This is a genomic window from Saccharomonospora sp. CUA-673, assembly GCF_001942305.1.
Taxonomy (GTDB): domain Bacteria; phylum Actinomycetota; class Actinomycetes; order Mycobacteriales; family Pseudonocardiaceae; genus Prauserella.
The window spans coordinates 1-113,573 of the sequence record NZ_MKKE01000066.1; the positions used below are offsets into that span (position 1 = coordinate 1).

The following is a 113,573-nucleotide window of genomic DNA, read 5'->3' on the forward strand; positions in this document are numbered from 1 at the left end:
GATCGACCATTGCGCAGCCCCGGTCATGTGGCCCGACCGGGTGCGGGTGTCCCGCAAGGAACGGAGGGACGCATGATCGACCATTGCGCAGCCCCGGTCATGTGGCCCGACCGGGTGCGGGTGTCCCGCAAGGAACGGAGGGACGCATGACGGAGCTGAGTCGGGAGCGGTACGCGGAGCTGTTCGGGCCGACGGTCGGCGACCGGGTGCGCCTGGCGGACACGGATCTGCTGATCGAGGTCACCGAGGACCGCAGCATGGGCGCGTCCGGTGCGGGCGACGAGGTGATGTTCGGCGGCGGCAAGGTGATCCGCGAGTCGATGGGCCAGGCGGCCGTCACCCGCGCCGAGGGCGCGCCCGATCTGGTCATCACCGGCGCGGTGATCCTCGACCACTGGGGCGTCGTGAAGGCCGACGTCGGCGTGCGGGACGGGCGGATCGTCGGCATCGGCAAGGCCGGCAACCCGGACACGATGGACGGTGTCGACCCGGCGCTGGTCATCGGACCGTCCACGGAGGTCGTCGCCGGCAACGGGCGGATCCTCACCGCGGGCGGTATCGACTGCCACGTCCACTTCATCTGTCCACAGTTGACGGACACGGCGCTGGCGTCGGGTGTCACGACGCTCATCGGCGGTGGCACCGGACCGGCGGAGGGCAGCAAGGCCACCACGGTCACGCCGGGCGCGTGGAACCTGGGCCGCATGTTGCAGGCGATGGACGACCAGCCGGTCAACGTGGTGTTGCTGGGCAAGGGAAACACGGTGCGCGGCGACGCGCTGCGCGAACAGGTCGCCGCGGGCGCCGCCGGGTTCAAGCTGCACGAGGACTGGGGAACGACGCCCGCGGCGATCGACGCGTGCCTGTCGATCGCCGACGAGACGGGCGTGCAGGTCGCGATCCACACCGACACGCTCAACGAGGCCGGATTCGTCGAGTCGACGATCGACGCGATCGGCGGACGGTCGATCAACGCCTACCACACGGAGGGTGCCGGCGGCGGGCACGCGCCGGACATCATCACCGTGGCGGGGCTGTCGAACGTGCTGCCGTCGTCGACGAATCCGACGCGTCCACACACGGTCAACACCGTCGACGAACACCTCGACATGCTCATCGTGTGCCACCACCTCAACCCGTCGGTGCCCGAGGACCTGGCGTTCGCGGAGAGCCGGATCCGGCCGAGCACGATCGCCGCGGAGGACGTGCTGCACGACGTCGGTGCGATCTCGATGATCGGATCGGACTCGCAGGCCATGGGCCGCGTGGGCGAGGTCGTGATCCGCACGTGGCAGACGGCGCACGTGATGAAACGCCGCCGTGGCACGCTGCCCGGCGACGACGCGGGGTCCGATTCGGACAATCTGCGGGCGCGGCGCTACGTCGCCAAGTACACGATCAACCCGGCGATCGCGCACGGACTCGACCGGGAGGTCGGTTCCGTGGAGGTCGGCAAGCTGGCCGACCTGGTGTTGTGGGAGCCGAAGTTCTTCGGGGTGCGCCCGCACGCGGTCCTCAAGGGCGGGTTCATCGCGTGGGGGCAGATGGGCGATGCGAACGCGTCGATCCCCACGCCCCAGCCGTACTACGGGCGTCCGATGTACGGCGCCTCCGGCGCGGTCGCCGCGGAGTCGAGCCTGCACTTCGTCGCCGAGTCGGCCGACACGAATCTGGCCGACCGGTGGAAGCTGCGCCGCAGGCTCGCGCCGATCTCGTCGACACGCGGGGTGACGAAGGCCGACATGTTGCTCAACGACGCCACCCCGGATATTCACGTCGACCCGGACAGCTTCGCCGTGCGCGTCGACGGCGAGCTCGTCGAACCCGCGCCCGTCGGTGAACTCCCGATGGCACAGCGGTACTTCCTGTTCTGACGATGCCCCGGTCGGTGACAACTATGTCTGTTGTGGACGGTAGCTCGTGAACTCCGGTGCGGTGTCGCTGATCCTCGCCGACTCGCGGTTCCCCGGCGGCGGGCACGTGCATTCGGGCGGCCTGGAGGAGGCTGTCGAACGCGGCATCATCCGCGGGATCGGCGACCTGCCGCCGTTCCTGTCGGGGCGGCTGCGCAGCGCGGGCGAGCTCGCGGCGGTGTTCGCGGCGGCGGCCGCGCACGCCGCGGCACGTGGCGTCCCGAGTGGACACTGGACGACGTTGGACGTCGAACTGGACGCCAGGACCCCGTCGGCGGCGCAGCGGGAGGCATCCCGTGCGCAGGGGCGGGGCACGGCCCGTGCGGCGAAGGCCGGTTGGCCGTCGTCGGCGCTGCGCGACCTGCTGACGGCGACCCCGCGTCCGCACCACCCGGTGATCCTCGGCGCGATCACGGGCGTGGGCGGCGGACGTCCCGTCGACGCGGCCGCCACGGCGGCCTACCTCGCGGTCAGCGGACCGGCCAGCGCGGCCGTGCGCCTGCTCGGCCTCGACCCGCTCGCGGTCAACGGTGCCGTCGCCGACCTGTCCCGCGCGCTCGACGACGTCGCCGAGCGCGCCGCAACCCATGCGGGCCTCGACCCGCGCCATCTGCCCGCACCCGGTGCGCCTGCGCTCGACCTGTTCGCCGAGGCGCACCTGCGGCATCACAAGGAAGAGGTGCGTCTCTTTGCCAGCTGACGACCACACCCACGACCACGACCACACCCACGAGCACGGGAACGGTCACGGGCACGGCCACGTGCACCCGGTGAACTTCGACCCGACGGCGGCCGAACCGGACATGTTCGACCCGCAGCCGAAGTTCGGCCGGGCGTACCGGATCGGCATCGGCGGCCCGGTGGGCAGCGGGAAGACGGCGCTGACGGCTGCGCTGTGCCGGGCGCTCGGCGACGAGCTCAACCTGGCCGTCGTCACCAACGACATCTACACCACCGAGGACGCCGACTTCCTGCGCAAGGCCGGTGTGCTCGACCCCGAGCGCATCGAGGCGGTGCAGACCGGGGCGTGCCCGCACACGGCCATCCGCGACGACATCACCGCCAACCTCGACGCGGTCGACGAGCTGGAGGAACGCTTCCCCGGGCTGGACCTGGTGATCATCGAGAGCGGTGGCGACAACCTGACCGCCGTGTTCAGCCGGGGCCTGGTCGACAGCCAGGTGTTCGTCGTCGACGTCGCCGGCGGCGACAAGGTGCCGCGCAAGGGCGGGCCGGGTGTGACGACGGCCGACATGCTCGTCATCAACAAGATCGACATCGCGGATCTCGTGGGCGCCGACATGGACGTCATGACCTCGGACGCGCACCGCATGCGCGGCGAACTGCCCGTGATCGCCCAGTCGCTCGTGGACACGCCCGACGCGCCCGCGGTCGCCGACTGGGTGCGCTCGCTGTTGCCGGTCAGGGCGGCGTGAGGGCCACCGCCCGACTCACGGCCGAGTTCGACGACGCCACCGGCACCACGGTGCTGCGCGAACTGCGGTCGATGGCGCCGGTGACGCTGTTCCCCCGGTCCGGGGCAGCCGGGACGTCCGGGGGCGCACAGGTGCACCTGGTGAACTCGGCGACCGCCCCGCTCGGCGGCGACGACCTCGCACTGCACGTGCGGGTCGGCCCGGGCGCGCGGCTGCGGCTGTCCGGCGTCGCGGCGACGCTCGCGCTGCCCGGCCAGGGCGGCGACGGGAGCGCGATGGCCGTGCACGTCGAGGTCGGCGCGCGCGGACGGTTCGAGTACCTGCCCGAGCCGACCGTCGTCACGGGCCGGGCGCGGCACCACGCGCACCTGGCCGTCGACCTCGACGGACCCACCGCGCGCCTGCGCACGCGCGAGGTGCTGGTGCTCGGCCGGGACGGCGAACGGCCGGGCCGGTTGACGACCGCGACGCACATCGTGTGCGGCGACGTGCCGGTGTTACGCCAGGAACTGCAGGTCGGTGACCCGGCGCTGGACGCGAGTACGGCGTATCTTGCGGGCAGACGGGTACTCGGTACCGAGATCGTCACCGGCGGAGTCGGCGAAGGCGGCGGGTCGGTCGAGCCGGCGTCGGGGCAGTGGTGGTCGGTGACGCCGCTGCCGGCCGGTGGGGCGCTGGCGACGGCGCTCGCCGAGGACGCCGTCACGGCCGAACGGGAGCTGGTTCGGGCGGCCGGGTGCTGCCGGCATGGTCTGACCTCCCCGCGTGGCGGCGGTCACGGAGGTGGAGGTTTCGCGCGGTGTCGGTGAACCTCTAACGTCGCTGGAACGGTGTCTATGGAGCCACGGTTGCGTTTCGCGGGAGGTTGGCATGGCTGAGCCGGACAACGGCCACAGTGCGGGTGCGGCGGTGCAGTTGCCCGACATGCGGGTGTCCTACGAGGCGGAGACGCTGCACGAGGACTCGCTCGCGGCGACGTGGCACGAACAACTGCAGGCCTGGCTCGACGTCGCGATCGAGGCCGGGCTGCCCGAACCGAACGCCATGGTCCTGGCCACGGCCGACGCCGACGGGATGCCGTCGTCGCGGACCGTGCTGTGCAAGGGCCTCGACGCGCGCGGCGTCGTGTTCTACACCAACTACACGTCGGCCAAGAGCCACGACCTGACGTCCACGCGGTTCGCGTCGGTGACGTTCCCGTGGTACCCGCTGCAGCGTCAGGTGACGGTGCGCGGCGAGGTCGAGAAGGTCAGCGTGGAGGAGACGGCGGCGTACTGGCGCGGCCGGCCGCGCGGTTCGCAGCTGGGCGCGTGGGCGTCGCCGCAGTCGACGCGGGTCTTCAGCCGCGAGGCGCTGGACCAGCACCTGGCCGCGATCGAACGCCGATTCGCCGACGTCGAGGAGATCCCCGTGCCCCCGCACTGGGGCGGCTGGCGGATCCGACCCGTGACGGCCGAGTTCTGGCAGGGCCGCAAGGACCGCCTGCACGACCGCCTCCGCTACGTCCGTACCGACGACAACTGGCGAGTCGACCGTATCGCCCCCTGATCCGCCCCTTGGGAGTTTCCGGCACGGGCGGTGGGGGTTGATGGCAGGGTGAACGGCCATGGACACCGAAGCGCTCGTCGGGATGCTCGTGGGGATCGTCGGCCTCGTGATCTGCGGGGTGGCGGTGCACTGGACGGCGCGGGCGTCGGCGAAACCCGGCGCCCTGCCCCGCAACCACACGATCGGCATCCGCACCCGCGCGACGCAGGCCTCGGACGAGGCGTGGGAGGCCGGGCACGAGGCGTCCATCCCGATGATGCTGCGGTCGGCGCAGGCCGCCTACGTCGCCGCGGGTTTCACCGCCTTCACCGTGGTCGCCCTGGCGCTGGGCGACATGTCGGTCCAATGGGCGTTCGTCCCGCTGATCGGGGGTTTCGTGGTCCAGATCGCGTACGCGCTGCTCGCCACCCGCGACGCCAACCGGGCCGCGCGCGCCGTCACCGACGACGGGTGAATCCGAGATAGTTAGCTGTCGTACGCTAACTAGTTGTGGGTGATCGGACCGAGCCGGAACCGCGGGGCAGACGCAAGCTCCTCGGCTCGATCGTCATCGACAGCCGCCCGCTGCGGATCCCCGCCTATCGGCGGCTGTGGTTGTCGTCGCTGGTCACGGCCATCGGGAGTCAGCTGACCGCGGTCGCCGTGCCGAAACAGATCTTCGACATCACGGGCTCGTCCGGTTACGTCGGCCTGACCGGCGCGTTCGGCCTCGTCCCGCTGCTGATCTTCGGGATCTGGGGCGGCGCGATCGCCGACACCGTCGACCGGCGCAAACTCCTCATCGTCAGCAACACCGGCATCGCCGTCACCGCATGCCTGCTGTGGGCGCAGGCCTACTTCGAGATCGAATCCGTGTGGGCCGTGCTGACGCTGCTGGCCGTCAACCAGGCGTTCTTCGCCGTCAACATGCCCACCCGCAACGCCGTCATCGCCCGGCTCGTACCGACCGACCTGCTCCCGGCGGCGTCCGCGCTCAGCAGCATGATGATGACGTTCGGCGCCGTGTTCGGACCACTCATGGCCGGCGCGCTGCTGCCGATCATCGGTTTGTCGACCCTGTACCTCGTCGACTCGGTGGCGCTGCTCGCCGTCATCTGGGCCGTGTGGACGCTGCCCGCGCTGCCACCGCTCGACGGCCAGGTCCGCCGGGCCGGCATCCGCGACATCCTCGACGGCTTCCGCTACCTCGCGATGCAGAAGGTCCTGCTCGCCTCGTTCGTCGTCGACATCATCGCCATGGCCGCCGGCATGCCCCGCGCCCTGTTCCCCGAAATGGCCGAACGCACCTTCGGCGACCCGCCCGGCGGCGGCTTCGCCCTCGGCTGGCTCTACGCCGCGATCCCCCTCGGCGCGATGCTCCTGACCCTCACGTCCGGCTGGGTCAGCCGCGTCAACCGGCACGGCGCCGCCGTCGTCATCGCCATCATCGTGTGGGGCCTCGCGATCGTCGCTTTCGGCGTGACGTCCACCCTGTGGCTCGCCATCCTGTTCCTCGCCGTAGCCGGAGCCGCCGACATGGTCAGCTCCATCTTCCGCATGGCCATCCTGCAAACCGCCGCCACCGACGAGATGCGCGGACGCACCCAAGGCGTCTTCACCGTCGTCGTCGCCGGCGGCCCCCGCGTCGCCGACCTCACCCACGGCTGGGCCGCCGCCGGCGTCGGCACCGCCGCAGCCGCCAGCGGCGGCGGGGTCCTCGTGATCATCGGGGTGGTGATCGCCGTCGCGTTGATCCCCGCCTTCTGGGCCTATCGCAAGCCCTAGGTTCTCGGGCGGGGTTGGGTGCCGTGTCAGCGTTCTGCGTCGCCGTGTCAGCGTTTCGTGACGTCGTGTCAGCAATTGGCGGCGCCGTGTTGGCGTTTCATGCACGTCGTGTTGGCAATTGGCGTCGCCGTGTCAGCAACTCGCGTCGCCGTGTTGGCACTTCATGGCGCTGTGTTGGCGGTTGGGGTGGGGATCTGTGTTTGGGGTGAGCGGTGCCTCGCCGGCGGGCAGGTCTCTGGGATGGGTGGGCGGCTGTGCCGCTGCTCCGTGTCATCCCTCGACCTCTCGTTTCGTTTATCACTCAGCAGGCGGCAGGTCGGTTGTCTGTGTGGCGGTTTTGCTGGTGGTTGCGCTGCCTGGAGCGTGATGGGTTCGGTTTAGGTCGACGGGATGACACTCCGGGGCGGGGGATTGTTTTAGTTGGGTGGGTGGTTGCGTTGTGGGCTTTGATGGGAGGCCCTTGCTTCGCTCGGCCTCGGATTCGGTTCTGGTTGGCGGTTGGTTGTTCGTCGAACTTGTGTTTGGTATTATGGAGCTGTGACCAGCGGTGATGTTCTTGCTCGTTCTGTGCAGTCGCTTCGTTTGCGGCGGGCGCGGATTGATGCTGAGGAGATGAGGGTTTTGGCCTCGCTGCGCCGTCGGATGAGGGTGAGATGGCGTGGTTTGCCGAGTCGTTGGTTCCGGAGTATCGGGCCTCGCGGGAGTTCGTTCTCGGGCGCGTGCATACCGCGGTGTCGTTGGTGTCTCGGATGCCTCGACTGCTGTCCCTGATGCACGAGGGGAAGGTTGAGTATTACGCCGCATCTCGGGTTGTTGAGGTGACCGGTGTGCTGTCCGACTCGCAGGCTCGCGAGGTCGACGCTCTGTTGGTCGACAAGCTGTCCTCGGCGGCCGAGACGATGTGGTTGCCGCACAACCTTGTGCGTGCGGTACGTCGACTCGTTGACAAGGTCGATCCCGCAGGGCGGGTTGAGCGGGCTCGCAAGGCCAACGAAGGTCGGAAGGTCACGTTGGAGCATGGGGAGAACTGCCAGTCCCGGCTCGTGACCACCATGCGATCCGAAGTCGCCGCCGGTTGCTACGCCCGGGTTGATTCGTTGGCCCGGCAACGTAAGCGGGACGGGCACAAGCGCAGCTACGACCAGCTACGTGCCGACGTGGTTGCCGACCTGCTCCTCGGCAACGACCCCGGCGCGAAGACTCCCGAGGTGGCCGCGGTGGTCTACGTGCACATGCCCGTCGACACTGCCCTGTCGATCTCCGAAACCGGGGCCGAGCTCGACGGCTACGGGCCCATCCCCGGCGCCATCGGACGGGAAATCGCGACTAACCCGAAGTCGATGTGGCGGAAGGTGTTCTGCGATCCGGCCACCGGCGACCCCGTCGACCTGGGCCGGTCCCGCTACCGACCTACGGCCACGCTCCGCGAAGCCATCCGGGTCCGCGATCGCGAATGCGTCATCCCCTGGTGCCACCGGCCGGCCAGGCACTGCGACACCGACCACGAACGCGAATGGGCCCGCGACAACGGCCCCACATCACTCGCCAACCTCACCGCACGCTGCCGCAGACACCACCGCATGAAAAACACCCCCGGCTGGACCACCACACACAACCCAGCCCGGGGCACCACCACGGTCACCACACCACTCGGCGCCACCCACACCGGACGCCGAACCCCCATCCTCGCCCCACGGTCGAAACCGCCCTCACCTCCAGAACCCGAGCCGGACCCGCCGCCATTCTGATTCCGGCAATTCCACCACAATCCCGCGAAACTGCCCTACGGCGAAAAACGGATATGTCGGGCACCTTGGGGATTCGTCTTCAGTCACATTCACCCGTGAGGCACACTCCCCGGAATGAGCACGACAGCCCAGTCGCAGCAACTGCCCGGACAGCCGCCCCTCAAACGCGTCCTCGGTTCGAAACTGCTGCTGTTCTTCGTCGTCGGCGACATCGTCGGAACCGGCGTGTACGCCCTCACCGGACAGGTCGCCGGACGCGTCGGCGGCGCGTTGTGGCTGCCGTTCCTGCTGGCATTCGTCGTCGCCTTCATGACCGCGTTCAGCTACCTGGAACTCGTCGGTAAGTATCCACGCGCCGCGGGCGCGGCGTTGTACACGCACAAAGCGTTCAACATCCGCATCCTCACGTTCCTCGTCGCCTTCGCCGTCATGTGCTCCGGCATCACGTCCGCCTCGTCGGCCGCGGTGGCCTTCGGCGACACCTACCTCGCCGAGTTCATCACGTCCCCGATGCCACTCATGGCGATCCTGTTCATCGCCGCCCTCGCCCTCATCAACTACCGCGCGTCCGCGAATCGGTCACCACCAACGTCGTGCTCACCTGCATCGAGATCGCCGGCCTGCTGATCATCATCGGCGTCGGCATCTGGGCCGTCCTCAACGGCGCCGGCGAACCCAGCCGGCTCGTCGAGTTCAACACGCAGGACCAGACCATGCTCGTGGCCATCACCTCGGCCACCTCGCTCGCATTCTTCGCCATGGTCGGCTTCGAGGACTCCGTCAACATGGCCGAGGAAACCAAGGACCCCGCCCGCATCTTCCCCAAAGCCATGCTCTGGGGCATGGTCATCGCCGCCACGATCTACATCCTCGTGTCGGTCACCTCGTCGCTGCTCGTCCCCGCAGGCGACCTCGAGGCCGCCGAAAGCGGCGCCCTGCTCAAGGTCATCGACGTCGGCGCCCCCGGCCTGCCCCGCGAAATCTTCTCCGCCATCGGCCTGTTCGCCGTCATCAACTCGGCCCTGATCAACATGCTCATGGCCAGCCGACTCGTCTACGGCATGGCCAACGAACGCATCATCCCCCGCATCTTCGGCACCGTGCACCCCGCACGCCGCAGCCCCTGGATCGCCATCGTCTTCACCAGCGCCATCGCCATGGTCCTCGTGTCCACCGTGGACATCGACGTGCTCGGCGGCACCACCGCGCTCCTCCTGCTCGTCGTGTTCGCCGTCGTCAACGTCGCCGTCCTCGTCCTGCGCCGCGACCCGGTGCCGCACCAGCACTTCCGCGCACCGACGGTCATCCCGGCGGTCGCGGCCGTGTTCTGCCTCTACCTCGTCAGCCCACTGTCCGGCCGCCCCGCCCGCGACTACATCGTCGCCGCGATCCTCCTGGTCGTCGGCCTAGTCCTCTGGGGCGTCAACCACCTCGCCATGCGCCGCCAACGCGAACTCGACACCGCACCAACCGACACCGCACCGACCGACACCGGAACCGACACGTGAGCGACCGACACCCCACGTCGTAGCGCCGCCGACTACGGTGACGACCATGGCCAATCCGACCGGGGAACAGTTCGAACTCCTCCGCGGCACCGCCCGCGCCGTCGTCACCGAGATCGGCGCCGGCCTGCGGTCGCTGACCATCGGCGGCAAACCGTTGGTCGAGACCTTCGCCGAGGACGAAACACCGCCCAAGGGCGCCGGCCAGATCCTGGTGCCGTGGCCCAACCGCACCGCCGGCGCGCGGTGGACGTTCGACGGCGAACCGCAGGAACTCGAGGTCACCGAGGAAGCCCGCGGCAACGCCATCCACGGCCTCGCCCGCCGCAAGGAATGGGAACTCGTCGAACACGCCGAATCGTCCATCACCTTCGGCTGCGACATCGGCGCCGACAAGGGCTGGCCCGTGCCGCTGCGCACCGGCGTCGTCTACGACCTCGCCCCGCGCGGCCTCACCGTCACCCACACCATCAGCAACGAGGGCGACAAGGCCATCGGCGTCGGCGTCGGCGCACACCCCTACTTCCGCCTCGGCGACATCCCCACCGACGACCTCACCATCACCCTGCCCGCAAGTCGCGTGTGGCCGTTCGACGGCGAACAACAACTGCCGTTCGCCGACGAACAGGACGTCGACGGCACCGAGTACGACCTGCGCGGCGGCCGCATCATCGGCGGTCTGGACCTCGACACCGCCTTCACCGGTCTGGGGGCGTCCGACGACGGCCGGCACCACGTGTGGCTGAGCCACCACGACACGCACCTCGACATCTGGTCCGACCCCGACTTCCGCTGGGCCCAGGTGTTCACCCCCGACGACTACCCCGGCCGCGGCCGCGCCATCGCCGTCGAACCGATGACCTGCCCCGCCGACGCGCTCAACTCGGGTACCGACCTCATCACCCTCGAACCCGGCGAGTCGTGGACCGGTTCGTGGGGCATTCGCCTCGAAGGTTCGTTAGCGTAGCGAACTATGACTACAACCGCGATCACGAACGGATACGTCGTTCCCGTCGACGGAGACCCCATCGACGGCGGCGTCGTGCTCATGGACGACGGGAAGATCGTCGCCGTCGGCGCCGACGTCTCCATCCCGGCCGGCGCCGACGTGGTGGACGCCGCGGGCCAATGGGTCCTGCCCGGCTTCATCGACGCGCACGCCCACCTCGGCGTGCACGAGGACGGCGAGGGCTGGTCCGGCGACGACACCAACGAGATGACCGACCCCAACGGCGCCCGTTTCCGCGCGCTCGACGGCATCGACCCGTACGAGCTCGGCTTCGACGACGCGCTGTCCGGCGGCGTGACCAGCGTCGTCATCAAACCCGGCTCCGGCAACCCGATCGGCGGGCGCACCGTGGGCGTCAAGACGTGGGGCCGCACCGTCGTCGACATGACGTTCGCCGAGGACGTCAGCGTCAAGAGCGCACTCGGCGAGAACCCCAAGCGTGTCTACGGCGAGAAGGACAAGACCCCGTCGACCAGGCTCGGCGTGGCCGCGACCCTGCGCGAGGCGTTCACCAAGGCCCGCAACTACGCCGCACAGCGCGAGCACGCACGCAGCGAGGGCACGCCGTTCGACGTCGACCTGACGATGGAAACGCTCGTCGACGTGCTCGACGGCAAGCTGTACTGGGACCAGCACACCCACCGCGCCGACGACATCGTCACCGCCGTGCGACTGGCCGACGAGTTCGGCTACAAGCTCGTCGTCAACCACGGCACCGAAGGGCACCTCATCGCGGATTTCCTTGCCGAACGCGATGTTCCGGTGATCCTCGGTCCGCTGTTCACCTCACGGTCCAAAGTGGAGCTGCGCAACCGAACGCTCCGCGGCGCCGGGATCCTCGCCCGCGCCGGCGTGAAACTGGCGATCACCACGGATCACCCTGTGATCCCGATCCACTTCCTCGTCTACCAGGCTGCGTTGGCGGTCAAGGACGGTCTGGACCGCGACACCGCGTTGCGCTCCCTGACCGTCAACCCCGCGGAGATCCTCGGCCTCGACGACCGTATCGGCGCGCTCAAACCGGGCATGGACGCCGACGTCGTCGTGTGGTCCGGCGACCCGCTCGACGTCATGAGCCGCGCGCGGCGCGTGTTCGTCCGCGGGCGCGACGTCTACCGCTTCGACGACACCACCGGCGACGGCGTCGTCGCCGAACGCCGATACCGCGAGTAACCGGCCGCGGGTGACGTGGGGCCCGCCGTGTCAGCACCCCACGTCACCGTGTCAGCACCTCACGTCGCCGTGTTGTCGGTTCAGGCGTTCTTCAGGGCACGTGCGATGACCATGCGCTGGATCTGGTTCGTGCCCTCGAAGATCTGCGGCACCTTGGCCTCGCGCATGTAGCGCTCGACGGGGAAGTCGCGCGTGTAGCCGGCGCCGCCGAGCACCTGCACGGCGTCGGTGGTCACCTTCATGGCCGCGTCGGTGGCGACGAGCTTCGCCACGACGCTGGCGCTGGAACGCCATGCCGCGGTCCTGGCGGCGCGCCGCGTCCAGATAGGTCGCCCGCGACGACTCGACGGCCGCCGCCATGTCGGCCAGCAGGAATTCCAGCCCCTGGTGCTCGATGATCGGCTTGCCGAACTGAGTGCGCGTCTTCGCGTAGGCCACCGCCTCGTCGAGCGCCGCCTGCGCCAGGCCGACCGAGCACGCCGCGATTCCCAGCCTGCCCGACGCCAAGGAGTCCAGCGCGATCTTCAACCCCGCACCCTCGCCGCCGATCAGCCGGTCGGCCGGCACCTGCGCGTCCTGGAAGATCATCTGCGCCGTCGTCGACCCGGTCAGCCCCATCTTCCGTTCGGCGCCCCCGCGCTCAGTCCCGGCGTCGACGCGTCCACCAACAGGCAGCTGACGCCCTTGCCCCCGGACGCCGGATCGTCGGACGTGCGCACCATCGTCGTGTAGAAGTCCGCCTGACCACCCGCGGTGATCCACGCCTTCGTGCCGTTGACGACGTACCGATCGCCGTCCAACCGTGCCCGCGTCGACAGTGCCGCGGCGTCGGAGCCGGCGTGCGACTCGGACAACGCGTACGCACCGAGCAGCTCGCCGCCCAGCATCGCCGGCAACCACCGGTCGCGCTGCTCGTCGGTGCCGTAGTGGGCGAGGGCGAAACACGACATCGTGTGCACCGACAGGCCCACGCCGACCGACATCCACGCCGCCGCGATCTCCTCGAGCGCCTGCAGGTACGTCTCGTACGGCACCTCGCCGCCGCCCCAGCGCTCGGAGTACGGCAGGCCCAGCAGGCCGGACTTGCCGAGCAGGCGGAACTGGTCCCGCGGGAACCGTTCGGCCTCCTCGTACTCGGCGGCGACGGGCGCCAGCTCCTCGCGGGCGATCTCCCTGGCCAGGGCGACCAGGTCCTCGGACTCGGTATCCGGCAGCAGGCGTTCGGCGGGCATCTGCGACTCCATCGGCGAGCTCCCGTGGCCATAGGCGCGTTCACCGCAACTATGGGGCCCACGGGTGCCCTCAAGATTGGTACTGAAAACAGTACTGTGGTAGTTCGTTCAGTACCATCATAAGCTCGGAGGATGCCCGCGAACCAGACCCGACGGCGACATCGCCGGATCACCGCCCGGCAGCAGGCGCTGCTCGCCGACCTCGAGGCGCTGTTCCTGTCCGACGGGTTCCTCGACTACACCCTCGACGACCTGGCCGCACGCCTGCGCTGCTCGAAGTCGACGCTGTACGCGCTGGCCTCCAGCAAGGAGCAGCTCGCGGTGAAGGTCGTCACCCATTTCTTCCGGGGTGCGGCCGAACGCATCGAGGAGCGCATCGCCGAGGCCGTCGACGCGCCCGCGACGATCAGGGAGTACCTCGCGGGCGTGGCCGACGAACTGGGCCGCGCGTCCGACCGGTTCATCGCCGACGTCGACGCGTTCGAACCCACCCGCGCCACCTACCGGTTCAACTCGCACGCCGCCGCCGCGCGGATCCGCGAGTTCATCGCCGCCGGCGCCGCCGACGGCGTGTTCCGCGACGTCCACGGCCCGCTGGTCGCCGAGTTCGCCGAGCTGCTCATCGAGCAGATCCAGAACGGCACCGTGCGCGAACGCACCGGATCCTCCGACGCGGACGCCTTCGCGGCGCTGTCCGACCTGCTGCTGGGAGGATTGCGCGCGGACGGCGAGCAGGCGAAAGGAACTCGACGATGATCGTGTCCGGTGGTGAGGCGCTGGTCGACCTCGTACCCGCGGAATCCGATGCGACTCTCCTCGCGCCCCGCCTCGGCGGCGGCCCGTACAACGTCGCGCTCGCCGCGGGCCGGCTCGACGTCCCCACGGCGTTCCTGTCCCGGCTGTCGACGGACCGCTTCGGCGACGCGCTCCTCGCGCGCCTCGAGTCGTCCGGTGTGGACACCTCGCTCGTCCAGCGTGGATCCGAGCCGACGACGCTCGCCGTCGTCGCCCTCGACGGCACCGGCGCCGCACGCTACAGCTTCTACACCGAGGGCACCGCCGACCGGCTCGTCGCCGACCCCGGACCGTTGCCCGAGGCCACGACCGTCCTGTCGCTCGGCACGCTCGGCATGGTGCTCGAGCCGGGCGCCGGCGCCTACGAGACCGTGCTGCACCGCGAGGCGGCCCGCGGCGTGCTCACCGCGCTGGACCCGAACATCCGCGCCGACATGATCGACGACCCGGACGCCTACCGCCGCCGGTTCGCGTCGTGGCTGCCGAGCGTGCGCCTGCTGAAGGTGTCCGACGACGACGCAGCCTGGCTCGCAGGCGGGGCGCCCGCCGAGGAGGCGGCCGCGGAGTGGATCGCCGCCGGGGTCGACGCCGTCGTGCTGACCCGCGGTGGTGCCGGACTGTCGGTGTTGACCGCCGCGGGTGAGGTCGCGAGCGCCCCGGCCGCCGACGTCCGCGTGGTCGACACGATCGGCGCCGGCGACACCGTCCACGGCGCGCTACTGGCGTGGCTGGTTCGGCAGGAAGTGTCGCGTGTGTCCGAATTGACACCCGATGGCTGGTCGAAGGCGCTTGCGTTCGCCGCGCGGGCGGCCGGGGTGACGGTGTCGCGCAGCGGCGCCGAGCCGCCTACCTCGGAAGAGTTAACGCACGACCAAAACGCCAGCGTGTGAACCTTGTCGCACCGGGTGGCTGTGGGTAACGCCACGGCTGCGTAAATGCCCTTGTCTGGACTAGCGTAAGGGAGCATTCGTACCCCAGCGGGGCGGTGCGACGAGGCGCTACTGCCTGTCGCGTACTCGCGGTGACCAGCAGAACCTGCGGTCGCCAACCGACCGACCCGTGTGACCGTGAGAGGCATGTGCATGTCCGACGCGACTGCGGCGCAGTCCGAGGGCGAGAAGGCCGTGCTCCGCCTTCCTGATGGCGAGCACGACTTCAAGGTTGTCCGCCCTGCCGAAGGCGCCCCCGGCATTCAGCTCGGGAAACTGCTGGCCCAGACCGGCTACATCACCTACGACCCGGGGTTCGTGAATACCGGGGCCGCGTCTTCCGCCATCACCTATATCGACGGTGACGCGGGAATCCTGCGCTATCGGGGCTATCCGATCGAGCAGCTCGCCGAGCAGTCGTCGTTCGTCGAGGTGTCGTACCTGCTGATGAACGGCGAACTGCCGAACCAGCAGCAGTTGGACTCCTTCACCGCGAAGATCAACCGGCACACGCTGCTGCACGAGGATCTGAAGCGCTTCTTCGACGGCTTCCCGCGGGACGCCCACCCGATGCCGGTGCTGTCCAGCGCCGTGTCGGCCCTGTCGACGTTCTACCAGGACGCGCTCGACCCGTTCGACAAGAACAACGTCGAGCTGTCGACCATCCGCCTGCTGGCGAAGGTCCCCACGATCGCGGCCTACGCCTACAAGAAGTCCATCGGCCAGCCGTTCCTGTACCCGGACAACTCGCTGGGTCTGGTCGAGAACTTCCTGCGGATGACGTTCGGCCTGCCTGCCGAGCCGTACGAGATCGACCCGGTCATGGCCAAGGCCCTCGACCAGCTGTTCATCCTGCACGCCGACCACGAGCTGAACTGCTCCACGTCGACGGTGCGGCTCGTCGGCTCGTCCGAGGCGAACATGTTCGCGAGCATCTCGGCGGGCATCATGGCCCTGTTCGGCCCGCTGCACGGCGGTGCGAACAGCGCGGTGCTCGACATGCTCGAGAACATCAAGGCCGACGGCGGCGACGTCGACAAGTTCGTCGAGCGCGTCAAGAACAAGGAGGCCGGCGTCCGCCTGATGGGCTTCGGTCACCGGGTCTACAAGAACTACGACCCGCGCGCCAAGATCATCAAGAAGACGGCCGACGAGATCCTGCAGAAGATCGGCGGCAACGACGAGCTGCTCGACATCGCCAAGCGGCTCGAGGAGCGCGCGCTGTCCGACGACTACTTCGTCGAGCGCAAGCTCTACCCGAACGTCGACTTCTACACCGGCCTGATCTACCGGGCCATGGGCTTCCCGACCCAGTTCTTCACGGTGCTCTTCGCACTGGGCCGGCTCCCCGGTTGGATCGCGCACTGGCGCGAGATGATCGAGGACCCGGAGACGAAGATCGGCCGCCCGCGCCAGATCTACACCGGCGAGAAGGCACGCGACTACAAGCCGCTCTCGGCCCGCTGAACCGCGCCGTCCAGGGTGCCCCCGCAGGCCCGCAGTGCGCCTCGGGGGCACTTTTCATGTCAGGCCGGCGGTCGTTCTGCTGACCAGGTCGGCGACCGTGTCGTGGGCGGCCTTCGCGTCGTGGGTGACCAGGCCCAGGCGGGTGCGGCGGTGCAGCACGTCGTCGACGTCGAGGGCGCCCTCGTGCCGGACGGCCCATACGACCTCGGCGGCCGTGACGTCGCCGGCCTCGCACACGGGCCGGGCCAGCTCGGGGTCGACGTCGCCGAGCGCGGCCACGCGCGGCGCCTCCGTGCCGTACTTCGCCACCAACCGCGGCGGGGCGTCCACAACGGACAGCTGAGCCCGGCTCGCGGCGCCGAGCAACGGCAGCCGTGCCGTCCGGCAACGCCGAGTGGGCAGTCCCGCCGCGCGGATCGCCGCGGTGACGGCGTCCTCGGCCATCCTCCGGTACGTCGTGAGTTTCCCGCCGACGACCGTCACCACGCCGGTTCCCGGATCGGTGAGCACCGCGTGCTTGCGCGACAGGTCCGCGGTGTCGCCGCCCGCCTCCAGCAGGGGACGCAGGCCGGCGAACGCACCCAGCACGTCCTCCGGACGCACCGGTCGTTCGAGCACCGACGACGCGACCGACAGCAGGAAGTCCACATCGGAGCCCGGAACTCCGGGAACGTCCTCGGGGTCGCCGTCCAACGGTTCGTCGGTCAGTCCCAGGTACACGCGCCCGCCGGGTTGCGGGAGCATCAGCACGAACCGGTTGAGCTCGCCGGGCACCGGCACCATCACCGACGTGTCACCCAGTCCCGTCCGTGCGCCGTCGAGCACGACGTGCGTGCCGCGGGACGGGCGCAACCGCACGGACGGCAACAACGTTCCCGCCCACACTCCCGTGGCGTTGACGACCTGCCTGGCCCGCAGTTCCACTGTGGACCCGGTGAGCCCGTCCCGGGCGACGACGCGGTCGCCGTGCAGCTCGGTGGCCTCGACGCGCGTGAGGATCCGTGCGCCGTGCGCGGCCGCCGTCCGTGCGAGCGCGACGACCAGCCGCGCGTCGTCGGTCAGCGCACCGTCGAAGGCGAGCAGTCCACCACGCAGGCCCTGCGTACGCAGACCCGGCGCGAGGGCCAACGCCTCGGCGGCGGGCACGGCCCGCGGTCGCGGCAGCAGCGCCGACGGCGTCCCGGCGATCCGGCGCAGCGCGTCGCCCGCGTGCAGACCGCCGCGCGTGAGCAGGGCCGACGACCGCTGTCCGTAGGTGGGGAAGACCTGCGCGGTGGGCCTGGTCAGGTGCGGTGCGGTGCGCGTCATGAGGATGTCGCGTTCGACCGCGCTCTCGTGGGCCAGGCCGAACTCGCCGTGGGCCAGGTAGCGCAGGCCGCCGTGGACGAGCTTGCTCGACCAGCGGGATGTGCCGAACGCCAGGTCGTGGGCCTCGACGAGGGCGACCGACAGGCCGCGCGACGCGGCGTCGAGGGCGCAGCCGACGCCGGTCACGCCCCCGCCGACGACGAGGACGTCGACCGTCCGGCCGGAGGCGAGGTCGTCGAGCTCGCGGGTGCGACGGCGAGCGGTGAGTGATGCGGCGATCACGGTTTCAGGGCCCCTTCCAGCAGGTGGGCTAGTTCGTCGAGCAGTGCGTCGTCATCCACAGTGGACTCGTCGTCCGTCGTGGCCGGCCGCCGGGACAGTACGAACGACTGCAGCAGCAACAGCAGCGACCGGGCCTGGGTGGACGGGTCGCCCACGCGGATCGACCCGTCGGTGTGCCCCTGGTCGACGAACGCGCGCAGGCCGTCCTCGGCGACCCGCTGCGTCGCGCCGAGCCGTTCGGTGATGTACGGCAGCAGCAGTTCGGCGTCCCGGTCGAGCACGGTGCGCAGCAGCGGGTCGGTGCCGAGGTGTCGCACCCCGGCCACCGCGTGGGCGACGAGCCGCGCACGCGCCGTGTCGCCGGTGTCGAGGTCGCCGCTGATGCCCTGGAGCAGCGCGCTGAACTCGCGGGTCATCAGCGCGGCCAGGACGCTGCGGACGTCGGGAAACCGCCGGTAGAGGGTCATCCGCGACACGCCGGCGGCCTTGGCGATGCCGGTCAGCGTGGTGCGGCGGACGCCGTCGGCCAGGACGCACTCCTTGGCGGCGTCGAGCAGTGCGTCGTCGGCCACCCGACCCCCGTCCCGGGTGTGACGTTCTGGATTCATGTGTCACACTCTAACCATGACCGACAGTCTGGACCACCGACTCCGCGGATCCTGGACGACCGAGGGCGCCGACGCCGCGCATCTCGGCGAGCGCGAGCTGCGCTGGCTCAGCAGGCGGATCGGCGACCTGACGCCGAGCGACCCCGTCGCGCCGGACTCGGCCATCGCCGCCGCGCCGTCGCGCCTGCCGGAGCCGCGCGCGGCGCGCTCGTCGACGTCGTCGGGCCGCGGCACGTCCTCGGCGAGTCGCGCGACCGACTCGAGCGCAGCGGCGGCATGTCCTATGTGGATCTGCTGCGCAGGCGGAATCCGGCGGCGGGCATCGCCGTGCCGGACGCCGTCGTGCTCCCGGCCGATCCCGACCAGGTGCAGCGGGTGCTCGACGTCTGCGTGGCGCACGACATCGGCGTCGTCCCGTTCGGCGGTGGCACGTCGGTCGTCGGCGGTGTCACCGCGTCGGCGGGCGACAAGGACGCCGTTGTCGTACTGGACCTGGAACGGCTGAACCGTCTCGTGTCGGTCGACCCGGTGTCGCACATCGCCGTCCTGCAAGCGGGGGTGCGGGCACCGGACGCCGAACGGATGTTGTCGGCCCACGGATTCACGCTCGGCCACGTGCCGCAGTCCTACGAACGCGCGACGATCGGCGGATTCGCGGCGACCCGCTCGGCCGGGCAGGCGTCGTCGGGATACGGACGGTTCGAGGACATGGTGTCGGGCGTCCGCCTCGCCACGCCACGCGGCGAATGGCGGCTCGGCGTCGCCCCGGCGTCGGCCGCCGGGCCCGATCTGCGCCAGCTCGCGGTCGGCAGCGAGGGCGCGCTCGGCGTCATCACCGAGGTCGCCGTCCGCGTACGGCCGGTTCCCACGACCGAGCACTACGAGGCCGTCGCCGTCGACGGCTGGGAGCGCGGCTGCGCGCTCGTGCGGCAGTTGGCCCAGCAGGGTCTGCTCGCCGACATCAGCCGGCTGTCCGATGTGGATGAGACCCGGGTCTCCCTGCAGCTGGCGGGAAGTTGGAAGACCGGCGTGCTGCGACGTTACCTCGGAGCCCGCGGTGTGGCGGAACCGTGCCTGCTCGTGCTCGGCTGGCACGGCGAATCGGCGCATCGGCGCAAGGCCGCGATGCGGGTGTTGCGAGGTGGGGGAGCCGTGTGGCTGTCACCCGCGCCCGCGCAGGCCTGGCTGCGCGGACGGTTCGGCGGACCGCGGCAGCGCGACGCGCTCCTCGACGCCGGCGTGTGCGTCGAGACCCTCGAGACCGCGACGCACTGGTCGAAGATCGGCACGCTCTACGACCGCGTGCGCACCGCACTGCGCAGGGAACTCGGCGACCCGCTGATCATGTGCCACGTCTCGCACGCCTACGAGACCGGCGCCTCGCTGTACTTCACGGTGTTGACCCCGCAGTCGGCCGAGGACCCCGTCGGCCAGTGGCAGCGGGCGAAAACCGCCGCGTGCGAGTCCATCTCGGACGATCGGGTCGGCACGATCTCCCACCACCACGCCGTGGGAACCGACCACGCGCCCTACCTCGAGGCGGAGATCGGGTACGTGGGCCGGGAGGTTCTGAAGGCGGCGAAGCAGGCCGTCGACCCGACCGGCATCCTCAACCCGGGCAAGCTCCTCGGCTGACCGGCAGCACGGTCACGTCCAGGCCGTGCGTCGTGGCCGCGGTGCCGGTGAGCATCGCGGCCTTGCGCTGGGGCAGCTCGTCCATGCGCACCGGCTCGCCGCCGACGAGCAGGGGCATGCGACCCTCGTCGCGTCCGACGTAGGCGTACACCTCCTCGAGCACCGAGCCGTTCTCGAGTCGGACCCGTCCACTGTGGAGGCGGGCCAGGTCGTAGGCGGCGCCGCGGGCCTCGCAGACGTCGAGGGCCTGCACCTGCTCGGGCGTCGCGAACCACACGGCGTGCCACTCGGTGACCCCGGGCGCCGCCGTGAGCGTCGCGGGACGTTGGCCGTCCCGCGGACGAAGTCCGGTCGACCACACGGCGGCCAGATCGCGGCACTCGGCACGGGCCACGACCGCGGGCCCGGGCAGGCCGAGTTCCTCCCGCAGCCACGTGATCTTCGAAGGGCAGACGTTCGACCCGTAGGCCAGCACGGGAATCCGCTCGTGGCGCACGGACTCGAGCAGCTCCGGGGTGAGCTCGTACCCCGCTCCGTCGACGTGCACGTACGAGACGCCCGGCCGGCACCCGGGTACGGATCCTCGGGATACTCGACGTCGTCGAACAGGTGCCTGCCGGGAATCAGCGCCGCTCCCCGGTGCTCGGAGCCGCGTTGTTCGAAGCCCCGGGGTTGGTGCCCTCGATGATGTAGGCGATGCCGCCGGAGCCGCTCGCGACCGAGCCGTCCTCGGTGTAGCGCTGGGTGCGCTGCCAGATCGTCTCGAACTGGGCGCGGTCGTACACGCGGCGGACCTGGTCGTTCGACGGCGAGGCCGGGTCGTTGACGATCACGTCGCCGTCCTCGGTGAAGCCCACGACCACGAACAGGTGTCCCGCCGTGCCGTAGCCCGCACCGTCCAGTTCGGACTCCAGGAACGACTGGGACGTGATGACCGGGACGCCGCGGGCGATGTAGCTTTCCAGTTCTGTCAACGAATGCAGCCGGGTGATGTGTCCCTTGAGGCCGTACTCCGAGGCGTACGCGGTGTTGAACGGCCAGTTGCCGGTGCCCTCGTAGGCGTAGTCGTAGGTGTGCCGCGCGGCGTGTGCGACCGGCTTGTCCGGGTAGTCCGCGGGCAGCCACGACATCTGCTCGTCGGTCGGGCCGACGCCCCAGTACTCGGCGACCATCGTGGTCGACGTGGGACTGCACCAGGCCTGGCCGCCACCGCCGTACTCGGGGTAGTTGCCGGCGTGCACGTTCTGGGCGTAGGTGGGCACGTCGAGCTCGGTGCCCGCGGCCTCGCCGGGTTCGGTGAGGGTCGGTTCGAACCGGTCGGGCACGTCGGAGGTCATCGCGCCGACGCGCTCGACGACGGGCGTGGCGTCGCTGCCCTCGGCGCGCAGCAGCGTCACGCGCAGCTGGTAGGCGCGGAACGCGACCCCGTCCTTGGCGACGAGCGTGTCGGTGGAGACCGACGCGTGGTCGTCGGACTGGCCGTCGACGCTGGTGCGCTCGATGTCCTGGTCGCCGTAGGCCCAGCGGCCGAGCGTGAACCACTGCGTGTCGGCACCGGCGGCCGTCGTGGCCTTGGCCTCGACCTCGACCCACGTGCCGGGCGGGGTGCGGGCGTTCCACGAGGCGATGAGCTCGGAGGCGTCGAACCCGGGCTCGTACGTCGGGGAGGTCCAACTGCCGGCCTCGTGGCCGTCGCGGACGCTGCGGGTCGGTGAGGCGGAGCCCGTTCGCGTCGGCCCGTACGCCGGTGCGGGTGCCGGCATCGAACTCGTCGGCGGTCTCCCACTCGTGGTAGTCGATGGCCTCGTCCTCCGCGGATTTCCCGGCGTCGGCGGACGGGGCGGGGGCGCCGGCGGTGGCCACCGGTTGCAGGATGGTCGATGCCGTGACGGCCGCCAGGAGCACCGTGAAGAGTCGTCCGCGCATGTCGGGGGATTGTTATGCCTCCACGGCGAGCTGTAAACCGCGTTGCGCCATTCAGATCACACCGGACGATCCCGCCCCTCACCCGCAGTGACGTTCCCCGCCCACGTCAAAGCTCCCGAGGGCCCCATGGTCGTGCCCGCCCGTCGCCCGACCACCACCCCCCAACGACGCGCTGGCGCGCGGCTGCGCCTGATGGCGACCATGCCTCGGGAGCCTGAAACCGTTGGGCTGGTCGGGGCGCCTAGAAGTGGAGATGTCGAGTTTGCCCTCGGCGTGGGCGGCCCGGATGCGCTTCTTGTCGAACTTGCCGACGCTCGTCTTCGGCACCTCGGGCACGAACGTCCAGTGCTCGGGCAGCTGCCACTTGGCGACCTTGTCGCTCAGGAAGTCCCGCAGCTGCTCGGCCGTCACCGACTGGCCCTCCTTGACGACGACCGCCACCAGCGGCCGTTCGTCCCACTTCTCGTCCGGCACGCCGATGACCGCCGCCTCCGCGACCGCCTCGTGTGCCATGACTGGTTCTCCAGGTCGACCGACGAGATCCACTCACCACCGGACTTGATCACGTCCTTCGACCGGTCGGTGAGCGTCAGGTAGCCGTTCGGCGTGATCTTGCCGACGTCGCCCGTGCGCAGCCAGCCGTCGCGGAACTTCTCCGGGTCGGAGTCCTTGTGGTACGCGCCCGCGATCCACGGACCCGACACCTCGAGCTCGCCGACGCTGGTGCCGTCCCAGGGGACCTCGTTGCCGTCGTCGTCGATGAGCCGCGCCCGCACGCCCGCCGGGAACCGGCCCTGCGTGTAGCGGTAGCTCCACGCCTCGTCGCCCGTCGCGCCGCGCGGCGCACGCGCCACGCTGCCCAGCGGCGAGGTCTCCGTCATGCCCCACGCGTGCAGCACCGGCACGCCGTAGTTCTCCTCGAACGCGTGCATCAGCGACGGCGGCGCCGCCGAACCGCCGACCACGACCTCGTTCAGGTGCGAGATGTCCTGCGGGTTGGCCTCCAGGTGCTGGAGCAGGCCCTGCCAGATCGTCGGCACCGCGGCCGCGTGCGTCGGCTTCTCGGCCGCGAGGATCTCGGCGATCGGCCCCGGCTGCAGGAACCGGTCCGGCATGATCAGCGAGGCGCCCACCATGAACGCCGCGTAGGGCACGCCCCACGACATGGCGTGGAACTGCGGCACGATGACGAGCGTGCGGTCGACGTCCGACAGTCGCATGCTGTCCGACATGCAGATCTGCATCGAGTGCAGCCAGATCGACCGGTGCGAGTACGACACGCCCTTGGGGTCGCCGGTCGTGCCGGACGTGTAGCACATCGCGGCGGCCGAGCGCTCGTCGACGGCGGGCCAGTCGAACTCCGTGGGCTTGCCGGCGAGCAGGTCCTCGTACGAGTGCACCTGCACCCCGTCGGGCGCCTCGACGGTCGACGGGTCGCCGTTGGCCACCACCACGTGCCGGACGGTCTTCATCTCGGCGAGGGGCTTGTTCAGCAACGGGACCAGCGTTCCGTCGACGATGATGACGTAGTCCTCGGCGTGGTCCGCCACGTACACCAGCTGCTCGGGGAACAGCCGGATGTTCAGGGTGTGCAGCACCGCGCCCATCGACGGGATCGCGAGGTAGGCCTCGAGGTGCTCGGCGTTGTTCCACATGAAGGTGCCGACGCGCTGATCGCCGGTAACGCCCAGGTCGCGAAGGGCGTGTGCCAGCTGCGCCGAACGCTCACCCACCTCGCCGAAGCTTCGTCGGCGCGGTTCCGAACCCGTCCACGTGACCACCTCGCTGCCGGCGTGGAGCTTGGATCCGTGCTTGAGGAGGTCGGAGATCGAAAGGGGGGCGTCCTGCATCGTGCTCAACATTGAGGCTCCCGGGGGTCCATGAACTGGGCTCGAGCGCGAGCCTAGCCGCCATGTCCGTTCTCCGGGAGAACCGTGAATAACGGTTACCCCCAGTGGTCATCCTGAGGTGTGGGCTCTGACCTGCATGCCTCGGACGGGGGGTCATCGCGTGTCGATTTCGCGCATGCGGGGTTCTTGGCGTTTACTGGGCCCGTGGTAAGAGACGGCCTGGCCAGCGCTTGCTCGGGCAAGCACCTGGGGACCCGGGTTGTCGCCGCTGCACAAGCGGCACCCGAGAAGAAAGGAAAGGTACGTTGCTCTGCCCACGTTGACTCCGGAACAGCGCCAGGAAGCCCTGGCCAAGGCGGCCGAGGCTCGCAAGGCGCGCTCGGAGCTGCTTGCGTCGATCAAGGACGGTTCGGAGAGCATCGAGAAGGTGCTGAACCGCGCGAAGGACGACAAGACGGTTGGGAAGACGAAGGTCACCCAGCTGCTCAAGGCCGTTCCCGGGCTCGGCGCCGTGAAGGTTGCCGCGCTGTTGGAGCAGGCGGGCATCGACCCTGACCGTCGGGCCGCCGGCCTCGGCGACCGTCAGCGCGAAGCCTGATCAACGCTCTCAAGTGACGCGTACGTCCGTGGGCGGCGTGTTCTGCACGACCGCGCCGCCCACGGACGGTCCTTGACCCTCCGCCGCCGGATCGCCGTGTCCACGCGGCCGCCGGTGGTGCGCTCTCATCTGCCCGTGTCGAGTCCCATGGCACGGGCCAGCGTCGCGAACTTCGCCGACGTCTCGTCCAGTTCCGCGTGGGGATCCGAGTCCGGCACGATGCCGCCGCCCGCGTACATCCGCAGGTCCCGGCCGCCCGTGTCGGCGCAGCGGATCGACACGGCCCATTCGCCGTCGCCGTCGGCATCCACCCAGCCCACCGCGCCCGCGTAGTAGCCGCGGTCGAACGGTTCCAGTTCGCGCACCAGCTCCCGGGCCGACGGGGTCGGTGTTCCGCAGATCGCCGGGGTCGGGTGCAGCGCGACGGCCAGGTGCAGCGCCGTGACCTCCGGATCGGCGAGTTCGCCCACGATGCGTGTGCCCAGGTGCCACATGGTGGGCGTGCGTTCGAGCGTCGGTTCGCCGGGCACGTCGAGGTGGCGGCAGAACGGCCGCAACGTCTCGGTCACCGCGTCGACGAGGACGGCGTGCTCCTCGCGGTCCTTCTTCGAGTCCAGCAGCGTGCGTGCGTTCGCGGCGTCGGCGTCGGAATCGGCGGCGCGCGGCATCGATCCTGCGTACGGGTGTGACACGACGCGGCTGCCGTGGCGCGCGATCAGCAGCTCCGGACTCGCCCCCACCAGCGCGCGATCGCCCGGCAGGCCGGCGGCGAACACGTAGCCGTGCCGGTTGTCCCTGGCGAGGTTGCCGACGACGGCCTCCGTCGGGACCGGCTCGGTGAACTCGACGTCGAGCGCCCTGGCCAGCACGACCTTGCGCAGATCTCGCACGCCGAGCTCGGTGACGGCCTTCGCCACGGCGGCCATGTGCGCCTCCTCGGCGGGAACGGCGCCGATCGCGACGGGTTCGGGCACCTCACGGCGGCGCAGTCGGCGGGGCTGCGGTGGGCCCGCGGTGCGAAGCGTCGCCGGCACGACCATCCGCGCGGGGGTGCCCGACGCGGCGTCGAACGGCAGCACACCCACCGCAGTGGGCAGCTCGCCGGCGTCGGATTCGGAGCGGGCGGCCGTGAGCAGGCGGGTGACGTGGTCGGCGAGTGCGTCCTCGTCGGTGTCGACGACCTCGTGGGCGATGCCGGCGCCGAGGATCGTCCGCTCGTCGGTGGCGAGCAGGAAATCCCCGTGCCGGAACTCCTCCACCAGCCGCGCGGCGTCCATGCCGTCAGTTTCCCAGCGTGGCGGGGCTCCACCAGCGTTCTGTGACGTCCAGCTCCTCGGTGGTCAGCACCGCGACCGCGGCGTCGTAGCCGTCGCCGGGGGTGAGTGGGGCGAGTCGGGTGGCGGCGGCGTCGAGTGCCGGGTCGGCGGAGGAGACGAGACCGGGCGGCTGGTCCGGCGGCGCCAGGGTGAGGCTGGTCAGCGGGATGCGCAGGCCCTTGCCGGTGGCCTTCATCAGCGCTTCCTTGCCGGTCCAGTAGCGGAAGAACGCGCGGGTGCGCGCGTCGTCGCCGAGCGCGGCGACCGCGGAACGCTCCGCGGGACTGAGGGTGTACTCGAGGAGGCCGTCGTCGGCGCGGCGGGTCGTCGTCTCGACGTCGAGGCCCACCTTGGCGCCCGCCGTGACGGCCAGGCCGACGCGTTCGCCGGAATGCGAGATCGACAGTTCGAGGTCGCTGCCGGGCACGCGCGGCGGTCCGTGCTGCTTGTCGCAGTCCTCGCAGCTCGCGTCGAACACGACGGTGCCGGCGGGAACGCCGAGCTGCCGTCCCACGACGGTCTTCGCCAGCACCCGGCCGGTGAGGAACCGCCGGCGATCCTCGCCGCGGCGGTACGCCTCGAACCGTGCGCGTTCGACGTCGGTGAGCAGCTCGCGATGCGCGGCGGTGTCCTCCACCGGCGTCGCCCACCACACGGAGCACGTGATCATGCCAGCAGACTACTGCGCCGACGCTCCCCACAAGCCGCCTTCCACAACACCGCCGAAGAAGCCCCCGTGGCCCCATGGGGCCACCGGAGCGCTTCAGGGGCGGGTGGATTTGGGGGCGGCGCGGAGGTGGGCCCGTTCGCCCTGCTTGCCGAACAGGCTGAGGAACTCGACCGGCGCGCAGTCGGCGGAGCGAACCAGTGCGGGACGCGGGTGTCGAACTCGGCCGCCTCGCCGGGCGTGAGCACGAGGTCGTGGTCGCCGAGGACGACGCGCAGGCGGCCGTTCAGCACGTACATCCATTCGTAGCCCTCGTGCGTGCGCGGGTCCGGCTCGGGCGGCGTCTCGCAGCCGGGCAGCACGATCTTGTACGCCTGGATCCCGCCGGGACGGCGGGTCAGCGGCAGCATCGTCATGTCGCCCCTGGTTACCGGGCGCAGGTGCACCCGCGGGTCCCCGGTCGGCGGCGCGTCGACGAGTTCGTCCAGCGCCACGCCGTGCGCCTTCGCCAGCGGCAGCAGCAGTTCCAGCGTCGGCCGGCGCGCACCCGATTCCAGGCGCGACAGCGTGCTCACCGAGATGTTCGTCCGCTCGGACAGCTCCGCGAGTGTCTGCCCGTGTTGGGTCCGCAGCGCCCGCAGTCGTGGTCCCACCGCGTCGAGTGCGGGCCCCAGGTCGTCGTCCATACCTCGATATTGCTAGAACGGCAAACATGTTTGCCACCTCCTCGCGCGGTGGGGCAGAGTCGACGGCGGAGGTATTCGCAGGTGACGAACGAGGAGAAGCCCATGACGATCCCGGCCCCAGACGGCTACGACGTCGTCGTGATCGGCGGCGGTGCGGCCGGTCTGAACGCCGCGTTGATGCTGGCCCGCGCGCGCCGCACAGTGCTCGTGCTGGATGCCGGCGAGCCGCGCAACGCGCCCGCGACCGCGGTGCACGGCCTGTTCGCGCGCGAGGGCGTGGCGCCGGCCGAACTGCTCGAACGTGGCCGCGACGAGGTCCGGTCCTACGGCGGGGAGGTCGTGACCGCCGAGGTCGACGCCGTGCACCCGGCCACCAGCACCGACCCCGACAACGACGATCCCGCCTTCACGGTGTCGACGTCGGAGGGGCGCATGCTGCATGCCCGCCGCGTGCTCGTGACGACCGGTCTGGTCGACGAGCTACCGGACATCGCCGGGCTGCGGCACCGGTGGGGCCGCGACGTCGTGCATTGCCCGTACTGCCACGGCTGGGAGGTGCGCGACCGGGCGATCGGCGTGCTGGCCAACGGTCCGATGGCGCTGCACCAGGTGTCGTTGTTCCGCCAGTGGAGCGCCGACGTGACGTTCTTCGCCCGCGGCACGACGCTGTCCGCCGACGAGGCCGAGCAGTTGCGCGCACGGGACATCCGCATCGTCGACGGCGACGTCGAGGAGCTCGTGGTCGCCGAGGACCGCATCACCGGGGTGCGGATGTCCGACGGGTCGGTCGTCGCGCGGGATGTGGTCGCCGTGGGCACGCGCATGACCGCGCGTGCCGGGTTCCTCGACGGCATCGGGCTGCGCGCGCAGGAGCATCCGTCCGGCGCCGGCGACCACCTGCCGGTCGACGCGCGGGGGCAGACGGCGGTGCCCGGTGTGTGGGCCGCGGGAAACGTGACGGATCCGTCCGCGCAGGTCGGCGGGGCCGCGGCGGCCGGTGCATTCACGGCGGCGCAGATCAACGGCGACCTGGTGCAGGAGGACGTCCGTCTGGCCGTGACGGCCTATCGCCGGCGTCCGTTCTCGGTGCGCGGCGAGGCGCAGGTGACGGAACTCGTGGCGGGCGACGCCCGTCACGGCGTCTGACCCATGGCGGCGAACGTCCCCGGGACGCCCTGGTCGCAGGGCATTCCCGGGGACGTGAAACCGGACCGCGGATGCGGTGAGGGTGGTGCTCAGGACCGGGCGCTGTCCCTGATGGCGAGTGGCACCCCTGCCAGATCCTCCTCGTTGCAGAGGATCTTCAGGTTGTAGTACGGATAACCGTCCCGGTCGTCGTAGTCGAGGTGGACCGCGATGACGTCCGCGGACTCACCCAACCACTGCTGTGCCTGTCGAAGCCATGCCGCGCCGCGCTCCAGAGCGGCGGGGAGATCGTCGTCTCGGAACTCGACGGGCCGATACGGCACATCGTGGATGTGATCCCGCGGATCGGCGGGGGTGGGAAGCCCGGGCGCGACGCCCGCGTCGTTGAGTTCCAGGTGGATTGTCTGTTCACTCACCCCACGAGCGTCCCTTAGCATCGCCTCCGGGGCAAGCGCCACCCCCTCGGCGCTGCGGTTTTGCAGGTGTGGCCGGTGCGCTCACGCCGGCCTGGGCGCTGCGCCGAGCATGCCCAGGGCCAGGTCCGCGTAGTGCTCGGCCAACGCCTGCGCCGGCAGCGGTCCACGTGGCGAGAACCACCTGGCCACGCCGTTGCACATGTCCAGCAGCGCCAGTCGGGTCGCGGCCGGCTGGGCGGTCGTGAACACGCCGGCGCGTAGCCCATCGTCGATGGCGTCGGCCCACAGTTTCTCGTAGGCGTCGCGGAGGGCGACGACGCTGCGCCGTGAGGCGTTCGACAGCGCATCGACCTCGTTGTCGACCACGCGGGTGCGCCACGGTTCGCGGGCGTGCCTGGTGACGTGCACGACAACCAGCCGTTCGAGTCGTTCGGCCGGGCCGTCGACGCCTTCCACGGCGGCGACCGCCGCGTCGAGCAGGCTCTGCAGCGAGTCGGTCATGATCTCGGCGAGCAGCTGCTCCTTGGTGGGCATGTAGTGGTACAGACTCGCCGACGACAGCTGCGCGGCCTGGGCCAGATCGCGGATGCCCGTGCCGTGGAATCCCTTGGTGGCGAACAGTTTCACGGCCGCCCGGTGCACCCGGTCCCGGCCGGAGGTCTTCGCTTGCCGGTTCGTCACAGCCACCCGCCCGCCTTCCGGTCGTAGGCGCCGGCCCGTTGATCGCCCTCGCGCAGCCGGCCCTTCGCGATCCGTTCCGACGGCGTGCGCGGCAGGTCGTCCACAATGGACCAGAAGCGGGGAACCTTGAACCCGGCGAGTTTCCGTTCGCAGAACGCGGCGAGTTCCTCGGGGGCGCACGCGGCGGTCAGGACGACGTAGGCCTTGACCTCCTCGCCCCGCAGCTCGTCCGGCACGGCGACGACGGCCGCGGACGCGACGTCCGGATGCAGCAACAATGCCCGCTCCACCTCGTCGGCGGCGATGTTCTCACCACTGCGCCGGATCATGTCCTTGGTGCGCCCGACGAAGAACACCCGTCCGTCCTCGTCCATGCGGGCGAGGTCGCCGGTGTGGAACCACCCGCCGCGGAACGCCGCGGCCGTGGCGTCGGGATCGTCGTGGTACCGATGCATGAGGCCGGTGCCGCGGATCAGCAGCTCGCCCTCCGTGCCGCGGGGGACCGGCGCACCGTCCTCGTCGGCGATCACGACCTCCCGGTGGGCCGCGGGACGTCCGATACAGCCGCTGCCGACCAGTTCGTCGTGGTCGGCCGGATACATCCGAATGTCGCCGCCGGTCTCGGTCATCCCGAACGCCTCGTACCACCGAACGCCCCACCTGGCCTCGAGGTCGGCATGCAGCTCGGGCGGGACGGCCGACGCGGTGATCGCGCGTACGCGGTGGGCGCGATCGTCCGGCGAGGGCGGCATGCGCAGCAGCAGCGTCGGCATCAGCCCGAGGCAGTAGAACCAGGTGACGTCGTGCTCGCGCACCTTGGCCCAGAACGTCGACGGGTGGAATCGGTCGAGCACCACCAACGTCGCGCCCGAGCGCAGTCCCAACGCGACATTCCACTGTGGATCGATGTAGTGGAACGGTTGGGCGGTGAGCATGACGTCGTCGGCGGTGATCGCCGGGAACGCGGTCGCCAGGTCGTCGGCCAGCGTCGTCCAGTAGCGGTTCGGCAGCACGCAGCCCTTCGGCGCGCCCGTGGTGCCCGACGTGTACTGGATGTTCGTCGGCGTCTCCGGGGTCGGCGTGAACGGCGGCGGTTCGGCCGCAGCGCCCGTGCCGCCGGCCTCGGCTGCCAGCTCGTCGGTGGTCAGGACCGCGCGCAACGCCGTGCCGGGGGCGACCGACCGCAGCAGCTCGGCGAACTCCGGTGCGGCTACGGCGAGGCTGGCGCCGGAGTGGGCGACGACGTGCCCGCCGTCGAGCTCGCGGTACCCGGTGTTGACCGGCACGAGAGCCGCGCCGAGGCGGGCCAGCGCCAGCCACAGCAGCGGGAACTCGGGGCGGTTGTCGATCATGACGGCCACCCGGTCGCCGGGTCGGACCCCGCGCGCGGTGAGGGCGGCGGCGAACGCGCGGCTGCGCCGGGCGACGTCGGCGAACGTCACGCGTTCGCCGGTCCGGTCGAAGATCCACGCGTCCTTGTCCGGCCGGCTGCGGGCGGCCGTGTCGACGAGTTCCACGAGGTGCCGGCTCATCGCGATCGGAACTCCTCCTCGCTGCGGGTGACCTCGGGCGTGTGCTCGGTGAGCAGCGCGTGCGTCACCTCGAGTTCGAGCGTGGCCTCCAGCGCGGCGTCGATGCCGTGGTCGACCGCGCGCTTGGCCAGCGTCACCGAACGCGGCGGTTTCGCGGCGATCGCCGCGGCCAGCTCGCCTACGCGGCGCCGTAGGTCCGCGCGCGGCACGACCTCGTTGACCAGGCCCAGTTCGGCGGCCTTCGCCGCGTCGATGCGCTCGCCCAGCAACAGCAGTTCCTTCGCCTTCAGCGGTCCGACGAGCAGGGGGAGAAGTCGTGATGCCGCGCCCGTCACGCTCAGTCCCAGGCCGGCCTCGGGGAAGGCGAGGACCGCGTCGTCGGCGGCGACGACCAGGTCGCAGCCGAGGGCGAACTCGGCGCCGGCGCGATGGCGTAGCCGTGGACCGCGGCGAGGACGGGCTGCCGCAGGCCGCGGAGGCGGCGCGTGACGTCCTGCAGTCGCTCCAGGCGCGCACGGGAGTCTCCGGAAGGAGTGGGCGCCTTGAGGTCGTGACCTGCACAGAACGCCCGGCCTGCCCCGGTGAGCACGACCGCCCGCACGGCCTCGTCGGCGGCCACGGCGTCGAGCGCGGTGATCAGGTCCTCGACCAGCTCCGGTGCGACCGCGTTCAGCCGCTCGGGACGGTTCAGGCGAATGGTGGCGACGCCCTCGGCGCGCTCGAGCTCGACGGTCGGCATGTCCACGACCGTAGCTGACCGATCAATCGATCGATAGACCAATGGGCTGGCGAAGGCGCCCTGACCTGTGCTGAACTGCCCGTCATGCCGGTACGCGATGCGACAGTGGACGACGTCGAGGACATCTGCCTGCTCATCGAGGAGCACGCGCGATTCGAGGGCAAGGACGACCTCGTCCTGGACCGGGACGAGATGAGCGGGTACCTGTTCGGACCGCAGCCGAAGGCGTGGGTGGTGATCGCCGAGGTCGACGGTGCGGTCGCGGGCATGGCCCTGTGCACCTGGACGTTCCCGAGCTGGGACGCCAGGCCGGGCGTGTTCCTGGACGACCTGTTCGTCAAACCCGAGTTCCGCAGGTACGGGCTGGGCCGCGAGCTCATGCTCGAACTGGGCAGGCGCACGAGCGGCCGCGTCGAATGGGACGTGCAGGAGGGCAACGACCGGGCGGAGGCGTTCTACGCCTCGCTCGGCGGAAAGCCGGTCGAGGGCTGGATCAAGTACCGGTGGCTGCCCGAGGAGCGCCCGGGCCACTGAGTGGACCGCGGGAGGCGGATCTCGCCGGCCGAGCCCGTATCTTGGTATGCATGAGTGACGATTCGGGCCGGCATTCGTCCTCGATCGAGGACTACATGCGCGCGATCTACGGTCTCGTCGAGCGCGGCGAGTCGGTGACGAACGCGTCCCTGGCCGGCCGGCTCGAGGTGAGTCCGTCGTCGGCGTCGGGCATGGTGACGAAGCTCGCGCAGCAGGGTCTGGTCGAGCACGTGCCGTACCGCGGTATCGACCTGACCTCCGACGGGATGCAGCTGGCCAGGTCGGTGCTGCGCAGGCACCGGCTGATCGAGACGTATCTGGTCTCCGAGCTCGGCTACACGTGGGACGAGGTGCACGTCGAGGCCGACCGGCTGGAACACGTGCTGTCCGACCGGCTGGTCGAGCGGATCGCCGCCAAACTCGGCAACCCGGTGCGCGACCCGCACGGCGACCCGATTCCCGCCCCCGACGGCAGCATCGACGAGGAACCGACCCGGCTGCTCGACGAACTGCCCGCGGGCGCGGTCGGCGAGATCGCACGCGTGTGGGACACCGACCCCGAGCTGTTGCGGTTCCTCGCGGACCGTTCGATCACGATCGGCGACCGCGTCGAGGTGCTGGAACGCCAGCCGTTCGGCGGGCCCGTGGTCGTGAAGATCGGCCCGCCGGCCGAGGCGGCCACCCACGCGCTGGGCACGACGATCGCGCAGGCGTTGTCGGTCGCCGTTCGCTGAGGCGTTCGCGGCTCACGCGAAGTGCGCCACCGACGCCGCCGCGAGCAGCAGGAACACCACGGGGAACGCGATGTTGTGCAGCACCCGGGTGCGAATGTGCACGGCGACGGCGATCACGAAGAAGCCGACCAGCCCGATGGCCGCGGCCAGTCCGATCAGCGGTACCCCGGCGAGGCCGAGCACCAGGCCGACGACGCCCGCGCCCTCGACGGCCGCCAGGTGCGGCAGCCACCGCCGGTCGATCCCGACCGCCGCGCAGTTCTGCACCACGAACGGTGCGCGCAGCAGTTTCGCGACCACCTCGAAACCGTTCACGGCGACGCAGCCGATCGTCGCCACGAGCAGGCTGACGTCGAATGCTGTGGGTACGCTCATCGTGGTTTCCTCCCGGTGCGTGGTCCGTCGACGACTCTCACCCGTCTGACGTCGCGCACGCACGAAAGGTGACTCGGCCATGCACGCCGCGGAACTCGCCGACCGTTTCCAGCGGGCACGCCCGCGGTTGCTGTCGATGGCGCACCGGATGCTCGGGTCGTACCAGGACGCCGAGGACGCGGTGCAGACGACGTGGCTGCGGGTCCAGGCCACCCGCGGTGACCGAGCCGGGGAGAGCGGGGCGACCGGGGAGATTGCCAACGTCGACGGCTGGTTCACCACGATCACCTCGCGCATCTGCCTCGACCAGCTGCGCGCCCGGCAGCGGCGCGGCGAGACGTCGCTGCAGGCCGTGTGGCCGTCCGGCGAGGTGGGCCCCGACCGGCTCGGTGCCGACCGGATGAGCGCCGAGCAGATGGCCACCGACGAGGAGTTCCTCCGCCGGGAGGACGTGTCGCGGGCGCTGGTCGTGCTCCTCGGCGAGTTGTCGGCGAACCAGCGGGTGGCTTATGTGCTGCACGACCTGTTCGCCGTCCCGTTCGACGACGTCGCGGCCGTGCTGGACACCAGTCGAGACGCGGCGAAGAAGCTGGCCAGCCGGGCCCGCCTCGCCGTCCGGGACGCCCGGGTGGGCGGCGCCGCCGACCCGGACTCCGGTTCCGACGACATGCGGGATGCGGCGGGTGTCGTCGAGGCGTTTCTCGCCGCGGCGCGGGACGGGGACCTGGACCGGCTCGTCGCGATGCTGGCCCCCGACGCGGTGCGTACCGCCGACCGCAGCCTGCTGCCGCCGGCCGGCGCCACCGAGGTGCGTGGGGCCAGGGCGATCGCCGATGAGACGCGGTTCTTCGCCGAGCGCATCGCCGTCACCGCACCGGTGTGGATCGATGGCCGTCCGGCCGCGGTCATCGCCCCGGGCGGACGGCCGTACGCCGTCATCACGTTCACGGTGCGCGCCGGACTGGTCGCCGCGTTCGCGATCGAGCCGTACCGGCCGGGTGTGTTGTCAGCGGGCGGTGAATAGACCGAGGTCGCCGAACTGTTTGCGCACGTCGCCGGGGGTGAGTCCGAAGTCGGCGAGGGCGTACCGGTGCGCCGGTTTCGCCGCGCCCTGCGTGCTCTCGGCGTGCAGGGCGCGCATGGACGCGCGGGCCTCGTCGGACAACGGCAGGCCGAAGTGCCGGTAGGCGTCGGCCACGACCGCGACCGGGTCGGCGACGAAGTCGTCGTAGTGCACGTCGTAGAAGCGCGCGGGGTCGTGTTTGGTGCGTTCGATGGTGAACTGCTCCAGCCCACGGGCCCACAGTTCGAGCTGGTCCCGGCCGAGCGTGGCGCCGCTGAACCGGGTCGACCAGTCGGCGCTGGCGCGGGCGTGAGGCTGCACACCGACGCGATCGCCGTCTCCGGATCGCGGTGCGTCTGGATGATCAGCGCGTCGGGATACACCCGCAGCAGCGCGTCCAACGCCACGAGGTGACTGGGATTCTTCAGCACCCAGCGTTTGTCCGCCTCGGGCATCCCGATGAGCTGCAGATTCCTGCGGTGTCGCCGGTAGGCGTCCGTCCAGTCCTGTTCGGACAGCCACGCCGAGTACGAAGGGACGTGGGCGAGGCATTCGTACGAGACCGACCGCGCCGACTGGCGCAGCAACTGCCAGCATTCCTCGACGTGCCGCGCCGACATCGCGTGCACGCCCATGAACTCGGGATTGTCCACATGGTACTGCTCGTACCCGGCCTGGATGCGTTGGAACACCGGATTGTCGTCCCACGTGTCCCGCGGTGGGCGGGGTTGCGGCACCTCGGTGAGCCAGACCTCGAGGCCCTGGTTGGCGGGGTCGGCGGTGAGCAGCCGGTGCAGGGCGGTCGTCCCGGTGCGGGGCAGTCCGGTCACGAAGACGGGCCGTTCGATCGGCACGTCGGCGTGTTCGGGGTGCGCCCTCCACGCCGCTTCGCTGAGGAGCCTTGCCATCAACGCGCCGCGGAGGAACGCGCGTTTCACCTTGCGGCCCAGCGGGGTCAGCTCTGCCTCGCGCTCGTAGGCCTCGAGCAGCACGGTCAGTCCGTCGGTGAAGTCGTCGTTGCCGAAGTCGTCGAGTCCGGTGATGCGGCTGGCGGATTCCTGCAGTTCGTCGACCGTCGCGACCATGCGTGTCTCCCGTTCAGTGGTGGAATTCGCCGCAGTTGACGTCCAGGCATTGGCCCGTGATCGCACGCGACATCGGGGAGGCGAGGAACACCACGGCGTCGGCGATCTCGTCGGGTTCGGGCAGGCGGCGCAGGTCGGTGGTCTCGGCGGTCTCGTCGTAGACTGCTGCGCGTCGACGCCGCGTTGCCCGGCGAGATAGGCGAAGTAGGCGCGCAGCATGTCGGCCCAGATGTAGCCCGGCGCCACGGAGTTGACGCGGATGCCGTCCGGGCCGAGTTCGGAGGCCAGGCTCTGCGCCACCGACAGCAGCGCCGACTTGGCCATCTTGTACGGGCCGTACTGGCGCCGCGAATGTCGCAGCACCGCCGAGTTGATCATGACGACGGCCCCGGACGTCGCGGCCAGGTACGGCGCGGTCAAGCGGGTCAGACGCAGTGCGGCGAACACGTTGACGTCGAACGAGGCGCCCAGTTCGTCGATCGGCGTCTCGGTGAGGTCGGTCATCGGTGGCATCGAGAACGCGTTGTGCACCACGGCATCGAGCCGACCGAGTTCGTCCACAGCGGACTCGACGACGCGCCGGCAGGCGTCGTCGTCGGTGATGTCGGCGGCGACGGGCAGTGCGCGGCGGCCGAGGGCCCGGATCTCCTCGGCGATGCTCGCCAGGCGTTCCTCGTTGCGGGCGACGAGGACGACGTCGGCACCGGCGTGGGCGCTGCGCAGCGCGATGGCCCTGCCGAGTCCGAGTCCGACGCCGGAGACGAGGACGACCTTGTCGGTGAGGGTCATCAGCCGAGCATCCTCGTCGCGAATGCGGTCTGGCGTCGTGCGATGCGATCGGCCCACTCGTCCGGCGTGATGCGTGCGTGGTCGTGGAACGGGAGCCGGGTGGGAAGTTCGTCCACGTCGACGACCTCGACGGCGGGCCCGTCGGCGGACCGGAGTTCGCGGGAGGTGCGTTGCCAGCGGATCTGCACGTAGCCGCGGGCGTGGCCGAGGCGTTCGAGCCAGTTGGCGACGCCGGGGTCGCGTTCGCTGATCACGAACCGCAGCCGGCCGTCGGGGTCGGGGCGGGCCTGGTCGGCGGTGAGGCTCGTCTGGTGGTTGACGTAGTCGGTCGAGATGTACCACATGCTGCCCAGTTGGATGCCTTGGTACGGCGCGTCCGACACCGGCACGGTGACGATCATCGCCTGGTCGTCGGCGAGTTCGTAGTGGCCGGCCGACGAGAACTGGGTGGCAAGTCCCCCCGGCGTGCGGCGGGGTTCGGTCATCGTGTTGACGGGCAGGTTCAGGTAGAACCACTCGGGGAACGCGAGGAACGTCCGGAGCCGGCCGAGCAGCATCTTGCCGGCGACGCCGTAGCGTTTGGCCACGGTGTCGCGGGTCAGTGCCGGCGGTGCGGTGCCGAGGGTGTCGGCGCGGTGGATCCGCAGGGTGCCGCGTCGTTCGCCCCAGTCGCCGTACACCTCGCGGACGACGAGCATGGCGGCGTCGTCGGGCAGCACGACGTAGTCGGCGCCTGCGCGGGTGGCGTCGGGGCCGAAGCGGAGTTCGAACGTGCCGTCGGCGGCGATGTCGAGTTCGCGGTCGTCGAATGCGGTGAGGCTGTCGGGCACGTCGACGGGGGTGTAGTCGCCGGCGAGGACCTGGAAGCTGAGATCGCGCGTGGTGCCGCGGGTGCGGTGACGACGTACTCGGCGTCGGGCCGGATGTAGGCGTGGAAGTACAGGGCGTCCGGGTTGTCGAGTCCCATTTTCGTGTAGGGCCCGGTGGACTGCACGAAGAACGGGTGGTCGCGCTGATAGGCGCGCGCCAGGTGCAGGCACGCCTGGATGCTGCCCGCGAGGTAGTCGTATCCCTCGACGAGATCGGCCTCGGTGCGCACGTGCGGCGCGTCGGCGATGATCTTCTCGGCTTCCGCGATGGCGTCGGCGAACGGCTGCGTGATCACCGCCCTAAGGTAGAACGTGTTCTATATCCAGGTCAATGTGTCGCGGTGGGAGCGGGCGGGTTGGTGGTGATCGTGAGGCTGGGGATGTCCTTGGTCGACATGGTCGTCTCGTAGAGCCGCAGATATCCGGTGTGCGCGATGCGCCAGGTGCCGTCGTCGCCGCGTTCGTAGCGGTCCTCGTAGAACGCGGAGCCGGTGATGACGGTGTGGTGTTCGGCGGCGATGACCTTGTCGTCGAAGTGCCAGGTTCCGGTTGCGGTGTCGCCGTCGATGTCGATCTCCGGCTGACCTGCGGAGTGGGTGGTGACGATGGCGTCGCCGCCGAGGGTGTTGCGCAGGAAGTCGAGGATCTCGTCGCGGCCGGTGAAGCTGAGGGTCTTGCCCAGTGCGGGCGTGCCGTACTCGGCCGTGGCGTCGGGGGTGAGGGTGTCGGCCAGTTCGTCCCAACGTTTGAGGTCGACGCAGCGGAGGTAGCGGTACTTGGCGCGTTTGATGTGTTCCAGGGTGGCGAGATGTGTGGCGTCCATGGGTTCAGCTTGGCCCGTCGTGGACTGTTCTGGCAAGAACATGTTCTCGATACCGGCCCCGTTGTCGTGGTCGGGGTGCGGCTTGGTTTGCTGGGACCATGACGACTGACGCACGATTCGCCGCGCAGCTCGCGGAAGAGGCCGGCACGCTGTTGCTCGAGGTGCGCGCCGAGGGCGGCGACCTGGCCCCGAAGGAGCTCGGCAAGCGCGGTGACGAGCGGTCGAATGCGTTGCTGCTGGAGCGGCTCGCGGCCGGGCGTCCGGGTGATGCCGTGTTGTCCGAGGAGTCCGCGGACGATGGTGCGAGGCTCGACGCGGACCGGGTGTGGATCATCGATCCGCTCGACGGGACGCGGGAGTTCTCGAAGCCGGGTCGCAGCGATTGGGCCGTGCACGTCGCGTTGTGGCAGCGTGGCCGGGGCATCACCGATGCCGCGGTGGCGCAGCCGGAGTTGAATGTCGTCTATACGAGCGACGAGGTGAGCCTCGCCGACCGTGCGGGTGCGGGCAAGCTCCTGGTCAGCGAGAGCAGGCCGCCGTCGTTCGCCGCCGGTGTCGCCGCCGATGTGGGCGGCGTGCTGACGCCCATGGGTTCGGCGGGCGCGAAGGCCATGGCCGTTCTGCGGGGCGAGGCGGATGCCTACCTGCACGCCGGCGGCCAGTGGGAGTGGGATTCGGCCGCCCCCGCCGGCGTCGTCCAGGCGGCGGGCCTGCACGCGTCCCGTGTGGACGGTTCGCCGTTGGAGTACAACGCGTCGCACCCGTATCTGCCGGACCTGGTCATCTGCCGTCCCGAGCTGGCCGACGAGATCCTCGAGTCCATCGCCAGGCACTAGAACGGCGCCGAAGAACGCCAACACGCCCGGCGTGGAGTGCTGACACGCCCGGCGTGGAGTGCTGACACGGCGACGCCAGACGCCAACACGGCGTCGTGAGGTGCTGACACGGCGACTGGGGTTCGCGCCTACCCCAGGGTGGCGAGTTCGGCAAGGATCTGTTCGCCGTACTTGGCGAGTTTGCTTTCGCCGACGCCGTTGACGCGGCCGAGTTCGTCCATGGTGGTGGGCCGGTCGATGGCGATCTGGCGGAGTGTGGCGTCATGGAAGATCACGTAGGCGGGGACGCCTGGTCCTTGGCGGTGTTGGAACGCCAGGCGCGGAGGTGCTCGAAGGTCGGCACGGCCTCGTCGGGCAGGTCGGCGGCGCGGGAGGCGGGCTTCTTGTCCTTGGCGGCTGCGGCGCGGGTGGCGCGCTTCGGCTCGGTGCGCAGGCGCACCGTTCGCCCCTGGTAGAGCACCTCGTCACTGGCGGGCGTGGTGACCAGAGTTCCGTATTCGCCTTCGACGGCGAGCAGGCCGGCGGCGAGGAGTTGGCGGATGACGCCGCGCCATTCGGTGTCGCCGAGGTCGGAGCCGACGCCGAAGACGCTGAGTTCGTCGTGCCGGTACTGGGTGATCTTGGTGGTGGTCTTGCCGCGCAGGATGTCGATGATCTGCCCTGCGCCGAACTTCTGGTTCCGTTCCCGCTTGAGTCGCACCACGGTGGACAGCAGCTTCTGCGCGGGCACGGTGCCGTCCCACGATTCGGGTGGGGCGAGGCAGGTGTCGCAGTTGCCGCACGGTTCGCCGTCCTGGCCGAAGTAGGCGAGCAGTTGCACGCGGCGGCATTCGACCGTTTCGCACAGCGCCAGCATCGCGTCGAGGTGGGTGGCCAGGGTGCGGCGGTGCGCCTGGTCGCCCTCGGAGGACTGGATCATCTTGCGTTGCTGCATGACGTCCTGCAGGCCGTAGGCCAGCCACGCCGTCGACGGCAATCCGTCGCGACCGGCGCGGCCGGTCTCCTGGTAGTAGCCTTCGACGGACTTCGGCAGGTCGAGGTGTGCGACGAACCGGACGTCGGGTTTGTCGATGCCCATGCCGAACGCGATCGTGGCGACCACGACGAGTCCGTCCTCGCGCAGGAAGCGGGCCTGGTGCCGTTCGCGGGTGCCGGAGTCGAGGCCGGCGTGGTACGGCACGGCGTCGATTCCGTTGCGCACCAAGAGCTCCGCAGTCTCCTCGACGGACTTGCGCGACAGGCAGTAGACGATGCCGGCGTCGCCGTCGTGTTCCCCGCGCAGGAGTTGCAGCAGCTGTTTGCGCGGTTCGTTCTTCGGCTCGATGCGGTATTGGATGTTGGGCCGGTCGAAGCTGGCGACGTGGTGCAGCGCGTCGTCGAGGCCGAGGCGCGAGGAGATCTCGGCGTGGGTGGCGCGGGTCGCGGTCGCGGTGAGCGCGATGCGCGGCACGTCGGGCCAGCGTTCGTGCAGTTCCGACAGCGCGAGGTAGTCGGGCCGGAAGTCGTGGCCCCACTGGGAGACGCAGTGCGCCTCGTCGATGGCGAACAGCGCCACGTGGCCGCGGTCGAGGAGCTGCCGCGTGGAGTCGAGGTTGAGCCGTTCGGGGGCGAGGTAGAGCAGGTCGAGTCGGCCCTCGAGGAATTCGGCCTCGGTGAGCCTGCGCTCGTCGGGGTTCTGCGTGGAGTTGAGGAATCCGGCGTTGACGCCGAGTGCGCGCAGTGCGTCGACCTGGTCCTGCATGAGCGCGATCAGCGGGGAGATAACGACGCCCGTCCCCTCCCGCGCGAGCGCGGGAATCTGGTAGCACAGCGACTTGCCGCCACCGGTCGGCATGAGCACGAGGCGTCGCCGCCTGCGGTGACGTGGTCGACGATCTTCTGCTGTCCGGGGCGGAACTCGGCATAGCCGAACACACGGTTCAGCACGTCGAGCGGGTCGCGGGAGGTCACGCGCGCGATCCTACGGAACGGCCCCGACACCGCCCGCCCACCCGACGCCGCGGGCTCACCCGAGGCGCACGAGCGCTCCGGTGTCCATGGCCGTCCACACCGCGCCGTCGGGGCCGATCGTGACGCCGTGCGGTTCGCCGCCGGGCAGGTCGTGGTGGGTGAACCGGCCCTCGGAGTCGACGTGTCCGAGCCGGCCGGCGGCCCATTCGGTGAACCAGCAGCCCCCAGCGGCATCGGCGGCCACCGCGTGGGGGCGGGCGTCCCGGTCGGGCAGGGCGAACTCGGTGACGGCACCGTCGACGGTCATCCGCCCCACCGCACCCGCGCCGATCTCGGCGAACCACAGCTGCCCCGCGCCGGCGGCGATGCCCACCGGTGCGGCACCGGCGGTCGGCAGGGGGTGGACGGTGACGTCGCCGTCCACCGTCACCCGTGCGACGGCGTCGGCCTGGTTCAATGGGCACCACAGTGCGCCGTCCGGTCCTGCCGCGACGTACGCGGGCATCGCACCGGACGTGCCCAGCGGGAGCGTGGTCAGCGCGCCGTCGGCGGTGAGCCGCATCAGCGCGTCGGCACGCATGGCGGAGAACCACAGCGCACCGTCCGGCCCCTCGGTGATGCCGTACGGCATGACGTCGCCGACCGGGAACCGCGTGACCACCCCGTCGGTGGTGACCCGTGCGATCGCGTTCGCCCGGCCGAGCGTGCACCAGAGTGCGCCGTCCGGTCCTGTCGTGATGCTCGTCGGCTGCGCGGACGTCTCGCCGACGGCGATCGTGACCTGTTGACCGGAGGCGGACATCCTGCCCACGGCGCCGACGCGGGCCATGGTGAACCACAGCGCGCCGTCCGGGCCGGTCGTGACGTCGTACGGACCGGAATCCGGGTCGGTCACGGCGAACTCGGTGATGTCCACGGCCTTGACGCTAGAGGCCCCCGCAACTCGTTTTCCCGTTCCGTCGAGGGTTCATCCGGCCGTGGGGTGTTGATTGCGCGGGGTGGACGGGTGCTGGAAACGTGCTGCGGGGCCGGCGCAGGGTCGGCCGCGATGTCCAGGACGGGGGATCACCACATGGCACGGTCGATGCGCACGGTCCTCGCCGCCGCGGCGGCTGCGACGCTGCTCGCCGGACCCGCCGCGCACGCCGCACCCACACCGAATGCCGCACCTGCACCGCAGGACGAGCCGCAGCTGCTGCTCGTCCACGGGCACAGCGCGCCCGACGAGGGCACGGACTGCAACGGCACGGGCGGTACCTGGGCGGACGCGCTGAACTACTTCGAGAGCGCGGGTGGTCTCGACCGCGACCGGATGACGACCGTCGCCTACTACGAGGGCAACGCCGCCGGCGGCCCCAACGAGGGCAACTGCGACGTCACCGTGTCCGAGGCGACCGCCGACACGTCGATCGAGGACATCGCGAAGGACCTCGCCAACCACGTCCACGACACGTACACCGCCGAGGGGCGTGCGGTGAACATCGCCGCGCACTCGATGGGCGGCCTCGTCACCCGCGTGGCCCTGCTGGGAACCGCCGAGGGCTGGGACGGTTTCCCGCCGTCCATGGACGTCGAGAACGTCACCACCGCGGGCACGCCGCACCAGGGCGTGGCGGAGGAGCGCGACGACTACACCGAACAGTGGGACCAGATGGAGCCCGGCTCGGACTTCCTCGAGATGCTGCACGGCGAGGGCCGCGCACTGGGCGACGCCTGGACCGAGGGTACCGACTGGACTGTCATCGGCTCGGACGCCGACGAGATCGTCGACCACGACTCGGCCCTCGACGACGGCAGCGCCCCCGACCAGGCGTTCGGCTACGTCGACAACGGCAGCGCCATCGGTCACTCGGGCCTGCGCACCATCTCCGGCCCGCCGCACGACTACAACCTGACCTACCGGAACTCCTCGGGTGAGCACCACACCGCCGACGGCTGGGCGCCGCTGAAGACCCTGTTCAAGGCCGCGACCGAGACCGGAGACGGCCTGCCCTAGAGCCCACTCGCCCGCAGGTGCGGGGTCTGCGCGGCCAACATGTCGAGCTGAGCGCGCACCGACTCGAACTCCGGGTTCCGGTGCAGGTCCAGCGAGATGGCCGCGGCGCGGTCGGTGGTCTGGGCGAACGACTCCTCGGCCGAGGACAGCAGATCGGCGATGCGACGCGGAGTGCCGGCGACGGCCTTACCGTCCGGGGCGAGCTCGTCGCCGAGCCTCGCCAGGCGCAGGGCCTCGGTCAGCTCGTCGTCCAACGTGCTGCCGACGTCGGTCAGCCAGTTCCGGCCGGGTCCCTGCGGCAACGCGCCGACGATGGCGTGGAACGACTGCAACGACGCGGCGCAGCGGCCGTACGAAGCGGCCCACCGGCCACCGTTCCGCAGGCCCTCCTCGGTGTAGGGCGCGTCGGCGCGGCGCGCCTTCCGGAAGGCGTCCTGCTCGGCGGACGTCGGGGTGCACAGCCAGGCGCGCGCCAGGAACTGGACGGGTGCGCCCAGGACGCCGAACAGGGCCGCGCCGAGCGGCATGAACACGATCATGACGCCGAGGAAGTTCCCCGGGTTCTCGACGTGGTCCGTCACGATCGACCAGACGACGCTGAAGACGAAGCCGATGAGCGCGCCGAGCGCGGCGAAGCCCGCCCAGCCCGCTCGGGCGAGCCCGTGCGTCACCGGACCGCCGCGCACCGCCATGCGGGCGCGCCAGTCGTCGAAGCGTTCGCCCTTGTGGCGGTGCGGCACGTGCATTCCCGGAGTGTTCACGTCCGTTGGACTCCCCCGCAACGCGAGCGGTTCCGAAAGCTCCCAAGGGCCCCATAGTCGCGTTGAACGCGACCAAAGGGCCCTCGGGAGCTCTAACGGGGAGGTCAGGCGGCGGCGCGGAGCATGTCGATGACCTTGGTGAGGCGCTCGGCGACCTCGATGTCGGTGTACGGGTGGTTGTCGGCGAACCGGTTCAACGAGCCCGGGATGTCGAGCGTGACGGCGTCGAGGACCGAGCCGCCGGCGATCTTCGCGGCCTTGCGTGCCTCGTCGTGCGCCCACACGCCGCCGTACTGGCCCAGTGCCGTGCCGACGACCGCGACGGGCTTGTCGGTCATCGCACCGGCCTGGTACGGACGGGACAGCCAGTCGATGGCGTTCTTCAGCACCGCGGGCATCGTGCCGTTGTACTCGGGCGTGACCAGCAGGAACGCGTTCGCGCGCTCGGCGGCGGTGCGGAGCCGAGCGGCGGCCTCCGGCAGGTCGGCGTCGGTGTCGATGTCCTCGTTGTAGAACGGGACGTCGCCGAGACCGTCGAACACGGTCAGCGTCACGTCGGAGGGCGCGAGCTTGACAGCGGCGTCCGCGAGCTGACGGTTGTGCGAACCGGCGCGCAGACTGCGACGAGCGTGAGGATCTCAGCGGACATGGGGCCTCCCGACGTGTGTTCCCTGGTTGGGTCCTATCGACCGTCGATGGTGCCACCCCGACGGCGATAAGCGGACCAGGGTCCGGATGATAGTGATCCACGTAACTCGGATCGGCCCGGGTGAACTCCTGCGCGCGGCCGCAGCCGGGACGTTATCGTCCATTCCTGTGTCCGAGCGACGAGTGTTGCCACTGACTCCGACAGGGGAGGAACCGCGTCTCCGCGCGGACGCCGTCCGCAATCGGGCCCGGCTGCTCGCCGCCGCCGCACGACTCGCCGAAGAGTACGGCGTCGAACACCTGACCATGGACGCGGTCGCCAACGCCGCCGATGTCGGGAAAGGCACCGTGTTCCGCCGCTTCGGCGACCGGGTCGGGTTGTTGCAGGCCTTGCTGGACCACGTCGAGGTGCGTTTCCAGACCGGCTTCCTCGAGGGCGATCCGCCGCTCGGGCCCGGTGCGCCGCCGAAGGAGCGGCTCGTCGCGTTCGGCATCGCGGCGTTGCGCCACGACTACGCGCACATCGAGCTCTACCTTGCCGCGGAAGGGAAACCGGAACGTCGGCACCTCACGCCGTCCCTGCGCGTGCGACATACGCATCTGGTGATGTTGCTGCGCGCGGCGGGCACGTCCGGCGACGCCGAACTGCTCGGCCAGGCCCTCCTCGCCTACCTCGACACCTCGCTCGTGCGCCACCTCGTCGTCCAGCGCGAGATGCCCCTCGAGCGTCTCGAGGCCGGCTGGATCGACCTCGTCGACCGCGTCGCCACCTGAGCGCCCACCGGCACCCACCGGCCCGGCGTCCACAGCTCGACCGTCACGCCGGCGGGCCGCCGATCCGCAGTGCCGTCCTGATCAGTCCATTGCGGACGCCGATTCCGCGGCGGGCCACGGCGATCCGGTTCATGTGCGCCGACCGGGCCGCCATCCGCTGCGACGGCCGACGGCGCCGCTCGTCGTAGCGGCGCAGCGCGGTCGCGACGTCGTTCTCGCCGGCCAGCGCGGAGCCGAGTGCCTCGGCGTCGATCATCGCCTGGCAGGCACCCTGTCCGAGGTTCGGCGCCATCGCGTGCGCGGCATCGCCGATCAGTGCGACGTTGCCGTCGACGTACGTCGGCAGCGGCGTCGAGTGGTACAGGTCGTGGTGCAGGATCGATTCCTCTCGCGCGGCATCGATGATCCGCGGAATCGGGTCGTGCCACTGTCCGAAGTGGAACAGGAGCTCGTCGATGTCGTCGTCCGGGACGTATCCGGGCGGCGCGACGAGCGAGGCGTACCAGTTGGTGACGCCGGGGGCCAACGGGGTGAACCCGAACAGCGCACCCTTGCCCCAGGTTTCGCCGCCGCGCGGGACGTCGAGCGGGACCGTGCCGCGCCACGCCGTCGAACCCGTGTAGCGAGCCGGGTACTGCTCGCCGAACAGCGCCGTGCGGGTTCCACTGTGGACACCGTCGGCGCCGACGACGACGTCGTAGCCGCTCGGGACGTCCTCCACCACGGCACCCGTGTGCACCACGCCGTCCGGCAGCGCACTGCCGAGCAGGTCGAGCAGGGTCGGCCGGGCGATCAGGTACACCGGGTCGCCGTGTTTGCGGGCGATCGCGGTGGTGTCCAGGCGGCCGAGTGTCGTCCCGTCCGGGGTGTGCAGGGCGCCGTCGGGCTGCGGCCGGCCGAGCTCGCGGAGTCGACGGCCGAGGCCGAGAGCATCCAACGCGGTCAGTGCGCTCGGCCAGATCCCCAGGCCCGTGCCCGTGGCCGGCGGGGTCGCCGCACGTTCGAACACGGTGACGTCGAGGCCGGCCCGGCGCAGGGAGATGGCGGCGGTCAGGCCGCCGATGCCGCCACCGATGACGGCCGCGGTCCGTGTCCTGTCGCTGTGTCCGATCATGTCACGAAGGTACTACAGATGTAGTGAATCCACTACTGCTGTAGTGTCCGGTGTGTGGTGGGACGGAAGGAGCAGGTCCTCGACGGGGCCATCGCGGTGCTCGGTGAGCAGGGGCTTCGGCAGCTGACGCACCGCAGGGTCGACGAGGGCGCCGGGTCCCCACCGGGACGACGTCGAATCACTTCCGCAGTCGCGAGGCCCTGCTCGCGGGCGTTCTCGATCGCGTGCTCGAGCTCGAGATGGCCGCCTGGGACAGCTTGGCCGCCGAGCTCGGACCGGCGTTCGACATCGAGCGCTTCGTCGACACCCTCGGTCGCCTCGTGCGTCGGCTGACCGGCGAGGGTCGGGTCGTCACGCAGGCCCGGCTCGCCGTGTTCGTGGAGGCGGGCGTCAACGCCGCGTTGCAGCAGCGGATCAACGAGGCACAGCAGCGACTGCTGGCCTGGGGGGAACCGGTCGCCGCGGCCCTCGGACTCCGCGAACGCCGGAGCCTGCTGACGCTGCTCGCCGTCGTCGAGGGGCTGATGGTGAACCAGGTCGCCAACCCCGACCCGGAGTTCGATCCGGAGTCGGCGATCGCGGCCGTGCTGCGTGGCCTGGCGTGAACGCAGACCTCGTGCGACGGCTCCGGGGTTTGGGCTGATTTGTCCGATGTGGATGGTGTTGCGGGGTGGTATTCACCCCGCACTTTCCTGCGGTCACGTGCCGTTCACGGTGCGCTGTTTGCCTGGCCGGCGCAGGATCAACGCCGTTCCCAGGAGGTCCGATGTTCCCACCACACGACCGAAACCCCAGGTCCGGATCGGTGTCGCGCCGCGGTTTCCTCGGCGGACTCGCCGGCGTCGGTGCCGGCGCCGTGCTCCTCGGTTCCTCGCCGGCCGCCGCCGCGCCGTCGCGGAAGCTGACCGATCCGTTCACCCTCGGTGTCGCCTCGGGCGACCCGCTGCCCGACGGAGTCGTCCTGTGGACCCGTCTGGCGCCGAAGCCGCTCGACCACGACGGCGGGATGCCCGGCCGCATCGTCGGTGTCGAATGGGAGATCGCGCTGGACGAGAAGTTCGCCGATGTCGTCCGGCGGGGCACCGAACGTGCCGCGCCGGAGCAGGCGCACAGTGTCCACGCCGACGTGCGCGGGCTCGAACCGCATCGCGAGTACTTCTACCGATTCCGGGTGGGCGGCGAGATCTCGCCTGCCGGGCGGGCGCGCACGGCCCCGGCCCCGGGCAGCGCGGCCGAGGTGCACTTCGCCTTCGCGTCGTGCTCCAACTGGGAGCAGGGCTACTTCACCGCGTACCGGCACATGGCCGAGGAACGTCCCGACGTCGTGTTCCATCTCGGGGACTATCTGTACGAGTACAGCGCGGGCGAGAACGGCGACGTGCGCACCCACGAGGGCGACGAGATGAACGAGCTCGGCGAGTACCGCCAGCGGCACGCGCAGTACAAGACGGACGCCGACCTGCAGCTGGCCCACGCGGTGTCGCCGTTCATCGTCACGTGGGACGACCACGAGACGGACAACAACTACGCCAACCTGACGCCGGAGAACAACGAGCCCGACGAGGGCAACGGCAGCGAGGCCGAGTTCGCGAAGCGGCGGGCGGCCGCGTACCAGGCGTACTGGGAGCACATGCCGCTGCGCCGGTTCCGCAAGCCGGTCGACACGAATCTGCCGTTGTACCGCGGTTTCACCTACGGTTCGACGGCGAGGTTCAGCGTGCTCGACTCGCGGCAGTACCGCGACGACCAGCCGTACGACGACGAGTCGCAGGTGTCCGGTCCGGACCAGTGGAGGACGACCATGCTCGGCGAGGAGCAGCATGCGTGGTTGGAGAAGCAGCTCGCGGAGTCGCGGTCGACGTGGAACGTGGTGCCACAGCAGATCTACTTCGCCAGCATGGACGAGGTCGCCGGTGAGGACCCGGGTGGTTACAACGACGGCTGGGACGGCTACCGCGCGTCGCGGGACCGAATCCTGGGCTATGTCGAGGAACACGCCATCGACAACGTCGTGGTGCTCACCGGGGACGTCCACAAGCACTGGGTGAACGATCTGCGCAGGGACTTCGAACAGCCCGACACACCCGTGCTCGCGAGCGAGTTCGTGACGACGTCCATCTCGTCGGGCGGGGACGGCGACGGCAGCAACGACCCGGGTGACCTGGTGTGGAACGAGAACCCGCACACCAAGTACTACTGCGATCGCCGCGGGTACGTGTCGTGCCGCGTGGGCAAGGACACGTTCGCGGCCGACTACCGGGTGGTGGACTACGTGGAGAAGTCCGCGGACGCGCCGGTCCGCACCGATGCGTCGTTCGTGCTGGAGGCGGGTAAACCCGGGGTTCAGCCCGGCTGACCACACTGTGGGTTGAGCCCGGTTGACCGCACTGCGGGGATATGCCGAGAATGCGCGGCCGCTGTCTGCCTCCCCCTGCAGGGCAGACAGCGGCGTGCGGCATCCTCAGGCTAGTTCCATCCCTCTAATGGGTCAATATTCTGCTGTACCATTACCCGTATGGCCGAGCTGGGACCTCTGGTTGGCGAACCGCTCGCGCTCGATCTGGTCAACACGCGAGCGCGGCTTCCCGGACAGGACTTCGACTTCCTGTCCGACATGGCGAGTTTTCGGCACTGGCTCGACTGCGAACGCGAGCCGTTGACGGCCGCGGCGTTGCCGGCGTCGCTGCTCGAGGCGCCGACGAAGCGGGACCTCTCCGCCGTCCGTGCCCTCAGGGACCATGCGGCCGCGTCGATCGCCCGTGCCCGCGCCGGTCAACGTCCCGCCGCCGCCGATCTCCGGGCGCTGAACGAGGCGATGCACGCGGCTCCGGTGCGGCGGGTCCTGACCGGCACGGACGAGGGCGCGATCCTGCAGCCGGTCCGCGACGGCGAGAAGGGCACGCGGATCGTCGCCGCGCTCGCCGAGGCGGTCGCCGAGCTGATCGCGGACCCGGCCGTGCGGAAGGTGCGCAACTGCGAGGCCGACTTCTGCATCCTGATCTTCCTGCCGATGCACCCCAAGCGGCGTTGGTGCAACCCCGCGATCTGCGGCAACCGGACGCGGGTGGCGCGGTTCCACGAACGGCGCAGGGCCCGGCGCACCTGAGTCGTTCACGGGGGTGCGTGGCCGGTTGTGCGCGTAGGGTGGTGATGGCCGTACACCTCGCGACTACAGAGGTCTTTCATGGAGCTGGGTTTTCATCTTCCGATTTTCGACATCGACGGCGGCCCGAAGGCCATCGCCGGCGAGCTGGCCAGGGTGGGGCCCGCCGCCGAGGAGGCCGGAGCCACGTGGCTGTCCTTCATGGACCACTTCTTCCAGATCGAGCAGACCGGGCTTCCCGCCGAGTCCAACATGCTCGAGGGGTACACGAGCCTCGGGTTCATGGCGGCGAACACGACGACGATCAACCTGGGCCTGCTCGTCACCGGCGTGACCTACCGGCACCCCGGGCTGCTCGCCAAGACCGTCTCGACCCTCGACGTCCTCTCGGGCGGCCGGGCGGTGCTGGGTCTCGGCGCCGCGTGGTTCGAGCGCGAGCACACGGGTCTGGGCGTGCCGTACCCGCCGTTGGCCGAGCGGTTCGAACGCCTCGAGGAGGCCGTGCAGATCTGCAAGCAGATGTGGGACCCGGAGGACAACGGCTCCTTCGACGGCACGCACTACCAGCTGGCTGAGACGCTGTGCGAACCGCAGCCGATCCGCACACCGCCGCTGCTCATCGGCGGCGGTGGTGAGCGCAAGACGCTGCGCCTGGTCGCGCAGTACGCCGACGCCTGCAACCTGTTCGCCTCCTCACCCGACGACGTCGCGCACAAGCTCGGTGTGCTGCGCCGGCACTGCGAGGACGTCGGCCGGGACTACGACGAGATCCGCAAGACGGTGCTCGCCGGATCGGTCGAGGCGACGCAGAACGGCCGGGACGAGTTCGTGCGGAGCATGTACCCGTACGTCGAGCTCGGCGTGCACGCGGCCTACGTGATGCCGCTGGGCGGAAAGCCCGCCCAGTTCATCGAGGACGTCGCGCCCGTCATCCCGCAGTTGGCCGACCTGGGCTGACCGACGGCCGTGTGCGGCGCCGAGTCCGAAGGCCGCCGTACACGGCCGTTTCCCCGTGCGGCGGAGTGAGCGTCACGGAGTGCCGCCCACTCCGGTGGCGAACTCGCGGAGGCGGCCACCGGGGATGCGCGAGCGCAGCCGCGGCGTGTTGCGCCGGTGCTCGTCGGATCCGTCCCGCAGTCCCTCGAAGAACTCCGACAGCGCTTCGGACGCACTGTGTCGCGGCTGCCAGCCGAGTTCGCGCTCGGCGCGTGTGACGTCCATGAGCGGCAGGCGGAGCACCGTGTCGAACAGTTCGGGTGACGCGGGAACCGCGTGCAGGCGCCACGCCGCCGCGACCGCAGTACGTACGACCGAGGCGGGAATCCGCACGGTGGAGGCACCCAGCAGCTCGGCGAGGACGGTCGCGTCGACCGGCGGTTGCGCGGCGACGTTGAACGCACCCGACACCGGATTGTGGAGGGCGAGTCGGAACGCCTCGGCGACATCGTCGGCGTGCACGGCCTGCATCCGAAGGCCCGGGATGTCGGGAACCACCGGAATCAACTCGGGCCGGACCAGACGTCCCGGCAGCAGCGGCCCCGCGAAGATCCGCCGTTGTTCGGCCGATGCGGCGCGCTGGAAGACGAACGCGGGCCTGATCCGCGCCACGCGTAGTTCGGGACAGCGACGTTCGAGATCGTCGAGTACCCGTTCCAGATAGGCCTTCTCCCGTGGATAGGCGGCCGACGGCCAGCCGTGGGTGGGCCAGGACTCGTCGACCGGTTCGTCCTTCGGCCCCGGTGAATAGGCACCCACCGAGGACGCGTGGACGAGCACGGGTACTCCGCAACGCGCGACCGACTCGAACACCCGCATCGCCCCGAGCACGTTGATGCGCCACGTGGTCGCCGGGTCGCGGGTCGGCTGGAAGGACCACGCCAGGTGGACGACGGCATCCGCCTCGGCGAGGACGGAGTCGAGCTGGGGGTCGTCGGCCGTCGCCAGGTCGAGTGGCACGAGGTCGAACTTCGGCACCGCCTGATCGGTCTCCCTGCGTCCGATACCCGTGATCGACGTGATGTCCGGATCGGCAGCCAGCGCCTCGACGACGCTCGTGCCGAGATTGCCCGTCGCGCCGGTCACGACGACGCGCCTGGGCGTGTTCTTCGCGGGTCGGTTCATTACGGCGAGCCTTCCGCGTAGACGTCATGGTCGTGTGGGCGGAGGATTCCCGATCGAGGCTCCTCAATCGGTGACCGCAGAAACGAATCACGGCGTACCCCCGCCGTCGTCGCGGTCGTTTCATGACCTGCACCGACGGGCATACCGGCGTCACCGGTCCGTCACGAGTGGACACGTCCGGACGGCACGAGCGGAGACAGCCCCCAACATCAGACGAGTGGGAAAGATTATGTTCTTTCACAAACAGGAATTGCATTTCCAAGCCACACCCGACCAAGCGGACGCGGTGTACGCCCGGAAGCTGCAGGAGGTTCTCGGCGGCCAGTACGGCGAGATCACCGTGGCGATGCAGTACATGTTCCAGGGATGGAACATGCACACCCCTGGCAAGTACCGGGATCTCGTTTTCGGCATCGGGTCCGAGGAGTTCGGCCACGTCGAGATGCTCGCGACGATGATCGCCCAGCTGCTCGAGAAGGCTCCGGTCGGCGTGACAGAGGCGGCCGTGCAGTCCGATCCGACGGTCGCCGCGGTGATCGGGGGGACCGATCTGCAGCACGCGATCGTCGCAGGTGCCGGTGCACGTCCCTTGGACAGCATGGGCAATCCGTGGCAGGGCGCCTACATCACCGCGAGTGGAAACCTGCTCGCTGATTTCACCGCGAACGCGAATGCGGAAATGCAGGGGCGCACCCAGGTCGCCCGGCTTTATCACATGACCGATGACGCGGGGGTGCGGGACATGCTCTCGTTCCTCCTCGCTCGCGACACGATGCACCAGAACCAATGGCTGGCCGCGGCCGCGGAGTTGCGCGAGGAAGGGGTCGAGAAGTTGCCCGTACCCAGCAATTTCCCGCAGTCGAAGGAACACACGCCGGTCTCGTACCAGTACCAGAACTTCAGCGACGGCCAGCAGGCCTCCGAAGGGTCGTGGGCGTCGGGCGCGACTCCCGACGGCAACGGCGAGTTCAGTTACCACGACGGCCCGACGACCAGCGCCGAGATGCCACCGCCGACGCGTCCGGACGCACGGTTCTACGGCACCACCGACCTGCCCGACAGTGTCGAGAAGATGGCAGGCACCGCGCAGGACGCGTTGAAGCGCGAGTGAGCGTGCCGTACCGGTGTCGTGGGGTGCAGCGGTTGACGCCCCACGACACCGGTTCCGTGCGCAGCAGGTCGAATGTCGAGTCGGAGAGGGTCAATGCTCCACGGGTACCAGCGACGTCCGGCCGCCACGCCAAGCGCCGAGCAGCCGCTCGGCGAGTCGGCCTTCCAACAGATCGGTCGCCTCGATGCCGAACGCGACGTCGGCGGCGAGATCCGGTTCGTCCTCCAGCAATCCGCCGACGACGTCCCGGCGCATGATCTGTTCGTGCACCGCGTCCGCCTCGACGTGTTCGGCGAAGAAGTGCACGCACGGTTCGGGGGCCGCGTGCCGCCGCAGCGCGGTGACGAGGCGCGCGGCACTCGGCGCGGTCGTGATCTCGGCGGCCGCGAAATGGCCGACCAGCGCGCCGCGTAGCCCTCGGTGCAGGCCGAACATCGACATCAGGTTGACGATCGCGAGCTGTTCGCCCGCGGCGACGTCGAGGTAGTGCAGGTAGTCGGGCGACAGGCCCGCGGCCTCGAGCAGGTCGGCGAACAGCTGCGAGTGCATGCGTTCGCCGTGTCCGCCGCCGTACTCGTCGAACTCGACGGCCACCAGCGCGGCCTTCGCGCGGCCCCGTAGCCGCGGCACGACCCACACGTGCGGATCGGCCTCCTTGAGGTGGTAGATCGACCGGTGCACGAAGTACTCGCGCAGCTGCCGCCACGTTCCCTCCCTGGCGAGCAGGTGGGACACCCCCTCGCCGGGACCCGCTCGACGAGCAGATCCGACAGCAGGCCGTCGACGTCATCGGTGCCGGACGTCCCGTCCCGCAGCGCGCCGAGGAACGCCGTCTCCAACGTGCCGCGGAAGGCCAGCAGCCCCGGATCCCACTCCCAGCCCGCCGGCACGCCGCGGAACCCGCGGTAGTGCAGCTCGTAGCACGTGTGCAGGGCCAGGGCGAGGTCCTCGCCGAGCGGGTCGGCCGTCTCGAGGACGGCCCCGTCGAGGGTGACTCCGGGCGCGGTGTCGAACGAGCTGCCGGGTGTGGTGCCGGACAGGGCCTCGACGACCGCGGCCGACAACGGTCCACGTGGCTGCGGCAGTACCGGGACGGCGGAGTCGGCGGGCCGGGCACGGCCCGCGGGAACGGTGGATACCGGTTGCATGTCCACGCTGTTGCCGTTTCACCCGTCGGCGAAACGTGGTGGCGTCGCGGCGGCAGGTTCCGAACCGGACTGTTTCGAACGCCGACTTCGGGAAAACCTTGGTGTCATGCGGATTCTGCGAGTCCCGGGTGTCTACTGCTCGCAGGGCGACACCTGGTTGCTTCGGCGTGCACTGCAGGACGCGCGGTTGCCTGCGGCCCGGCGGGTGCTCGACATCGGGACGGGAACGGGCGCGCTGGCCCTCGCTGCGGCGGCGGGCGGTGCGCAGGACGTGACGGCCGTGGACGTGTCGCCCGCGGCGCGGTTGAACGCGCGCCTCAATGCGTGGGCGCACGGCCTGCCGGTGCGCGTGCTGCCGGGTGATGCGTTGTCCCGCGACTACGGACGGCCGTTCGACCTGGTCCTGGCGAATCCGCCGTACGTGCCGGCGGAGTCCGGGCAGGTGCCCACACGCGGACGGGCGCGTGCGTGGGACGCAGGCGGCGACGGCAGGGCGATCATCGACCGGCTGTGCGACCGCGTGCCGGATCTGGTGGCGCCGCGAGGATCCCTGCTCATGGTGCAGTCGGAACTGGCCGATGTGGACGCCACTCTGTTGCGGTTGCGAGGGCTCGGAATGAAGGCCGCCGTCGTCGACCGGCAGGTGCTGGCGTTCGGCCCGGTGCTGCGCGGCCGGCGGGAGATGCTGCACCGCAACGGTTTCCTCGCACCGGACCAGCGACACGAGGAGTTGGTGGTGATCCGTGCCGACCGCGCCGAATGACGGACCGGACACTGAGCCGCGGCGTGCCGACGGCCGCCGGGCGGTCACGGCGGTGCGCGACGGGCCGCTGCTCGTCGAGGGACCGGTGCGGATGACCCTCGAGGACGGCACGGTGGTCGACTCCGACCGGTTCGTCGTCGCGATCTGCGCGTGCCGCCGCAGCCGGACGTATCCGTTCTGCGACACGAGCCACCGCCGCCGCGTGCGCCGCTGAGCGGTGGAGGTGGCGGGCTGCGTCGGCTGTCGGGCCGTCAGACGTTGCGTAGGACGGAGACCACGACGCCGAGGATCACGGCGTTGTCGCCGTCGATGACGTCGTAGTCGGGGTTGCGTGGTTCGAGCAGCACGTGCCCGCCTCGCCTGCGCAGTACCTTCACGGTCGCCTCGTCGTCGATCATGGCGGCGACGATCTGGCCGGAGTGCGCCTCCTGCTGGCGGCGGACCACGACGATGTCCCCGTCGCAGATGGCCGCGTCGATCATCGACTCGCCGCGCACACGCAGGCCGAACACGGTGCCTCGGCCGGTGAGCTCGCGCGGCAGGGACAGCGTGTCCTCGGCGTGCTCCTCGGCGGTGATGGGTGTGCCCGCGGCGATGTCGCCGACGACGGGAACGCTCACCGAATCGTCCGTGGGCTCGGCCTCGGCGGTGCCGCGCAGGAACGTGCGGACGTCGACGGCCCGCGACACCGAGGGGCTGCGCCGCAGGAAACCCTTCTCCTCGAGCGCCGCGAGGTGCCGCGACACCGAGGAGGCCGAACGGAGGCCGACGGCGTCGCCGATCTCCCGCGTGCTCGGCGCGTAGCCGTGGCGGACCACCCAGTCGCGGATCATCAACAGGATGCGTTGTTGCCGCTCGGGCAGCGCATTCGCGTCGAGGTCGCCGAACAGGTCGTGATCGTCGTGGATGGTCACGGCCGCATCGTAGCCGCCGCCGAGGCGCGTGCTTCGGTCCGGTGGCCACAACGCGAACCCCGCGTCGCGTCACGGTGTTACGAATCGGTTATCGAATTTGTGTAACGCCGAATGGTCAACTGCACGTGCACGTTCGAAATTCCGGACGGGTGGTCGACTCGTTCGCGGCGACCTGTCGCGCGTATTGATCATTGTCGGCGAGTGGTGAATTTTCGACGTCCGCGCACGGGCAGTAGGGCCTCCGTTACCTGCGAAAACTACTCGTGAGGTACGTCCGAAAGAGTGATGCGAGACATGGCCTTCGGGACTATGTTGAGGGAGGCGCGACCGGGCGGTGTCCCGGACGGATTCACTCTTGGGCACGGGGGAGAAATTCCATCTATGAAACATGATTTCGTTGTCGGCTTCGGTGCTGTCGAGGGTGCACCGCCGGCACAGTTCCTGGGTTTCCGTCGTATTCGGCACGGCCGGAATATCGAGATCTGCGAGGTGAGCGGTGAACTCGATCTGCTCACCGCACCGTTACTGGGCCGGGAGCTGACCGCGGCCGTCGAGTCGGGGGTGTCGACCCTGGTGATCGACATGTCCCGTGTGGACTTCTGCGCCGTCGCGGGCGTCGAGGTGCTGTTGGAGGCGTGCCGCAAGGTCAGGGCGCGGACGCCGGGTGTCGGTCGTGGCGAACCGCACGTGCGCCGGGTCATGAGCCTGGTGGCGCCCGTCGACCGGGCGGCCTGGATGGCCACGGCCTGGTTCGACTCCGTCTGCGCCGCCGTGGACGAGGTTGCCGGGGGCGGCAGCGTCGAGGCGGGCGGGCTCGCGTCGATGGACCTCGACAGTGCGCAGCGGGGGCTGCGCCGGTACGTGGAGGCGGTCGCCGTGGGGCTCGGGGTCGAGCCGACGTCGACGTGGTCCGACGTCGACGACCTGACGGCGACGGCCTACGTCGCGCTGGACGGCAGGTTGCCGGGACTGCCCGACCGCGAGGTGGCGCTCGTCTGGGACGGGCGCAGCGGTTGGGCGCTCGGCGCGGAGACGCATTCGGGCGAGGACCTGCTCATTCGAGCGTGGTTCGGCACGGAGCGTTGCCGGAGCCGTCGGCGGTCGTCCGCTTCGTCGAGGCGTTGCGGGCGGGTCGGAAGGTGGGACTCGAGCGTCCGGTGGAGCCGAGTGTGAATCCCCACGCGCTGCGCATCGTGCGCGCTCGGTTGCAGGCGGGCGCGTGGGCGCGGACCGAGGCCCGGCTGCCCGAGATCGCCCTTCCGCAGCAGGCTGACTCGGCGGCGCCGCGGACGTCGTCCGGCCTGCGGCCGGAGGTCCTCGGCTGAGGTAGATCCGCTGTGGACGCGGGTGGCTCCCGGCCGGGCAGAAGTCGGGCCGCGAGCCACCCGCGTCATACGGCTGTCAGGCGGAGCGCAGCCGGGGCAGGACGTCCTCGGTGAACTGGCCGAGGTAGCGCCGCTGGTCGTGCCCCGGCCCGTGGAAGACCAGGTGGTTGAACCCGGCATCGAGGTACGGCTGGATCTGCTCGAGGGCCTCGTCCGGGGTGGACGCGACGATCCAGCGCTTGGCGACCTGCTCGATGGGCAGTTCGTCGGCGAGGCGTTCCATCTCCTCCGACGAGGTCACCGAGTGCTTCTGCTCCGGGGTCAGCGACAGCGGCGCCCAGAAACGGCAGTTCTCCAGCGCCTGCGCGGGGTCGCGGTCGTAGGACATCTTGATCTCGATCATCCGGTCGATGCCCGCGGCGTCCCGCTCCGCGGCGCCGGCACCCTCGGCGACGGCGGGCTGGAGCTTGTCGGTGTAGAGCTCCATGCCCTTGCCGGACGTGCAGATGAATCCGTCGCCCGCGCGGCCGGCGTACTTGGCGACGACCGGTCCGCCCGCGGCGATGTACACCGGCACCGGCGTCTCGGGGCGGTCGTAGATCTTCGCGTCGACGAGCGTGTAGTAATCGCCCTCGAACGAGACGTTGTCCTCGGTCCACAGTCGGCGCATGAGCCGCACCGACTCGCGCAGCCGCGCGAAGCGTTCCTTGAACTCGGGCCACTCGCGACCCGACACGGCGATCTCGTTGAGCGCCTCACCCGTGCCGACGCCGAGCACGACCCGGCCCTCGGACAGCAGCGACATCGTGGCGAACGCCTGCGCGATCACCGCGGGGTTGTAGCGGAACGTGGGCGTCAGCACGCTCGTGCCGATCTGCACCCGTTCGGTGCGTTCCGCGACCGCCGACATCCACGACAGGGCGAACGGCGCGTGGCCGCCCTCGTGCCGCCAGGGCAGGAAATGGTCCGACACCCACACCGAGTCGAGGCCCTGCTGCTCCGCGTGTACCGCGAACTCCACCAGGTCGCGCGGGCCGAACTGCTCCGCCGACGCCTTGTAACCGACCTTCAGATCCATGGCTCCAACCTAACCGCCACGGCCCACGATCGCGGCCGCGCCGACGATCACCCGACCCACGTGACGGAAAGAACCCGGTGTCAGTGGAGGCGGGGCAGGTGCTCGGCCCAGGGGGCGGCGAGTTCGAGTTGCCGGCCGAGGCGCAGGAGCAGGCGTTCGCCGGAGAGCCTGCCGACGAACTGCACGCCCATGGGCAGGCCGCCGGGGGTGCGGTGCAGCGGCAGGCTGATGGCCGGGCGGCCGGTGACGTTGGCCAGCTGGGTGTAGGGCACCCAGCCGAGGTTGCGCTGCACGAGCTGGTCGACGATGCCGGCGCGGCGCAGCAGCCCGACGCCCTTGATGCGCAGCAGGCCGTCGGCGACCCACCGCAGCGGGGTGGCGACGTCGAGCGAGCCGATGCGGATGGGCGGTTCGCCGAGCGTCGGGGTCAGCAGCAGGTCGTGGCCGGTGTGGAAACGGGCGAGCGCGGCGACGTAGTCCTTGCGGCGTTCCTGCGCGGCCTCCAACTCGACGGCCGACAGCGACCGGCCCAGTTCGGCCATCAGGCGCGTGTCCTGTTCGAACCCGTCGTCGCCGGCTCCCGTCTCGCGTTTGATGCGCGCGATCTCGGTGGCCTGGTGCACGAACCACACGGTGAGGAAGTCCTGCCCGAGCTGCCGGTCGTCGTGCGGCGGGTCGACCTCCTCGACGTGGTGGCCGAGATCGGTCAGCAGTTGCGCGGCGTGCTCGACGGCCCGCACCGCCTCCGGGTGCGGCGTCTCCCGCAGCGCGCACTGCGTGGTGTATCCGATCCGCAGCGGTTCCGGTGCGGTGTCGAGGTCCTGTGCGTACGAGCCGTCGGGGGCGGCCGGCGCGTACGGGCTCATGTCGTCGGGCCCGGCGATCACGTCGAGCATGGCGGCGCTGTCGCGCACGGTCCGGGAGATGACGCCCTGCGTGGCCAGCCCGCCGAGGGGTTCGCTCTCGTCCGGGCCCGACGGAACGAGTCCCCGGCCCGGCTTCAACCCGACCAGCCCGGTGCACGCGGCGGGGATGCGGATCGAACCGCCGCCGTCGCTGGCCCCGGCGACGGGAACGATGCCCGCGGCCACGGCCGCTGCCGACCCGCCCGACGAGCCGCCGGGCGTGCGGTCCAGGTCCCACGGGTTGCGGGTCGGGCCGAACAGGGTCGGCTCGGTGACGCCCTTCGACCCGAACTCCGGGGTGTTGGTCTTGCCGAACACGACCAGTCCCGCGTCGAGCCAGCGCTGCACGACGGTGCCGGTGCGCGCGGCCGGGGTACCGGCGAGGGCGCGCGACCCGTCGGACGTCGGCTGGCCCTCCAGCTGCTGGTGCAGGTCCTTGAGCAGGAACGGCACGCCCGCGAACGGCCCGGTCAGCGGTTCGGTGACCCGCCGGTCGGCGTACGCGTCGAGCCAGGTGCAGATCGCGTTGACGCGCGGGTCGACCGCCTTCGCCCGCGCCCGCGCGGCCGCGAGCAGGTCGTCGGCCCGCACCTCACCCGAGGCGACCAGCTCGGCCAGGCCCAGTCCGTCGTAGGCAAGGTAGTCCTGCTCGTCCACGTCGCACTCCGTTCGCTCGGCGGTTGCACCCGCAGTCACCGTACTGGGCGCCCACGAGCCCGCCGCCGAAGCTCACCCGACATCCCGCTGCCCCACGAGCGCGAGTGCCCGGTGCCGCCGCTCCAATACCTCACGAAGGCGCGGTCGACCGTCTCCTCGGTCGTAGCCGTACCCAGTACCTGCGCTACCTGCGCGACGAGCTGGTCGTCGAGGTCAAGCTCCGTCCTGCTCATGACTGCCGCCTTCGTTCCGTCTCGCTCGGTGGGTAGACCTCACCACATCGTTGTTGTGATGCCGCGGGCGTCGAGGACCTTGCGGACGTGGGTGCGGAGGGTGTCGTCGCCGGGGAAGTGGTCGGGGTCGAGGCCGAGCACGGCGAGGGCGACGGTGTCGCCGGTGCGCGTGAGCCACAGGCTGACGCCGCCGCCGCGCGCCCGCAGCATCGCGCGAGTGACGCCGCGGGTCACCGACCGCAGCACCACCGACGACGCGGGCACGCCCAGCGGTGCGGCGTAGTCGTCGGGCACGGTGCCGAGGTTGGAGCACAGGCACAGCGGCACGGGCGACGAGCGCGCCATCCGCGCGACCACCGGGTCGGGCAGCAGCTGGGCGAGTGGTTCGAGCGCCTTCGCCGGGGACGGCGCGGTGCCGATCCGGCCGAACGCTTCCTTGCTGCGCCGGCGGACCTCGCGCAGGTCCGACACCCGGCCGTCGGCGTCGGCCTCGACCGCGATCGACACCCCGGTGGTCGTGTTGGAGCGCAGGTCGTTCTCGCCGCGGGTCGCGACGGGGATCGACACCCGGATCGGCGCGTCGGCGTGCACGCGGCCCGTCGACAGCAGGATCTCCGCGCCGAGTGCCACGAACAGGGCGTTGCTGCTGCCCTCGTGTTCGGCGACGACGCGGTCCCAGTCGGCGCGGCGCAGTCGACGACCACGAACGGCGGCCGGAACGGGGCGTCGCCCGGGTCGCCGAGACCGCCGTCGCGCACGGAGGCCTGTTGCGTTCCCGGCGGCAGCGTTCCGGTGCCGCGGGCGGCGATCGCCGCGGCGACGCCGCCGGCCGCGCGCCGCAGCTGACCGGCCGCGTCGGCGAGGTCGTCGCGCAGGCGCACGCGCAGGGCGTCGGGATCGTCGACGGGCAGGCGGCCGTTGTCCTCGCCGCGCACGGCGTCGAGCACCGCGCCGAGCTGCACCCCGCCGTCGCCGACGACATGCGAGATGACGAGGGACAACACCGACCCGCCGTCGGTGGTGCGCGCCGCGGAGAGCCGCCAGGCCGGGCCGAACTCGGGGTCGAGGTCGATGTCGGCCTGCGCGTGCGCCCAGCCGAGGACGCCGGCCGGGTCGATCGGTTCGGGTTCGTGGAACGCCGGTTCGGCGCGCGGGGCGCGCACCCAGCGGTCGCGGGCGCGGGTACACGGCTGCGGGCGACGAGCCGGCCGAGTCGTCCCGTTGCCATCGTGGCCGCCAGCTCGTCGACGCGCTCCGGGTCGATCGGCTCGGGGAACCGCCACACGGTCTGGTTCACCACGGGAATGCCGAGGACCCGTGCCGAGCGCAGGAACAGGTCGTCGTCGTAGGTGAGGCGATTGGTCGCGGACATCGGACTCCTGTTCAGTCGCGGCCGGTGTAGGCGCGGACGGTCAGCGGCACCATCACGGCGAGCACGACGACGGCACCGAGCAGCGACCAGCCCGCCGACGCCGTCAGACCGTCCCCTTCGGACAGTGCACGCACGGTGGAGACCAGGTGCGACACGGGGTTGATCTCGGCGAACCAGCTGATCCAACTCGGCATCGTCTCGATCGGCACGAGCGCGTTCGACAGGAACGACAACGGCATCAGCACGAGCATCGACGATCCCTGCACCGCCGACGCGCTGCTCATGACCACACCCATGAACGCGAAGATCCAGCTCAACGCGAACGCGCAACCGATGACGAAGACGCACCCGGCGATCAGCCCCGGCCACGACTCCGGGCGGAATCCGAGCACGACGCCCACGCCGATCGTGATGGACGTGGCCAGCACGTAACGGACGATGTCGGCCAGCAGCGAACCGGCGAGCGGGGCGATCCGGCTGATCGGCATCGTGCGGAACCGGTCGAACACGCCGCGGTCCATGTCGTCGCGCAGCTGCACCCCGGTGACGACCGACGCCGTGACCGCGATCTGCACCATGACACCGGGAATGAGCATCGGCAGGTAGTCCTCGACCGAACCGGACACCGCTCCGCCGAACACGCCCGCGAACAACAGCGTCGCCACGATCGGCAGGAACACGACGTCGAACAGCCGTTGCGGATCGTGCTTGATCCGCAGCAGACCGCGGTAGGCCATGGTCAACGACTGCGTGACGTGTGCGAACGCGGCGGCAGTCTGCGTGGAGGAGGCCTGCGTCGTGGTGGGTGCCTGCGTCATGGGGGCCTGCGTTGTCATGTCACACCACCGCCGGTTCCGTGTCGGGGTTTCCGGTCAGGGTCAGGAACACGTCGTCGAGCGAGGGGCGGACGACGGCGATCTCGCTGAGCCCGATGCCGCGGCCGCGCAGGGCGATCGCGGCGTCGGCGACCACGGACGGGTCGGCCACCGGGATCGACAGACCCAGACCGTCCACATCGGTCTCCATGCCCGGTCCGAACACCGACGTCAGCGTCTCGCGGGCGACGTCGAGGTCGGTGCCGTGGAGCAGGCGCACCCGCAGGGACGAGCGGCCGAGCGAATCCTTCAGCGAGTCCGGGGTGCCCGAGGCGACGACCGCGCCGTGGTCGAGCACGGTGACCCGGTCGGCGAGCTGGTCGGCCTCCTCGAGGTACTGCGTGGTGAGCACGACGGTGGTGCCGTCGGCCACGAGCCGCCGCGTGGTCTCCCACAACGCGTTGCGGGTGCGCGGATCGAGTCCGGTCGTCGGCTCGTCGAGGAACAGCAGCGGTGGCCGGGCGATGAGGCTCGCGGCGAGGTCGAGCCTGCGCCGCATCCCGCCGGAGAACCCGGTGACCGGCCGGTTCGCCGCCTCGGCGAGGTCGAACTCCGCCAGCAGCTCCGCTGCGCGCGTGCGCGCGCGGCGACGCGGCAGGCCGAGCAGCCTGCCGAAGATCACCAGGTTCTCGGTGGCGGTGAGGGCGTCGTCCACCGAGGCGTACTGGCCGGTGAGGCCGATCCTCCTGCGCACCGCGGCGGCCTCGGTCGCGATGTCGAGGCCGAAGACGCTCGCCTCGCCGTCGTCCGGCCGGAGCAGTGTCGCCAGCAGCCGGACCGTCGTCGTCTTGCCCGCGCCGTTCGGGCCGAGCAACGCGTGCACGGAACCGATCGGGACGTCGAGGTCCACGCCGTCGACCGCACGGTGCTCGCCGAAGGTCTTGACGAGTCCGCGGACCCGCACGGCTGCGGTGGTGGCCACATTGTCTACTTCGGGCATTTCCTCACCCCATACGGTGTTGCTCGTGAACCGGAGAAGGATGCTGTCGCGTTGGTCGGCAGCCGTGGCGATGTCCAACCCGGACTGGCCGTCGCGGCGCGGTTGCGCGCGCAGGGCCACGACGTCGCGCTCGGGGTGGCTCCCAACCTGGTCGACCTGGCGCGCGGGTTCGGACTGGACGCCGTGGCCGTCGGCGTCGACAGCCGCGACCTGCTGACATCCGAGCTGGTGCGCCGTGACATGCGCTCGGCGAATCCGGTGCGCCGGGTGCGTGGGCTGGCGGCGGTGTCCGCGCACGGCTGGGACGAACTGCGCCGTGGCGTCGTGGACCTCGCCGCCGACGCCGACGTGATCGTCACCGGCCTGCTCGGCCAGGAGGTCGGCTCGGCGGTGGCCGAGGCCCGGGACGTCGCGTTCGCCGCGCTGCACTATGCGCCCGTGCGCGCGAACTCGACGGTGCCACTGATTCCCCTCGGTGCGCGGCATCCGGCCCTGCGCCGCGTGGCCTGGCGCGCCGGCGAGGCCGTCCGCTGGCGGCTGACCAAGGGAGCGGAGAACCGGCAGCGCGCGGCACTCGGCCTGCGACCCACGGCCGTCGACCTGCCCCGGAGACTCCGAGACCGGGGCGCCATGGAGATCCAGGCCTACGACCCCGTGCTCGTTCCCGGACTCGCCGACGAATGGGGGCCGCGCCGTCCGCTCGTGGGTTCGTTGGACCTGCCCGGTGCCGACTCCACGGACGCCGAACTCCTTGCGTGGCTCGATGCCGGATCCGCGCCCGTCTACATCGGATTCGGCAGCATGCCGGTCCGCGACCCCGACGCGCTGCTCGACGCCGTGCACCGGATGTGCCGCGAACTGGGGATGCGGGCGTTGGTCGCCGCGGGATGGAGCGACGTGCGCCCCACCGGTGACGACGACCGGGTGCGGCTGGTCGGCTCCGTCGAGCATGCCGCGGTGCTGCCGCGCTGCCGGGTGGCCGTGCACCACGGCGGAGCGGGCACGACCGCCGCCGCCGTGCGCGCGGGCATCCCGTCGGTCGTGTGCTCGTTCAGTGCCGATCAGCCGATGTGGGGCCGGCTCCTCGCCGGCCGCGGCGTCGGCGTGTGGATGCCGTTCTCGCGGCTCGACGCGGGGTCGCTGCGCGACGCGGTCGCCGAACTGTGCACCGACGAGGTCGCCGGGCGCGCTCGCGGCCTGTCGGCACGGATGATCCCGGCCGACACGGCCGTGTCCACCGCGGCCGAGCACATCGTCGCCGCGGCCTGAGGTGGCAGGGGCATTCGGCACCGGGGTTTTCGGCAGGGCTTCGGTTATGGCTTCGGCTACCACAGTCGGACCTCGATGCCCCAGTCGGCGAACTCCTTGGTGACCACTTCGGACAGTGCCGTCCGGTCGCGGAACGCGGCGGGGTCGAGTCCGCAGACCGACACGGTGGTGCGGGAACCCGCGTCCGTCAGCCAGCCCATCACCCCGCGTCCGACGGACGCGAGCTCGTCGGGCCCGATGCCGGGGTAGTGGGCGCTCGCGGCGATCGCCGTCGCCGTCAGGTCGCCGATGGTGCGGAACTCGTCCGGCACGGTGCCGATGCTCGAGGCCAGCACCGATGCGGCCGGCGGCACGGGCAGTCGCCGGAGCACGAACTCGGGCAGCATCTGCAGCAACGCCAACGGAACGGGTGGTGGGCCGGCCGCGGCGAGCGCGCGGTAGGCGCGTTTGGACTCGTCCTTGAGTGTCCCGAGATCCCGGCCGGCCAGTGCGTCGGCGGGGAAGGCGGCCTGGGCGATCCGGGTGGTGTTGGAGCGCACGTCGTCGTCGCTGCGGGCGCTGACCGGTAGCGCGACGGGGATCGGATCGGCGCCGGTGGCCGCGGTCATGCGCGTCAGCATCGCCGAGAACAGTGTGTTCGTCGATCCGCCGTGGGACTTCGCGATCCGGGCGAACACGGCGGAATCGCATTCGGCCACGACGTGCGGAACCGACCAGCGGTGACCGACCGGAGCGGGCTCCTCGACCGCGGTGGGTGACGCCGCCGCGGGGGATTCCGTCGAGGGGGACGCCGGGGCGGGGGATGCCGTGTCGGGGGAGGCCCGGGCCTTCCGGAGCGAGGACCGCACGGCGGTGACGACAGCGCTGACGACCCAGCGGCCGACGGTGGCCAGCTGTCCGGCGGCGTCGCGCAGGTCCGAGCGGACGGCGGTGGCGATACCGGGCGCGGGATCGACGGGCAGGCCGGATGCGGCGCCGTTGGCGCGCACGATCGCGTCGACCATCGCGGCGCCGTCGGCGATCGCGTGGGCGCACACGAGGGACAGCACTCCGCCGCCGTCGGTGGTGTCGGCCGCGGACAGCTGCCACGCGGTGCCGGCGCGAGGGGCGAATTCGCCGGTCACGCGCTCGTGTAACCACGAGGAAACATTTGAGGGCGAAACTTTTTCAGGTTCGAAATGTGGTGTCTGCGAGGTTTCCGAATAGGACCAGCGATCCCGCGCAGTGGGAATCCGGGCGCGATCGGCCCGCCGAGCCAGAGCCCCATCGGCGAGCGCGGCATGGAGGCGCAAAACGGTCGATTCCGGCACAGGACGGTCGAAACACCAGGCGAACTGGTTGACAGCCGGAGATTTCCCCGCGTCGTGCCTGCGCAGGAACAGATCGTCCGGGAACTGGAGGCGCGCGATGATGAGGGCAGGTCCTTTCGATGATCGGACAGCACTGGCCTCAGGGGTATGCGAAGCAGTTTCGGCGGAGTGACGACGAAAATGAACCGTAGCGTACGGTGATCATAGACACGCCAGGGTCGCCTTGTTCCCACTAACGGGCTTCCCCTATACGTATTGCGTCGCTACGACGCGTCTCGAACTCTCCCCGGTCCGATACCTCTGCCGAACACTGTGCCCGAAAGACCCCCGAAAGACCCCGCCCGAACTGCCCGTCCCCACTGCTCAGGGAGACCGATGGAGTACACGGAACTCGCTGATTACCCGTTGCCCGATGGTGTGCTGACGGTATGGACCCCCACCTGCGCCGATGATGCCTGGCGCATGGATCCGCGCGCGTTGTCCCACGACCACGAGGCCCATCTGGCGGACGCCCAGCCGGGTTCGTGGATCGGCTCGGTCATGCGCGTGCCGATGCGTTACGAGGCCGGTGCGCTGCGCCGCGCGTTGCGCGCCTGGACCGCGCGGCACGAGGTGCTGCGCACGACCGTGCACGGCGACCCGGATACCGGTTGGCAGCGCTACTCCATCGACCTCGAGTCCGACGTGGACGCTGTCGACGTCGAACCGCGGGTCGTCGGGTCGGTCTCGGCGTCCGATGCGCACGACGAGATCGCGGGCTTCTTCGCCTCGGTCGCGGCCGATGTGTGGCCGCACTGTCTGTTCGCGACGGTCTGCGAAGCGGACGGTGAGTCGTTCGCCGTCGCCTTCGGCGCCGATCACAGCGTCATGGACGCCTACTCCCAGTTGCTGTGGTTCCGCGAGTTCGCCTCGCTGTACACGAGCGCACTGGCCGGCGATTCGGATGCCTCGCTGGCCGCGGTGGACGTCGGCAGTCACGTCGACCACAGCGCCGCCGCGCGGTCGCTGGACGCCGTCATCACCGAGCACGATCCGGCGGTGCGGACGTGGGCCGACTACCTCGCCGAGGACGGCTTCCCGGCGTACGGCGCCCTGCCCGCGAGCGCGGCATCCGTTGCCGGCAAACAGCATTCGTTGTCCCGGTGGGCGGCCGGTCCGGACGTCTCGGGTCGGGTGGAACAGTTCTGCTCGGGACTCGGCACCGGTACCCAGTCGGGCGTGCTGGCCGCGCTCGGCCGGGCGGTGTCGACGCGGACGGGCTCCGACCGCGTGCGCTTCGTGGTGCCGATGCACACGCGGCACGATCGCAGGCATGCCGACGCCGTCGGCTGGTACGTCGGCCTGTGCCCGGTCGAGTTCGAACTGTCCGGAACGGACTCGTTCGCCGACGACGTCGGCCGGGCGCGCGCGGGCGTGTCGAGCGTGCGCGGCTGCGCGAAGACGTCGTTCGCGCGGGTGTCCGAACTGCTCGACATCAGCGCTGAACCGCGTTTCGTCGTGTCCTACGTGGACGTCCGGCAGGTCCCGGGGGCCGCTCGCTGGACCGAGTGGAACGCGCGCGCACTGCGGGCGCCCGAGAGCAGCCGGGACGAGCTGTACCTGTGGATCATCCACTCGGAACACGGCATCAACGTGTCGGCGCGTTGTGCAGGCACGGAGGGTGCCCTCGCCGCGACGGAGGGCCTGATCGCCGCGTTCGGCGAGGCGCTGGCCGAATCGGTCGGCGCCGAGCACGTGACCGAGGCCGATCGAGCAGAGGCCGTGGTCGGGGCATGATTCTCGGCGACATCACCGAGTTCACGCCCGCCCCCGGGCGGATCCTGCGGTGGCGGCCCACGGAATCGTCGTCGGCGGCCGCCGCGGCGGCACCCGTCGACCCGGGCGCGCCGTCGATCCTGCAGACCGACCATCTGGCGGCGTACCGGAACCTGCTGCGCAACGGCGGCACGCACCGGGCGTGGACCGGTGTGGCCACCAGCGTTTCCGGGGCGCTCGACAGGGACGCGATGACCCGGGCGCTGCACCGGTTCCTGGCCATGCACGCCGGACTGCGCACGTGGTTCGACGTGAGCGCGCCGAATCCGGTGCGCCGACTGGTGCCGCCGGAGTCGATCGAGTTCGAGATCGTCGAGGACGAGCTCACGGTGGGCGAGTCGGGGACGTGGCATGCCGCGTTGTCGGAGTACCTGACCGACCGGTTCGACACGGAGTGCACGCCCGGCTCGTGGCCGGGGTTCGCGTTCGGGGTCGTCGAGGCGGCCGACGAGTTCGGTGTCTTCTGGGGCTGCGATCACGCCTTCACCGATGGCGCGTCGCAGCTCATGCTGCCGTCCGATCTGGCCGATCTGTACGCGGCCGAGGTCGCGGGCGCCGACGGCGCGGGCCTGCCGGCGGCGGACGAGGTGGGCGGTTTTCCCACCTATGCGGAGGAGGAACGCGCCGCGGCCGAGGAGTACGGCCCCGATTCGCCGGAGGTCTCCGAGTGGGTCCGCATGGTCGCCGACAACGGTGCGCGGTTGCCGACGTTCCCGTTGCCGCTCGGGCTCGAGGACGGCGAGAAGGGGCAGGTCGTCGTCCGCACGATGACGCTGCTGGAGGGCGATGAGGTCGACGCGTTCGACCGGGTGTGTGCCGATGCGGGCGGCCGGGCGACCGGTGGGGTGTTCGCGGCCGTGGCGGCCGCCGATCATGCGCTGGCCGGCCGGGAGCGATACTTCGGCGTGACGGTGTTGAGTACGCGGGACCGGGGGCCGTATGCGCGGTCGCAGGGTTGGTTCTGCGCGTTCGCGCCGGTGGAGTTCGACGTCGCGTCGGCGTCGGGTTTCGGCGAGTTGGTGGCGCGTGCGCAGGCGGCGTTCCGTCAGGCGCGCGGGTTGGCGGTGACACCGGTGAATGTGGTGCTGGAGACGTTGGTGACCGGCGGAGTGTGCAGTCCCGAGGAGCTCGGCAGTCCGCAGCTGTTGTCCTATTTGGATCTGCGCAGGTTCCCGCGGGTGGGTACGGAGGCCGAGCGGAACGGGGTGCATTTCCCGGGTCTCGGCCGGACGGCCAACGCGTCGTTGTGGATCAACCGGGATGCCGAGCGGTTGTATCTGTTGGCGCAGGTTCCGGACAATCCGGTGGCCGCGGACTCGGTGGCGCGCTATCACGACAAGCTGAGGGAGATCCTGCGGGAGTCGGTCGCCGGCATGCGGGGCCGCTCGAGGTCGGGGTGTGACCGGTGCTGGTGACGGCGGCGGATCGGTGGCGGGTCGCGCCGGGTGAGTTGATCTCATGGCGGGTGGATGTCGCCGACGAGGGTGTTCCGGTGGGGTTGTCGGTCAATCAGCGGAACCATCTCGGCGGGGTGCGCGCCGGCCGGAGCACGGTGTGGTTGGCGTCGACGTTCGAGGTGCCCGGTCCGGTCGATGTCGATGCGTTGACGGCGGCGTATCTGACGTTGGTCGGTCGGCACAGCACGTTGCAGTGCGAGGTGCGCTGGGACGACGGTGACGATGCTGTGGCCGGTGGCGATGTGCATGCGGTGCGGCACGATCCGCGGGCGCTGTCGTGCACGGTGGATTCGTCGCGGCTGCCGATGTCGTCGGCCGACACGGTCGGTCGGTTGCGGGCGTTGTTGGATCGGGAGTGTTCGCCGGTGTCGTATCCGGCGTTCGTGTTGGCGGCCGTGTCGAGGCCCGATGTGTCCACTGTGGTGTGTGGGTTCGACCATGTGCACGGCGATGCGCATTCGGTGGCGATCGTGGCTCGCGAGTTGCATGCCGCGTATCGCGGCGATGCCGATGCGCTGCCGGCTGCGGGGAGTTTCGTCGAGCGGGTCGCGGAGTGGTCGGCGCAGCCGCCGTTGTCGGACGGCGACGAGCGGTTGGCTTTGTGGCACAGGATGTTGGGGGAGTGGGACTTTCGGCTGCCGACGTTTCCGTTGTCGTTGGGTGTGGCCGACGGTGAGGTGGCATCGCAGCGTACGGAGTGTCGGCCGCTCGCCGATGCGGCCACGGTGGCGGCGTTGTCGGTATGTGCGGCCGAGGCGGGCGGTTCGACGTTCGCCGGTTTGGTGACGGCGTTGGCACGCGCGGTCCGTGCGTTGGGCGGCCCGGAGTCGACGCCGACGTTGGTGCCGGTGCATACGCGCAATGGTGTGCGGGACGAGTCGACCGTCGGCTGGTTCACGACGACGGTCCCGATGGCGATGACGACCGATGTCGCGACGACGGCGGCCAACGTGGCGGCCGCCAAGCACGCGTCGGCTGCCCCGTTGGATCAGGTGTTGGCGTCGTTGCCGAGGCCGTTGGTGTGGCCGAGGCGGGATGCGTTCATGGTGTCGTATGTGACTATCGCCGGGTGGGTCTGGACGAGGAGGTGCGCGCGCCGCACCACGTGTCGGCCACGGCGCCGACGGACGAGCTGCAGATCTGGTTGGCGCGCACCGACGACGGTGTGACGGTGCGTCTGCGTCACCCGGACACGGCCGAGGCGGCCGGCCTGGTGGAGGGTTTGGCGGAGGCGTGGTCGGCGCAGATCGAGGCCATGGCGGCGCAGGCGAGGACGGCGACGGCGCCGTAGCCGTAGCCGTAGCCGTCAGAACGGTGGCGGTTCGGGGTCGGTGGCGTTGCCGGTTTCGGGCGATCGTGGTGGCAGGACGGTTTCACGCTTGTCGGTGTAGGTGACCCCGAGGGGTGTTGTCGTCGAGGACGTGCCGTGGATGGGGTCGTAGTGGTGGATCCAGCCGGGTGCGTTCTTGAGCCGGTGGTGTTTACGGCAGCGCGGAGCGGCGTTGTTCGTCGAGGTTGAGCCACCGTCTTTGGCCCACTGCTTCTGGTGGTCGAAGTCGCAGTGCCGGGCGGGACGTCGGCACCACGGGACGACACACATCCGGTCGCGGACTTCGACGACCTTCCGGATCGTCGAATTCGGACGATATGAGGATCGTCCCAGGTCAACGGGGTTGCCGGTGGTCGGGTCGCAGAGGATCTTCCGCCAGATCGACTTGGGGTTGGTCATGATCTCGCGGGCGTAAGCAGCGGGGACCGGCCCGATGCCGTCGATCGAAGCGCCGGTCTCGGACATGGACAGGGCGGTGTCGATCGGCATGTGCAGGTAGACCATCGCGGCCGACTGCGGAACCTGAACGCCAGGATCGTTGCCCAGCAACAGGTCAGCGAACACATCGGCTCGAAGCTGGTCCAGGTTGCGCGACGAGTCGCCCAGCCGGAGCTTGCGGGCCATGGCGTCGACGCGCGCGTAGGCGGCCGAGGCAACGTCGGAGGGAAGGTCGGCTGACAGGCGCGACTGGGCGTAGACGCCGTGGTCGAGCGTGACCTTGCGACCCTCGTGCGCCATGCGAGCGGCAGCGGTCTCGGCACCAGGGTCGACTTGCTTGACGATCTGCGAAGCGTGCCAAGCCATGTTCCGTGGCTGCAACGCCGTCAAGGAAAGTCGAGCCAGCTTCTCCTCCAGCAACCGGTCAACCTCAAGAGCATCAGCATCAGAAACCGGCGAGACAGCATTGAGCACCCGCTCGGCGCCATACCGATCAACCTGACCGGAGCGCATAGCGGCAAGCAGCCGAGGCATCCGATAAGTCAAAGCAAGCGCGGTATGAATCCGATCCAACACACCCTGCGGAGACAGTCGAAGCTCAGGCGCCAACGCCTCAGCCAACGACCGCCGCTCCATCGAATCGGACGACGACCCGGAGTCGAGCGAAGCAAGAAACGACACCTCAGCAGCGTCAGCCCGAGCCCGCAAAGCAAGCACCGACCGAGTCTCGTCGACAATCCCCTCAACATCTCTCACGTGGCCCATAGTACCGAACAACTGAGCGACAAACACCACCCAAAAGCATGACGAAGACCCACCACGAAAAGTAACCCCACGACCTCCACCCCAAATACCGCCAACCGCCGAAGCGAAGCAAGGCCAAATCCGCCAACCATCCCACCCACAGAACCGCCCCGTGAAGCGTCATCCCGTCGACCTAAACAGCAACCATCACACTGCAGTCAGGGCGCAACCCGAAACCATCAGGAACCAAGAAACAAAACCTTGCGCCCTGACTGCAGTGTGATAAACGAAACCGGAGGTCGACGGGATGACACTTCGCCGCGGCAACGCCGCCCGAACATCCCAGAGACCTGCCCGCCGGCGAGGCATCTCCACTGCCACCCGCCGAATCGCAAATCTCGCACACAGAACACCAACACAGCGACACAGAACGCCAACACGGCGTCGCGAGTTGGTAACACGGCGACGCAGGTTGCCAACACGGCGTCGCGAATCGCCAACACGACGCCGTGAAGTGCGAACACGGCGACGCAGAACGCCAACACGACGCCGTGAAGTGCTGACACGGCGACGCAGAACGCTGACACGACGTCGCGAGTCGCCAACACGACGCCGCGAATTGCCAACACGGCGACGTGAGCTGCTGACACGGCCTCCCGAAGAACCCCCACACCCTGCACCGAGCCCCGCACCGAGCCGCCGCTCCGCGCCCACGTCACCCGGGCCGCGAACCCGAGGTCACCCCGGTCCCTGCCCCGCACCCCGGCCGGTGCCGGGACGGTGACCTGGCTCTCCCCAGGGGTTGTACATCCGTACACTTCCGCTTAAGGTGCCATGTCGATGGCTGCCGCGCCGGTGCCGGCATCGGGTCGGGTTGACGATCGCCAGGCCCTGTCTGCGCGAAGGACTCCGTGGTCTTTCGAAAGCTGAGTCTGCGAAGACGGGCGATGAATTCCCAGCGTGGTGGTCGACATCGAGAAACCACTCGGGAGTATTCGACATGAGCGAAGGGTCCGTCCCTGTGCTTGACAGTTCGACGACCGGCGGCGGGGTCGGCAAGGAGCCGACGCGGCTGAAACGTCCGGTTTTCCTGGGGTCGGCGATCGGCGTGGTCGCGATCTCACTGTGGGTGATGTTCGCGCCGGATTCCGCGACGGATGTCATCGGATCCATGGTGGACTGGACGTCCCGCGGGTTCGGTTGGTTCTACATTCTGCTCGCCACTGCCGCGCTGGTGTTCGTGGTGTTCCTGGCGGTTTCCAAGTACGGCCACACGAAACTGGGGCCGGCGCATTCGAAGCCTCAGTACGGCACGTTCGCGTGGGCGTCGATGCTGTTCGCGGCGGGTATCGGCACGGACGTCATGTTCTACGCCGTCGCGGGCCCGGTGACGCAGTATCTGGATCCGCCGGTCGGCAACGGCGAGACGGTGGACGCGGCGAACGAGGCCAGCGTGTGGACGATGTTCCACTACGGCATCAGCGGCTGGGGTCTGTACACGCTGATGGGTATCGCGCTCGGCTACTTCGCCTACCGGCGGAATCTTCCGCTGGCGGTGCGTTCCGCGTTGTACCCGATCTTCGGCCGGCGTATCGAGGGCGCGATCGGCCACGGCGTCGACCTCGCCGCGGTGCTGGGCACGATCTTCGGTGTGGCGACGGCGCTGGGTATCGGCGTCGTGCAGCTGAACTTCGGCCTGGAGCTGCTGTTCGGCATTCCGCAGGGTGTTCCGGCGCAGGTCGGCCTGATCGTGTTGGCCGTCGTGGTGGCGACGCTGTCGGCGGTGAGCGGTATCGACGCCGGTATCCGGCGGCTCGCGCAGGCCAACGTCCTGCTGACGGTGCTGCTGGCCGCGTTCGTGCTGGTGACCGGGCAGACGCGGTTGCTGATCGACGGCCTGGTGCAGAACGTCGGCGACTTCGTCAGCCTGTTCCCCGGGATGACGCTGGACACGTTCGCGTTCGACCGGCCCGATCAGTGGCTGAGCGACTGGACGTTGTTCTTCTGGGCCTGGTGGATCACGTGGTCGGCGTTCGTCGGCATGTTCCTGGCGCGCATCTCGCGCGGCCGGACGATCCGCCAGTTCATCGGCGGCACGTTGGTGTTGCCGTTCAGCTACATCGTCATGTGGGTGTCGATCTTCGGTAACAGCGCGATCGACCGGATCCGCAGCGGTGACGCGGACTTCGGCCAGCTGGCGATGAACACGCCGGAGCAGGGTTTCTACACGCTGCTGCAGGACTATCCGCTGTTCCCCGTGATCGGCCTGCTGGCGACGGTGGTGGGTCTGCTCTTCTACATCACGTCCGCCGACTCGGGTGCGCTGGTGATGGCGAACCTGACGTCGCATCTGCGGCATCCGCTCGCCGACGCGGGATGGCGCCGCGGATCTTCTGGGCGCTCGCGACCGGTGTGCTCACGGCGGCGATGTTGATGCTCGGCGGTGTTCCGGTGTTGCAGAGCGCGACGATCATCATGGCGTTGCCGTTCAGCATCGTGGTCGTGCTGGTGATGATCGGGCTGTATCGGGCGCTGCGGGTCGACACGCTCCGCACCGAGGCGAGCAGGCAGAACCTGCGCGGCTGGCTGTCCGGTCGGACGTCGGCCGACGCGCCAGGACCGGCGCCGTGGCGACTGCGGCTCAACCGCGCGTTGTCGCTGCCCGACGCCGACGCCGCGCGGCGATACGTCGACACCATCGGCGTGCCGGCGTTGGAGGAGCTGGCCGGCGAGCTGCGCGGGCAGGACGTCTCGGCGAGCACGCGCCGCACGGTCGACGACCGCGGCGAGGAGTGCGTCGAGCTGACCACCGACCTCGACTGCGAGCACCCGTTCCGCTATCGGCTGTGCGTGCGCGAGGTTCCGGTTCCCGCGTACGCGCAGGCGAGTGAGCCGGAGCGGGAGACGTACGCGCAGGTCGAGGTGCACCTCGACGAGGGCGGTCAGGGCTACGACGTGATGGACTACAGCCACGCGCAGCTCATCGACGACGTCGTCGACCAGTACGAACGCCACCTCGAGTTCCTGCGCCTGCGCTAGGCGGTCGCACACGAGGCCCGGAAGGCCCGGAAGGCCCCGGAAGACGGAGCCCTGCACCGATCGATCGGTGCAGGGCTCCGTTCGTCCCAGGGTTCCGCACGATTACTGAATCGATTTTGATCCGAGGTCGGTGCTTCTGTATCGTGTCAGTTTCACGGAGGACAGCGCCCAACCGACCGGAGACGCTCGTGAATCACGCGCCAGAGAACGTCCACCCCGTCGTCGACGAAGTCACCGCCCGCATCACGGAACGCAGTCGCGAGAGCAGGGCCGCCTACCTGGCCCGCATCTCGGCCGCCGGATCCGCCGCGGAGGCGGCCCCCGCCAGGGCGGCGATGGGTTGCAGCAACCTCGCCCACGGCTTCGCGGCCTGCGCCGGCGAGGACCGTCTCGCGATGAGCGGCCTGCGTAAGCCGGGCATCGCCATCGTGTCGGCCTACAACGATCTGCTGTCGGCCCACCAGCCGCTGCACGAGTTCCCGGAGTGGATCAAGGCAGCCACGCGCGAAGCCGGTGGTGTCGCGCAGTTCGCCGGCGGCGTGCCCGCCATGTGCGACGGCATCACGCAGGGCCGCGCGGGCATGGAACTGTCGTTGTTCAGCCGCGACGTCATCGCGATGGCCACCGGTGTCGCGCTGTCGCACGACATGTTCGACGGCACGCTGCTGCTCGGCGTGTGCGACAAGATCGTGCCCGGGCTGCTCATCGGGGCCCTGTCGTTCGGCCACCTGCCGGCGATGCTCGTCCCGGCGGGCCCCATGACGTCCGGCCTGCCCAACAAGGAGAAGGCGCGCGTTCGCCAGCTGTACGCCGAGGGCAAGGCGACGCGCGAGGACCTGCTCGAGGCCGAGTCCGCGTCGTACCACTCGCCGGGCACGTGCACGTTCTACGGCACGGCGAACTCCAACCAATTGGTCGTCGAGGTGATGGGCCTGCACCTGCCCGGCGCCAGCTTCGTCCACCCGGGAACGCCGATGCGCAAGGCTCTGACCGAGGAGGCCGGCCGGCGCATCGTCGAGATCTCGCGCGGCGAGGAGTACACGCCCCTCGGCGAGGTCGTCGACGAGCGTTCCGTCGTGAACGGCCTGGTCGCACTGCTGGCCACGGGCGGTTCGACGAACCACACGCTGCATCTGGTCGCCATCGCGGCGGCCGCGGGGATCCAGCTGACGTGGGACGACTTCTCCGACCTGTCCGCCGTCGTCCCGCTGCTGGCCAGCGTCTATCCCAACGGCAGCGCCGACATCAACCACTTCCACGCGGCCGGTGGGGTGCAGTTCCTCGTCGGCACGCTGCTGGACGCGGGTTTCCTGCACCGCGACGTGCGCACCGTCGCCGGCCGCGGCCTCGAGCATTACCGCAAGGAGCCGATCCTCGACGGCGACCGGCTCACGTGGCGCGAGGCGACCGACCACAGCCTCGACGAATCGGTGCTGCGCCCCGTGTCGCGGCCGATGGCCGACAACGGCGGATTGCGCATGGTGCAGGGAAACCTGGGCCGCGCGGTGATCAAGGTGTCCGCGGTCGCGCAGCAGCACCGCCTCGTGGAGGCGCCCGCGCGCGTGTTCGGCACGCAGGCCGAGTTCGACGCCGCGTTCCGCGCCGGCGAGTTGGACCGCGACGTCGTGGTGGTCCTGCGCAACCAGGGTCCGCACGCCAACGGCATGCCCGAGCTGCACGGCCTCACGCCCGCGCTCGGCGTGCTGATGGACCGCGGCCACCACGTCGCGCTGCTCACCGACGGCCGGATGTCCGGGGCGTCGGGCAAGATCCCGGCAGCCATCCACCTCACGCCCGAGGCCGCCGCCGGCGGACCGCTCGCACGGATCGTCGACGGCGACGTGGTCCGGCTGGACAGCGAGGCCGGCAGCCTGGACGTTCACGTCGACCCGGCCGAACTCGCCGCGCGGAAGCCTGCCGACGGCGCGCCGGACGAGACAGAATGGACCGGAACGGGCCGTGAGCTGTTCGCCGCGCTGCGCCGTAACGTCGGTCCCGCCGACGCGGGGGCGGGCGTCTTCGGCCCGGTGACGCCCGCCCACTTCGGCGTCACCACAACGACACCCGAGGCCCACGTGGGAGGAACGCCGTGACAACCAGCTCGGAACTGCTCGACCTGTCGCCGGTCATGCCGGTCGTGGTGCTCGACGACGCCGACGTCGCACCGGACGTCGCACGTGCGTTGCTGGCGGGCGGGATCGGCGCGATCGAGTTGACGCTGCGCACCCCCGCCGCGTTGGCGGCCATCGAGAACGTCGCCACGCAGGTGCCCGACATCGTCGTCGGTGCGGGCACCGTGATCACGCCCGACCAGGCCCGGCAGGCGGCCGACGCGGGCGCGGGCTTCCTGGTCACCCCCGGCAGCACGGAGCCGCTGCTCGACGCGGTCACCGCGACCGGGCTTCCGTTCCTGCCCGGCGTCGCGACCGTGTCGGAGGCGATGCGCCTGGCCGAACGGGGTCTCGACACGCTGAAGTTCTTCCCCGCCGAGGCCAACGGCGGCCCGGCGGCGCTGAAGGCGTTCGGCGGCCCCCTGCCGAACCTGACGTTCTGCCCCACGGGCGGGATCACCGTCGCCAACGCGCCGGACTACCTCGCGCTGTCCAATGTGGGCTGTGTCGGCGGGACCTGGCTGACGCCGAAGGACGCCGTCGCCTCGGGCGACTTCGCGACGATCGAGCGGCTGGCCAAGGAAGCCGCGGTCCTCGGAGGCTGAGCGGCCGGAACCTGACGAGGCTCACGACGGGGCCCTGCACCGACAACTCGGTGCAGGGCCCCGTTCTCATGTCTCCGTTGCGGGTCAGCGGACCTTCTTGACCGGCAGGATCGCGATCGCCCCTATGACACACAGGACGGCCGCGCCGGTTAACAAGAGACTGTAATTGTTGCCGCCGGCGGTATTGACCAACACCGCGCCGATCGCCGGGGCGATGACCTGTGGTCCGGACATGGCGATGTTGAACACGCCCAGGTCCTTCGACGCGTTCTCCGGGTCGGGCAGCACGTCGATCACCAGTGCCAGGTCGACTCCCATGTAGACACCGAAGCCGAGCCCGAGCACGGCCTCGGCCAGGTAGAAGTCACCGACCGAACTGCTGCAGATCAGCATCAGCATGCCGATACCGAAGACCAGAGTGGACAGTGCGATAAACGCTTTTCGCCGCCGTAGCTTGTCGGACAGCCACCCGGCGCTCTGGGCGCCGACCATCACGGCGATGGTGTAGATCAGCACGCCGGTGGCCATCACCTCGGTCGCCTCGGCGGCGGTCAACGACAGTTCGTGCTGCAGGTACAGCAAACGGAACGTCGTGAACATGTAGGAGGCGAGCGTGAGCAGGAACCGCGACAGCCACGCCCACGCGAAGTCCGGGTGCTGCCGCGGGCTGACCCAGAACGTCTTCAGGGTCATCTTCCACCCCGTCTGACGCGCGGGGCGCTTCGGCAGCGGCCGGTCCGGCAGCAGCAGCACCAGCACGCCCACCATGCGAAGCCGACGATGCCCGGGATCATGAACAGCGCCAGCATGTTCTCGGTGAACATCCGGGCCACGTAGGTGCCCAGCATCGGCGCGACGTTCTGCATGATGCCGATCAGGCCGCTGACCCGGCCGCGCTGGAACATCGGCACGTGGTCGGCGACGGTGGCCACGAACGCGGCCAGTGCGGCGTTGGCGAAGATCGAGGCCAGGAAGAAGCCGACTGTGACCATCGCGACGCTCTGGGCGAGCGCGATGATCAGCAGGCTCACGAGGAGCCCGAACATTCCGACGACGAGCCACGGACGGCGCCGGCCGAACCGGCTCGTGGTGCGGTCGCTGATGCGGCCGAAGATCGGGTTGGCCAGCATCGCGGCGATCGAGCCGATGCTGGTGACGATGCCGAGCGCGGTGACCTGACGTTCCTCCGGAACGATGGTCTGGACCTTGATGGCCAGGCTCACCATGATCGGTGTCATCAACGCCAGGAACAGGCCGAGCTGGGCGATGGCCATCGCGCTGATCAGCAGTGGCCGCGCCTTCTCGGTGGGCGGTTCGACGAGTACCTCGCCCGGTTCGGCCCGGGGCAGGTCTCGTGGGGTGACGAGTGGCATGGGTTCCTCTCCCTCGGATATCGGCGGTTACGCCACTCGGACCGGGGTGGTGAGCCGGCGGTCGGACCCGACGTAGCGGGTCTCGCCGGTGAGGTGCACGGTGCGCTGCAGGCGCACGTCGGCGCTGGACCCGCCGACCATCAGGTGGATCTCGCCGGGTTCGACGATGCGCTCGCCCGACCGGCCCGTGTACGCGGTGCGGTCGGCGTGCAGCTGGAACGTGACGCGCCGGGACTGGCCGGGTTCGAGCGGCACCGAGGCGAACCCGACCAGCTGCGTCACGGGCCTGGCCACCTGCGCCACGGGATCGTCGAGGTACAGCTGGACGGTCTCGGTGCCGGCGCGGTCGCCGTTGTTGCGCACCACGCAGGAGATCTCGAGTTCCCCGTCGGTGGGCACGGACTCGGCGTCGACGGTGAGCTCGTCGTAGCCGAACTCGGTGTACGACAGTCCGTGCCCGAACGCGAACAACGGCGTGGTGTCGAGGTTGCTGATGCCGTCGCTGGACCCGCCGAGCGGCGGATGCAGGTAGGTGTTCGGCTGCGCGCCGGGCCCGGCGGGAACCTGCACGGGCAGTTTCCCGGACGGGGTCACGCGGCCGGACAGGACGCCGGCGAGCGCGGAGCCGCCCTCCTCGCCGGGCATGAACGCCTGCACCACCGCTGCCGCACCGTCCGCCGGGCCACCGAGCGCGTACGGCCGGCCCGACACGACGACCAGCACGACGGGCGTGCCCGCGGACCGCACCGCCGCGACCAGGTCCGCCTGCACGCCGGGCAATGCCAGGTCCGGGGCGTCGCAACCCTCGCCGGAGGTCCCGCCGCCGAACATGCCCGCGCGGTCGCCGACCACGACGACCGCCAGGTCGGACTCGGCCGCAGCCTCGGTCGCCGCGGCGAACCCGGACCGGTCGTCGCCGGTGATCGGGCAGCCCCGCTCGTGTCTGATCGACGTGCCGGGCAGTTCGGCGCGCAGCGCGTCGGCGAGAGAGGGCACCTCGATGCCGAGTCCGAGCTCGGGGTGCCGCGGCAGGACGTGATTGGGGTACGAGTAGCAGCCGAGGAACGCCCGCGGGTCGTCGGCGCACGGTCCGATGAGCGCGATCGAGCCGTTGTCGGCGGCCAGCGGCAACGCGTCCCCGTCGTTGGCCAGCAGGACGACCGACCGTTCCGCGAGCCGACGGGCCAGGGTCCGGTTGGAGTCCGGGTCCAGGTCGACCGCCGTCTCGGTGTCGGGTTCGGGGCGCCAGCCGTCGTCGAGCAGGCCGAGTTCGATCTTCTGCCGCAACACGCGCCGCACCGCGCGGTCGACGAGCTCCTCGGCGATGCCGCCCTCGCGCACCAGTCGGTCCAGGGTGTCGCCGTAGCAACGGGTGTCGGGCAGTTCGACGTCGATGCCCGCGGTCAGCGCGAACGCCCCGGCGCGGGAGGGGTCCTCGGCGACGCGGTGCATCGTCTCGAGGAAGCTGATCGACCAGTAGTCCGACACGACGACGCCGTCGAATCCCCAGTGCTCGCGCAGGATTCTGGTCAGCAGCGTCTCGTCGGCGCCGACCGGGACACCGTCGACGTCGGTGTAGGAGTTCATGACCGACCCGGCGCCGCCCTCGCGCACCGCCATCTCGAACGGCGGCAGGATCACGTCGGCCAGTTCGCGCGGGCCGGCCGACACGGGGGCGTGGTTGCGGGCTCCGCGCGAGGCGGAGTACCCGGCGAAGTGCTTCAACGTGGCCACCACGCCTGCCGACTGCAGGCCGCGGACGTAGGCGGTGCCGACCATGCCGACCAGGTACGGGTCCTCGCCGAGGGTCTCCTCGACGCGGCCCCACCGGTGGTCGCGCACGACGTCGAGCACCGGCGACAGCCCCTGGTGGACGCCGACGGCGGCCATGTCGCGGCCGATGGCGGCGGCCATCTGCTCGACGAGGTCCGGGTCGAACGTGGCGCCCCAGGCCAGCGGTGTCGGGTAGACACTGGCGCCGAGGGTGGTGAATCCGGTGAGGCATTCCTCGTGCGCGATGGCCGGGATGCCGAGTCGGGTGTTGTCGATCAGGTGCCGTTGGCGTTCGGCGAGGACGCGGCGGCCCTCGTCCGGGGAGATCGGTGCGGTGCCGAAGACCCGGGTCAGGTGTCCGATGCCGTGCTGGAGCGCGGTCTGCTCGTCGGTGCCGCCCGCGAAGACGTCCTGCATGGGTGCCACGTCGCCGTCGTTGTCCGCGCTGATCCACGCGCTGCCCAGCTGCGCGATCTTCTCCCGGAGCGTCATCGCGGCCATGAGTTCCTTGACCCGCTCGTCGGTACTGCGGGTCGGGTCATGCCAGGGATGCATGCGACTCCTTTGTCGAGATGCTCGGTGGTGGCCCCGGTCGATGGGTTCGGCGCCACCATCGTCATTAGTTCAGGCGATGTACTAATTAGGGTGAGAGGAGGGTCACAGACACCGGTGGGGCTGTCAATACGCTGGGCACGTGATTCGTGTCGGCCGTACCTGGTCGCCAGCTGTGCCGGCGAGTCCGGCCGCGCGGCGGCGGGCAGTGATCGGCTGAGTTAGTTTGAGAGACGGCTTTATTCGAGAGGGGTATGGGTGGGCGCGAACGAGACCACGGGCGACAGCGGTGTCGCCGGTGTCGGTCGGATCGGGGGTGGGGACCAGGCCGGGGTGCGGCGGGGCAACCTGGCGCGCGTGCTCGGCGAGATCCGGCAACCGGGGACCCATTCGCGCGCGCGGTCGCGGCACGGACGGGACTGACGAAGGCGACGGTGTCGAGCCTGGTCGCCGAGCTGATCGAACGGCGGCTCGTCCGGGAGGGCGGCACGCAGCAGGCGGGCAGTGTCGGCAGGCCAGGGCGGTTGCTCGAGCTGGACGGCGGCGCGGTGGCGGCGCTGGGGTTGGAGGTCAACGCGCACTACCTCGCTGTTCGCGGGGTCGATCTGGCCGGCCGGGTGCTGGTCGACCGGCGGGTGGGGTTCGACGCGGTGGCAGCGGGCGCGAGGAGTCGGTAGCGAAGCTGGCGCGGCTCGCGGAGGAGGCGATCGCGCAGGCGAGCGAGGCGGGGGCCCGGTTGGCGGGTGTCGGCGTGGCGGTGCCCGGTCTCGTCGACGTGCCCAGCGGGACGGTGCGGTACGCGCCGAACCTGCCGTGGCAGGACGTGCCGATCGCGGACTGGCTGCGCCGCCGTCTCGACCTCGGCACGGACGTTCCGGTCGCGGTCGACAACGAGGCCAACCTGGCGGCGCTGGCCGAGTTCGGCAGCGAGAACGATGCGGCGTCGAATCTGTCCAATCTGGTCTACCTGACGGGCGAGACCGGTGTCGGCGCGGGCCTGGTCGCCGACGGCCGGCTGTTGCGCGGCGCCGACGGGTTCAGCGGCGAGATCGGGCACATCCCGGTCGACCCGTCCGGATCGCGGTGCGGTTGCGGGCAGATCGGGTGTCTGGAGACGCGGATCGGCCTGATGGCGGCGGTCCGCACGGCTGCGCCGGACCTGGCGGGGGAGGCGCTCGACCCGGAGGACCTGGCGCAGGCGTTGCGGGAGCGGGCCGAATCCGGCGACCCGCAGGCATTGTCGGGTTTGGACGAGATCGGCCGCTGGCTCGGCGTCGGCGTGTCGATCGTGGTCAACATGTTGAACCCGGAGAAGGTCGTGCTCGGCGGCTACTTCGCCACGGTCGCGCCGTACGTCGTGCCGACCGCGATGCGCGAACTCCGCAACCGCGCCGTGGCGGGGGAGGCGGCGATCTGCCGCATCGCGGCCTCGGCGTTCGGCTTCACCGCCGCCGCCCGCGGCGCCACCAGCGTCATCGCCGAAGAAGTCTTCCGCGACCCGAGCCGCGTCCCCGTCGACCCGGACGGACCCGCCCGCTCGGAGGACACCGCCTGATCACAACTGCCGAGCTCGGGACGCAACCGTCCGGAAAGGACTGACACCGACGGGCTACGTCTGGGTGCGCGGCACATTCGATGCGCCGGCTGCACGTAGATCCCGAGGAGTCATTCCGAAGTGCTCCTTGAACGCCGTGCTGAACCTGGCCGGAGTGGAGAAGCCGCAGTGGTACGCGAGCTCGGTGACGGACATGCCGCGGTACGCCGGACTGGACAGCCGCTCGTGGGCGATCGACAACCGCTCCTGTTTGATCAGCTCGCGGCAGGTCGTCCCGGAACGCTGTAGGGCCGACTGGATCTGCCGCACCGACCACCCCAGTGCGCCGGCGATCAGTTCACTGTTGAGATTCGGATCCTGCGCGTTGTCGCGTACATGGCGACGGATGGCTGCCTCGAGCTCGCCGAGGTGGTCACCGGATCCGATCGTGTCGGTCTCGACGAGAACACACACCAGCTCGACCAATCGGTCGATCACGGCGTCGAACTCGTGCGCGGACAGCTGATCGGCCACGCGTAGCGTGCTGTCGAGGGTGTCCTGGACGATGCCGCCCAACCCACCCATCAGGTCGAGCGGGATGACGGGGTCGTCGACCGTGCTCAGCCGTTGCCGAATCGTGCGGCGCTCGACCGTGACCGCTCGAAGTTCCGCGTAAGGCGTGTGCGTGACGTCGAACGGCCGGGTCGTCGCAACGAGCGCGCCGTGGCCCGGGTGCACCGCCAACCGTCCGGTGTCGACGCTGATGTCGGCCGTGCCGGAGTCGGCCACGAGGAGGATGTAGGAGTCGATAGCGTCCTGTCGCATGTGCGTGGAGGTTCTGCGGTAACGCACCCGCGGCGAGCGCCAGGCGAGCACCTGATTGCGGTCGGTTTTCGTCCGCCGCAGGGTGCTCGCCCCGGTGTCGTCGTCCGGGAATTCGCAGGTCATCCTGCACTGATAGGTCGTGGCGATCTGGCGCCAGCGCTCGCGCGAGTCGCTGGGCGCCAGTCCGTCCGTCGATGAGACGTCGGCGCGCAGTGATGTCTCGGGCACAGCTGCCTCCGGTCGTTCGGCCACACCTCTCCGAGGCCCACAGCGTAACTCACGCCACAATTACTACCCGGTGTAGTAATTCGGGTCCGTTGTGCCGCCTCACCACCACGTGGTGTCAGTTCGGTCCATTGTTGCTGGTCATCGAGGCCCATAGCGTGACCGCACAGCCTGCGCACACAGCGCGACAGGGCAATCGGACATCTCACGGGAAGGGCTGGCGATGGACCTTTCGCGTCTCATCCGCACGACAGCCAAGCATCACGCAGAGCGACCGGCCATCATCTGCGACGGCACGAGCCAGAATTACTCGCAGGTCTACCGGCGGTCGTGCCGGCTGGCCAACGCGCTGGCCGGGCTCGGTATCGACCAAGGCGAACGAGTCGCCACGCTGACCGACAACAGTCCCGAGGCACTCGAGCTGATCCTCGGCAGTGCGCTCGGCGGTTACGTGCGCTCGTCCCTGTACACGCACAACAGCGTCGAATCGAATCTGTACCTGCTGAACCTGGTCGGTGCGAGCGTGCTGATCGTCCAGCGGCAGCACTACGACGCCGTCGCTGCGCACCTCGAACGTGCCCACACGGTGCGACACGTCCTCGTACTCGACGGTGCCGCGCCTGCCGGCGCACTCGACTACGAGGAGCTGCTGGCGGCCGCGTCGGACGAGGACCGTGGGATCGAGATGGCGCCCGAGGTGCCGCAGGTCATCCGGTTCTCCGCGGGCACGACCGGCAAGCCGAAGGGCATCATGCACTCGGTCCAGGCGTGGACCGGCGTCGGCACAGAGATGGCGACGATACTGCCCGAGCTGACCCCCGAGGACACCTATCTGGCCGGCGGGCCGCTTTCCCACGCCACGATCATGGCCGTGCCAGCGGTGATCGCGGCGGGTGGATCCATCGTGGTCCTCCGCGCGTTCGAGCCAGGGGCGTTCCTCGAGGCGATCGAACGCCATCGGTGCACACTCACCTTCGGCGTGCCGACCATGGTGCAGCTCGCCGCTCGCCACCCCGCTGCGCGGACGACCGACCTGAGCAGTCTCCGGGCCGTGGTCTACGGGGGCTCCCCGATGACCGAATCGGCGTTGCAGGAGGCGCGGTCGGTCTTCGGTGACATCCTTCGGCAGCTGTACGGCCAGAGCGAGGGTGCGCCGGTGACCTTCCTGGGCCCGAAGGACCACACCGCCCACGGTGGCAAGTACCTGCGCTCGGCAGGTAGGCCGACCGTCAACACGCGCCTGACGATCGTCGACGAGAACGGCGACCCATTGCCGCAGGGTGAGATCGGCGAGATCGCGTTCGACAACCCGAGCGCGTTCACCGAGATCTGGCGCGATCCCGACGCGACCCGTGCGCGCAAGCTCGCCGACGGCTCGGTCCTGACCCGGGACATGGGCTACGTGGACGAGGACGGATATCTGTTCATCACCGACCGCAAGGAGGACATGATCATCTCCGGCGGTTTCAACGTCTGGCCCGCAGAGGTGGAGAACGCGCTCACCTCGCACCCCGCGGTCCGAGAAGCGGCCGTCGTAGGGGTTCCGCACGACAAGTGGGGTGAGACCCCGATGGCGCTGGTCGTGCTCGCGCCGGACGCCACCGCGAGCGAATCGGACTTGGTTGCCTGGACGCGGGAGAAACTCGGGCCGGTCAAACGGGTCACCCGGGTCCGGTTCGGCACCGAACTTCCCAAGAGCGGCGTCGGCAAGGTGCTCCGCCGAGCGGTGCGGGACCAGTACGAGGAGGAAGCCCGGTGACCAACGGACATCGCACCACCAAGCGGGTATTCGTCGTCGGGGTCGGGATGACGAAGTTCGGCAAGCCCGGCCGGCCCGACCCGAACTACCCCGAACTCGCGCGGGAGGCCGCCACCGCGGCATTGACCGATGCGGGCATCGCCTACGGCCAGGTCGAGCAGTCGTGCGTGGGTTACGTGCACGCCGATTCGACCGCAGGTCAGCGCGCCGTCTACGAGTTGGGGATGACCGGCATCCCGGTGCTCAACCTGAACAACAACTGTGCGAGCGGTTCGTCCGCCCTCTTCTACGCACGCCAGCTCGTGGCCGGGAACCTCGCGGACTGCGTGCTCGCGCTGGGCTTCGAGAAGATGCAACGCGGCTCGCTCGGCACCCCGGCACATCCGCAGGCGACGAACCCGGTCGAGAAGTTCATCGAGGCCTCCGCCCGGTTGCGGGAGCCGACCGGCGCCCCCGTCGTGTTGGAGATGTTCCGTGCCGCGGCCCTGGACCACATGGAGCAGTTCGGAACTACCGCCGAGCAACTGGCCAAGGTTGCGGAGAAGAACCACCGCCATTCCGCCGGAAACCCGAACGCGCAGTTCCAGGACGTGTATTCGCTCGAGGAGATCCTGTCGTCCACGTCGGTCTGCGATCCGTTGACGAAGCTGCAGTGCTCGCCGACATCGGACGGCGCGGCTGCCGCCGTCGTGGTCTCCGAGGAGTTCGTCGATCGGCACGGCCTGGCCGATCAGGCTTGCGAGATCGTGGGTCAGGCACTGACCACCGACACCGACGGGGCTTACGACAACGCGTTCGACGTGGTCGGTCAGGGAGTCAGCCGACGGGCCGCCGACCAGGCGTACGAGCAGGCACAACTGGGGCCGGACGAGGTCGACGTGATCGAGCTGCACGATTGTTTCTCGATCAACGAGTTGCTCACCTATGAGGCATTGGGGCTGTGCGCCGCCGGGGAGGGCGGGGCTCTCGTCGACGCGGGTGCGACGACGTACGGCGGAACCTGGGTCGTCAATCCGTCCGGCGGCCTCATCTCCAAGGGGCACCCGCTCGGTGCGACAGGGTTGGCCCAGTGCGCCGAGCTGAACTGGCAACTGCGTGGGGATGCCGGTGGTCGGCAGGTCGACGGCGCCCGCGTCGCGCTGGCGCACAACCTCGGACTCGGCAGTGCCGGAGTCGTCACCCTCTACCGGAAGGCGGCCGCATGAACGAGCCGGTGTTGTTCGAGCGGCGTGGGCAGATCGGCGTCATCACGATCAACCGCCCGGAACGCAGGAACGCGTTCGACCTGGCGACCGCGCAGGCGATGGAGGCGGTGATCGACGAGCTGGATGCCGACGACGAGCTCCGGGTCGCGGTGCTTACCGGCGCGGGTGGGGTGTTCTGCGCGGGTCAGGACCTTGTCGCCGCCGCCAGGGGCGAGCTCGGTCGGACCGACCGTCGCGGCGGTGGCGGGATCATGGCGAAACCGCCGGACACCCCGCTCATCGCGGCGGTCGAGGGACACGCCGTGGGCGGTGGGCTCGAGCTGTGCCTCGCCTGCGATCTCGTCGTCGCCTCACATGAGGCCACCATGGGACTTCCCGAGGCCAAGCGCGGATTGCCGGCCATGGGCGGCGGTCTGTTCCGGCTTCCCAAACGGATCCCGTACGCATGGCCATGGAGGCGGCCGTGACGGGCGCGACCTGGTCGGCCGAACGGTACTGGGAACTCGGACTCGTCAACCGGCTCACCGAGCCGGGCGATGCGCTAGCCGCCGCGTTGGCACTCGCCGAGCAGGTCGCCGCGGCCGGCCCTGTGGCGGTGCGCGCGAGCAAGGCGATAGTCCGCGAAAGTCTGGAGTGGACGGACGCGGCAAGCTGGCAGAACCAGCAGCCGTACGTCGACTCCGTACTGAACTCCGCCGACTACCACGAAGGACTCGCCGCATTCGCCGAGAAGCGGCAGCCCGTATGGAAGGGACGCTGACACGTGAGCCGAACTCTGAGCGAAACACGACGGATCCTCGACGTCGAGGGTCGTGTCGCGGTGGTGACCGGCGCCGGGCAGGGAGTTGGCCGGCGGATCGCGCTCGATCTCGCGGCACACGGTGCCGGCGCGGTCGTGGTGAACGATCTCGATGCCGACCGCGCCGAACAGGTTGCCGACGAGGTGCGGGCGACCGGTACGAAAGCCATGCCCGCCGCATGCGACGTGGTCGACTTCGACGCCGTGGGCGAGATGTTCGCGGCCGCAGATGCCTCCTTCGGGCCGGTCGGCGTGCTGGTCAACAATGCGGGCAACCAGGGCGGTGACAAGCCCCCGCCGGCAATGGCGTTCTGGGAACAGGGTCCCGAGCAGTGGGCAGCGTCGGTGGGCGTCAACCTGCACGGCGTCCTCAACTGTTCGCGGCACGCGCTCGCGCACATGGTGGCGGGTCCAGGTGGGGGACGCATCGTCACTGTGATCTCGGATGCGGGCCGGGTGGGTGAGACCGGCGGACTCGAGCCTACTCGGCGGCGAAGGCCGGTGCGGCGGGCCTGACCAGGGCGCTCGCGCGCGCGGGCGGCAGGTACGAGATCACGGCCAATTGCGTGGCACTCGGTGCGACCCGTACTCCCGCGACCGACGAGTTCCTCGGCGATCCCGAGCGGAACAAGCGCATTCTGTCGCAGTACATCGTACGACGGTTCGGCGAGCCGGAGGACGGATCGGGAATGGTGGTGTTCCTCGCCTCCGCAGCCGGCGCCTGGGTCACCGGCCAGACCGTGCCCGTCAACGGCGGATACTCGGTGACGTTGTGACGGCGGGGGTGTCGGACTGTGCCGGCGGGCCCGCCGCGTTCACCAGGGAGTTGTTCGGCATCGCGGGCAAGACCGCGTTGGTCACCGGCGGAACGAGCGGAATCGGGGAGATGATCGCCGAAGGGCTCGTGCACGCAGGTGCGCGTGTCGTGGTCTCGTCCCGCAAACCGCAGGCCTGCGCGGATACGGCCGCCCGGCTCTCCGAGCTCGGCGACTGCGTCGGCGTTCCGGCCGACGTGTCGACATCGGACGGTGCGGGCACGGTGGCTCGAGCGGTACAGGACGTGTTCGGTGGCAGGCTCGACGTTCTGGTCAACAACGCGGGGGCGACCTGGGGTGCACCGCTGGCCGAGTATCCCGACTCCGCGTGGGACAAGCTCGTGAACCTCAACCTGACGGGCGTCTTCCGGCTGACGGTGGCCCTGCTCGAGAACCTGCGCACGGCATCCAGCGCCGAGGACCCGGCGAGGGTGATCAACATCGGGTCGATCGCGGGACTGCGGGTGACCTCGTTGGAGAACTACGCCTACAGCTCGACGAAGGCTGCCGTGCACATGCTCACGAAGCACCTGGCCGCGCATCTCGCGGGTGAGAACATCACCGTCAACGCCATCGCGCCCGGGTACTTCGAGAGCCGGATGTCGGCCTTCCTGCTCTCCGACCCGGTCGCGCGGGAGCAGCTCGAACACGACATACCGCAGGGCAGAACGGGGACCCTGCCGGACATTGCGGGCCTCGTCCAGTTCCTGTCCTCCCGGGGTGGTGCTTACCTGACCGGCGCTGTCGTCCCGTTGGACGGGGGCACCGTCGACTGCACGTGAAGACGGGCGAGCGGCGCCAGCTCCACGGCGACACGCAGGGCCAGGCTCGCCGGATCGACCCGTCTGCCCAACATCGCCTCGATCCGTTCCACCCGCTTCACCACCGTGTTCGGGTGTACGTGCAGCCTGCGCGAGGTCCTGGTGGGACTGGCCAGCTCGTCGAGGTACACGCGCAGGGTCTCGAGCAGCCGCACGGCGGATTCGTCGGTCCCGGCGAGTCTGCCGAGCTGCCGGTGCACGAACGAACTGGCGGACGGAAGGTCGCGGGAGGCGAGCGAGGCGATAGCGACGTCGTCGAACACCACCGCGTGGTCGCCACCGGTTCCCCCGGTTGCCTCCCCGACCCGGCGTGCCTCGAGCGCGTCGCCGTGCGTGGTCCTGAATCCGTCGGCGCCCTGCTGCGGTGATCCCCATGCACAGTGGATGCCGCCGGGCAGCTGATAGCCACGTACCACCTCGAGCCACCTGTTGTCGTGGCACGTCATCCAGCCGAACTGCGTCCGCTCCCCGGCGGAGACACTGAGGTGCTGATGAGGTCGGATGTGCTCGCTCAAGGTCGCCAGGACGCTGTCCAAGCGGTCCAGATCGGACAGCTCGTCGACCCATGCCACGTAGGCGACGTGGGTGGCGTTGAAGTCATACCCGAGGGCCTGTTCGGCGTCCGAGGGGCTCACCGATCCGTTCAGCAGTCCTGTCACGACCGCCGAGCGCTGCGATGTTGCGCGCCGTTCGAGCAGCGCCCGCTCAGCGGCGTACGCCGAGGCGGTTTCCTCGCTCGCGAGCTGGAAATAGGAGAAGAGCTGGGACGAAGCCAGTTCCAGAACCTCGGCACGCTGTTCCCGTGCGATGCGGAACGGCCCATCCCGCAATGCGGCGACTATTCGTCGCCACAGGCCGGCGTGAATAGTCTCGAAGGCGCGCAGCAACGCGGGCAGTGACGGCAGGTCCTGGCGGGCGAGGGACCGGGTGTGCCTGCTGATGAACGCCGGCAGGCTCATCTCGCCGCCCTGCGGTGAACGGCGGATGCTGTCGGCCAGTGCGATCAGGTGCACCCGTACCGAATGCTTGATCTCGCCACGCGGGTCATGCCGTGCAACCGCGAGTTCCGACAGCTCCGCGAGCTCACCGTCCACGAGGGAATCGAGTACCGAGTCGAGCTCGGCGTCGAGCCAGCACGCCACCCAGTCCGAGGGCGCCGACTGTGCCTCGTCCTGGCGATCGATCGTCATTGACCTGACCATGTCGGTACTTTAGTCACCCTTCGGGTGAGCGACATTCCGTCGCGCGCATGCCTTTTCTCCTCACGCGCACAGGTCCTGGTTGTCCGTGGCCACCACCGGAAGGTGTCTGCACGCGCCATTGAGCGGTTCGTCGCCGCCGACGATGGTTGTGCCGTGCCGCGCGATGCGGGCCGATCTCTCGTGAAATGTCCGGAAAGGAGTGACATGACGGTCATCACGATCGATATCGACACGGGGGGTACGTTCACCGATGGCTTCGTCGTGCGGGACGGAATCGCACACACCATCAAGACGTTGACGACCCCGCACGACCTTGCGGTGTGCTTCCGCGAAACCATCGAGAACGCGGCGGGTTCGCTCGGCCTCACCGTACCGGACATGCTGCGAGAAACGGCCTCGGTGCGCTACGCGACCACGGTGGGTACGAACACCGTCGTTCAGCGCCGCGGACCACGGATCGGGCTGATCACCGACCCCGGCCTGCCACCGGCGGACCAGGATGCCGGCGTCCAGTTGTTCGTCGAACCCACGATGGTGGCCGAGCTGCCCCCGGGCGACGAGGACGCCGGTCGGCGCGCGTTGCCCGCGCTGCGGACCCTGCTGCAGGAAGGTGCCCGCGGTCTGGTCGTCGCATGTTCCGAGGGCGTCTCGGCCGACGAGTACGCGCTCGCGACCGGTTTCGCCGAGCACTACCCCAAGCATTGCCTCGACTCCGTTCCGCTGTTGCGCGGCGGTGAGGTCAGCGCCGACCCGGATCCGGTGCGCCGCCGGTCGACAGCGTTGTTCAACGCGTACGTGCATCCCGACGTCGCCGACTTCCTCTACCGGGCCGAGGACTACCTGCGCGAACACGGATACCAGCGGCCGCTCCGCATCGTGCACAACGACGGTGGCGCAGCTCGGGTGGCCAGGACCATCGCCGGCAAGACGTACAACTCCGGTCCGATGGCCGGCCTGCTCGGGGCCCGCACCGTGGCCCGGTCCTACGGCTTCGACGACCTGGTGACGCTCGACATGGGTGGTACCAGCCTGGACGTCGGAATCCTGCGTGCGGGTGAGGTGCCGATGCGCGAGCACGGCCGCGTCGAGGACGTCGAGATCTCCTTCCCGCTGCCGGACCTGGTTCCCCTCGGTCTCGGCGGCGGATCGATCGCCTGGCTCGACGAATCCCGGCTCAGGGTCGGTCCGCACAGCGCGGGCGCTCTTCCGGGACCGGCGTGTTTCGGCTTCGGCGGCACCGAACCCACGGTCACCGATGCGGACGTGGTCACCGGCGTCCTGCGGCCGCAGTCGTTCCTGAGCGGGCGTATGGACATCGATCGTGACGCCGCCGAGCGGGCGTTCGAGCCCCTCGCCGAGAAGCTGAACCTGAGCGTTCCCGAAACGGCCGGCCGCGTGCTCACGACGGCACACCAGGATTCGGCGGCGGCTCGCGGGGGAGTTGACCGGGCGAGGGATCGACCCGGCATCCGTGACGGCTCTCGGATTCGGCGGAAACGGGGCCACGCACGGCGCTGCCATCGCGGAGGCGGCCGGCATCCGTGAACTGGTCGTGTTGCCGTTCGCGCCGGTGTTCTCCGCCTACGGCGCGTCGACGGTCGACATCCGGCACCGCCACGAGTCACCGGCGGGAGAGGTGAGCGAGAAGGTGCTGACCGGCCGCGTCCTGCGAGACATGCGCAGTGAGGGCATCCAGGGCCACGACGTCGAGGTGGCGGTGTCGCGGTTCGAGCGCGACGGTACCGAGTGGATAGCCGTCGAAGGCACCTACGAACTGCCGCACGTCGGTCTCGAACAGCCGGGGGTCACCGACGCCGAGACCTCGGCGGTACCCGGTCCACGGCAGGAGCCGGTCCATTGGCCCGGCCACGGTGTGCTGGACACGACGGTGCTCGACAGTGCGGCGTTGCCGGCCGAAGAGCAGCTGGCAGGCCCTGTCCTCGTCGACGCATCGGCGACCACCTGTTGCGTACCGCCCGGCTGGGCGGTCACGCGCGACGACAACGGCGCGTTGCGCCTGACGTCCCTGGCAAGGAGCAACTGATGAGCGGCCAACGACTCCGTATCACGGAGTACCTGCAGATCGAACCCGAGACCGTGACGTGGCACTGCGCGAGCTGCGGATACGCCATCGGGCCGGCACGCGAGAACTACAAACGCGGGCTCCTGCTGTACGAACGCGACCCACGGGAGATCCATCCGCCACAGTTCGAGGGAACGCAGGACTTCGCTCCGGACCCGACGTGGTGCCGAATCGTGGAGTACTACTGCCCGGGTTGCGCGACGCAGGTCGAGACCGAGTACCTGCCACCGGGACATCCGCTGGTTCATGACATCGAGATCGATGTGGACGCCTTGCTTGCCAGGCGTCGGAGATCCGGGAAAGGCAGGCGCGCTGATGGAGATCAACGTCGACATCGGAGGAACGTTCACCGACTGCCTCGCGACCGCCCACGACGGCACGGTCCGGACAGCGAAGGCGTTGACCACGCACCATGACCTCTCGATCGGTTTCCTGCGAGCCGTGGGCGACATCGCGGCCGAGGTGGGGACCGACGTGGACGGCCTGCTCACCGACACCCACGCGATCCGGTATGCGACCACGCTCGGCACGAATGCGCTTATCGAACGCAACGGCCCTCGACTCGGCCTGCTGACGACCCGCGGACACGAGGACACCGTCCCCATCGGACGGTGCAGGCAGTGGGCAGACGGGTTGCCGGCCACCGCGACGCGGGATCTCTCCCGAGCGAAACGCCCCGAACCGCTGGTCGAGCCCGAACAGATCGCTGCGCTGACCGAGCGGGTCGACTCGCGGGGTGAGGTGCTCATGCCGCTCGACCCGGAGGAGATCCGCGACCGTGTCGGCGATCTGGTCGACCAGGGCGTGCGCGGATTCGTCGTCTGCCTGCTGAACGCTCACATCAACCCCGAGCACGAGAAGCTCGTCCGGGAGATCATCGAGGAGGAGTACCCCAACGTCTATCTCGGCAGGTTCCCGACGATCCTGTCGCACGAGGTCTCCCAGCGAGCCGGCGAGTACGCGCGGTCGATGACGGCCACCATCAACGCGTACTTGCATCGCTTCACCTCGGACCGACTCTCGTCGCTCCGCGACGAGCTCCGCGGCCGAGGTTACCGAGGAGAGCTGCTGCTCGTGCACAACAGCGGTGGAATGGGCAGTCTCGCGGGCACGACGCCGATCCAGACCGTCCACGCCGGACCGGTGTCGGGACTGTACGGGTCGCGGCACCTGGCGCATAGCAAGGGATTCGGCAAGGTCGTCACCACCGACATGGGCGGGACGTCGTTCGATGTCGGCATCGTGGTCGACGGTTCGGTCCGCTTCTACGACTTCCACCCGGTCATCGACCGGTGGCATGTCCAGATCCCCATGATGGACATCGCCGCGATCGGCGCGGGCGGCGGCTCGATCGCCAGGGTGGACCCGATCACGGGCATCGCCGTCGGCCCCGAGTCCGCCGGGTCGGACCCCGGCCCGGCCTGCTACGGGCAGGGAGGGACCGAACCGACCGTCACCGACGCGAACCTGGTACTCGGGTACCTGGACCCGGACAACTACCACGGCGGCAAGCTTCCGCTCGACCGCAGACGCGCCGAGCGGGCGATCGAACGTCGAATCGCGAAGCCGCTCGGTGTGTCGGTGCTCGAGGCGGCTCGGCAGATCCGCAAGGTCGTCGACGAGGCGATGGGCGCCGAGATCTTCAAGGGCGTCACGGTCAAGGGCTACGACCCACGCGAGTTCGCGGTGTTCTCCTTCGGTGGTGGAGGGCCCATGCACGCGTGCGGCTACGCACGGGCTCTCGACGCACGAGAGGTCGTGGTACCGCCGCACAGTTCGGTCTTCTCGGCCTCGGGAGCGGCCGGCCTCGAACGGCTGCACATTTACGAACGATCGGCGTGGATGGTGCTGTTCAACCCTGTGGTGAAGCAGTTGTACGGCGATTTCGACGCGTTCAACTCCATTGTCGACGAGTTCTCCGCACGGGCCGAATCGGATTTTGCGGGACAAGGGTACGGCCGCGACGACATCGAGACCGTGGTCGAGCTCGACATGCGTTCCACCGGACAGCTCTACGTGATCACGATCGCCAGTCCCGTGCGCAGGTTGGAGACGCAGGACGACCTCGCCGCGATCATCAAGACCTACTTCGAGGAGTACGGCGACCGGTTCGGTGACCTGGCACTGACCAAGGAGGTCGGTATCTCGATCGACGCCATCCGACTCCGGGCCTGGATCCCACGGCCGGCGCCGCGGCAGGCCGAACTGGCCACCACGGGAGAGCCCGTCAGCAGAGCCCGAAAGGCAACGCGCGAGTGTTGGTGGGCCGGCCGGCAGACGTCCGTGGACACGGAGATCTACGACTACGCGGCGCTCGGTCCTGGCCACCGCCTCGCCGGTCCCGCGATCGTCGAAGCCCCGAACACCAACATCGTGGTCGAACCGGGGTGGACGGGCGAGATGGACGAGTACGGGTTCTTCACGATGCGGCAGGAGGACAAGGCATGACCACGTCCGAATCGACCGAGCAGTTCTTCACCGACCTGTTGAACAATCAGCCCGTGATGTACGGGCCGGACCCGGACATCAACGCCGAGTACCGGCTGCGCCCACGTACCGACCGTGAGGACGAGGCGCTCGCTGCGATCACCGATCCGGCCGATCTCGCCGTCGGACTCAGCCGGGTCGAGGCGGTGCTGCAGTCGTCGATCGAGATGATGCAGCAAATCAGTGCGTCCGCGGCCGCGAAATGGGGCGACCTGATCGTCGGCATCTACACCAAGGAAGGCGACTTCGCGGTAGCCACCTCCAGCGGGGTGAACATGTTCTCGGCGACGACCTCCTCGGTCCCGAAGTTCATCGCCCGCTACTGGGCCGACGAGCCCACGGTCGGCCTCGCCGAGGGCGACGTCTTCTACCACAACGACGCGAACTACGGCGGCACTCACAACCCCGACCACACGCTGATCATCCCGCTGTTCTGGAAAGGCGAGCACGTCGCCTGGATCGGCGCAATCATTCACGAGGGTGAGAACGGTGCCGCGATCGACCAGGGCGGCTTCTCGGTGCGGGCGACCACCAAGTACGGCGAGGGAATTCGCATTCCGCCGATGAAGATCGGCGAGAACTACATCGTCCGCCGTGACGTCGTGAACCTCTTCCAGAACCAGGTTCGCGATCCGATGCTCTGGCTCACCGACGTCCGGTCGAAACTCGCCTCGGCACGTGCGGTGGAACGCCGGTTGCACGACTTCATGGCGGAACGATCGCCGGAACTGCTCATCGCGACGATGCGATCGGTACTCGAGACGACCGAGACCGAGGTGCGCCGGCGCATCGCCGCCTGGCCGGACGGTGTCTATCGTGCCACGCATTTCGCCGACAACACGCTCATGGAAGAACGCCTGTTCAAGCTGTCGGTCGAGATGGACAAACGCGGCGACAAGCTCACCATCCGCACCAAGGGCAGTTCACCGTCGATCGATCGCGCCCTCAACGCCCAGGCGCATTTCACCCGCGCCATCGTCGGCAATCTGTTCATGAACTTCCTGTACGGCGATCTGCCTCGCACGGCCGGTTTTATCGCCGCACTCGACTACGATCTGGAACCGGGTTCGATCGTCACAGCGAACTCCGAGCAGCCGAGTTCGTTGTCTCTGCTGACGATGTTCTCGTTGAGCTCCGCGTTGCACCAGGCCGCGACGAAGGCGATGTTCGCGGTTCCCGACGTCGCCAAGCCGATGGCGCCGTGGTACCCGCAGGTGCCCACGCTGCAGTACGGCGGACTGACGCAGCACATGCAGATGTATGCCAACGTCTCGACCGAGATGAACGCGGCAGGTGGTGGCGCGTTGCACGACCGCGACGGTGAGCACGCGGCCGGCCCGATCTTCGCACCGGTGTCCGACTGGGGGGAGATGGAAGGGCGTGAGGCCGAGCTGCCCCTACTCGGTCTGTGGCGGCGCATTCCGGCAGACAACCATGGCTTCGGCAAGTTCCGCGGCGGTGCTTCCGTGGAGTGGGCCTACATGCTGTACGGAAGCCAGATGTTCGGGTTCGGCATCACGAGCATGGGCGGACGGTTCCCCGTGACGGGCGGCATGTTCGGCGGCTACGGTGGTTCGTGTACTCCGCTGATCAGGATCAGCCTTCCGGCGGCGTGGAGGCCGTGCGGCAGTGGCTGCTCGACGGCGGCAAGGGCATGACGTTCGAGGGTTCGTCCATGGTGCGCGAGCAGCCCATCGCCGGGGAGTACCTCGTGGATCACCCGATGCAGCCCGCCGACCCCCGCGTCGAGGGCGACATCTGGATTCAGCGGGTCGGAGGCGGTGGCGGCTACGGCGATCCGCTCGAGCGCGATCCCGAGGCGGCGATGCTGGACCTGCGCCGCGGCCTGATCAGCCCGGAGGTGGCCCACCAGGTTTACCGGCTCGTGTGGGACCCCGAGCGCATGGAGGTCGACATCGGGGCCACCGAGGCGGCGCGAAGGGAGGAGCGCAAGGCACGTCTCACGCGCGGGCGCCCGTACGACGAGTTCGTCACGTCCTGGCGAGCCGATTCCCCGCCGGAGCACCTCGGTTACCTCGGTTCGTGGGACTGGGAGGACGGCGACAGGGAGGGATGACGATGCTGTTCGCGCCGGTACTGCAGGACGTAGCCGCCCGGATGGCAGGTGTGGTGCCGACGTCTGGCGACCCCGTGCAGCAGGCGTATCGCCTGCGGGACGCGGTCGAGCTCGTACGTCCGGACTGGGTGGTCACCCACCACGATCCGGACGCCGAGGCTGCGGCAGCCCGGTCTGCCGGCAGCGAGGTGGAACTGGTCGACGTCACGTTGGCCGGTCGGCCGCCGGTGTCCGGGCTCGTCGAGGTCGTCAGGATCCTCACCAAACTGTTCCCGGACACGATCGTCGCCGCCTCGTTGACCGGTCCCGCCGCTCTCGCAGCGTCGTTGGCCACCGACGACGGGGATGCGGATCTACTCGACTGCGGGGACGTGCTCGCCGAACTGGTGTCCGCGTACGTGGGGGCCGGTGCGCGGCGGATCATCGTGTGGGAGACCGATGTGCCCGACGAGAATGCGACCGAGGTGGCCCGTTCACATGTGTCCATTGTGCGCAGGCTCGAGATGCTGGGTGTTCCGGGAGTCCTTTGTGGAGGGCCGGTCGTCGACTCCACCGGATACGCGGCGCATGCCCTCGGTGTCGATGGTCGGGGTGCACTACTGGCCCCAGGCAGCGCGTTCGCGCGCGGAGCCGTGGAGTGCGTCGGCGAGTTGTGGCAACGCTGGACCGCGACGGATGTCGAGCCCCCGCGCCTGGTGCTGACTGACGGTCCGGTGCCCGGCGACTGCGACCTGGGCCTGCTGAGCTCGGTGAGCGGTCGACGGACCCAGGGCATCCGACCGTGACACACAGCAGCTACGGCGCGATGGCTGCGACCATGGAAGCATGCGGATCGAGCTGGACCCGAAGGCCGACGCGGCCTACATCTCGCTGACCGGTGACGAACTCGAGCCAGGCCGCCAGACGCTCGACATCCCAACGCCGCCGGACGTGGCCGGTTCCGTCGTGATGGATTGGAAGGACGGCAAGCTCGTCGGACTCGAGGTCCTCGGCGCGTCCGAGCTGCTGCCCCCCGATTTCCTCGCCCGTGCCACGAACCCAGGGGAGCGATGAGTGCTGCGGAGGTCAGCGTTGGGAGTCGGGGCGGGGTGTGATGAGGCGGCTGGTGTAGCCGGCTTTGATGAGGCGTTGGCAGGCGGCGTGGACGTCGGCGGGGATCTGTTGGGGTGCGATCTCGCCGGAGCGGCCTTGGAGGTCGAGGCGTTGGGTGTCGCCGACGAGCATGCTGGCCACGCGGTCGGGTTCGCCGATGTGGGCGAGGTAGGTGTCCAGGTCGTCGGGGGAGCCGGTGCAGAGGATGTCGACGTCTGGCCATTCGTGGGCGGCGATGGCCTGGGCGCGGCGTTGTTGGTACGGCCGGCAGATGATCAGTGCCGTGCGGGGCGTGATGCCTTCCTCAGCAAGGAGTCTCCGCGTGTGGTCGATGTTCTGCACCGTGTTGGTGGCGCGCGTTTCGATGCGGGTCGCCTCGTTCGGGACGCCGTGTTCGAGGGCGATCTCGCGGAAGTGGACGGCTTCGCCGCGGGGGAAGCGGTCGACGGTGGTGGGGCGTTGGCGCCGGTGAACACGACGAGGGGGAACAGGTCGCGGTGGTACAGCTCGGCCGTATAGGTCGCCACGCCGCCGTCGTGACTGCCGAGCCCGATCGCGACGTCGACGGGACGTAGCTCGTCGTCGATGCGGTGGAAGTGCCACAGGGTCTCGACGTCTGCGCGCACGGCGGCCGGCCACACGTCGTTACCGGAGCTTGTCACGGCTACCCCTCGTTGCCCGGAGCCGGAAAAGCTGCACCCGGCGGTCGACAGAAGTGTGGCTCCTCGCCGGCGTTTCCGCTGGTGAGGAGCCACATTCGTGCTGGTCGTGTTGTGCGCCCCCGGCGAGGCTCGTACAGCATCTACAACAAGCCGCTCGCGTCGTGAGCTGCGGGTTTCCGCCACCGTCGGGATTGCTCGGCGCCGCCGTCAGGGCGGTGATGCCGGATGAATCCCGAGAAGATCATCACGGGGTTGACCTCTGCGCAGGCCGACGGGCTGGCGTGCGTGGTCTGCGGACGTGACTACCTCCGCGCTTCTGGGGCCGTGTCGCTTCTGGTGGGTCGGTCGCTGACTGGCTCGCAGGTGTTCGCCTGCGAAGGCCGTTGCGGCGAGGTGGCCGGAGCCGACCTGACGAAGGGGCGCCGCGTGGGTGGTGATCGCCGATGAGCACCACGCCAAACGCAGCACGGCCGGGGCGTGATCGTGCGCTATGGCTGCAATGCTCACTGGTCGGGATGGTGGCTGTCGGTGCGGCCTACGCCTCTTTCCGGCATGGACGCGAGTTCGCGTTGCGGTTCGGTGCGGATGAGACCAGCGCGACGATCTGGCCGCTTCTGGTGGACGGGTTGCTGACGGTGGCGACGGTCGAGTTGTGGAAGACCGGGCACGGTCGCCGCGACAGCGGCCGGTGGTCGGCTTGGGTGTCGTTCTTGTTCGGGGTCAGCCTGTCTCTGCTTGCCAATGTGATGGCCGCTCCCGAGCTGAGCGTGCCCGCCGTCGCGGTGGCCGCGTGCCCGCCGCTGGCGCTGCTGCTGTCGGTCGAACTATTGAACCGGGCGCTCAAGCGGCACCGCGCCGAGACCGCGAGCGAGACCAGAAACGAGACTGCCGAGACCGGCGAGACGGGCGCCGGGATCACGCCGCCCGTCAGACTCTCGCTGGTCTCGGGCGAGTCCCGCTCGCCGGAGCAACCGACGGCGGAGCAGCGGATGTGGGCGTACTACCAGACGGAGCGTGCCAAAGGCCGAGCGCCAACCGGTGCAGAATTGGATCGGGTCGCCGGAACTAGCAATTACGGGCGCGCATCCTGCGGCGATGGAAGGAAGCAAGGCTGATAACCGATACCCCGGCGAGAGCCAGCGGTGCAGTCCGATCAGTTGCATTCTCCGCTGATCAGGCTTTGCGCCAGTCAATCTGACGGCCGCGCACGAGCTGGAGCTTCTGCTTGTCGATGTTCCAGGTTGCAGCCGCAGGCTGACCGGCGAGATGTTGACGAACGGCGGCTTCTACGCGGTGCTGTTCGTCCGTGCTCAAGTCCAAGTCGTGAAAGTCGTGGCGCCACTCGCACGGAGCGCAGACGATCAGACGCTTTCGCAGGTGTGTGCGCCGCAGACTCGCCACTGCGATGGAGTCCCCACCAGAGTCACACATGTGGCAGAAGTAGGACCACGGTGGGATGGTGATCCACCGTGGTCCGCCGCCAGGGACACGGGCTTGACCAAAGACAAGATCGAGTAGGGCACTGACCGGCCGCTTACGCAGCGGCATCGACGCTCCTATCGGTGGCTAGTCCGAGGTGGTTTCGCGGCTCAGTCAAGCTAGTTCGCATCAGGGGACGCGGTCGAGTTCGGCGCGAACGCGGGCGAGCCGGTCACGCCACCACGCGGCCTGTTCGGAGTCGGTGAGTTCGTACGTGTCGAGCAGGGTGGGGTCTGGGGTGGGTGGTGTGCGCGGCACGGGCAGGTAGCCGTCCACTGCCCGCAGGGATTCGGGTCCGGACACGATGTCGCTGTTGAGCAGCGAGAGTGTGCCGAGGCCGCAGGCGAAGTTCAGTTCGGGCAGTGCGGCGGCGAGAGCGACCTGTGCCGCGAGGCCGACGCTGGTTTCCAGCGCGGAGGAGACCACGCAGGGCAGCCCGGCGGCTTCTGCGACTTCCAGGGAGCGGCGCACGCCGCCGAGGGGGGTGCACTTGATCACGGCAACGTCGGCCGCGCCAGCGACGGCGACCCGTAGTGGGTCGTCGGCGCGGCGGATGGACTCGTCGGCGGCGATGCGCACCTCGACTTGGCGCCGGACGGCGGCGAGTTCTTCGATCGTGCGGCAGGGCTGCTCGACGTACTCCAATCCGCTGGCGGCCTTGTCGAGCTGGCGGATGTGGGACACGGCGGTGTCGATGTCCCAGACCCCGTTGGCATCCACCCGGATCGCCCCGTCCGAGCCGAAAGCATCCCGGACGGCCTCGACGCGCGCGAGGTCTTCGGTCAGCGACTCGGGATGGTCGGCGACTTTGACCTTGGCGGTCCGGCAGCCGGAGTTGGCGGCGATCTCGTGGGCGCGCTCCGGGCCGACGGCGGGCACGGTGCAGTTGATCGGGATGTGGTCCCGTACGGGTTCGGGCCAGCCGAAGGTGCACTGTTCGATCGTGGTGGCCAGCCACGAGGCGGACACGGTGTCGTCGTAGTCGGCGAACGGACAGAATTCGCCCCATCCGGCGGGTCCTTCGATCAGCATTCCCTCGCGCACGGTGATGCCCCGGAACCGGGCTCGCATGGGGATCGCGTAGATGCGGGCGCCGTCGAAGTCGATCTCGTTGGTCATCAGGTGGCGGTGTCCTCGTCTCGGCGGTTGCTGGTGCGGGTGAGGTCGGTGATCCGTTCGTCCAGCTCGCGCACGTCCGGTGAGCTGCTGCGTAGCGGCCGGACCTGTCGTTGCAGCGTGCGGAGCCGGTCCAGGGCGCGCGTGGAGCTGACTTGACCTGCCGTGCGTACGGCGTCGCGCCCCAGCGAGGCGGCCTGTTCCAGGTCGCGGCTGACCAGGTGAGCGGTGGCAAGGTCGGTTTGCACGAAACACCGGCTGCGCACCCGCCACGGCTCGTAGCTGTCCAACGCCTGCTTAATCAGGCGCGTGCCCTCTTCGGGCTCGCCCGCGTCGCGCAGGCACCGCCCGAGATCGGCAGAGAGTTCGGCTTCGGTGTAGAAGCCCAGCCATGCGGGCTCTTCGTCGGGGCGTGCCCGTTCGTAGTGCCGCTCGGCTTCGAGCACGGCAGCACGGGTGCCGTTGGCGTCACCAGCAAGGGCGTGTCCCCGTGCCTCGACCGCGTGCAGCAGGGACGACAACACCGGCGTGGCCTTACCGTTGGCGACGTTCTGACCCGCGCGGGCGAGCGCGATGGCTTGCCGAGCGTGGCCGAGCCGATCATGCTCGGTCACCGCGCCGTGTCCCAATTGGACGGTCAGACGGCTCATGTGGGACAGCACATTGCCCGCATACAGTCGATCGCCCGCGCTCATGGCGAGGTTGAGCGTCTGGATGTAGTAGCGCTGGGCCAGCGAGTGCCGCCCGACATCGGCGGCCATCGACGCGGCCAGCCACGAGGCTTGCGCCACCGCCCCCAGCAGGGCTTTGCCTGTCTTTTCCGAGTAGGTGCCGTGCATGACGGTGTTGGCTTCACGGTGCAGCATCTGCACCACTTGTTCGCGGACGCGGCCGGACCCGTAGCGGTGATCCAGTCGGCGAAGGTGGGCGATGTGCTCGGTGATGATCTCGACATCGGCCATGCCGATGCGCTTGCCCGCCACGCGGGCGGTGCTCTCTGCTGGAGGCACCGTGAGCGCGTACAACGCTGGTTCAGAGAAGGCCGCCGCCGTGAAAGCGGAGCCCAGCAGGAACTTGCGCCGGTTCATATCCCGTCCCGACAGCTCGACGACCGTGCGGACCGTGCCGTCCAGTGTCCCTGAACAGTTCAGCCCATCGTGTCGATCGTCGGCGGCCGGAGTGCGATCGGCAAACCCGCATTCGGTGACGCTGATCTCACGGTGCACGTGTCGGGAGAGCACCTTGGCCACCAGCCTCGGCACAGGCCAGCGTGGTTGTGACCCGTCCAGCATCCGGGTCACGGAGGTCGTGTTCGTCCCGAGATGCACGCCTTCCTCGCGCCTGCGGCAACCACGGCGCGTGCCAGCGCGGCATTGCTCATCCCCGCTTCATCCAGCAGCGCACGCAGGGCGCAGTTACTGCCGTCTGCGCCGCTCTCGCTGCTCATTCGGTCACATCCTGGGTACTGGTCTGATCGCTCTTGGTAATTGATCCTGGCGTACCGGGCGCTGCGCTGTGAAGCCGGACGCGCGAAGTGGGACCCAAGTGCGACCCCTGGGGGCTGACCGGTCGTAGTCGCACTGGTCCAAGACTGCCGCCGGGCTGGCGTGGGCGTTTCGCTTGTGGTGACCGACCGACCACGGATGGTTGCCCAGGAGGCGAGACGGAGATGTCCACGCTGACGACCACACCGCACGGCGGTGACGACCCGCACCAACATCCCGCACCCACCGGACTGGCCGCTACGGCGGAGGTCTACGAGCGTTGGGGCTGGCTGGTCCTGCGTGCTGGTGACCGGCTGCTGTTGGCCGCAGACGCAACCGTCAGCGCGGTAGAGATGCCCGCCAGCATCGCGGCGGAGGTTCAGCACTACCTCTCGGTGCGGTTGCTCGCCGGACCGGTGATCGCCCTACCCGGTACGCCGTGCCGCTGGCTGCTGCTGACCGAGTCTGCCGACGAGGCCGCGCCGGTCAGCCTGGTCCGGCTCCGCGCCCGAGGCGGCCTCATCCACCGGTGCGGCACGTTGGTGCCGCTGCCACCGAGCCGGTTGGAATCCGGCGCCGTGTCCTGGCGAGTCCCGCCCTCACTGGATGGGCCGACGCTCCCGCCGTTCACCGCTGTAGTGGCCGCCGCCCGCGCGGTGTCCGAGACGGCCTGACTGTCCTGATCATCCGCGTCTGCACTGCTGTGCTCGCGCCAGGCAGCAACCAACCAACCCCGTGACCTCACTCGACCATCTGGCCGCTCCAGCGGCGCAGGCGAGCCCCTTCCCGCGATCACTGGCCGCCTGCGCTGCCGGAGCACCCCAAGCGCGGCCAGACCGCAGCCCGTCCCCCCGAGCGGCCTCGGTCTCCGCCGCACCCGGCGCCCGGCGCAACGACGCGCCGGCGCCGGTCCCGACGTAGGAAGGGGCACAACCCTGATGAACTCCACCGGCATCCCCGTGCACGTCGACAAAGACACCACCCTACGGGTGAAGATCGTTGACGCCTGCGGGCTGACCTGCACGTTTTGCCACAACGAAGGCACGCCCGTCGCGGTGGACAACCGCAAGCAGCCGCTCGGCGAGTTCACCACGGCCGGAGCCAGCGGGCGTGTGTCGATCTACGCAGCCACCAACGGCGCGGGTTTTCTTCCCGCTGTGGTGCCCGCCGATGAGGAGTTCGGTCACGTGCTCGCCGCGCTCCGCGACGCACTGGGCTTCACCGAAGTCCACCTCACCGGCGGGGAACCCACCTTGCACCCCTCCGTGGCGAAGCTGACCAGCCTCGCCACGCACGCGGGCTACCGAGTGGGGATGACCTCCAACGGCGAGCACGGCGAACGGGTGTTACCCGACTGCGCTGCCGCAGGGCTGGATCGGGTCAACTTCTCGATCTTCGGCACCACGCCCGCCGAACTCGCCGAGGTCCAGCACGCCCGCTACGCCAACCCCAAGCTCGCTGAACGCAAGATCGCCGCGCTCAAGCGCTCGATCGCCACGTGCGAAGAGCACGGGGTCAAGGCCAGCGCCAACATTGTCGTGCTCGACCACAGCCACGCCCCGCGCGTGCACCGACTACTGGACGAGTACTCCCCGCACCTGTCGGTGCGCCTGCTCAACTCGCTCGACCACGGTTCCGCCTCGATCGAGGCCATCGAACGCATCCTCAACGAGCGGGGCGCGGTCGCCGAGGCGCACTACATCACCGCTGGCGTCTCCGCGCCCGCACCGCCTACCGGCTGCCGGACGGACGGCGGGTGTTCTTCAAGCAAATCCGCCGTGTCCGCCTACCCGAGACCTGCGCCGGGTGCCGGTTCAACAACGACACCGACTGCCAGGAAGGCTTCTACGCGTCCGGCTCTACTACGACCGCACCGGCCGCTACCACGTCGGCGTCTGCATCCAGCGCATGGACTTGTGCGTGCCCTTGGACGAGTTCCTGACCAGCTCACTGCGCAGCGAGATCCTGGAACTGCGCGAGTCCGAGTACGGCCGGCTCGCCGCCAGGCGAGCCGGATAACCTGCCGTAACGATCACTGTACGAGACGACAAGGAGTGTCCGCGGTGCCCATCGAGCACGAAGCCAAGATCCTCGACATCGCCCCCGAAGCCACCGAGAAGCTGATCCTCGACAAGGGCGGTCAGAAGCTCCGCGAGAAGTTCATGCGCCGCTACGTCTACGACATCACGCCCGGCGACGAGTCGAAGTGGATCAGGCTCCGCGACACCGACGGCGAGACCACGCTGACTGTCAAGGAGATCACCAGCGACGCCATCGACGGCACCCACGAAGTCGAAGTCGGCGTCGATGACTTCGCCGCCACCAACGCCTTGCTCGGGATGCTGGGCTTCACCCCGAAGTCCTACCAAGAAACCAAGCGCACCAGCTTCATCCTCGACGGCGCGCAGGTCGAGATCGACACTTGGCCGCAGATCCCGCCCTACCTGGAGATCGAAGCAGGCTCCAAGGACGAAGTTGTGCGCGTCGCCGCCCTGCTCGGCTACACCGAAGCCGACCTCACCGGCGAAAACACCATCAAGATTTACGCCCACTACGGCATCGACCTCAACAAGATCACCGAACTGAAGTTCTGACCACCACCATTCGTCACGTGCGCCCTCGCGCCCGCGAACCCCCGACTGGTCGCGGGCGCGTGGTCCCCGCGCGCCCGCGAGGAGCCGTCAGCCGTGAACGCGAAGATGCCCGAGGACACTGCCGACGAACTGGGGCGACGTCTACACGCCGCAGGGTTCCGCCCGTTGCCCGATGTTGATCACGACGGCGAGCTGCTCGGCACGTGCTTGTGGCGGTTGCGCGCCGGATACGTGGAATACCTCGCCCTGCGTCCCAATGGATTCGCTCACGCCGTGCGCGCCCATGCCAGGTTCACCTACCGATGGCCCGCCGACCACGGCCCGGTCGTGGAACACCGCTCTGGCTACGCGATCAACGCCCTGGACTGGCTGCTGACCACCAGCAACACCCCCGCGAGCGTTCGCAGCCGCCCCTACGTCGCTGCACCCAAGCCCAACCAGCCGGTTTGGCCACCGGACGGCCCGGACCGCTGGTACTAGGGGCAAGCCGAACGACGTACGACCAACCCGTTCTGGCACGGCTGGAACGCCTGACCGATCGGAGGGCGCAGCCCCAAGCGCTCCAGACTCGCTGTGCCACCTGGCAAGTCGGTGGTCAACTCCGTGGGCAACTGGGTGGTCAACTTATGGGTTGCCCACCCGGTTGCTGCCAGCGGTGGAACAACGTCCCTGGTCACGGCGTTGTGGTGGCCTGACGCTCGTGCTCCAACTTCTTGGGATGCCGAGAACGGTGCGCGCAGCGCGATGTCTGGAGTTCCATGACGGCGCGGGCGCATCCGGCTCACTTCTAGCCGTATCCGCTGGCTAGACCTTCCACTCGGGTGGAAGGTGGAGGCTGTAGTTGAACGTGGAGAGCAGGGTGTGACCAGGGCGGGGGCTGTGGTGCGGATCGGAGAACTGGCACGGCGGGTCGGGGTGAACCCCAAGACCGTGCGCTACTACGAGAACATCGGGTTGCTGGCCTCGGCCGAGCGGACCAGTGCTGGTTATCGGGTCTACGGCGAGGGCGACGCCGACCGGGTGGCTTCATCAAAGCTGCCCAGCGGTTGGGTATGCGCTTGGATGAGATCGCCGAGGTGCTGGCTCTGCGTGATGCGGACACACGTCCCTGCGGCTATGTCCGGCGCGTCCTGCACGAGCACGTGGTCAGCATCGACGACCGCATCGCCGAACTGAGGCGCTTGCGCACACAGCTCGTGGATCTCGACACGCGCGCCGAGGAGCTGGCCGCCGATCCTGATGTGGGGGCCGCTTCGTGCCCGCTGATCGACCACGTGCGGCGCCACGGCGAAGCCCGGGCTTGACCTTCCACCCGGCTGGAATCCCTAGCGTGCGCGGTGGAGGTGATGAAGGATGGCACAGCGCCACATCGAGGTATTCACGACCGGCTGCCCAGGCTGCGAGCCCGCAGTGAATCTGGTGCACGAGATGGCCGGTCCCAACTGTCAGGTGGTCGTACGCGACCTGCGCAGCAACGGTGACGCCACCGCCAAGGCCGCCGAGTACGGGATCACCCGTGTCCCCGCTGTCGTGGTCGACGGCCGCGTGGCTGAGTGCTGCACCGGCGCTCACGGCCCGACCCGAGAGGGCCTGTCCGCAGCAGGCGTCGGCCGCTGCTGATGCCGAGTGGTGGTCCTGCCCGGACGCGGGCGGGACCACCACGTCCCCGACGCACGTGCACCTCGTCGGCCACTCACTGCGGCCACTGGTCGGCCACTTATGGGTGGCCGACCAGTGGCCGTGTTCTTGGTCGTCTTGTCGCAGGTCAGCGGTCTGCCAGGCGAGCCGTGTCCTTGCCCTCACTTCCTGGGAGTAGATGCCCGTGGGTTGCGGGACTGGGGCTGGTGTGCCGCTGGCGGGCGGTGCGACGCTGGTCGGCGTGGGCACGGGGCATGACGAGGTGCAGCAGCGCTGCATGTGGTGTGGGCGGCGGCTCGATGAGCGTGCGGTGCTGTGCGGGTTCACGACGGACCCGGTCGCGGGACGGGAGATCGTGGTGACGGCCTGCTGCCGCGAGCACCTGACCGTGTTGCAGGGCGGCTCAGAGCCCGACAGCGATTCGCGTCTGCCGCAGTAGCCGGGGTCCTGGCACACTGAAGGGGCACGCGGGTTGATCGTCTCCGCCGCGTGTCGGCGGCATGCCGGTGCCTCCACCACCACTCGGGATGTGTTTTCGGTCACATTTTTCATGATCACGGCCGAAATCGGGGGTGTTTTTCGGACTTCAGGGGCGATTACAGGTCCGAACGACACGAGGTGGTGAGCATGGCTGATCACAGGCACAAGGACGAACAAGCCCGCGCGGCTGGCGTGGCGGGTGGCCCTGCGGATGGGGCTGCGGGTGCGGTGCGTCCCAGGGCCGTAGGGGCATCCGCAGGGGGCGCCGGTTCCGCTGTCGCAGGTCAGGGCGTGGACAAGGCGCGTGGCGCGGGTGCCCGACTGATTGGTCACAATCAGTCTCTTTTCACGCATGGCGTGGGGCGGCGCAGCCGCAGCCAGAGGAAGGCAGCCGGAGAACCGGACGGGGCGCTGTGGGCGCAGCTCACGCCTCGGGATCGCGTCGTGCTCGAACTCGTGGGAGAACATCATGTTCTGACCACCGAGCAGCTTCGCGCGTTGCTGTTCCCGTCGATCTCGCGCGCTCAGCATCGGCTGCTGGCGTTGACTGAGGCTGGCGTGTTGTGGCGCACGCAGCCGTATCGCGCCGAGGGCGGCTCGAAGCCGTTTCACTACCTGCTTGGCTATCGCGGTGCCGAACTGCTCGCCGCGCAGCATGGCAGCGCGCCGCCGCGTCCGGCCAAGCACGCCGACCGGCTGCGGCGCATCCTCGAATCGCCGCGTTTGGCGCATTTGTTGGGGGTGAATCAGTTCTTCGCCGAGTTGGGCGAGTACTCCCGCCGCACAGGGTTGGGCACGTTCCTGGACGACGAACGGGGATTCGATCGCGAAGGGCTGCACACGTGGCGCTGCGAGCAGTGGATCACGAACTTCTACGAACGCACGATCACTCCGGACGGCTACGGCTGCTGGCACGAACGTGGCGGCTGGTTGGGATTCTTCCTAGAGCACGACACCGGCACCGAACCCATCTACAAGGTGGCGGACAAGATCGACCGCTACACCAGCAGCGAGCGGTCCGGAGACCCGTGGGATGTGGCGCGCCGGTTGGCGGGCATGGTGCTGATCTGGACCAGCAGCACCCGCCGCGAAAACCTCCTCCGGAGGTCCCTCCGGGCGAAGGGGTCGCCGGTGCCGGTGGCCACTGCCTCGCGTGAACATGGGCACCCGGACGGCCCGGCGGGCGAAGTGTGGTCCGTGGTCACCACCGAGCCGGAGTTGGCGCGCCGTGTCCGGCTCGGCGCGTTGCCCGCCGTGATCGGCGGTACCACCGACAACGGCACCCCGACTGTGCTCGCCAACCTCACCCGCCCGACCCCGGCCGCCACGGCGGCGGATAGCCCGCCGAGCAGCCGGGAGGGCGCGAGTGCCGACGAACTGATCCTCGACGACGAACCCGAACCCCGCAGCGCCTGACCGCGCTGCCCCGAAATCTGGACCGTTCCGCGTCGACCGTCCCCTGACGGTCTCGCCGCCGCGAGACCGTCACCGAGACCCATGCGGGACAACGAGACCGCCGAGACACCTCGTCTCGACCTCGGTCTCGCTGGTCTCGGCCGGGGACAGCTCGCGGTCCAGTCGGTCGGTGAACGTTGGCCCCGACGGGTGCCCGAGTGCAGTCGGGGAGTCGAAGCCTCACCGAGCGCCCAAAAGCGTCCCACACCACCAGCCCACGCCAGCGCGCGTCATGGCGCGTGCCCGCCCCCCATCAAGCCCGACCGGGTACGGGTGCGGGTGATCCGGAGCTGGTGCGTGTCCGCTGCGTCGACGGTTGCCCATGCTGCCGACCAGCGCCCGCGACCTCCCGCCACAAGCGGCTCGCGGGCACCAGGAGGTGCGCCATGTACCCCCACCAGAACACCCCGAACGAGCCCGACCACAACCCGACCGGCAGCGGTGACGACCACGACCGCGTGGTGATCCCGCTGCCCCGAAAAGCACCGGAAGACGATGTAGAAAACCTGCCGAAAATCGCCCCTGACCAGGACGTTTGGTGGTATGATCAGAAGCAGAAACGCGGTGGTGACCGCCGATTCTCCGGGCATATCAACCGGGTTGGCGGCACTGAGGGTGAGCGGCTGCGTGGTGAGCTGGCCGCCGTGATCCGCGATCTCTTGCACTGGGCCGCCGAACAGCAATCCCGCGATGAGTCTACTGAGGACGGTGAAGCCGCATGACGACCTCGGAGGAACCCGTGGTGAATCCCCCCGCTCCGGCGCTGACCCGACGGGCCGCGCCGGAGTCGGGACCGTCCGGGTTGTCGGACTATGCGGTCTCACCGTTGGGAATGCCCACCGCGTTGCTGCGCGACGAGGTACGGGTAGCGTTCCTCGGTCGTACGTCCACAGAGGACCAGCAAGACCCGCGTCAGTCATTGCAGCGGCAGTTGGGCAACTGCAAGACCGCCATTCCCGAGTCCTGGGTGATCGTGGCGCACTTCTACGACGTGGAATCCGGCCGCATGGACCTCGACCAGCGTGGCCACGGGGAGAACTACGAGCGGTTCGACATCCCCATCGCCCGCGACGGCGGTATCGCCGACCTGCTGGACGAAGCAACGCACCCCGCCGCCGGTTCGACGTGGTGATCTGCGAATCCATTTCCCGCGTCGCCCGCCGCGCCTACGAAGGGCTCTCGGTCGAGCGCGAGCTAGAGAAGGCTGAGACGCCGTTGTTCGCCTCGAACGAGCCGATCACGGTGTCCGGGAGTCGGGCGCAGCGGGTGTTGCAGCGGCGGATCAACCAGTCCGTGGCCGAGTACGAAGTCCTCAACACCCTCGAACAATCGTGGGGCGGGTTGTGCACCCACGTTCGGGAGGGCTACAACATCGGCAAACCCGCCTATGGGTACCGGGCCAAGACCTACCGGCACCCCAATCCGACCAAGGCCGCACGCGGGCACACCAAGAGCCGCCTGGAGCCCGACGGGGAACGGGCGGAGACGGTCGCGCAGATCGCGAAGTGGCGTTACCACGAGGGATTGGGCTACGACACCATCGCCGAGCGGCTCAACGCCGATCCGGTCAAGTACCCACCGCCCGAGCCGCCCGGGAGGACGCGGGCGCGGGGTGCGTGGGGTAAGACCAGCGTCTACGAGATCCTGAAAAACCCCAAATACACCGGGTATCAGGTGTTCAACCGGCGCGCTCCCGCTCGCGGCACGGCAAGGTCAACGACCCGGTCAAATGGGTGTGGTCGCCCGAGCCGACCCACGAACCGCTGATCCCCAAGTGGATGTTCGACGAGATGACCGCCCAGCGGCAAGCCAAGCGGGGTTCGCGGGCGGGCGGCGACAAGAACGCCCACCCGGCTACACGGCGGAGCTATCTGCTGCGCGGCATGGTGCTGTGTGCCTGCGGGCGGCGGATGTTCGGCAACCAGCGACGCAACAGCGCCTACTACATGTGCTGGCCGAGGAACAACAACCGAGGTCGCCCGGACACGTACGCAGGCCATCCCAAGACCGTCTACCTCCGCGAAGACGCGATCTTGGATGCCGTGTCGCGGTTCTTCGCTGACCGGGTGTTCGGCCAGCAGCGGCGCGGGCTGCTGGCCGCCGAGCTGGACAGCGTCGATGACCGCGAAGCCCAGCAGCGGCACGCCGAGCGGGAACGGCTGCAACGGGTGCTCGCCGACATCGCCCGGCGGCAGGACTCGATCCTGCGGCAAGCCGCCGATGGCGACCCCGACGACCCGTTCACCAAGGGCCTGCGCGGCAGCTACAACGATCTCGAAGCCCAGAAGAACGCCACGCTGGCCGCTGTCGCCGAGCTGGACGCCGCCGACGAGGCCGAGCCCGCCAAGCCCAGCGCCGACGACACCGCGCTACTCGATCACCTGCCGTACCTGGCGCTGAACCTCGCCCATGCCCCCGAAGCGCTGTTGCGGCGGCTGTTCGAGACCACCCAACTCACGGTGGCGCTCAACGGCGACACCGACGAGGTGACCATCACGATCAAGCTGCCCGCCGACGACCTACCCCACATCGCCCAAGCGGCAGAAAGGATCACCGAAACCATGCCATCTACACACAACACGCCTGCTCAGCCAGCAGGCGCCGGGAGTGTAGATGCAGTACGTGCCCCCGGCAGGATTCGAACCTGCGACACCCGCTTTAGGAGGGAACTCATCCGGCGTGCCTGGGGTGCCTACCTGCGGCTTTGTTGTCGCTGTGTTCGCACCACGCTCCGCTAAAGCCGCTGTTGCGGCCAGTTCGCACCATGACTCGCACCACGCGTGCAGCTGTTTCGGTATAGGCCACGCGGGCGTGGTCCGCGATCGTGGAGTGGCAGTAGATGTAGCGGCCCGCTGGGCGCGGTCCATACTGCAGGCGACCCGTTTGTCCTGGTCGCTGTCTCCTCCGTGGGCGCGCAAGTCACAATGGGGATGTCGCGGGCCTTGTCACATCTATAGCGCCCCGAGTCCGAGGGGGCTGCTGAAGGAAACTGTGACAGTGGTTTAGGCCGCCGGGGTGGCGGTGTGGCTCATGATGGTTTCGTATTCGATGGGGGTCAAGCGGCCGAGGCGGGCTTGTCTGCGGCGTCGGTGGTAGGTGCGTTCGATCCAGGTCACGATCGCGATGCGGAGCTCTTCGCGTGTGGCCCATGTGCGGCGGTTGAGCACATTGCGTTGCAGGAGGCTGAAGAAGCTCTCCATGGCGGCGTTGTCACCGGCAAGGGACTCGACGACGCATGAGTAGTTCTGCTGTTCGGTTCGCCGTGCTGGCCGCGGTGCGCCACGCCGCACACCACGCCGGCGACTATTGGGTTCAGACCGATCATCAGCCGTCGCCAAGGGCGAGGCCGGCCGCGATGGGCAGCTGGCCTGCGCGGCGCACGTGGCCGGCTACACCGCCACCAATCTGGTCGCCATCGCCGCGGCGAACCGCGCGTTCGGCCTCGGCCTCACTGCCCGGGGCATTGCGTTGGGCGAGCTGGTGTCGGCCGTGACGCACTATGCCGCCGACCGGCGCGAGCACGGCCTTCTTCCCCGTGCTGCCCGCCGTCTCGGCAAAGGCGGGTTCCTCGACAGGGGAGGCGCCCCGTTGCTTGACCAGGCCTGGCACCACGTCGCGAACGCGATCTCCGCCGGCATCACGGCCACTGCCTCCCCGGAACCCACTCTGCGAGGAGTTGAGCAGCCCTGTGTTCACCGCAACTGATCTGTTCTGTGGCGCGGGCGGCTCGTCCGAGGGGTTGCGGCGGGCCGGGTGGCAGGTGGCCATCGCCGCGAACCACTGGGACACCGCCGTGGCCACGCACCAGGCCAACCACCCCGACACCGAGCACCGATCCGAGGGGCTGGCCGAGGTGGACTGGCGCACGTTCCCGTCCACGACGCTGCTGTGGGCCTCGCCCTCGTGCGTGTGGCACGCCCGCTCCGGCGGCCGCAAAGCCGCCAGCGCCGCGTCCGAGTGGCGCCGCGACACCCCGGGGGCGATCGACCGTGCCTCCGCGTTCGCCGTCATCGAGGCGGCCGAGGTGCACCGCTATCCGGCGATTGTCGTGGAGAACGTCCCGGAGTTTCAGGACTGGACGCTGTATCCCTGGTGGCTCGCCGGACTGCGCCACCTCGCTACCGCACCGAAACCCGGGTGCTCGATGCCGCCGACTTCGGCCACGCCCAACACCGCCGCCGGTGGTTCCTCGTCGCCACCCGCGACGCCCGCGTGGACCTCACACCGCCGGCGCCGACGTTCGTGCCCGCCACCGACGTGCTCGACGAGCACCTCGGAAAACGGGTCACACGGCGGCTCTACGTCGCCGACCAGATCGAGGCGATCACCGACCCGGATGTGCCCCACCTGGTCACCTACCGCCGCCACGCCCGCCCGCGGCGGGCCGACCAGCACCGGCTGGCCACCATCACCGCCGGCGGCAACCACCACGCCGTCGCCACCGTGACCAGTGATGGCACCGCCTGGCACCGCATGCTCACCAACCGCGAATGCGCCCGCGCCCAGGGTTTCGACGACGAGCACGTGTTCGTCGGGAAAGCCGCCGAGGTCAAACGCCAGATCGGCAACGCCGTGCCCACCAACATTGCCGCCTGGCTCGGAACCCGCGTCGCCGACGCCCTCACCACCACCACGCACTGGGCCGCATGACCGCGGCCACCAAAACCCCGCAACCACGTCTCTCCGAGGAGGTTCGATGTCTCGTCACCACATTGCCGACACCGCCGACTGCCTGTTGTTCGGCTACAGCAACGGGTGGCACATCCTGCTGGTGCGCCGCCGCTGGGAACCGTATGCCGGCCGGTGGGCCATCCCCGGCGGTTACATCGAAAAGGGCGAGAGCTCCGAGCTCGCCGCACGCCGCGAGCTCAACGAGGAAACCAACATCGCCTGCAACACCCTGTGCTTCGTGGGCCACTACGACGCCCCCGGGCGTGACCCGCGCGGCAACGTCGCCAGCGATGCCTGGTGGGGCATCGTGCCCGCACTCGGCGGCATCGGCGGCTGCCCCACGCCGGAACCGGCCGACGACGCCGCCGACGCCCGATGGTGGCACATCGACCGACTCCCGCCGACGGCGTTCGACCACGGGGCGATCATTGCCGACGCTGTTGCGCAGC

Annotated in this window: 106 protein-coding genes and 17 pseudogenes (1 of these 123 running past the window's edge); 76 read left to right on the forward strand and 47 right to left on the reverse strand. The window is 69.6% G+C overall.

Features of this window, described 5'->3' with window-relative positions:
* Positions 1-146 precede the first annotated feature (146 nt).
* From BJF85_RS22320 to BJF85_RS22370, 11 genes and pseudogenes are all read left to right on the forward strand, one after another.
* Entirely contained in the window at positions 147-1,874 is a 1,728-nt protein-coding gene (locus BJF85_RS22320; RefSeq protein ID WP_075849987.1) for an urease subunit alpha, read from the forward strand.
* A gap of 46 nt (positions 1,875-1,920) precedes the next feature.
* Positions 1,921-2,613: an urease accessory protein UreF gene (locus tag BJF85_RS22325; RefSeq protein WP_075849988.1), complete on the forward strand. Its 693-nt coding sequence runs from the start codon at positions 1,921-1,923 to the stop codon at positions 2,611-2,613.
* 61 nt (positions 2,614-2,674) lie between these two features.
* Complete coding sequence (gene ureG / locus BJF85_RS22330) at positions 2,675-3,349, forward strand: urease accessory protein UreG (protein ID WP_075850105.1); 675 nt, start codon at positions 2,675-2,677, stop codon at positions 3,347-3,349.
* Complete coding sequence (locus BJF85_RS22335; protein ID WP_075849989.1) at positions 3,346-4,158, forward strand: urease accessory protein UreD; 813 nt, start codon at positions 3,346-3,348, stop codon at positions 4,156-4,158. The genes ureG and BJF85_RS22335 overlap by 4 nt, the downstream gene beginning before the upstream one ends.
* 61 nt (positions 4,159-4,219) lie before the next feature.
* Positions 4,220-4,897 (forward strand): pyridoxamine 5'-phosphate oxidase, encoded by a 678-nt coding sequence (gene pdxH / locus BJF85_RS22340; RefSeq protein WP_075849990.1) that lies wholly within the window; start codon positions 4,220-4,222, stop codon positions 4,895-4,897.
* Between the two features lie 58 nt (positions 4,898-4,955).
* Positions 4,956-5,351 (forward strand): SdpI family protein, encoded by a 396-nt coding sequence (locus BJF85_RS22345; protein WP_075849991.1) that lies wholly within the window; start codon positions 4,956-4,958, stop codon positions 5,349-5,351.
* Positions 5,352-5,386: 35 nt separating this feature from the next.
* Positions 5,387-6,661, forward strand: a complete 1,275-nt coding sequence (locus BJF85_RS22350) for an MFS transporter (protein ID WP_075849992.1) — start codon at positions 5,387-5,389, stop codon at positions 6,659-6,661.
* A 653-nt stretch (positions 6,662-7,314) separates the two neighbouring features.
* Entirely contained in the window at positions 7,315-8,409 is a 1,095-nt protein-coding gene (locus BJF85_RS22355; protein WP_075849993.1) for an HNH endonuclease signature motif containing protein, read from the forward strand.
* A gap of 114 nt (positions 8,410-8,523) precedes the next feature.
* Positions 8,524-9,917: pseudogene (locus tag BJF85_RS22360) on the forward strand (APC family permease).
* 46 nt (positions 9,918-9,963) lie between these two features.
* Positions 9,964-10,881 (forward strand): aldose 1-epimerase family protein, encoded by a 918-nt coding sequence (locus BJF85_RS22365; protein WP_075849994.1) that lies wholly within the window; start codon positions 9,964-9,966, stop codon positions 10,879-10,881.
* A 6-nt stretch (positions 10,882-10,887) separates the two neighbouring features.
* Positions 10,888-12,096: an amidohydrolase gene (locus BJF85_RS22370; protein ID WP_075849995.1), complete on the forward strand. Its 1,209-nt coding sequence runs from the start codon at positions 10,888-10,890 to the stop codon at positions 12,094-12,096.
* 80 nt (positions 12,097-12,176) lie between these two features.
* Here the strand turns inward: BJF85_RS22370 and BJF85_RS30655 are convergent, their stop codons facing one another.
* From BJF85_RS30655 to BJF85_RS30665, 3 genes and pseudogenes are all read right to left on the reverse strand, one after another.
* On the reverse strand, positions 12,177-12,422 hold the full coding sequence (locus BJF85_RS30655; protein ID WP_255375878.1) for an acyl-CoA dehydrogenase family protein: 246 nt from the start codon (positions 12,420-12,422) through the stop codon (positions 12,177-12,179).
* 22 nt (positions 12,423-12,444) lie between these two features.
* A pseudogene (locus BJF85_RS30660) lies at positions 12,445-12,714 on the reverse strand (acyl-CoA dehydrogenase family protein); the annotation flags it as partial.
* A complete protein-coding gene (locus BJF85_RS30665; protein ID WP_255375857.1) occupies positions 12,705-13,340 on the reverse strand; it encodes an acyl-CoA dehydrogenase family protein in 636 nt (211 codons plus the stop codon). The pseudogene BJF85_RS30660 and the gene BJF85_RS30665, both read right to left, overlap by 10 nt.
* 120 nt (positions 13,341-13,460) lie before the next feature.
* Between BJF85_RS30665 and BJF85_RS22380 the strand changes: the two genes are divergently transcribed.
* The 3 genes from BJF85_RS22380 to BJF85_RS22390 all read left to right on the forward strand — a co-directional run bounded on the left by BJF85_RS22380 (position 13,461) and on the right by BJF85_RS22390 (position 16,519).
* Entirely contained in the window at positions 13,461-14,084 is a 624-nt protein-coding gene (locus tag BJF85_RS22380; protein ID WP_075849996.1) for a TetR/AcrR family transcriptional regulator, read from the forward strand.
* Positions 14,081-15,013 (forward strand): carbohydrate kinase, encoded by a 933-nt coding sequence (locus tag BJF85_RS22385; RefSeq protein ID WP_075849997.1) that lies wholly within the window; start codon positions 14,081-14,083, stop codon positions 15,011-15,013. The genes BJF85_RS22380 and BJF85_RS22385 overlap by 4 nt, the downstream gene beginning before the upstream one ends.
* A gap of 192 nt (positions 15,014-15,205) precedes the next feature.
* Complete coding sequence (locus BJF85_RS22390) at positions 15,206-16,519, forward strand: citrate synthase (RefSeq protein WP_075850106.1); 1,314 nt, start codon at positions 15,206-15,208, stop codon at positions 16,517-16,519.
* 54 nt (positions 16,520-16,573) lie between these two features.
* Here BJF85_RS22390 and BJF85_RS22395 read toward each other — a convergent pair whose 3' ends face one another.
* Positions 16,574-18,109: a glycerol-3-phosphate dehydrogenase/oxidase gene (locus BJF85_RS22395; RefSeq protein ID WP_075849998.1), complete on the reverse strand. Its 1,536-nt coding sequence runs from the start codon at positions 18,107-18,109 to the stop codon at positions 16,574-16,576.
* On the reverse strand, positions 18,106-18,717 hold the full coding sequence (locus tag BJF85_RS22400) for a TetR/AcrR family transcriptional regulator (protein WP_075849999.1): 612 nt from the start codon (positions 18,715-18,717) through the stop codon (positions 18,106-18,108). The genes BJF85_RS22395 and BJF85_RS22400 overlap by 4 nt, the downstream gene beginning before the upstream one ends.
* 16 nt (positions 18,718-18,733) lie before the next feature.
* Between BJF85_RS22400 and BJF85_RS22405 the strand changes: the two are divergent.
* Positions 18,734-20,352, forward strand: a pseudogene (locus tag BJF85_RS22405) (FAD-binding oxidoreductase).
* Here the strand turns inward: BJF85_RS22405 and BJF85_RS22410 are convergent.
* From BJF85_RS22410 to BJF85_RS22420, 3 genes and pseudogenes are all read right to left on the reverse strand, one after another.
* Entirely contained in the window at positions 20,327-20,899 is a 573-nt protein-coding gene (locus BJF85_RS22410; RefSeq protein ID WP_075850000.1) for a gamma-glutamylcyclotransferase, read from the reverse strand. The pseudogene BJF85_RS22405 and the gene BJF85_RS22410 overlap by 26 nt on opposite strands.
* A gap of 76 nt (positions 20,900-20,975) precedes the next feature.
* Positions 20,976-22,278 (reverse strand): annotated as a pseudogene (locus BJF85_RS22415) (peptidase C39 family protein).
* A gap of 249 nt (positions 22,279-22,527) precedes the next feature.
* Positions 22,528-24,140, reverse strand: a pseudogene (locus BJF85_RS22420) (long-chain fatty acid--CoA ligase); the annotation flags it as partial.
* A 307-nt stretch (positions 24,141-24,447) separates the two neighbouring features.
* On the opposite strand from BJF85_RS22420, the pseudogene mihF reads away from it, so the two are divergent.
* Positions 24,448-24,743: pseudogene (mihF, locus tag BJF85_RS22425) on the forward strand (integration host factor, actinobacterial type).
* Positions 24,744-24,851: 108 nt separating this feature from the next.
* Here the strand turns inward: mihF and BJF85_RS22430 are convergent.
* From BJF85_RS22430 to BJF85_RS22440, 3 genes and pseudogenes are all read right to left on the reverse strand, one after another.
* Positions 24,852-26,003 (reverse strand): isochorismate synthase, encoded by a 1,152-nt coding sequence (locus BJF85_RS22430; protein WP_075850001.1) that lies wholly within the window; start codon positions 26,001-26,003, stop codon positions 24,852-24,854.
* Between the two features lie 4 nt (positions 26,004-26,007).
* Entirely contained in the window at positions 26,008-26,712 is a 705-nt protein-coding gene (locus BJF85_RS22435; RefSeq protein ID WP_075850002.1) for a 4'-phosphopantetheinyl transferase superfamily protein, read from the reverse strand.
* Positions 26,713-26,805: 93 nt separating this feature from the next.
* Positions 26,806-27,395, reverse strand: a pseudogene (locus tag BJF85_RS22440) (helix-turn-helix domain-containing protein).
* Positions 27,396-27,497: 102 nt separating this feature from the next.
* On the opposite strand from BJF85_RS22440, the gene BJF85_RS22445 reads away from it, so the two are divergent.
* Positions 27,498-28,541 carry an NAD(P)/FAD-dependent oxidoreductase gene (locus BJF85_RS22445; protein ID WP_075850107.1) on the forward strand — a complete coding sequence of 348 codons (1,044 nt, stop codon included), beginning with the start codon at positions 27,498-27,500 and terminating at the stop codon, positions 28,539-28,541.
* 89 nt (positions 28,542-28,630) lie between these two features.
* On the opposite strand, the gene BJF85_RS22450 is transcribed toward BJF85_RS22445, so the two are convergent.
* The 4 genes and pseudogenes from BJF85_RS22450 to BJF85_RS22465 all read right to left on the reverse strand — a co-directional run bounded on the left by BJF85_RS22450 (position 28,631) and on the right by BJF85_RS22465 (position 31,909).
* Positions 28,631-28,957 carry a hypothetical protein gene (locus BJF85_RS22450; RefSeq protein ID WP_075850003.1) on the reverse strand — a complete coding sequence of 109 codons (327 nt, stop codon included), beginning with the start codon at positions 28,955-28,957 and terminating at the stop codon, positions 28,631-28,633.
* Between the two features lie 81 nt (positions 28,958-29,038).
* Positions 29,039-29,638: a TetR/AcrR family transcriptional regulator gene (locus BJF85_RS22455; protein WP_075850004.1), complete on the reverse strand. Its 600-nt coding sequence runs from the start codon at positions 29,636-29,638 to the stop codon at positions 29,039-29,041.
* A complete protein-coding gene (locus BJF85_RS22460) occupies positions 29,635-31,170 on the reverse strand; it encodes an AMP-binding protein (protein WP_075850005.1) in 1,536 nt (511 codons plus the stop codon). The genes BJF85_RS22455 and BJF85_RS22460 overlap by 4 nt, the downstream gene beginning before the upstream one ends.
* Positions 31,167-31,909: pseudogene (locus tag BJF85_RS22465) on the reverse strand (enoyl-CoA hydratase/isomerase family protein). Before BJF85_RS22465 ends, BJF85_RS22460 begins: the two are co-directional and overlap by 4 nt.
* A gap of 84 nt (positions 31,910-31,993) precedes the next feature.
* Here BJF85_RS22465 and BJF85_RS22470 point away from each other — a divergent pair.
* The gene (locus BJF85_RS22470) at positions 31,994-32,443 is read left to right on the forward strand and encodes a GNAT family N-acetyltransferase (protein WP_075850006.1); all 450 of its coding nucleotides are present in this window, start codon (positions 31,994-31,996) and stop codon (positions 32,441-32,443) included.
* 50 nt (positions 32,444-32,493) lie between these two features.
* Entirely contained in the window at positions 32,494-33,177 is a 684-nt protein-coding gene (locus BJF85_RS22475) for a metal-dependent transcriptional regulator (protein WP_075850007.1), read from the forward strand.
* Between the two features lie 12 nt (positions 33,178-33,189).
* Here BJF85_RS22475 and BJF85_RS22480 read toward each other — a convergent pair whose 3' ends face one another.
* Positions 33,190-33,552, reverse strand: coding sequence for a DoxX family protein (locus BJF85_RS22480; RefSeq protein WP_075850008.1), 363 nt, complete (start codon positions 33,550-33,552; stop codon positions 33,190-33,192).
* A gap of 79 nt (positions 33,553-33,631) precedes the next feature.
* On the opposite strand from BJF85_RS22480, the gene BJF85_RS22485 reads away from it, so the two are divergent.
* Entirely contained in the window at positions 33,632-34,576 is a 945-nt protein-coding gene (locus tag BJF85_RS22485; RefSeq protein WP_075850009.1) for a sigma-70 family RNA polymerase sigma factor, read from the forward strand.
* Here the strand turns inward: BJF85_RS22485 and BJF85_RS22490 are convergent.
* The 4 genes and pseudogenes from BJF85_RS22490 to BJF85_RS22505 all read right to left on the reverse strand — a co-directional run bounded on the left by BJF85_RS22490 (position 34,559) and on the right by BJF85_RS22505 (position 38,181).
* Positions 34,559-35,700: pseudogene (locus BJF85_RS22490) on the reverse strand (sulfotransferase). The gene BJF85_RS22485 and the pseudogene BJF85_RS22490 sit on opposite strands and share 18 nt — an antisense overlap.
* A 13-nt stretch (positions 35,701-35,713) precedes the next feature.
* Positions 35,714-36,489: pseudogene (locus BJF85_RS22495) on the reverse strand (SDR family oxidoreductase).
* A pseudogene (locus BJF85_RS22500) lies at positions 36,489-37,654 on the reverse strand (hypothetical protein). Before BJF85_RS22500 ends, BJF85_RS22495 begins: the two co-directional pseudogenes overlap by 1 nt.
* Before the next feature lie 32 nt (positions 37,655-37,686).
* Positions 37,687-38,181 carry a nuclear transport factor 2 family protein gene (locus BJF85_RS22505; RefSeq protein ID WP_075850010.1) on the reverse strand — a complete coding sequence of 165 codons (495 nt, stop codon included), beginning with the start codon at positions 38,179-38,181 and terminating at the stop codon, positions 37,687-37,689.
* A gap of 98 nt (positions 38,182-38,279) precedes the next feature.
* Here BJF85_RS22505 and BJF85_RS22510 point away from each other — a divergent pair, with 98 nt between their 5' ends.
* The gene (locus BJF85_RS22510) at positions 38,280-39,017 is read left to right on the forward strand and encodes a 3'(2'),5'-bisphosphate nucleotidase CysQ (protein ID WP_075850011.1); all 738 of its coding nucleotides are present in this window, start codon (positions 38,280-38,282) and stop codon (positions 39,015-39,017) included.
* A 128-nt stretch (positions 39,018-39,145) separates the two neighbouring features.
* On the opposite strand, the pseudogene recQ reads toward BJF85_RS22510, so the two are convergent.
* Both recQ and BJF85_RS29195 read right to left on the reverse strand, forming a co-directional pair.
* A pseudogene (recQ, locus tag BJF85_RS22515) lies at positions 39,146-40,967 on the reverse strand (DNA helicase RecQ).
* A 55-nt stretch (positions 40,968-41,022) separates the two neighbouring features.
* Positions 41,023-41,883, reverse strand: coding sequence for a virginiamycin B lyase (locus tag BJF85_RS29195; protein ID WP_075850012.1), 861 nt, complete (start codon positions 41,881-41,883; stop codon positions 41,023-41,025).
* Between the two features lie 156 nt (positions 41,884-42,039).
* Here BJF85_RS29195 and BJF85_RS22525 point away from each other — a divergent pair, with 156 nt between their 5' ends.
* Positions 42,040-42,963, forward strand: coding sequence for a hypothetical protein (locus tag BJF85_RS22525; protein ID WP_075850013.1), 924 nt, complete (start codon positions 42,040-42,042; stop codon positions 42,961-42,963).
* On the opposite strand, the gene BJF85_RS22530 is transcribed toward BJF85_RS22525, so the two are convergent.
* Together BJF85_RS22530 and BJF85_RS22535 are read right to left on the reverse strand one after the other, a co-directional pair.
* Complete coding sequence (locus BJF85_RS22530) at positions 42,960-43,724, reverse strand: hypothetical protein (protein WP_139320796.1); 765 nt, start codon at positions 43,722-43,724, stop codon at positions 42,960-42,962. The two genes, BJF85_RS22525 and BJF85_RS22530, sit on opposite strands and share 4 nt — an antisense overlap.
* Positions 43,725-43,828: 104 nt before the next feature.
* Complete coding sequence (locus BJF85_RS22535) at positions 43,829-44,341, reverse strand: NADPH-dependent FMN reductase (protein WP_255375880.1); 513 nt, start codon at positions 44,339-44,341, stop codon at positions 43,829-43,831.
* A gap of 199 nt (positions 44,342-44,540) precedes the next feature.
* Here BJF85_RS22535 and BJF85_RS22540 point away from each other — a divergent pair, with 199 nt between their 5' ends.
* The gene (locus BJF85_RS22540; protein WP_255375858.1) at positions 44,541-45,146 is read left to right on the forward strand and encodes a TetR/AcrR family transcriptional regulator; all 606 of its coding nucleotides are present in this window, start codon (positions 44,541-44,543) and stop codon (positions 45,144-45,146) included.
* Positions 45,147-45,189: 43 nt separating this feature from the next.
* Here the strand turns inward: BJF85_RS22540 and BJF85_RS22545 are convergent, their stop codons facing one another.
* Positions 45,190-46,260, reverse strand: a complete 1,071-nt coding sequence (locus BJF85_RS22545) for an FAD-dependent oxidoreductase (RefSeq protein ID WP_075850015.1) — start codon at positions 46,258-46,260, stop codon at positions 45,190-45,192.
* A 224-nt stretch (positions 46,261-46,484) separates the two neighbouring features.
* On the opposite strand from BJF85_RS22545, the gene BJF85_RS22550 reads away from it, so the two are divergent.
* The 4 genes from BJF85_RS22550 (at position 46,485) to BJF85_RS22565 (ending at position 50,320) form a co-directional block, all read left to right on the forward strand.
* The gene (locus tag BJF85_RS22550) at positions 46,485-46,865 is read left to right on the forward strand and encodes a hypothetical protein (RefSeq protein ID WP_255375859.1); all 381 of its coding nucleotides are present in this window, start codon (positions 46,485-46,487) and stop codon (positions 46,863-46,865) included.
* Positions 46,866-47,065: 200 nt separating this feature from the next.
* On the forward strand, positions 47,066-48,616 hold the full coding sequence (locus BJF85_RS22555; protein WP_369822268.1) for an alkaline phosphatase: 1,551 nt from the start codon (positions 47,066-47,068) through the stop codon (positions 48,614-48,616).
* A gap of 159 nt (positions 48,617-48,775) precedes the next feature.
* The gene (locus tag BJF85_RS22560) at positions 48,776-49,366 is read left to right on the forward strand and encodes an ABATE domain-containing protein (RefSeq protein WP_075850017.1); all 591 of its coding nucleotides are present in this window, start codon (positions 48,776-48,778) and stop codon (positions 49,364-49,366) included.
* A gap of 78 nt (positions 49,367-49,444) precedes the next feature.
* Entirely contained in the window at positions 49,445-50,320 is an 876-nt protein-coding gene (locus BJF85_RS22565; protein ID WP_075850018.1) for an LLM class F420-dependent oxidoreductase, read from the forward strand.
* A gap of 72 nt (positions 50,321-50,392) precedes the next feature.
* Here the strand turns inward: BJF85_RS22565 and BJF85_RS22570 are convergent, their stop codons facing one another.
* Positions 50,393-51,484 (reverse strand): NAD-dependent epimerase/dehydratase family protein, encoded by a 1,092-nt coding sequence (locus BJF85_RS22570; protein ID WP_075850019.1) that lies wholly within the window; start codon positions 51,482-51,484, stop codon positions 50,393-50,395.
* A 229-nt stretch (positions 51,485-51,713) separates the two neighbouring features.
* Between BJF85_RS22570 and BJF85_RS22575 the strand changes: the two genes are divergently transcribed.
* Entirely contained in the window at positions 51,714-52,595 is an 882-nt protein-coding gene (locus tag BJF85_RS22575; protein WP_075850020.1) for a manganese catalase family protein, read from the forward strand.
* Positions 52,596-52,685: 90 nt separating this feature from the next.
* Here BJF85_RS22575 and BJF85_RS22580 read toward each other — a convergent pair.
* A pseudogene (locus BJF85_RS22580) lies at positions 52,686-53,743 on the reverse strand (iron-containing redox enzyme family protein).
* A gap of 106 nt (positions 53,744-53,849) precedes the next feature.
* On the opposite strand from BJF85_RS22580, the gene BJF85_RS22585 reads away from it, so the two are divergent.
* Both BJF85_RS22585 and BJF85_RS22590 read left to right on the forward strand, forming a co-directional pair.
* Positions 53,850-54,506, forward strand: coding sequence for a HemK2/MTQ2 family protein methyltransferase (locus BJF85_RS22585; protein WP_075850109.1), 657 nt, complete (start codon positions 53,850-53,852; stop codon positions 54,504-54,506).
* Positions 54,487-54,720 carry a CDGSH iron-sulfur domain-containing protein gene (locus BJF85_RS22590; RefSeq protein WP_075850021.1) on the forward strand — a complete coding sequence of 78 codons (234 nt, stop codon included), beginning with the start codon at positions 54,487-54,489 and terminating at the stop codon, positions 54,718-54,720. Before BJF85_RS22585 ends, BJF85_RS22590 begins: the two co-directional genes overlap by 20 nt.
* A 37-nt stretch (positions 54,721-54,757) precedes the next feature.
* Here the strand turns inward: BJF85_RS22590 and lexA are convergent, their stop codons facing one another.
* Complete coding sequence (gene lexA / locus BJF85_RS22595; RefSeq protein WP_075850110.1) at positions 54,758-55,420, reverse strand: transcriptional repressor LexA; 663 nt, start codon at positions 55,418-55,420, stop codon at positions 54,758-54,760.
* Between the two features lie 381 nt (positions 55,421-55,801).
* Between lexA and BJF85_RS22600 the strand changes: the two genes are divergently transcribed.
* Together BJF85_RS22600 and BJF85_RS28210 are read left to right on the forward strand one after the other, a co-directional pair.
* Entirely contained in the window at positions 55,802-56,593 is a 792-nt protein-coding gene (locus BJF85_RS22600; protein WP_075850022.1) for a DUF6292 family protein, read from the forward strand.
* Positions 56,590-56,745: a hypothetical protein gene (locus BJF85_RS28210; protein ID WP_158057090.1), complete on the forward strand. Its 156-nt coding sequence runs from the start codon at positions 56,590-56,592 to the stop codon at positions 56,743-56,745. Before BJF85_RS22600 ends, BJF85_RS28210 begins: the two co-directional genes overlap by 4 nt.
* Before the next feature lie 76 nt (positions 56,746-56,821).
* Here BJF85_RS28210 and fgd read toward each other — a convergent pair whose 3' ends face one another.
* The 4 genes from fgd to BJF85_RS26840 all read right to left on the reverse strand — a co-directional run bounded on the left by fgd (position 56,822) and on the right by BJF85_RS26840 (position 60,248).
* Positions 56,822-57,823: a glucose-6-phosphate dehydrogenase (coenzyme-F420) gene (gene fgd, locus BJF85_RS22605; protein WP_075850023.1), complete on the reverse strand. Its 1,002-nt coding sequence runs from the start codon at positions 57,821-57,823 to the stop codon at positions 56,822-56,824.
* Positions 57,824-57,903: 80 nt separating this feature from the next.
* Entirely contained in the window at positions 57,904-59,385 is a 1,482-nt protein-coding gene (locus BJF85_RS22610; RefSeq protein ID WP_075850024.1) for an amidase, read from the reverse strand.
* 35 nt (positions 59,386-59,420) lie between these two features.
* Positions 59,421-59,618, reverse strand: coding sequence for a type II toxin-antitoxin system VapB family antitoxin (locus BJF85_RS22615; RefSeq protein WP_075850025.1), 198 nt, complete (start codon positions 59,616-59,618; stop codon positions 59,421-59,423).
* 39 nt (positions 59,619-59,657) lie between these two features.
* The gene (locus BJF85_RS26840) at positions 59,658-60,248 is read right to left on the reverse strand and encodes a hypothetical protein (protein WP_083666634.1); all 591 of its coding nucleotides are present in this window, start codon (positions 60,246-60,248) and stop codon (positions 59,658-59,660) included.
* A gap of 137 nt (positions 60,249-60,385) precedes the next feature.
* Between BJF85_RS26840 and BJF85_RS26845 the strand changes: the two genes are divergently transcribed.
* Complete coding sequence (locus tag BJF85_RS26845) at positions 60,386-60,967, forward strand: hypothetical protein (RefSeq protein WP_083666635.1); 582 nt, start codon at positions 60,386-60,388, stop codon at positions 60,965-60,967.
* Positions 60,968-61,001: 34 nt separating this feature from the next.
* Here the strand turns inward: BJF85_RS26845 and BJF85_RS22625 are convergent, their stop codons facing one another.
* Positions 61,002-61,826: an ABC transporter permease gene (locus BJF85_RS22625; protein WP_075850026.1), complete on the reverse strand. Its 825-nt coding sequence runs from the start codon at positions 61,824-61,826 to the stop codon at positions 61,002-61,004.
* A gap of 1 nt (position 61,827) precedes the next feature.
* A complete protein-coding gene (locus BJF85_RS22630; protein WP_075850111.1) occupies positions 61,828-62,805 on the reverse strand; it encodes an ATP-binding cassette domain-containing protein in 978 nt (325 codons plus the stop codon).
* Between the two features lie 51 nt (positions 62,806-62,856).
* Between BJF85_RS22630 and BJF85_RS22635 the strand changes: the two genes are divergently transcribed.
* The gene (locus tag BJF85_RS22635) at positions 62,857-64,074 is read left to right on the forward strand and encodes a glycosyltransferase (RefSeq protein WP_075850027.1); all 1,218 of its coding nucleotides are present in this window, start codon (positions 62,857-62,859) and stop codon (positions 64,072-64,074) included.
* A gap of 56 nt (positions 64,075-64,130) precedes the next feature.
* On the opposite strand, the gene BJF85_RS28215 is transcribed toward BJF85_RS22635, so the two are convergent.
* Positions 64,131-65,198: a hypothetical protein gene (locus BJF85_RS28215; RefSeq protein ID WP_075850028.1), complete on the reverse strand. Its 1,068-nt coding sequence runs from the start codon at positions 65,196-65,198 to the stop codon at positions 64,131-64,133.
* A gap of 561 nt (positions 65,199-65,759) precedes the next feature.
* On the opposite strand from BJF85_RS28215, the gene BJF85_RS22645 reads away from it, so the two are divergent.
* From BJF85_RS22645 to BJF85_RS22655, 3 genes are read left to right on the forward strand one after another with little or no spacing between them, the layout of a single operon-like run.
* Positions 65,760-67,160: a condensation domain-containing protein gene (locus BJF85_RS22645; RefSeq protein ID WP_083666636.1), complete on the forward strand. Its 1,401-nt coding sequence runs from the start codon at positions 65,760-65,762 to the stop codon at positions 67,158-67,160.
* Entirely contained in the window at positions 67,157-68,614 is a 1,458-nt protein-coding gene (locus tag BJF85_RS22650; protein WP_075850030.1) for a condensation domain-containing protein, read from the forward strand. The genes BJF85_RS22645 and BJF85_RS22650 overlap by 4 nt, the downstream gene beginning before the upstream one ends.
* Positions 68,605-69,825 carry a condensation domain-containing protein gene (locus tag BJF85_RS22655; RefSeq protein WP_075850031.1) on the forward strand — a complete coding sequence of 407 codons (1,221 nt, stop codon included), beginning with the start codon at positions 68,605-68,607 and terminating at the stop codon, positions 69,823-69,825. The genes BJF85_RS22650 and BJF85_RS22655 overlap by 10 nt, the downstream gene beginning before the upstream one ends.
* A 137-nt stretch (positions 69,826-69,962) precedes the next feature.
* Here the strand turns inward: BJF85_RS22655 and BJF85_RS22665 are convergent, their stop codons facing one another.
* Positions 69,963-71,189: an HNH endonuclease signature motif containing protein gene (locus tag BJF85_RS22665; protein WP_075850112.1), complete on the reverse strand. Its 1,227-nt coding sequence runs from the start codon at positions 71,187-71,189 to the stop codon at positions 69,963-69,965.
* Positions 71,190-72,189: 1,000 nt separating this feature from the next.
* Here BJF85_RS22665 and BJF85_RS22675 point away from each other — a divergent pair.
* The 4 genes from BJF85_RS22675 (at position 72,190) to eda (ending at position 76,923) form a co-directional block, all read left to right on the forward strand.
* Complete coding sequence (locus BJF85_RS22675; RefSeq protein WP_369822269.1) at positions 72,190-73,602, forward strand: BCCT family transporter; 1,413 nt, start codon at positions 72,190-72,192, stop codon at positions 73,600-73,602.
* Positions 73,545-74,207: a BCCT family transporter gene (locus tag BJF85_RS31700; RefSeq protein WP_369822271.1), complete on the forward strand. Its 663-nt coding sequence runs from the start codon at positions 73,545-73,547 to the stop codon at positions 74,205-74,207. Before BJF85_RS22675 ends, BJF85_RS31700 begins: the two co-directional genes overlap by 58 nt.
* Before the next feature lie 188 nt (positions 74,208-74,395).
* Positions 74,396-76,300: a phosphogluconate dehydratase gene (edd, locus tag BJF85_RS22680; RefSeq protein WP_075850034.1), complete on the forward strand. Its 1,905-nt coding sequence runs from the start codon at positions 74,396-74,398 to the stop codon at positions 76,298-76,300.
* Complete coding sequence (gene eda, locus BJF85_RS22685) at positions 76,297-76,923, forward strand: bifunctional 4-hydroxy-2-oxoglutarate aldolase/2-dehydro-3-deoxy-phosphogluconate aldolase (protein ID WP_075850035.1); 627 nt, start codon at positions 76,297-76,299, stop codon at positions 76,921-76,923. Before edd ends, eda begins: the two co-directional genes overlap by 4 nt.
* Before the next feature lie 84 nt (positions 76,924-77,007).
* Here the strand turns inward: eda and BJF85_RS29200 are convergent, their stop codons facing one another.
* The 3 genes from BJF85_RS29200 to BJF85_RS22700 are packed head-to-tail and all read right to left on the reverse strand — an operon-like array spanning position 77,008 to position 80,624.
* On the reverse strand, positions 77,008-77,616 hold the full coding sequence (locus BJF85_RS29200; protein ID WP_222844638.1) for an MFS transporter: 609 nt from the start codon (positions 77,614-77,616) through the stop codon (positions 77,008-77,010).
* Positions 77,613-78,296, reverse strand: a complete 684-nt coding sequence (locus BJF85_RS29205) for an MFS transporter (RefSeq protein WP_075850037.1) — start codon at positions 78,294-78,296, stop codon at positions 77,613-77,615. The genes BJF85_RS29200 and BJF85_RS29205 overlap by 4 nt, the downstream gene beginning before the upstream one ends.
* Positions 78,297-78,323: 27 nt before the next feature.
* Positions 78,324-80,624, reverse strand: coding sequence for a glycoside hydrolase family 3 N-terminal domain-containing protein (locus BJF85_RS22700; protein ID WP_075850038.1), 2,301 nt, complete (start codon positions 80,622-80,624; stop codon positions 78,324-78,326).
* 255 nt (positions 80,625-80,879) lie between these two features.
* Here BJF85_RS22700 and BJF85_RS30675 point away from each other — a divergent pair, with 255 nt between their 5' ends.
* From BJF85_RS30675 to BJF85_RS29215, 3 genes are read left to right on the forward strand one after another with little or no spacing between them, the layout of a single operon-like run.
* Positions 80,880-81,044 carry a hypothetical protein gene (locus BJF85_RS30675; RefSeq protein WP_255375887.1) on the forward strand — a complete coding sequence of 55 codons (165 nt, stop codon included), beginning with the start codon at positions 80,880-80,882 and terminating at the stop codon, positions 81,042-81,044.
* An 11-nt stretch (positions 81,045-81,055) separates the two neighbouring features.
* Positions 81,056-81,298 carry a hypothetical protein gene (locus BJF85_RS30680; protein WP_255375881.1) on the forward strand — a complete coding sequence of 81 codons (243 nt, stop codon included), beginning with the start codon at positions 81,056-81,058 and terminating at the stop codon, positions 81,296-81,298.
* Positions 81,299-81,303: 5 nt separating this feature from the next.
* Positions 81,304-82,176 (forward strand): ROK family protein, encoded by an 873-nt coding sequence (locus BJF85_RS29215; protein ID WP_255375882.1) that lies wholly within the window; start codon positions 81,304-81,306, stop codon positions 82,174-82,176.
* A 54-nt stretch (positions 82,177-82,230) separates the two neighbouring features.
* Here the strand turns inward: BJF85_RS29215 and BJF85_RS22710 are convergent, their stop codons facing one another.
* On the reverse strand, positions 82,231-83,208 hold the full coding sequence (locus BJF85_RS22710) for a helix-turn-helix domain-containing protein (protein ID WP_075850039.1): 978 nt from the start codon (positions 83,206-83,208) through the stop codon (positions 82,231-82,233).
* A gap of 220 nt (positions 83,209-83,428) precedes the next feature.
* Between BJF85_RS22710 and BJF85_RS22715 the strand changes: the two genes are divergently transcribed.
* The 6 genes and pseudogenes from BJF85_RS22715 to BJF85_RS22735 all read left to right on the forward strand — a co-directional run bounded on the left by BJF85_RS22715 (position 83,429) and on the right by BJF85_RS22735 (position 88,565).
* Positions 83,429-84,964 carry a class I adenylate-forming enzyme family protein gene (locus tag BJF85_RS22715; protein ID WP_075850040.1) on the forward strand — a complete coding sequence of 512 codons (1,536 nt, stop codon included), beginning with the start codon at positions 83,429-83,431 and terminating at the stop codon, positions 84,962-84,964.
* Entirely contained in the window at positions 84,961-86,169 is a 1,209-nt protein-coding gene (locus BJF85_RS22720) for a lipid-transfer protein (protein ID WP_255375860.1), read from the forward strand. The genes BJF85_RS22715 and BJF85_RS22720 overlap by 4 nt, the downstream gene beginning before the upstream one ends.
* Positions 86,166-86,929 (forward strand): annotated as a pseudogene (locus BJF85_RS22725) (crotonase/enoyl-CoA hydratase family protein). Before BJF85_RS22720 ends, BJF85_RS22725 begins: the two are co-directional and overlap by 4 nt.
* A gap of 3 nt (positions 86,930-86,932) precedes the next feature.
* On the forward strand, positions 86,933-87,484 hold the full coding sequence (locus BJF85_RS22730; RefSeq protein WP_255375861.1) for an SDR family NAD(P)-dependent oxidoreductase: 552 nt from the start codon (positions 86,933-86,935) through the stop codon (positions 87,482-87,484).
* Positions 87,481-87,744 (forward strand): SDR family NAD(P)-dependent oxidoreductase, encoded by a 264-nt coding sequence (locus BJF85_RS30685; protein WP_255375883.1) that lies wholly within the window; start codon positions 87,481-87,483, stop codon positions 87,742-87,744. The genes BJF85_RS22730 and BJF85_RS30685 overlap by 4 nt, the downstream gene beginning before the upstream one ends.
* Positions 87,741-88,565 carry an SDR family NAD(P)-dependent oxidoreductase gene (locus tag BJF85_RS22735; RefSeq protein ID WP_255375862.1) on the forward strand — a complete coding sequence of 275 codons (825 nt, stop codon included), beginning with the start codon at positions 87,741-87,743 and terminating at the stop codon, positions 88,563-88,565. The genes BJF85_RS30685 and BJF85_RS22735 overlap by 4 nt, the downstream gene beginning before the upstream one ends.
* Here the strand turns inward: BJF85_RS22735 and BJF85_RS22740 are convergent.
* Complete coding sequence (locus BJF85_RS22740) at positions 88,511-89,794, reverse strand: CdaR family transcriptional regulator (protein WP_075850041.1); 1,284 nt, start codon at positions 89,792-89,794, stop codon at positions 88,511-88,513. The genes BJF85_RS22735 and BJF85_RS22740 overlap by 55 nt on opposite strands.
* Before the next feature lie 216 nt (positions 89,795-90,010).
* On the opposite strand from BJF85_RS22740, the gene BJF85_RS22745 reads away from it, so the two are divergent.
* From BJF85_RS22745 to BJF85_RS22780, 8 genes are read left to right on the forward strand one after another with little or no spacing between them, the layout of a single operon-like run.
* Positions 90,011-91,351 (forward strand): hydantoinase/oxoprolinase family protein, encoded by a 1,341-nt coding sequence (locus tag BJF85_RS22745; RefSeq protein WP_075850042.1) that lies wholly within the window; start codon positions 90,011-90,013, stop codon positions 91,349-91,351.
* Positions 91,278-91,850 (forward strand): hydantoinase/oxoprolinase family protein, encoded by a 573-nt coding sequence (locus BJF85_RS22750; RefSeq protein WP_158057095.1) that lies wholly within the window; start codon positions 91,278-91,280, stop codon positions 91,848-91,850. The genes BJF85_RS22745 and BJF85_RS22750 overlap by 74 nt, the downstream gene beginning before the upstream one ends.
* Positions 91,850-92,305, forward strand: a complete 456-nt coding sequence (locus tag BJF85_RS22755; protein WP_075850044.1) for an acetone carboxylase subunit gamma — start codon at positions 91,850-91,852, stop codon at positions 92,303-92,305. Before BJF85_RS22750 ends, BJF85_RS22755 begins: the two co-directional genes overlap by 1 nt.
* Entirely contained in the window at positions 92,205-94,337 is a 2,133-nt protein-coding gene (locus BJF85_RS22760) for a hydantoinase/oxoprolinase family protein (RefSeq protein WP_075850045.1), read from the forward strand. Before BJF85_RS22755 ends, BJF85_RS22760 begins: the two co-directional genes overlap by 101 nt.
* Positions 94,334-96,034: a hydantoinase B/oxoprolinase family protein gene (locus BJF85_RS22765; protein ID WP_075850046.1), complete on the forward strand. Its 1,701-nt coding sequence runs from the start codon at positions 94,334-94,336 to the stop codon at positions 96,032-96,034. Before BJF85_RS22760 ends, BJF85_RS22765 begins: the two co-directional genes overlap by 4 nt.
* Positions 95,998-96,453: a hypothetical protein gene (locus BJF85_RS22770; protein WP_139320800.1), complete on the forward strand. Its 456-nt coding sequence runs from the start codon at positions 95,998-96,000 to the stop codon at positions 96,451-96,453. The genes BJF85_RS22765 and BJF85_RS22770 overlap by 37 nt, the downstream gene beginning before the upstream one ends.
* A gap of 2 nt (positions 96,454-96,455) precedes the next feature.
* Complete coding sequence (locus BJF85_RS22775; protein WP_139320801.1) at positions 96,456-97,238, forward strand: hypothetical protein; 783 nt, start codon at positions 96,456-96,458, stop codon at positions 97,236-97,238.
* A gap of 40 nt (positions 97,239-97,278) precedes the next feature.
* Positions 97,279-97,506 (forward strand): DUF2283 domain-containing protein, encoded by a 228-nt coding sequence (locus BJF85_RS22780; RefSeq protein ID WP_075850049.1) that lies wholly within the window; start codon positions 97,279-97,281, stop codon positions 97,504-97,506.
* A gap of 12 nt (positions 97,507-97,518) precedes the next feature.
* On the opposite strand, the gene BJF85_RS22785 is transcribed toward BJF85_RS22780, so the two are convergent.
* Complete coding sequence (locus BJF85_RS22785; RefSeq protein ID WP_369822273.1) at positions 97,519-98,184, reverse strand: YdcF family protein; 666 nt, start codon at positions 98,182-98,184, stop codon at positions 97,519-97,521.
* A gap of 248 nt (positions 98,185-98,432) precedes the next feature.
* Between BJF85_RS22785 and BJF85_RS22790 the strand changes: the two genes are divergently transcribed.
* Together BJF85_RS22790 and BJF85_RS22795 are read left to right on the forward strand one after the other, a co-directional pair.
* Positions 98,433-98,654, forward strand: coding sequence for a hypothetical protein (locus BJF85_RS22790; RefSeq protein ID WP_075850050.1), 222 nt, complete (start codon positions 98,433-98,435; stop codon positions 98,652-98,654).
* Positions 98,651-99,322, forward strand: coding sequence for a DUF2637 domain-containing protein (locus BJF85_RS22795; protein ID WP_139320802.1), 672 nt, complete (start codon positions 98,651-98,653; stop codon positions 99,320-99,322). The genes BJF85_RS22790 and BJF85_RS22795 overlap by 4 nt, the downstream gene beginning before the upstream one ends.
* A 58-nt stretch (positions 99,323-99,380) precedes the next feature.
* Here the strand turns inward: BJF85_RS22795 and BJF85_RS28220 are convergent, their stop codons facing one another.
* The 4 genes from BJF85_RS28220 to BJF85_RS29220 all read right to left on the reverse strand — a co-directional run bounded on the left by BJF85_RS28220 (position 99,381) and on the right by BJF85_RS29220 (position 102,249).
* Positions 99,381-99,521 (reverse strand): hypothetical protein, encoded by a 141-nt coding sequence (locus BJF85_RS28220; RefSeq protein ID WP_158057097.1) that lies wholly within the window; start codon positions 99,519-99,521, stop codon positions 99,381-99,383.
* Between the two features lie 294 nt (positions 99,522-99,815).
* The gene (locus BJF85_RS22800; RefSeq protein ID WP_075850051.1) at positions 99,816-100,805 is read right to left on the reverse strand and encodes an o-succinylbenzoate synthase; all 990 of its coding nucleotides are present in this window, start codon (positions 100,803-100,805) and stop codon (positions 99,816-99,818) included.
* Complete coding sequence (locus tag BJF85_RS22805; protein ID WP_139320803.1) at positions 100,805-102,052, reverse strand: hypothetical protein; 1,248 nt, start codon at positions 102,050-102,052, stop codon at positions 100,805-100,807. Before BJF85_RS22805 ends, BJF85_RS22800 begins: the two co-directional genes overlap by 1 nt.
* 47 nt (positions 102,053-102,099) lie before the next feature.
* Complete coding sequence (locus BJF85_RS29220; RefSeq protein WP_222844639.1) at positions 102,100-102,249, reverse strand: hypothetical protein; 150 nt, start codon at positions 102,247-102,249, stop codon at positions 102,100-102,102.
* Between the two features lie 222 nt (positions 102,250-102,471).
* On the opposite strand from BJF85_RS29220, the gene BJF85_RS22810 reads away from it, so the two are divergent.
* From BJF85_RS22810 to BJF85_RS30700, 12 genes and pseudogenes are all read left to right on the forward strand, one after another.
* A complete protein-coding gene (locus BJF85_RS22810; RefSeq protein WP_075850053.1) occupies positions 102,472-102,960 on the forward strand; it encodes a hypothetical protein in 489 nt (162 codons plus the stop codon).
* Positions 102,961-103,224: 264 nt separating this feature from the next.
* Positions 103,225-104,880, forward strand: a complete 1,656-nt coding sequence (locus BJF85_RS22815; RefSeq protein WP_255375863.1) for a radical SAM protein — start codon at positions 103,225-103,227, stop codon at positions 104,878-104,880.
* A 93-nt stretch (positions 104,881-104,973) separates the two neighbouring features.
* Positions 104,974-105,360 carry a hypothetical protein gene (locus BJF85_RS22825; RefSeq protein WP_255375864.1) on the forward strand — a complete coding sequence of 129 codons (387 nt, stop codon included), beginning with the start codon at positions 104,974-104,976 and terminating at the stop codon, positions 105,358-105,360.
* Between the two features lie 402 nt (positions 105,361-105,762).
* A pseudogene (locus BJF85_RS29225) lies at positions 105,763-105,891 on the forward strand (MerR family DNA-binding transcriptional regulator); the annotation flags it as partial.
* Positions 105,892-105,908: 17 nt separating this feature from the next.
* Positions 105,909-106,184 (forward strand): MerR family DNA-binding protein, encoded by a 276-nt coding sequence (locus BJF85_RS28225; protein ID WP_255375884.1) that lies wholly within the window; start codon positions 105,909-105,911, stop codon positions 106,182-106,184.
* 49 nt (positions 106,185-106,233) lie between these two features.
* Positions 106,234-106,500, forward strand: coding sequence for a thioredoxin family protein (locus BJF85_RS22835; RefSeq protein WP_075850054.1), 267 nt, complete (start codon positions 106,234-106,236; stop codon positions 106,498-106,500).
* 226 nt (positions 106,501-106,726) lie between these two features.
* Positions 106,727-106,957, forward strand: a complete 231-nt coding sequence (locus BJF85_RS22840) for a hypothetical protein (RefSeq protein ID WP_075850055.1) — start codon at positions 106,727-106,729, stop codon at positions 106,955-106,957.
* A gap of 332 nt (positions 106,958-107,289) precedes the next feature.
* Positions 107,290-108,414 carry a replication-relaxation family protein gene (locus tag BJF85_RS22845; RefSeq protein WP_255375865.1) on the forward strand — a complete coding sequence of 375 codons (1,125 nt, stop codon included), beginning with the start codon at positions 107,290-107,292 and terminating at the stop codon, positions 108,412-108,414.
* Positions 108,415-108,839: 425 nt separating this feature from the next.
* Complete coding sequence (locus BJF85_RS27700; protein ID WP_139320805.1) at positions 108,840-109,175, forward strand: hypothetical protein; 336 nt, start codon at positions 108,840-108,842, stop codon at positions 109,173-109,175.
* Positions 109,172-109,585 carry a hypothetical protein gene (locus BJF85_RS30690; RefSeq protein ID WP_255375866.1) on the forward strand — a complete coding sequence of 138 codons (414 nt, stop codon included), beginning with the start codon at positions 109,172-109,174 and terminating at the stop codon, positions 109,583-109,585. Before BJF85_RS27700 ends, BJF85_RS30690 begins: the two co-directional genes overlap by 4 nt.
* Positions 109,582-110,220, forward strand: a complete 639-nt coding sequence (locus BJF85_RS30695) for a recombinase family protein (RefSeq protein ID WP_255375867.1) — start codon at positions 109,582-109,584, stop codon at positions 110,218-110,220. The genes BJF85_RS30690 and BJF85_RS30695 overlap by 4 nt, the downstream gene beginning before the upstream one ends.
* Before the next feature lie 11 nt (positions 110,221-110,231).
* On the forward strand, positions 110,232-111,191 hold the full coding sequence (locus BJF85_RS30700; protein ID WP_255375868.1) for a zinc ribbon domain-containing protein: 960 nt from the start codon (positions 110,232-110,234) through the stop codon (positions 111,189-111,191).
* Positions 111,192-111,455: 264 nt separating this feature from the next.
* Here BJF85_RS30700 and BJF85_RS22855 read toward each other — a convergent pair.
* Positions 111,456-111,668, reverse strand: a pseudogene (locus BJF85_RS22855) (IS3 family transposase); the annotation flags it as partial.
* Positions 111,669-111,834: 166 nt separating this feature from the next.
* On the opposite strand from BJF85_RS22855, the gene BJF85_RS30705 reads away from it, so the two are divergent.
* The 4 genes and pseudogenes from BJF85_RS30705 to BJF85_RS22870 form a co-directional block, all read left to right on the forward strand.
* Positions 111,835-112,158: a hypothetical protein gene (locus BJF85_RS30705; RefSeq protein ID WP_255375869.1), complete on the forward strand. Its 324-nt coding sequence runs from the start codon at positions 111,835-111,837 to the stop codon at positions 112,156-112,158.
* Positions 112,142-112,342 (forward strand): annotated as a pseudogene (locus BJF85_RS31705) (DNA cytosine methyltransferase); the annotation flags it as partial. The gene BJF85_RS30705 and the pseudogene BJF85_RS31705, both read left to right, overlap by 17 nt.
* A 203-nt stretch (positions 112,343-112,545) precedes the next feature.
* A complete protein-coding gene (locus BJF85_RS29235) occupies positions 112,546-113,103 on the forward strand; it encodes a DNA cytosine methyltransferase (RefSeq protein WP_222844640.1) in 558 nt (185 codons plus the stop codon).
* A 46-nt stretch (positions 113,104-113,149) separates the two neighbouring features.
* Positions 113,150-113,573, forward strand: partial view of an NUDIX hydrolase gene (locus BJF85_RS22870; RefSeq protein WP_075850057.1) — the 5' portion only. 32 nt of this gene lie beyond the right edge of the window; only the first 424 of its 456 coding nucleotides appear in the window; it begins with the start codon at positions 113,150-113,152; its stop codon lies off the right edge, out of view.

Bases quoted from the DNA above. Each gene is read 5' to 3' on its own strand.
- BJF85_RS22345 (WP_075849991.1), top strand. From the start codon at position 4,956: ATGGACACCGAAGCGCTCGTCGGGATGCTCGTGGGGATCGTCGGCCTC.
- BJF85_RS22835 (WP_075850054.1), top strand. From the start codon at position 106,234: ATGGCACAGCGCCACATCGAGGTATTCACGACCGGCTGCCCAGGCTGC.
- BJF85_RS22365 (WP_075849994.1), top strand. From the start codon at position 9,964: ATGGCCAATCCGACCGGGGAACAGTTCGAACTCCTCCGCGGCACCGCC.
- BJF85_RS22625 (WP_075850026.1), bottom strand. From the start codon at position 61,826: ATGACAACGCAGGCCCCCATGACGCAGGCACCCACCACGACGCAGGCC.
- BJF85_RS22775 (WP_139320801.1), top strand. From the start codon at position 96,456: ATGCTGTTCGCGCCGGTACTGCAGGACGTAGCCGCCCGGATGGCAGGT.
- BJF85_RS30690 (WP_255375866.1), top strand. From the start codon at position 109,172: ATGACGACCTCGGAGGAACCCGTGGTGAATCCCCCCGCTCCGGCGCTG.
- BJF85_RS22320 (WP_075849987.1), top strand. From the start codon at position 147: ATGACGGAGCTGAGTCGGGAGCGGTACGCGGAGCTGTTCGGGCCGACG.
- BJF85_RS22370 (WP_075849995.1), top strand. From the start codon at position 10,888: ATGACTACAACCGCGATCACGAACGGATACGTCGTTCCCGTCGACGGA.
- BJF85_RS22525 (WP_075850013.1), top strand. From the start codon at position 42,040: ATGGCACGGTCGATGCGCACGGTCCTCGCCGCCGCGGCGGCTGCGACG.
- BJF85_RS22615 (WP_075850025.1), bottom strand. From the start codon at position 59,618: ATGAGCAGGACGGAGCTTGACCTCGACGACCAGCTCGTCGCGCAGGTA.
- BJF85_RS22810 (WP_075850053.1), top strand. From the start codon at position 102,472: ATGTCCACGCTGACGACCACACCGCACGGCGGTGACGACCCGCACCAA.
- BJF85_RS22400 (WP_075849999.1), bottom strand. From the start codon at position 18,717: ATGAATCCAGAACGTCACACCCGGGACGGGGGTCGGGTGGCCGACGAC.
- BJF85_RS22445 (WP_075850107.1), top strand. From the start codon at position 27,498: ATGACGATCCCGGCCCCAGACGGCTACGACGTCGTCGTGATCGGCGGC.
- BJF85_RS22380 (WP_075849996.1), top strand. From the start codon at position 13,461: ATGCCCGCGAACCAGACCCGACGGCGACATCGCCGGATCACCGCCCGG.
- BJF85_RS22470 (WP_075850006.1), top strand. From the start codon at position 31,994: ATGCCGGTACGCGATGCGACAGTGGACGACGTCGAGGACATCTGCCTG.
- BJF85_RS22745 (WP_075850042.1), top strand. From the start codon at position 90,011: ATGACGGTCATCACGATCGATATCGACACGGGGGGTACGTTCACCGAT.
- BJF85_RS29205 (WP_075850037.1), bottom strand. From the start codon at position 78,296: ATGCCACTCGTCACCCCACGAGACCTGCCCCGGGCCGAACCGGGCGAG.
- BJF85_RS22665 (WP_075850112.1), bottom strand. From the start codon at position 71,189: ATGGGCCACGTGAGAGATGTTGAGGGGATTGTCGACGAGACTCGGTCG.
- BJF85_RS22765 (WP_075850046.1), top strand. From the start codon at position 94,334: ATGACCACGTCCGAATCGACCGAGCAGTTCTTCACCGACCTGTTGAAC.
- BJF85_RS22760 (WP_075850045.1), top strand. From the start codon at position 92,205: ATGGAGATCAACGTCGACATCGGAGGAACGTTCACCGACTGCCTCGCG.
- BJF85_RS22795 (WP_139320802.1), top strand. From the start codon at position 98,651: ATGAGCACCACGCCAAACGCAGCACGGCCGGGGCGTGATCGTGCGCTA.
- BJF85_RS22700 (WP_075850038.1), bottom strand. From the start codon at position 80,624: ATGCATCCCTGGCATGACCCGACCCGCAGTACCGACGAGCGGGTCAAG.
- BJF85_RS22650 (WP_075850030.1), top strand. From the start codon at position 67,157: ATGATTCTCGGCGACATCACCGAGTTCACGCCCGCCCCCGGGCGGATC.
- BJF85_RS29200 (WP_222844638.1), bottom strand. From the start codon at position 77,616: ATGACCCTGAAGACGTTCTGGGTCAGCCCGCGGCAGCACCCGGACTTC.
- BJF85_RS22505 (WP_075850010.1), bottom strand. From the start codon at position 38,181: ATGGACGCCACACATCTCGCCACCCTGGAACACATCAAACGCGCCAAG.
- BJF85_RS22435 (WP_075850002.1), bottom strand. From the start codon at position 26,712: ATGATCACGTGCTCCGTGTGGTGGGCGACGCCGGTGGAGGACACCGCC.
- BJF85_RS22715 (WP_075850040.1), top strand. From the start codon at position 83,429: ATGGACCTTTCGCGTCTCATCCGCACGACAGCCAAGCATCACGCAGAG.
- BJF85_RS22570 (WP_075850019.1), bottom strand. From the start codon at position 51,484: ATGAACCGACCCGCGAAGAACACGCCCAGGCGCGTCGTCGTGACCGGC.
- BJF85_RS22475 (WP_075850007.1), top strand. From the start codon at position 32,494: ATGAGTGACGATTCGGGCCGGCATTCGTCCTCGATCGAGGACTACATG.
- BJF85_RS22510 (WP_075850011.1), top strand. From the start codon at position 38,280: ATGACGACTGACGCACGATTCGCCGCGCAGCTCGCGGAAGAGGCCGGC.
- BJF85_RS22385 (WP_075849997.1), top strand. From the start codon at position 14,081: ATGATCGTGTCCGGTGGTGAGGCGCTGGTCGACCTCGTACCCGCGGAA.
- BJF85_RS22430 (WP_075850001.1), bottom strand. From the start codon at position 26,003: ATGGACGCCGCGCGGCTGGTGGAGGAGTTCCGGCACGGGGATTTCCTG.
- BJF85_RS22460 (WP_075850005.1), bottom strand. From the start codon at position 31,170: ATGAGCCGGCACCTCGTGGAACTCGTCGACACGGCCGCCCGCAGCCGG.
- BJF85_RS22545 (WP_075850015.1), bottom strand. From the start codon at position 46,260: ATGATCGGACACAGCGACAGGACACGGACCGCGGCCGTCATCGGTGGC.
- BJF85_RS22355 (WP_075849993.1), top strand. From the start codon at position 7,315: ATGGCGTGGTTTGCCGAGTCGTTGGTTCCGGAGTATCGGGCCTCGCGG.
- BJF85_RS31700 (WP_369822271.1), top strand. From the start codon at position 73,545: ATGGCGCCGCGGATCTTCTGGGCGCTCGCGACCGGTGTGCTCACGGCG.
- BJF85_RS22390 (WP_075850106.1), top strand. From the start codon at position 15,206: ATGTCCGACGCGACTGCGGCGCAGTCCGAGGGCGAGAAGGCCGTGCTC.
- BJF85_RS27700 (WP_139320805.1), top strand. From the start codon at position 108,840: ATGTACCCCCACCAGAACACCCCGAACGAGCCCGACCACAACCCGACC.
- BJF85_RS22560 (WP_075850017.1), top strand. From the start codon at position 48,776: ATGGCCGAGCTGGGACCTCTGGTTGGCGAACCGCTCGCGCTCGATCTG.
- BJF85_RS30665 (WP_255375857.1), bottom strand. From the start codon at position 13,340: ATGGAGTCGCAGATGCCCGCCGAACGCCTGCTGCCGGATACCGAGTCC.
- BJF85_RS22800 (WP_075850051.1), bottom strand. From the start codon at position 100,805: ATGACCAACGAGATCGACTTCGACGGCGCCCGCATCTACGCGATCCCC.
- BJF85_RS22780 (WP_075850049.1), top strand. From the start codon at position 97,279: ATGCGGATCGAGCTGGACCCGAAGGCCGACGCGGCCTACATCTCGCTG.
- BJF85_RS22790 (WP_075850050.1), top strand. From the start codon at position 98,433: ATGAATCCCGAGAAGATCATCACGGGGTTGACCTCTGCGCAGGCCGAC.
- BJF85_RS22575 (WP_075850020.1), top strand. From the start codon at position 51,714: ATGTTCTTTCACAAACAGGAATTGCATTTCCAAGCCACACCCGACCAA.
- BJF85_RS30700 (WP_255375868.1), top strand. From the start codon at position 110,232: ATGTTCGACGAGATGACCGCCCAGCGGCAAGCCAAGCGGGGTTCGCGG.
- pdxH (WP_075849990.1), top strand. From the start codon at position 4,220: ATGGCTGAGCCGGACAACGGCCACAGTGCGGGTGCGGCGGTGCAGTTG.
- BJF85_RS29220 (WP_222844639.1), bottom strand. From the start codon at position 102,249: ATGAGCAGCGAGAGCGGCGCAGACGGCAGTAACTGCGCCCTGCGTGCG.
- fgd (WP_075850023.1), bottom strand. From the start codon at position 57,823: ATGGATCTGAAGGTCGGTTACAAGGCGTCGGCGGAGCAGTTCGGCCCG.
- BJF85_RS22815 (WP_255375863.1), top strand. From the start codon at position 103,225: ATGAACTCCACCGGCATCCCCGTGCACGTCGACAAAGACACCACCCTA.
- BJF85_RS22585 (WP_075850109.1), top strand. From the start codon at position 53,850: ATGCGGATTCTGCGAGTCCCGGGTGTCTACTGCTCGCAGGGCGACACC.
- BJF85_RS22630 (WP_075850111.1), bottom strand. From the start codon at position 62,805: ATGCCCGAAGTAGACAATGTGGCCACCACCGCAGCCGTGCGGGTCCGC.
- BJF85_RS22485 (WP_075850009.1), top strand. From the start codon at position 33,632: ATGCACGCCGCGGAACTCGCCGACCGTTTCCAGCGGGCACGCCCGCGG.
- BJF85_RS22480 (WP_075850008.1), bottom strand. From the start codon at position 33,552: ATGAGCGTACCCACAGCATTCGACGTCAGCCTGCTCGTGGCGACGATC.
- BJF85_RS22565 (WP_075850018.1), top strand. From the start codon at position 49,445: ATGGAGCTGGGTTTTCATCTTCCGATTTTCGACATCGACGGCGGCCCG.
- BJF85_RS22740 (WP_075850041.1), bottom strand. From the start codon at position 89,794: ATGACGATCGATCGCCAGGACGAGGCACAGTCGGCGCCCTCGGACTGG.
- BJF85_RS22755 (WP_075850044.1), top strand. From the start codon at position 91,850: ATGAGCGGCCAACGACTCCGTATCACGGAGTACCTGCAGATCGAACCC.
- BJF85_RS22645 (WP_083666636.1), top strand. From the start codon at position 65,760: ATGGAGTACACGGAACTCGCTGATTACCCGTTGCCCGATGGTGTGCTG.
- BJF85_RS22600 (WP_075850022.1), top strand. From the start codon at position 55,802: ATGAAACATGATTTCGTTGTCGGCTTCGGTGCTGTCGAGGGTGCACCG.